This window comes from Lysobacter sp. A286 (genome assembly GCF_054052105.1).
The window spans coordinates 112,762-227,227 of sequence record NZ_JBSVRJ010000001.1 but is presented as its reverse complement, the minus strand read 5'-3'; the positions used below and the strand labels follow the sequence as shown (position 1 = coordinate 227,227).

The 114,466-nt window shown below is 62.8% G+C and carries 106 protein-coding genes, 1 tRNA gene and 1 pseudogene (2 of these 108 running past the window's edge); 51 read left to right on the top strand and 57 right to left on the bottom strand.

Annotation, left to right across the window (positions count from 1 at the left end; genetic code table 11):
* From purL to xerD, 3 genes are all read right to left on the bottom strand, one after another.
* On the bottom strand, window positions 1-1,502 hold the 5' end (the start) of the coding sequence (purL, locus tag ACW7G0_RS01070; RefSeq protein WP_456987107.1) for a phosphoribosylformylglycinamidine synthase. It extends 2,515 nt beyond the left edge of the window; only the first 1,502 of its 4,017 coding nucleotides appear in the window; it begins with the start codon at window positions 1,500-1,502; its stop codon lies off the left edge, out of view.
* Between the two features lie 58 nt (window positions 1,503-1,560).
* Complete coding sequence (locus tag ACW7G0_RS01065) at window positions 1,561-2,382, bottom strand: thioredoxin fold domain-containing protein (protein ID WP_456987106.1); 822 nt, start codon at window positions 2,380-2,382, stop codon at window positions 1,561-1,563.
* A gap of 78 nt (window positions 2,383-2,460) precedes the next feature.
* Entirely contained in the window at window positions 2,461-3,414 is a 954-nt protein-coding gene (gene xerD, locus ACW7G0_RS01060; RefSeq protein WP_456987104.1) for a site-specific tyrosine recombinase XerD, read from the bottom strand.
* A 115-nt stretch (window positions 3,415-3,529) separates the two neighbouring features.
* Between xerD and ACW7G0_RS01055 the strand changes: the two genes are divergently transcribed.
* Window positions 3,530-3,994 (top strand): RDD family protein, encoded by a 465-nt coding sequence (locus ACW7G0_RS01055; RefSeq protein ID WP_456987103.1) that lies wholly within the window; start codon window positions 3,530-3,532, stop codon window positions 3,992-3,994.
* Between the two features lie 35 nt (window positions 3,995-4,029).
* Here the strand turns inward: ACW7G0_RS01055 and lptG are convergent, their stop codons facing one another.
* Both lptG and lptF read right to left on the bottom strand, forming a co-directional pair.
* Complete coding sequence (lptG, locus tag ACW7G0_RS01050) at window positions 4,030-5,130, bottom strand: LPS export ABC transporter permease LptG (protein WP_456987101.1); 1,101 nt, start codon at window positions 5,128-5,130, stop codon at window positions 4,030-4,032.
* Complete coding sequence (gene lptF / locus ACW7G0_RS01045; protein ID WP_456987099.1) at window positions 5,127-6,227, bottom strand: LPS export ABC transporter permease LptF; 1,101 nt, start codon at window positions 6,225-6,227, stop codon at window positions 5,127-5,129. Before lptF ends, lptG begins: the two co-directional genes overlap by 4 nt.
* A 181-nt stretch (window positions 6,228-6,408) precedes the next feature.
* Between lptF and ACW7G0_RS01040 the strand changes: the two genes are divergently transcribed.
* The 3 genes from ACW7G0_RS01040 to ACW7G0_RS01030 all read left to right on the top strand — a co-directional run bounded on the left by ACW7G0_RS01040 (window position 6,409) and on the right by ACW7G0_RS01030 (window position 11,475).
* Entirely contained in the window at window positions 6,409-7,914 is a 1,506-nt protein-coding gene (locus ACW7G0_RS01040; RefSeq protein WP_456987098.1) for a leucyl aminopeptidase, read from the top strand.
* A gap of 10 nt (window positions 7,915-7,924) precedes the next feature.
* Window positions 7,925-8,368, top strand: coding sequence for a DNA polymerase III subunit chi (locus tag ACW7G0_RS01035; protein WP_456987096.1), 444 nt, complete (start codon window positions 7,925-7,927; stop codon window positions 8,366-8,368).
* A gap of 131 nt (window positions 8,369-8,499) precedes the next feature.
* A complete protein-coding gene (locus tag ACW7G0_RS01030) occupies window positions 8,500-11,475 on the top strand; it encodes a valine--tRNA ligase (RefSeq protein WP_456987094.1) in 2,976 nt (991 codons plus the stop codon).
* A gap of 107 nt (window positions 11,476-11,582) precedes the next feature.
* Here the strand turns inward: ACW7G0_RS01030 and rimI are convergent, their stop codons facing one another.
* Genes rimI through pssA form a run of 3 tightly spaced genes read right to left on the bottom strand, consistent with a single transcriptional unit; the run spans window position 11,583 to window position 13,389 of the window.
* Entirely contained in the window at window positions 11,583-12,020 is a 438-nt protein-coding gene (rimI, locus tag ACW7G0_RS01025) for a ribosomal protein S18-alanine N-acetyltransferase (RefSeq protein WP_456989408.1), read from the bottom strand.
* Window positions 12,021-12,067: 47 nt separating this feature from the next.
* Window positions 12,068-12,601 carry a hypothetical protein gene (locus ACW7G0_RS01020; RefSeq protein WP_456987092.1) on the bottom strand — a complete coding sequence of 178 codons (534 nt, stop codon included), beginning with the start codon at window positions 12,599-12,601 and terminating at the stop codon, window positions 12,068-12,070.
* Complete coding sequence (gene pssA / locus ACW7G0_RS01015; RefSeq protein WP_456987091.1) at window positions 12,598-13,389, bottom strand: CDP-diacylglycerol--serine O-phosphatidyltransferase; 792 nt, start codon at window positions 13,387-13,389, stop codon at window positions 12,598-12,600. The genes ACW7G0_RS01020 and pssA overlap by 4 nt, the downstream gene beginning before the upstream one ends.
* Before the next feature lie 79 nt (window positions 13,390-13,468).
* Here pssA and ACW7G0_RS01010 point away from each other — a divergent pair, with 79 nt between their 5' ends.
* From ACW7G0_RS01010 to ACW7G0_RS01000, 3 genes are all read left to right on the top strand, one after another.
* The gene (locus tag ACW7G0_RS01010; RefSeq protein ID WP_456987089.1) at window positions 13,469-13,897 is read left to right on the top strand and encodes a DUF4124 domain-containing protein; all 429 of its coding nucleotides are present in this window, start codon (window positions 13,469-13,471) and stop codon (window positions 13,895-13,897) included.
* Between the two features lie 71 nt (window positions 13,898-13,968).
* Complete coding sequence (locus tag ACW7G0_RS01005; RefSeq protein WP_456987088.1) at window positions 13,969-15,678, top strand: proline--tRNA ligase; 1,710 nt, start codon at window positions 13,969-13,971, stop codon at window positions 15,676-15,678.
* Between the two features lie 141 nt (window positions 15,679-15,819).
* Complete coding sequence (locus ACW7G0_RS01000; protein ID WP_456987087.1) at window positions 15,820-16,215, top strand: H-NS histone family protein; 396 nt, start codon at window positions 15,820-15,822, stop codon at window positions 16,213-16,215.
* A 290-nt stretch (window positions 16,216-16,505) separates the two neighbouring features.
* Here ACW7G0_RS01000 and ACW7G0_RS00995 read toward each other — a convergent pair whose 3' ends face one another.
* Complete coding sequence (locus ACW7G0_RS00995) at window positions 16,506-17,765, bottom strand: threonine/serine ThrE exporter family protein (protein ID WP_456989407.1); 1,260 nt, start codon at window positions 17,763-17,765, stop codon at window positions 16,506-16,508.
* A gap of 117 nt (window positions 17,766-17,882) precedes the next feature.
* Between ACW7G0_RS00995 and ACW7G0_RS00990 the strand changes: the two genes are divergently transcribed.
* The 7 genes from ACW7G0_RS00990 (at window position 17,883) to rfbC (ending at window position 24,172) form a co-directional block, all read left to right on the top strand.
* Window positions 17,883-19,001 (top strand): MlaE family lipid ABC transporter permease subunit, encoded by a 1,119-nt coding sequence (locus ACW7G0_RS00990; protein WP_456987085.1) that lies wholly within the window; start codon window positions 17,883-17,885, stop codon window positions 18,999-19,001.
* On the top strand, window positions 18,977-19,801 hold the full coding sequence (locus ACW7G0_RS00985) for an ABC transporter ATP-binding protein (protein WP_456989406.1): 825 nt from the start codon (window positions 18,977-18,979) through the stop codon (window positions 19,799-19,801). Before ACW7G0_RS00990 ends, ACW7G0_RS00985 begins: the two co-directional genes overlap by 25 nt.
* Window positions 19,801-20,727 (top strand): MlaD family protein, encoded by a 927-nt coding sequence (locus tag ACW7G0_RS00980; protein ID WP_456987084.1) that lies wholly within the window; start codon window positions 19,801-19,803, stop codon window positions 20,725-20,727. Before ACW7G0_RS00985 ends, ACW7G0_RS00980 begins: the two co-directional genes overlap by 1 nt.
* Complete coding sequence (locus ACW7G0_RS00975; protein WP_456987083.1) at window positions 20,724-21,413, top strand: ABC-type transport auxiliary lipoprotein family protein; 690 nt, start codon at window positions 20,724-20,726, stop codon at window positions 21,411-21,413. The genes ACW7G0_RS00980 and ACW7G0_RS00975 overlap by 4 nt, the downstream gene beginning before the upstream one ends.
* Window positions 21,414-21,660: 247 nt before the next feature.
* Window positions 21,661-22,722 (top strand): dTDP-glucose 4,6-dehydratase, encoded by a 1,062-nt coding sequence (gene rfbB / locus ACW7G0_RS00970; RefSeq protein WP_456987082.1) that lies wholly within the window; start codon window positions 21,661-21,663, stop codon window positions 22,720-22,722.
* Between the two features lie 2 nt (window positions 22,723-22,724).
* The gene (rfbA, locus tag ACW7G0_RS00965; protein ID WP_456987081.1) at window positions 22,725-23,609 is read left to right on the top strand and encodes a glucose-1-phosphate thymidylyltransferase RfbA; all 885 of its coding nucleotides are present in this window, start codon (window positions 22,725-22,727) and stop codon (window positions 23,607-23,609) included.
* A complete protein-coding gene (gene rfbC / locus ACW7G0_RS00960) occupies window positions 23,606-24,172 on the top strand; it encodes a dTDP-4-dehydrorhamnose 3,5-epimerase (protein WP_456987079.1) in 567 nt (188 codons plus the stop codon). The genes rfbA and rfbC overlap by 4 nt, the downstream gene beginning before the upstream one ends.
* Before the next feature lie 5 nt (window positions 24,173-24,177).
* On the opposite strand, the gene ACW7G0_RS00955 is transcribed toward rfbC, so the two are convergent.
* The 4 genes from ACW7G0_RS00955 to ACW7G0_RS00940 form a co-directional block, all read right to left on the bottom strand.
* Window positions 24,178-25,377, bottom strand: a complete 1,200-nt coding sequence (locus ACW7G0_RS00955) for a glycosyltransferase family 2 protein (protein WP_456987078.1) — start codon at window positions 25,375-25,377, stop codon at window positions 24,178-24,180.
* Between the two features lie 240 nt (window positions 25,378-25,617).
* Window positions 25,618-26,250: a CoA transferase subunit B gene (locus ACW7G0_RS00950; protein WP_456987076.1), complete on the bottom strand. Its 633-nt coding sequence runs from the start codon at window positions 26,248-26,250 to the stop codon at window positions 25,618-25,620.
* Window positions 26,250-26,975: a CoA transferase subunit A gene (locus tag ACW7G0_RS00945; RefSeq protein ID WP_456987075.1), complete on the bottom strand. Its 726-nt coding sequence runs from the start codon at window positions 26,973-26,975 to the stop codon at window positions 26,250-26,252. Before ACW7G0_RS00945 ends, ACW7G0_RS00950 begins: the two co-directional genes overlap by 1 nt.
* 93 nt (window positions 26,976-27,068) lie before the next feature.
* The gene (locus ACW7G0_RS00940) at window positions 27,069-28,481 is read right to left on the bottom strand and encodes a mannose-1-phosphate guanylyltransferase/mannose-6-phosphate isomerase (RefSeq protein WP_456987073.1); all 1,413 of its coding nucleotides are present in this window, start codon (window positions 28,479-28,481) and stop codon (window positions 27,069-27,071) included.
* A gap of 157 nt (window positions 28,482-28,638) precedes the next feature.
* On the opposite strand from ACW7G0_RS00940, the gene ACW7G0_RS00935 reads away from it, so the two are divergent.
* Both ACW7G0_RS00935 and ACW7G0_RS00930 read left to right on the top strand, forming a co-directional pair.
* Window positions 28,639-29,391: an electron transfer flavoprotein subunit beta/FixA family protein gene (locus ACW7G0_RS00935; RefSeq protein ID WP_456987072.1), complete on the top strand. Its 753-nt coding sequence runs from the start codon at window positions 28,639-28,641 to the stop codon at window positions 29,389-29,391.
* Between the two features lie 70 nt (window positions 29,392-29,461).
* Entirely contained in the window at window positions 29,462-30,400 is a 939-nt protein-coding gene (locus tag ACW7G0_RS00930; protein ID WP_456987071.1) for an electron transfer flavoprotein subunit alpha/FixB family protein, read from the top strand.
* 148 nt (window positions 30,401-30,548) lie between these two features.
* On the opposite strand, the gene ACW7G0_RS00925 is transcribed toward ACW7G0_RS00930, so the two are convergent.
* From ACW7G0_RS00925 to ACW7G0_RS00900, 6 genes are all read right to left on the bottom strand, one after another.
* On the bottom strand, window positions 30,549-32,447 hold the full coding sequence (locus ACW7G0_RS00925; protein WP_456987069.1) for a hypothetical protein: 1,899 nt from the start codon (window positions 32,445-32,447) through the stop codon (window positions 30,549-30,551).
* A gap of 70 nt (window positions 32,448-32,517) precedes the next feature.
* Entirely contained in the window at window positions 32,518-32,916 is a 399-nt protein-coding gene (locus ACW7G0_RS00920) for a GtrA family protein (protein ID WP_456987068.1), read from the bottom strand.
* A gap of 28 nt (window positions 32,917-32,944) precedes the next feature.
* A complete protein-coding gene (locus tag ACW7G0_RS00915) occupies window positions 32,945-33,739 on the bottom strand; it encodes a hypothetical protein (RefSeq protein WP_456987066.1) in 795 nt (264 codons plus the stop codon).
* A 239-nt stretch (window positions 33,740-33,978) separates the two neighbouring features.
* The gene (locus ACW7G0_RS00910; RefSeq protein WP_456987065.1) at window positions 33,979-34,830 is read right to left on the bottom strand and encodes a WxcM-like domain-containing protein; all 852 of its coding nucleotides are present in this window, start codon (window positions 34,828-34,830) and stop codon (window positions 33,979-33,981) included.
* Window positions 34,827-35,819 carry a glycosyltransferase gene (locus ACW7G0_RS00905; protein ID WP_456987064.1) on the bottom strand — a complete coding sequence of 331 codons (993 nt, stop codon included), beginning with the start codon at window positions 35,817-35,819 and terminating at the stop codon, window positions 34,827-34,829. The genes ACW7G0_RS00910 and ACW7G0_RS00905 overlap by 4 nt, the downstream gene beginning before the upstream one ends.
* The gene (locus tag ACW7G0_RS00900; RefSeq protein ID WP_456987062.1) at window positions 35,804-36,913 is read right to left on the bottom strand and encodes a DegT/DnrJ/EryC1/StrS family aminotransferase; all 1,110 of its coding nucleotides are present in this window, start codon (window positions 36,911-36,913) and stop codon (window positions 35,804-35,806) included. Before ACW7G0_RS00900 ends, ACW7G0_RS00905 begins: the two co-directional genes overlap by 16 nt.
* Window positions 36,914-37,340: 427 nt before the next feature.
* Between ACW7G0_RS00900 and ACW7G0_RS00895 the strand changes: the two genes are divergently transcribed.
* Genes ACW7G0_RS00895 through ACW7G0_RS00870 form a run of 6 tightly spaced genes read left to right on the top strand, consistent with a single transcriptional unit; the run spans window position 37,341 to window position 43,373 of the window.
* Window positions 37,341-38,480 (top strand): glycosyltransferase, encoded by a 1,140-nt coding sequence (locus tag ACW7G0_RS00895; protein ID WP_456987060.1) that lies wholly within the window; start codon window positions 37,341-37,343, stop codon window positions 38,478-38,480.
* A complete protein-coding gene (locus tag ACW7G0_RS00890; protein ID WP_456987059.1) occupies window positions 38,477-39,283 on the top strand; it encodes a class I SAM-dependent methyltransferase in 807 nt (268 codons plus the stop codon). Before ACW7G0_RS00895 ends, ACW7G0_RS00890 begins: the two co-directional genes overlap by 4 nt.
* The gene (locus ACW7G0_RS00885; protein ID WP_456987057.1) at window positions 39,280-40,236 is read left to right on the top strand and encodes a lysylphosphatidylglycerol synthase domain-containing protein; all 957 of its coding nucleotides are present in this window, start codon (window positions 39,280-39,282) and stop codon (window positions 40,234-40,236) included. Before ACW7G0_RS00890 ends, ACW7G0_RS00885 begins: the two co-directional genes overlap by 4 nt.
* On the top strand, window positions 40,233-41,171 hold the full coding sequence (locus tag ACW7G0_RS00880; protein WP_456987055.1) for a glycosyltransferase family 2 protein: 939 nt from the start codon (window positions 40,233-40,235) through the stop codon (window positions 41,169-41,171). Before ACW7G0_RS00885 ends, ACW7G0_RS00880 begins: the two co-directional genes overlap by 4 nt.
* 37 nt (window positions 41,172-41,208) lie before the next feature.
* Window positions 41,209-42,696, top strand: a complete 1,488-nt coding sequence (locus tag ACW7G0_RS00875) for an ArnT family glycosyltransferase (RefSeq protein WP_456987053.1) — start codon at window positions 41,209-41,211, stop codon at window positions 42,694-42,696.
* A gap of 2 nt (window positions 42,697-42,698) precedes the next feature.
* Window positions 42,699-43,373 (top strand): hypothetical protein, encoded by a 675-nt coding sequence (locus tag ACW7G0_RS00870; RefSeq protein WP_456987051.1) that lies wholly within the window; start codon window positions 42,699-42,701, stop codon window positions 43,371-43,373.
* Between the two features lie 140 nt (window positions 43,374-43,513).
* On the opposite strand, the gene ACW7G0_RS00865 is transcribed toward ACW7G0_RS00870, so the two are convergent.
* The 3 genes from ACW7G0_RS00865 to galE form a co-directional block, all read right to left on the bottom strand.
* Window positions 43,514-43,999, bottom strand: coding sequence for a hypothetical protein (locus ACW7G0_RS00865; protein ID WP_456987049.1), 486 nt, complete (start codon window positions 43,997-43,999; stop codon window positions 43,514-43,516).
* A gap of 73 nt (window positions 44,000-44,072) precedes the next feature.
* Window positions 44,073-46,406 (bottom strand): glycosyltransferase family 2 protein, encoded by a 2,334-nt coding sequence (locus ACW7G0_RS00860; protein ID WP_456987047.1) that lies wholly within the window; start codon window positions 46,404-46,406, stop codon window positions 44,073-44,075.
* On the bottom strand, window positions 46,387-47,388 hold the full coding sequence (gene galE / locus ACW7G0_RS00855; protein WP_456987045.1) for a UDP-glucose 4-epimerase GalE: 1,002 nt from the start codon (window positions 47,386-47,388) through the stop codon (window positions 46,387-46,389). The genes ACW7G0_RS00860 and galE overlap by 20 nt, the downstream gene beginning before the upstream one ends.
* Window positions 47,389-47,643: 255 nt before the next feature.
* Here galE and ACW7G0_RS00850 point away from each other — a divergent pair, with 255 nt between their 5' ends.
* The 14 genes from ACW7G0_RS00850 (at window position 47,644) to fcl (ending at window position 63,549) form a co-directional block, all read left to right on the top strand.
* Entirely contained in the window at window positions 47,644-48,891 is a 1,248-nt protein-coding gene (locus ACW7G0_RS00850; protein ID WP_456987043.1) for a hypothetical protein, read from the top strand.
* Window positions 48,892-48,979: 88 nt separating this feature from the next.
* Window positions 48,980-50,497 (top strand): hypothetical protein, encoded by a 1,518-nt coding sequence (locus ACW7G0_RS00845; protein WP_456987041.1) that lies wholly within the window; start codon window positions 48,980-48,982, stop codon window positions 50,495-50,497.
* Window positions 50,498-50,525: 28 nt separating this feature from the next.
* Window positions 50,526-51,449 (top strand): hypothetical protein, encoded by a 924-nt coding sequence (locus ACW7G0_RS00840; RefSeq protein ID WP_456987039.1) that lies wholly within the window; start codon window positions 50,526-50,528, stop codon window positions 51,447-51,449.
* Window positions 51,450-52,130 carry a 6-hydroxymethylpterin diphosphokinase MptE-like protein gene (locus ACW7G0_RS00835; RefSeq protein ID WP_456987037.1) on the top strand — a complete coding sequence of 227 codons (681 nt, stop codon included), beginning with the start codon at window positions 51,450-51,452 and terminating at the stop codon, window positions 52,128-52,130.
* Window positions 52,130-52,927, top strand: a complete 798-nt coding sequence (locus ACW7G0_RS00830) for an MBL fold metallo-hydrolase (RefSeq protein ID WP_456987035.1) — start codon at window positions 52,130-52,132, stop codon at window positions 52,925-52,927. The genes ACW7G0_RS00835 and ACW7G0_RS00830 overlap by 1 nt, the downstream gene beginning before the upstream one ends.
* A gap of 6 nt (window positions 52,928-52,933) precedes the next feature.
* Window positions 52,934-53,815, top strand: coding sequence for a glycosyltransferase (locus tag ACW7G0_RS00825; protein WP_456987033.1), 882 nt, complete (start codon window positions 52,934-52,936; stop codon window positions 53,813-53,815).
* A 77-nt stretch (window positions 53,816-53,892) separates the two neighbouring features.
* Window positions 53,893-54,597: an acylneuraminate cytidylyltransferase family protein gene (locus ACW7G0_RS00820; RefSeq protein ID WP_456987031.1), complete on the top strand. Its 705-nt coding sequence runs from the start codon at window positions 53,893-53,895 to the stop codon at window positions 54,595-54,597.
* Window positions 54,594-55,526, top strand: coding sequence for a phosphoglycerate dehydrogenase (locus ACW7G0_RS00815; RefSeq protein WP_456987029.1), 933 nt, complete (start codon window positions 54,594-54,596; stop codon window positions 55,524-55,526). The genes ACW7G0_RS00820 and ACW7G0_RS00815 overlap by 4 nt, the downstream gene beginning before the upstream one ends.
* A 3-nt stretch (window positions 55,527-55,529) precedes the next feature.
* Window positions 55,530-56,267 carry an SDR family NAD(P)-dependent oxidoreductase gene (locus ACW7G0_RS00810; RefSeq protein WP_456987027.1) on the top strand — a complete coding sequence of 246 codons (738 nt, stop codon included), beginning with the start codon at window positions 55,530-55,532 and terminating at the stop codon, window positions 56,265-56,267.
* Between the two features lie 273 nt (window positions 56,268-56,540).
* Window positions 56,541-57,134, top strand: coding sequence for a class I SAM-dependent methyltransferase (locus ACW7G0_RS00805; protein ID WP_456987025.1), 594 nt, complete (start codon window positions 56,541-56,543; stop codon window positions 57,132-57,134).
* Between the two features lie 108 nt (window positions 57,135-57,242).
* Window positions 57,243-60,611, top strand: a complete 3,369-nt coding sequence (locus ACW7G0_RS00800) for a glycosyltransferase (RefSeq protein WP_456987023.1) — start codon at window positions 57,243-57,245, stop codon at window positions 60,609-60,611.
* Window positions 60,612-60,637: 26 nt separating this feature from the next.
* Window positions 60,638-61,273, top strand: a complete 636-nt coding sequence (locus tag ACW7G0_RS00795) for a DUF1796 family putative cysteine peptidase (RefSeq protein ID WP_456987021.1) — start codon at window positions 60,638-60,640, stop codon at window positions 61,271-61,273.
* Window positions 61,274-61,447: 174 nt separating this feature from the next.
* Window positions 61,448-62,578 (top strand): GDP-mannose 4,6-dehydratase, encoded by a 1,131-nt coding sequence (gene gmd / locus ACW7G0_RS00790; RefSeq protein ID WP_456987019.1) that lies wholly within the window; start codon window positions 61,448-61,450, stop codon window positions 62,576-62,578.
* Between the two features lie 2 nt (window positions 62,579-62,580).
* Entirely contained in the window at window positions 62,581-63,549 is a 969-nt protein-coding gene (gene fcl / locus ACW7G0_RS00785; protein WP_456987017.1) for a GDP-L-fucose synthase, read from the top strand.
* Between the two features lie 692 nt (window positions 63,550-64,241).
* Here fcl and ACW7G0_RS00780 read toward each other — a convergent pair.
* From ACW7G0_RS00780 to ACW7G0_RS00715, 14 genes are all read right to left on the bottom strand, one after another.
* Window positions 64,242-67,058: a glycosyltransferase gene (locus ACW7G0_RS00780; protein ID WP_456987015.1), complete on the bottom strand. Its 2,817-nt coding sequence runs from the start codon at window positions 67,056-67,058 to the stop codon at window positions 64,242-64,244.
* Window positions 67,055-69,604 carry a glycosyltransferase gene (locus tag ACW7G0_RS00775; protein ID WP_456987013.1) on the bottom strand — a complete coding sequence of 850 codons (2,550 nt, stop codon included), beginning with the start codon at window positions 69,602-69,604 and terminating at the stop codon, window positions 67,055-67,057. Before ACW7G0_RS00775 ends, ACW7G0_RS00780 begins: the two co-directional genes overlap by 4 nt.
* An 18-nt stretch (window positions 69,605-69,622) precedes the next feature.
* Window positions 69,623-69,904 (bottom strand): hypothetical protein, encoded by a 282-nt coding sequence (locus ACW7G0_RS00770; protein WP_456987011.1) that lies wholly within the window; start codon window positions 69,902-69,904, stop codon window positions 69,623-69,625.
* Between the two features lie 84 nt (window positions 69,905-69,988).
* Window positions 69,989-70,384: a glycerol-3-phosphate cytidylyltransferase gene (gene tagD / locus ACW7G0_RS00765; RefSeq protein WP_456987009.1), complete on the bottom strand. Its 396-nt coding sequence runs from the start codon at window positions 70,382-70,384 to the stop codon at window positions 69,989-69,991.
* Window positions 70,381-73,113, bottom strand: coding sequence for a CDP-glycerol glycerophosphotransferase family protein (locus ACW7G0_RS00760; RefSeq protein WP_456987007.1), 2,733 nt, complete (start codon window positions 73,111-73,113; stop codon window positions 70,381-70,383). The genes tagD and ACW7G0_RS00760 overlap by 4 nt, the downstream gene beginning before the upstream one ends.
* On the bottom strand, window positions 73,110-73,673 hold the full coding sequence (locus tag ACW7G0_RS00755; protein WP_456987005.1) for a hypothetical protein: 564 nt from the start codon (window positions 73,671-73,673) through the stop codon (window positions 73,110-73,112). The genes ACW7G0_RS00760 and ACW7G0_RS00755 overlap by 4 nt, the downstream gene beginning before the upstream one ends.
* Window positions 73,674-73,731: 58 nt before the next feature.
* Entirely contained in the window at window positions 73,732-75,153 is a 1,422-nt protein-coding gene (locus tag ACW7G0_RS00750) for a class I SAM-dependent methyltransferase (protein ID WP_456987004.1), read from the bottom strand.
* Window positions 75,154-75,202: 49 nt separating this feature from the next.
* Complete coding sequence (locus ACW7G0_RS00745) at window positions 75,203-76,357, bottom strand: ABC transporter ATP-binding protein (RefSeq protein WP_456987002.1); 1,155 nt, start codon at window positions 76,355-76,357, stop codon at window positions 75,203-75,205.
* 2 nt (window positions 76,358-76,359) lie between these two features.
* Window positions 76,360-77,211, bottom strand: coding sequence for an ABC transporter permease (locus tag ACW7G0_RS00740; protein WP_456987000.1), 852 nt, complete (start codon window positions 77,209-77,211; stop codon window positions 76,360-76,362).
* The gene (locus ACW7G0_RS00735) at window positions 77,208-78,386 is read right to left on the bottom strand and encodes a cystathionine gamma-synthase (protein ID WP_456986999.1); all 1,179 of its coding nucleotides are present in this window, start codon (window positions 78,384-78,386) and stop codon (window positions 77,208-77,210) included. Before ACW7G0_RS00735 ends, ACW7G0_RS00740 begins: the two co-directional genes overlap by 4 nt.
* Window positions 78,387-78,468: 82 nt before the next feature.
* A complete protein-coding gene (locus tag ACW7G0_RS00730) occupies window positions 78,469-79,845 on the bottom strand; it encodes a pyridoxal-phosphate dependent enzyme (RefSeq protein WP_456986997.1) in 1,377 nt (458 codons plus the stop codon).
* 119 nt (window positions 79,846-79,964) lie between these two features.
* Window positions 79,965-80,177 carry a YdcH family protein gene (locus ACW7G0_RS00725; RefSeq protein WP_456962448.1) on the bottom strand — a complete coding sequence of 71 codons (213 nt, stop codon included), beginning with the start codon at window positions 80,175-80,177 and terminating at the stop codon, window positions 79,965-79,967.
* Window positions 80,178-80,735: 558 nt separating this feature from the next.
* Window positions 80,736-81,329 carry a hypothetical protein gene (locus ACW7G0_RS00720; RefSeq protein WP_456986995.1) on the bottom strand — a complete coding sequence of 198 codons (594 nt, stop codon included), beginning with the start codon at window positions 81,327-81,329 and terminating at the stop codon, window positions 80,736-80,738.
* A complete protein-coding gene (locus ACW7G0_RS00715; RefSeq protein WP_456986993.1) occupies window positions 81,326-81,634 on the bottom strand; it encodes a DUF4398 domain-containing protein in 309 nt (102 codons plus the stop codon). The genes ACW7G0_RS00720 and ACW7G0_RS00715 overlap by 4 nt, the downstream gene beginning before the upstream one ends.
* A gap of 164 nt (window positions 81,635-81,798) precedes the next feature.
* On the opposite strand from ACW7G0_RS00715, the gene ACW7G0_RS00710 reads away from it, so the two are divergent.
* Window positions 81,799-82,902: a PilT/PilU family type 4a pilus ATPase gene (locus tag ACW7G0_RS00710; protein WP_456986991.1), complete on the top strand. Its 1,104-nt coding sequence runs from the start codon at window positions 81,799-81,801 to the stop codon at window positions 82,900-82,902.
* A gap of 326 nt (window positions 82,903-83,228) precedes the next feature.
* On the opposite strand, the gene maiA is transcribed toward ACW7G0_RS00710, so the two are convergent.
* The 5 genes from maiA to rplM all read right to left on the bottom strand — a co-directional run bounded on the left by maiA (window position 83,229) and on the right by rplM (window position 86,018).
* The gene (gene maiA / locus ACW7G0_RS00705) at window positions 83,229-83,894 is read right to left on the bottom strand and encodes a maleylacetoacetate isomerase (RefSeq protein ID WP_456986990.1); all 666 of its coding nucleotides are present in this window, start codon (window positions 83,892-83,894) and stop codon (window positions 83,229-83,231) included.
* Between the two features lie 102 nt (window positions 83,895-83,996).
* Window positions 83,997-84,983 (bottom strand): fumarylacetoacetate hydrolase family protein, encoded by a 987-nt coding sequence (locus tag ACW7G0_RS00700; protein ID WP_456986989.1) that lies wholly within the window; start codon window positions 84,981-84,983, stop codon window positions 83,997-83,999.
* Between the two features lie 103 nt (window positions 84,984-85,086).
* A tRNA-Gln gene (locus ACW7G0_RS00695) sits at window positions 85,087-85,161 on the bottom strand.
* A gap of 25 nt (window positions 85,162-85,186) precedes the next feature.
* A complete protein-coding gene (gene rpsI, locus ACW7G0_RS00690; RefSeq protein ID WP_456986987.1) occupies window positions 85,187-85,579 on the bottom strand; it encodes a 30S ribosomal protein S9 in 393 nt (130 codons plus the stop codon).
* A gap of 10 nt (window positions 85,580-85,589) precedes the next feature.
* Window positions 85,590-86,018 carry a 50S ribosomal protein L13 gene (gene rplM, locus ACW7G0_RS00685; protein WP_456962456.1) on the bottom strand — a complete coding sequence of 143 codons (429 nt, stop codon included), beginning with the start codon at window positions 86,016-86,018 and terminating at the stop codon, window positions 85,590-85,592.
* A 199-nt stretch (window positions 86,019-86,217) separates the two neighbouring features.
* On the opposite strand from rplM, the pseudogene ACW7G0_RS00680 reads away from it, so the two are divergent.
* The 3 genes and pseudogenes from ACW7G0_RS00680 to coq7 all read left to right on the top strand — a co-directional run.
* Window positions 86,218-86,469 (top strand): annotated as a pseudogene (locus ACW7G0_RS00680) (4Fe-4S dicluster domain-containing protein); the annotation flags it as partial.
* Between the two features lie 366 nt (window positions 86,470-86,835).
* Window positions 86,836-87,510 carry a (Fe-S)-binding protein gene (locus ACW7G0_RS00675; protein ID WP_456989405.1) on the top strand — a complete coding sequence of 225 codons (675 nt, stop codon included), beginning with the start codon at window positions 86,836-86,838 and terminating at the stop codon, window positions 87,508-87,510.
* A 240-nt stretch (window positions 87,511-87,750) separates the two neighbouring features.
* Complete coding sequence (gene coq7, locus ACW7G0_RS00670; protein WP_456986986.1) at window positions 87,751-88,392, top strand: 2-polyprenyl-3-methyl-6-methoxy-1,4-benzoquinone monooxygenase; 642 nt, start codon at window positions 87,751-87,753, stop codon at window positions 88,390-88,392.
* Window positions 88,393-88,650: 258 nt separating this feature from the next.
* Here the strand turns inward: coq7 and speD are convergent, their stop codons facing one another.
* Entirely contained in the window at window positions 88,651-89,442 is a 792-nt protein-coding gene (gene speD, locus ACW7G0_RS00665) for an adenosylmethionine decarboxylase (RefSeq protein ID WP_456963025.1), read from the bottom strand.
* A gap of 179 nt (window positions 89,443-89,621) precedes the next feature.
* Between speD and crp the strand changes: the two genes are divergently transcribed.
* The gene (gene crp / locus ACW7G0_RS00660; protein ID WP_456962458.1) at window positions 89,622-90,311 is read left to right on the top strand and encodes a cAMP-activated global transcriptional regulator CRP; all 690 of its coding nucleotides are present in this window, start codon (window positions 89,622-89,624) and stop codon (window positions 90,309-90,311) included.
* Window positions 90,312-90,319: 8 nt separating this feature from the next.
* On the opposite strand, the gene ACW7G0_RS00655 is transcribed toward crp, so the two are convergent.
* The 8 genes from ACW7G0_RS00655 to ACW7G0_RS00620 form a co-directional block, all read right to left on the bottom strand.
* Window positions 90,320-91,084, bottom strand: a complete 765-nt coding sequence (locus ACW7G0_RS00655; RefSeq protein ID WP_456986984.1) for a haloacid dehalogenase-like hydrolase — start codon at window positions 91,082-91,084, stop codon at window positions 90,320-90,322.
* Window positions 91,081-91,872, bottom strand: coding sequence for an indole-3-glycerol phosphate synthase TrpC (gene trpC / locus ACW7G0_RS00650; protein WP_456962460.1), 792 nt, complete (start codon window positions 91,870-91,872; stop codon window positions 91,081-91,083). The genes ACW7G0_RS00655 and trpC overlap by 4 nt, the downstream gene beginning before the upstream one ends.
* 35 nt (window positions 91,873-91,907) lie before the next feature.
* Window positions 91,908-92,942: an anthranilate phosphoribosyltransferase gene (trpD, locus tag ACW7G0_RS00645; protein WP_456986983.1), complete on the bottom strand. Its 1,035-nt coding sequence runs from the start codon at window positions 92,940-92,942 to the stop codon at window positions 91,908-91,910.
* A 5-nt stretch (window positions 92,943-92,947) separates the two neighbouring features.
* Complete coding sequence (locus ACW7G0_RS00640; protein ID WP_456986982.1) at window positions 92,948-93,526, bottom strand: anthranilate synthase component II; 579 nt, start codon at window positions 93,524-93,526, stop codon at window positions 92,948-92,950.
* 1 nt (window position 93,527) lies between these two features.
* Complete coding sequence (gene trpE / locus ACW7G0_RS00635; protein WP_456986980.1) at window positions 93,528-95,090, bottom strand: anthranilate synthase component I; 1,563 nt, start codon at window positions 95,088-95,090, stop codon at window positions 93,528-93,530.
* Between the two features lie 168 nt (window positions 95,091-95,258).
* Complete coding sequence (gene yegS, locus ACW7G0_RS00630; RefSeq protein WP_456986979.1) at window positions 95,259-96,317, bottom strand: lipid kinase YegS; 1,059 nt, start codon at window positions 96,315-96,317, stop codon at window positions 95,259-95,261.
* Window positions 96,318-96,358: 41 nt separating this feature from the next.
* Entirely contained in the window at window positions 96,359-97,033 is a 675-nt protein-coding gene (gene rpe, locus ACW7G0_RS00625) for a ribulose-phosphate 3-epimerase (protein WP_456986977.1), read from the bottom strand.
* 20 nt (window positions 97,034-97,053) lie between these two features.
* Window positions 97,054-97,389, bottom strand: coding sequence for a J domain-containing protein (locus tag ACW7G0_RS00620; protein WP_456986976.1), 336 nt, complete (start codon window positions 97,387-97,389; stop codon window positions 97,054-97,056).
* Window positions 97,390-97,547: 158 nt separating this feature from the next.
* On the opposite strand from ACW7G0_RS00620, the gene ACW7G0_RS00615 reads away from it, so the two are divergent.
* The 3 genes from ACW7G0_RS00615 (at window position 97,548) to ACW7G0_RS00605 (ending at window position 100,001) form a co-directional block, all read left to right on the top strand.
* The gene (locus ACW7G0_RS00615; protein ID WP_456986974.1) at window positions 97,548-98,489 is read left to right on the top strand and encodes a phosphoribosylaminoimidazolesuccinocarboxamide synthase; all 942 of its coding nucleotides are present in this window, start codon (window positions 97,548-97,550) and stop codon (window positions 98,487-98,489) included.
* Between the two features lie 19 nt (window positions 98,490-98,508).
* Window positions 98,509-98,985, top strand: coding sequence for an Mpo1 family 2-hydroxy fatty acid dioxygenase (locus ACW7G0_RS00610; RefSeq protein ID WP_456986972.1), 477 nt, complete (start codon window positions 98,509-98,511; stop codon window positions 98,983-98,985).
* A gap of 128 nt (window positions 98,986-99,113) precedes the next feature.
* Window positions 99,114-100,001, top strand: coding sequence for a DMT family transporter (locus tag ACW7G0_RS00605; protein ID WP_456986970.1), 888 nt, complete (start codon window positions 99,114-99,116; stop codon window positions 99,999-100,001).
* 42 nt (window positions 100,002-100,043) lie between these two features.
* Here ACW7G0_RS00605 and ACW7G0_RS00600 read toward each other — a convergent pair whose 3' ends face one another.
* The gene (locus ACW7G0_RS00600; RefSeq protein WP_456986969.1) at window positions 100,044-100,907 is read right to left on the bottom strand and encodes an NAD-dependent epimerase/dehydratase family protein; all 864 of its coding nucleotides are present in this window, start codon (window positions 100,905-100,907) and stop codon (window positions 100,044-100,046) included.
* Between the two features lie 181 nt (window positions 100,908-101,088).
* Between ACW7G0_RS00600 and ACW7G0_RS00595 the strand changes: the two genes are divergently transcribed.
* The 6 genes from ACW7G0_RS00595 to ACW7G0_RS00570 are packed head-to-tail and all read left to right on the top strand — an operon-like array spanning window position 101,089 to window position 107,002.
* On the top strand, window positions 101,089-103,917 hold the full coding sequence (locus ACW7G0_RS00595; protein ID WP_456989404.1) for a monovalent cation/H+ antiporter subunit A: 2,829 nt from the start codon (window positions 101,089-101,091) through the stop codon (window positions 103,915-103,917).
* Window positions 103,917-104,285 carry a Na+/H+ antiporter subunit C gene (locus tag ACW7G0_RS00590; protein WP_456989403.1) on the top strand — a complete coding sequence of 123 codons (369 nt, stop codon included), beginning with the start codon at window positions 103,917-103,919 and terminating at the stop codon, window positions 104,283-104,285. Before ACW7G0_RS00595 ends, ACW7G0_RS00590 begins: the two co-directional genes overlap by 1 nt.
* Window positions 104,282-105,835, top strand: a complete 1,554-nt coding sequence (locus ACW7G0_RS00585; protein WP_456986967.1) for a monovalent cation/H+ antiporter subunit D — start codon at window positions 104,282-104,284, stop codon at window positions 105,833-105,835. The genes ACW7G0_RS00590 and ACW7G0_RS00585 overlap by 4 nt, the downstream gene beginning before the upstream one ends.
* The gene (locus ACW7G0_RS00580) at window positions 105,832-106,323 is read left to right on the top strand and encodes a Na+/H+ antiporter subunit E (protein WP_456986965.1); all 492 of its coding nucleotides are present in this window, start codon (window positions 105,832-105,834) and stop codon (window positions 106,321-106,323) included. The genes ACW7G0_RS00585 and ACW7G0_RS00580 overlap by 4 nt, the downstream gene beginning before the upstream one ends.
* A gap of 53 nt (window positions 106,324-106,376) precedes the next feature.
* A complete protein-coding gene (locus tag ACW7G0_RS00575) occupies window positions 106,377-106,619 on the top strand; it encodes a K+/H+ antiporter subunit F (protein WP_456989402.1) in 243 nt (80 codons plus the stop codon).
* Entirely contained in the window at window positions 106,616-107,002 is a 387-nt protein-coding gene (locus ACW7G0_RS00570; protein WP_456962474.1) for a Na+/H+ antiporter subunit G, read from the top strand. The genes ACW7G0_RS00575 and ACW7G0_RS00570 overlap by 4 nt, the downstream gene beginning before the upstream one ends.
* Window positions 107,003-107,018: 16 nt before the next feature.
* Here the strand turns inward: ACW7G0_RS00570 and ACW7G0_RS00565 are convergent, their stop codons facing one another.
* The 4 genes from ACW7G0_RS00565 to hppD all read right to left on the bottom strand — a co-directional run bounded on the left by ACW7G0_RS00565 (window position 107,019) and on the right by hppD (window position 111,480).
* Window positions 107,019-107,969: a calcium/sodium antiporter gene (locus ACW7G0_RS00565; RefSeq protein WP_456978817.1), complete on the bottom strand. Its 951-nt coding sequence runs from the start codon at window positions 107,967-107,969 to the stop codon at window positions 107,019-107,021.
* 265 nt (window positions 107,970-108,234) lie between these two features.
* Window positions 108,235-108,921 carry a lectin gene (locus ACW7G0_RS00560; protein WP_456986963.1) on the bottom strand — a complete coding sequence of 229 codons (687 nt, stop codon included), beginning with the start codon at window positions 108,919-108,921 and terminating at the stop codon, window positions 108,235-108,237.
* A gap of 131 nt (window positions 108,922-109,052) precedes the next feature.
* Window positions 109,053-110,357, bottom strand: a complete 1,305-nt coding sequence (hmgA, locus tag ACW7G0_RS00555) for a homogentisate 1,2-dioxygenase (protein WP_456986961.1) — start codon at window positions 110,355-110,357, stop codon at window positions 109,053-109,055.
* 31 nt (window positions 110,358-110,388) lie between these two features.
* Window positions 110,389-111,480, bottom strand: coding sequence for a 4-hydroxyphenylpyruvate dioxygenase (gene hppD, locus ACW7G0_RS00550; protein ID WP_456986960.1), 1,092 nt, complete (start codon window positions 111,478-111,480; stop codon window positions 110,389-110,391).
* Between the two features lie 142 nt (window positions 111,481-111,622).
* Between hppD and ACW7G0_RS00545 the strand changes: the two genes are divergently transcribed.
* Window positions 111,623-112,117, top strand: coding sequence for a MarR family winged helix-turn-helix transcriptional regulator (locus tag ACW7G0_RS00545; RefSeq protein WP_456986959.1), 495 nt, complete (start codon window positions 111,623-111,625; stop codon window positions 112,115-112,117).
* A gap of 109 nt (window positions 112,118-112,226) precedes the next feature.
* Here the strand turns inward: ACW7G0_RS00545 and ACW7G0_RS00540 are convergent, their stop codons facing one another.
* Window positions 112,227-113,846, bottom strand: a complete 1,620-nt coding sequence (locus ACW7G0_RS00540; protein WP_456986957.1) for a peptide MFS transporter — start codon at window positions 113,844-113,846, stop codon at window positions 112,227-112,229.
* 216 nt (window positions 113,847-114,062) lie between these two features.
* On the bottom strand, window positions 114,063-114,466 hold the 3' end of the coding sequence (locus ACW7G0_RS00535) for a tryptophan 2,3-dioxygenase (protein ID WP_456986956.1). The gene runs 484 nt beyond the window's last position; 404 of the gene's 888 nt are visible here — the last part of the coding sequence; its start codon lies off the right edge, out of view; its stop codon occupies window positions 114,063-114,065.

Sequence of the window (114,466 nt, the reverse complement as noted above, 5' to 3'; positions counted from 1 at the left end):
ATCGCGTTGGACAGGCCGCCGGCACCGACGTCGTGGGCGCTGTCGATCGGGTTGGCTGCGCCCAGTGCGACGCAATGGTCGATCACTTCCTGGCAGCGCCGCTCCATTTCGGGGTTGTCGCGCTGGACGCTGGCAAAATCCAGCGCCTCGTGACTGTCACCGGAGGCCACCGAGCTGGCCGCGCCGCCGCCCAGGCCGATCAGCATCGATGGACCCCCGAGCACGATGACCGCATGACCGGGCTTGAGGCCAAGCTTCTCGACCTGGTTACGGTCGATCGCGCCCAGCCCGCCGGCCAGCATGATCGGTTTGTCGTAGGCGCGGGTCAGCTCGCCTTCGCCCAGCTCGAACGTGCGGAAGTAGCCGACCAGGTTGGGACGGCCGAACTCGTTGTTGAACGCCGCCGCGCCCAGCGGGCCGTCGAGCATGATTTCCAGTGCCGGCGCCATGCGCGGATTCAAGGTGCGTTCGCCCTCCCACGGCTGCGGCAGGGTCGGGATACGCAGGTGCGAGACGGAGAACCCACACAATCCGGCCTTCGGCTTGCCACCACGACCAGTCGCGCCTTCGTCGCGGATCTCGCCGCCGTTGCCGGTGGAGGCGCCGGCAAACGGGGAAATCGCGGTCGGGTGGTTATGGGTCTCGACCTTGATGCAGAACGCCGACTCGACCGGCGCCTCGGCGCGATAGCCACCGGTCGCCGGGTCGGGCCGGAACCGCTGGCTGGTGTAGCCCGCCACCACCGCCGCGTTGTCGCTGTAGGCCGACAGCGTGTTCTCCGGGGTCTGCGCGTGGGTGTGCTTGATCATCTTGAACAGCGAGGTGGACTGCGCAACTCCGTCGATGGTCCACGACGCGTTGAAGATCTTGTGCCGGCAATGCTCGGAGTTGGCCTGGGCGAACATCATCAGTTCGACGTCCGAAGGCGCACGACCCAGCGCGGTGTAACGCTCGCGCAGGTAGGCGATCTCGTCCTCGGCCAAGGCCAGGCCCAGGCGGTCGTTGGCTACTTCCAGCTCGGCCAGCTCGATGCGCTCAAGCTCGCCGCGCGCCGGGGTCACGAACAACGCGGCGGCGTGGTCGCGGGACTCCAGCAACGATTGCGTCATCGGGTCGTGCAGCGCCTTGGCCAACGCACGCTGGACGGCCGCATCGGTGGGCCAGCCGGCGAAGTCGTAACGGGTCCCGTGCTCGACACGCTGAACCGCCAGGTTGGCCCCGTGCAGCAGGTCGGTGGCCTTGCTCGCCCAGGGCGACATCGTGCCCAACCGGGGGGTGACATAACGCGAGACCGCGCCGTCGGCACGCGCGGCGGCGGCGGGTTCGGCATGCAGTATCCGGCGCAGCGCGGCATCGTCGGGACTGGCGCCGGGCTCGGGCTGGACCCAGTAGACCGGCCATGCATCGAGCAGGCGAATCCCGGGGTGGAGGGTCTGGAGGCGGGCTTGCAGGCGTTCACGACGGAACGCGGACAGGGCGGAAGCGCCCTCAAGGACGATCATGTCCGGGAACCACAGGTCGGCGGGCCGGCCATTGTAAGCCAGTCCCGGGCCAAAGCGCTCAGACGCCGCCGCTGGGCGCGTCTTGTGCGGCCATTTTATCCAGTGCCTCGCGCAGCGCCTTGGGCGGCACGTAGCCACCGAGCTGGGTGCCATCGGCGGCAATGATCATCGGCGTCCCGGTCAGGCCGACGCGCTGGCCGATGTTGTACTGCATGGTGACGGTGTTCTTGCAGTCCTTTTCGGCGACACCACCGGTGGTCTTGGCCGTGGTCAACGCCGCCTTGCGATCGGACGCGCACCACACCGAGACCATCTTCTCGAAGTCCTCGCTGCCGATCCCCATCCGCGGGAACGCCAGGTATTCCACGGCGATGCCCTGGTCGTTGTATTCCTTGATCTGGCTGTGCATCTTGCGGCAATAGCCGCATTCCACGTCGGTGAACACGGTGACGGTGTGCTTCGGGTTCGGCGGCGCGAACACGATCCGCTCGCTGGCCGGGATGGTCGCCAGCAACTTGGTGCGCATGCTCCCCAAGGTGCCTTCGCTGAGGTTTTCCTGGGTCCGGGTATCCAGCAGCGCACCGCCGGCGCCGGCCAGGAACAGGTAGCGGCCATCGTCGCTGACATAGATGACCTGACCACCGACCACCGCCTCGCGGAAGCCCGGCAGCGGCGCGGGACCAATATGTTCGATCTTCACGCGGGGATTGAGTCGCTCGATGGCCGCCACCGCGCGGGCCTCTGCGGTACCGGCAACCGGTTCCACCGTCGCCGGTGCGGCCGCAGCCGGCACGGAGCCGTCGCTGTCCGGGCCGGGCGTCTTCGCGCAGGCGGAAACGCTGATCGCGCCAAGCGCGGCGACAAGGAGGAGACGCTTCATGGACTGTCCTGGGTGCTGGGCGGCAAGGACACCGCCCCGGAGGGAATCCCGAATTGTGGCACGTCCGCCGCCCGGCCCCTACCCGCGCGGGTGGTGCTTGGCATGCAGTTGCTTGAGCTGCTCGCGGGCGACCAGGGTGTAGATCTGGGTGGTCGACAGCGAGCTGTGGCCGAGCAGCATCTGCAGCGCGCGAAGGTCGGCGCCGTGGTTCAGCAAGTGGGTCGCGAAGCTGTGGCGCAGTCCGTGCGGACTGATCCGTGCCGGGTCGATACCGGCGACGGCGGCGTAGCGCTTGACCAACTGCCACAGTTGCTGGCGGGTCGGCGGCTGGCCGCTGTCGGCGATGAACAGCGGCGCCAGTACGCGCTTCCCCGCCAACTGCGACCGGGCGCCGGTGATGTAGCGTTCGACCCAGTACTGCGCCTCCTCTCCCAGCGGTACCAGACGCTCCTTGCTGCCCTTACCGGTCACCCGCAACACCCCCTGGCGCAGGTTGATCGCCGTGGAAGGCAGGTTGACCAGTTCGCTCGCCCGCAGGCCGCAGGCATACATCAGCTCCAGCATCGCCCGGTCACGCAGCCCCAGCGGGGTATCGATGTCGGGCGCGCGCAGCAAGGCCTCGATCTGGCTCTCGGTCAGCGCCTTGGGCAACGGGCGGGGCAACCGGGGCGGATCCAGCAATGCCGTTGGGTCGTCGGCGCGCTCACCGTGACGCACCCGCCAGGCGTAGAACGCACGCAACGATGACAACAACCGGGCGTTGCTGCGTGGCGAATACTGTTGCGCCGCACGCGCGGACAGGTACGCAAAAAGGCCGCTCCGGTCAGCGCCGGCCAAGCCGCCGTCGCTCCCGCCGCGCCACCGGGAAAACCCCTCCAAGTCACGCCGATAGCTGGCCAGGGTTGACTGGGACAAGCCGTTCTCGGCCCAGACCGCATCCAGGAACGCGGCGATCACCACTGCGTCCGCGTCCGGCACCGGCGGCATGGCCATCGCGTGTCGACGGCGGTCGGAGGCGGTAGACGGGCTCATCCACCCAGCTTAGCCGCAGCGCGAAGGCTTGCCCTAGACTTGCCGATCACCGCGTCATGCCTATCGCGTCATGTCTATCCCATCTCGCCCGCCGAAACCGATCCGCCGCACGCCAATGACCCAGAACCCAACGGAAACCCGACCGTCAACGACGCACGCCACCGCAGCCCTGATCGGCTGGCGGCTGTTGTCATTGATGTACGACTTCTTCGCGGCGCTCGGACTGTGGCTGCTGGTGGCCGCGATCTTCGTCGCCGTGCACCGCGACGCCATCACCGGCGGCGTGTGGGGATTATTCGAGTTCGCGGCGCTGTGGAGCATCACCGCCGCCTATGCCATCGCCAGCTGGCGCTACGGCGGCCAGACCCTGGGCATGCGGCCGTGGCGGCTGCGGGTGGTGGCAGCCGACGGTCGCAGCCCCGGTTGGCGCGCCCTGCTGGTCCGTTACGCCGTCGGCAACTTGTCGCTGCTGTTGGGCGGGCTGGGTTTCTGGTGGGCCTGGATCGACCGCGACCGGCTGACCTGGCACGACCGCGCCAGCGGCACCAGGATGCGCCGCGATCCCGTCCGGGCACGCTGAACACGGTCGTCTAGGAACAGGGCCGTCTGGCTTCCCTAACCCGATCGCCGTTTGAACAGGTACATCGACACCCCGACCATGATCATCGTTGGCAACGCATACGCCAGCCGGAAGTCGAACTTGAACGCACTCGCCATTTTCACGAACTGGGTCTGTAGCAACCAGAAGCCCAGCGCAAAGACGATACCGATGAACAGCCGCTTGCCCATCCCGCCGCTGCGCAGGCTGCCGAATGCAAACGGGATCGCGGCCAGGCACAGTGCCAGGACGTTGATAGCGTAGAACCAGCGGCCCCAGTAATTTTCCTCGTAGTCACGCGCATCCAGCCCGTTGCGGGCGCGGTACTGCATCGCCTCGCGCAATTCGCGGGTGCTCAAATAGCGCGGCCGGTCGATGTCCGCGCTCAACGCGGTGGCATCCAGCTCGGACTCCCAACGCTCTTGGGCGACTTGGGTGCGGGTGACCGAATCCTCGCCAAACGTGGTCCGGGTCACGTCGCGCAACAGCCAACCCCCAGGACGGTGCTCGGCGACCTTCACCAGTGCGAGCGACTTCAGCCGGCCGTCGTCCTCGAACTCGTACAAGCGCACGTCATGCAGCTCCAGCCATCGGTCGGCGCCCGTGTCGTGCTCCTCGCCACCTTCGGCATTCAGGATGACCGCGCCTTCGCGTGCCCACACCCCGGAATAGCGGGCGACGATCATGTTCTTGGACTTCGATGACGCCTTCAGCGCATCGGCGCTGCGCTGCCCCCAGGGCGCCAGGGTCTCGCCGTTGACCACCATCAGCAGCGTCAACAACGCCAGTGCTGCGCCAACAGCGATGGTCATGCGTTGCCGTGACAAGCCAATGGCCCGCAGCGCGGTCAACTCCGAGGTCGCGGCAAGCTGGCCCAGCGCCATCAGCGAGCCGATCACCGCAGCCGTCGGGAAGAGCGCGTAGGCGTGCCGCGGCACCGTGTACAGGATGTAGACGAACGCCTCCATCGCGCCGTAATTGCCCTCGCCCACGCTGCCAAACTCGGAGACCAGCGCCAGCATCATGTCCAGCCCCAGCAACACCGCCCAGGTCAACAACACGCTGCCAATCACCACTCGGCCCAGGTACAGGTCGTGGATCTTCGGAAACGGCATCATGGCCCCGCCTCCTGCACCTTCGGCAGTCGACTACGGCGCATCCGGCCATCGTTGAAATACAGCCATAGCGATCCGCCCAGCAGCGGTAGTACCAGCCACCACAAGCCCAGCGCGGGCGCGATCCGCCCGGTAACCAGCCAGTCCTCGCCCATCAACACCAGGTTCATGCCGATCAAGTAGGCGAAAAAGCCCATCATCATTCCGCCATAGCGCGCCTGGCGCGGGGTGGTACGCGCCAGCGGGATCGCCAGCAGCGCGAACGCCAGGGTCAGCAGCGGCGGCGCCAACCGGACATGCAACTGCGCGTTGGCGGCACGACGCGGGTCGCCAAACAGCTCGGTGGTGGGAAGTACTTCCGGATCGTCCGGGTCGAAGCGCTGGCGACCGGCCGGCAGGCGCACCTCGTTGCTGGCATAGCGCATCAACCGGTAGTCCAGCCCCGTGTCCATCGGCCCTTCCACCTGGAAGCCGTCGTCCAGGGTCAGGTAGCGCTCACCGCTGTCGTCCACGCTGAGCGCGCCACTGTTGGACGTGGTGACATCCAGCCGTCCTTCCGATTGGCGGTAGATGAAGATCCGCCGGAACTGGCTGCCGTCACTGGACATCGCACCCACGTAGACCACCCCGCCACCGCCAGGAATCTCGGTGAAGCTGCCCGGCTCCAGCCCGGAGATCACCAGGTTGCGGTTGGCCTCGTTGATCATCTGGCGCGAGATACGCTCGGCCATCGGCCCCAGCCACAACGAACACAACGCGACCACCAGCACGACCGGCAGCACCAGCGTCAGCACTGGCCGCAGCAGTTGCCTGGGACCAATGCCCATGGCGGCAACCACCGGCATTTCCGAGTCGCGGTACAGCCGGCCGACGCCGATCATGATGCCCAGCATCAGCGCCAACGGCAGGATCAGCGGCAACCAGTTGAGCAACACCAGGCCGAGCTGGGCCAGCATCAGCCCCGCCGGCAGCCGGCCCGAGGCAATGTCCTTGAGTACGTCGGTGATCACCCCACCAACGCTGACGATCAGCAGCACCACCAAGGCGGCGAAGGTCGATTGGGCGAGTTCGCTCAGCAGGTAACGGTCGAGCTTGGACATCGGCGGCCTATGGTTGCGTTCTTTTTATAAAGACAGGGGCTTGCTTTAGACTCGATGGTTCATTCGCACGGTTCACGCCGGCCGCGCCGCGCGCGATCCGGCCGACATTGTCGCCCGGATCGACCGTTTTCGCCGCCCGGGCGCCGCGAATCCTCCTTTCACTTCCCTTGGAATCTGTTGCATGGCCCTCGAATTTGACCTGAACCACGACGCTCCCGCCGCTGCCAAGGTGGACTGCATCGTCGTCGGCGCGTTTTCCGACAACTCCCTGACCACCACCGGCAGCGCCGTGGACCAGGCCTCCGGTGGTCGGCTGCAAGCATTGCTGGCGCGCGGTGATGTCAGCGGCAAGGCCGGCAAGACCGCGTTGCTGCACGACCTGCCCGGCGTGAGCGCCCCGCGGGTGTTGGTGATCGGCCTGGGCGAGGCGGGCAAGTTTGGTGTGCCGCAGTACCTCAAGGCGGTCGCCGATACCGCCAACGCACTCAAGACCGGCCCGGTGAGCCATGCCTTGTTCACCTTGACCGACGCCCCGGTGACCGGCCGCGACAGCGCCTGGGCCGTCCGCCAGGCCGCGATCGCCGCCGATCACGCCTGCTACCGCTATTCCGCGACGCTGGGCGACAAGAACAAGGCCAAAGCCGGCGAGCCGGGCCTGCGCAAGCTGTCCATGCATGCACCCGCCGGCCAGAGTGACGCCGAGCATCAACTTGCGGTCGCCCAGGGCCAGGCCATCGCCGCCGGCGTCGCTTTCGCCCGCGAGCTCGGCAACCTGCCGCCGAATATCTGCAACCCGGCCTACCTCGCGCAGCAGGCGCAGGAGTTCGCCGGCCGCTTCGACAACACCAGTTGCGAAGTGCTCGACGTCGCCGCGATGGAAAAGCTCGGCATGGGCTCGCTGCTCGCGGTCGGCCGCGGCTCGGCCAACCCGCCCAAGCTCATCGCGCTGAAGTACGACGGCGGCGGCGACGCCAAGCCATACGTGCTGGTCGGCAAGGGCATCACCTTCGACACCGGCGGCATCAACCTCAAGACCCAGGGCGGGATTGAGGAGATGAAGTTCGACATGTGCGGCGGCGCCACCGTGATGGGCACCTTCGTCGCCGCCGTCGGCATGCAGTTGCCGATCAATCTGGTGGTGATCGTGCCGGCGGTGGAGAACATGCCCGACGCCGACGCCTACCGCCCGTCCGACGTGCTGACCAGCATGTCCGGCAAGACGATTGAAGTCGGCAACACCGATGCCGAGGGCCGGCTGATCCTGTGCGACGCGCTGACCTATGCGCAGAAGTACGAGCCAGCGGCACTGGTCGATGTCGCCACCCTGACCGGCGCCTGCATGGTCGCGCTGGGCAAGTACGCGTCCGGCCTGATGAGCAAGGACGACGGCCTCGCCAACGAACTGCTGGCCGCCGGCGAAAACGTGTTCGACCGCGCCTGGCGCCTGCCGCTGTGGGACGAGTACCAGGGCATGCTCGACTCGACCTATGCCGACGTCTACAACATCGGCGGCCGCTGGGCCGGCGCCATCACCGCCGGCTGCTTCCTGTCGCGCTTCACCGAAGGCCAGCGCTGGGCGCACCTGGACATTGCCGGCAGCGGCAGCGACGACGGCAAGCGCGGCATGGCCACCGGCCGCCCGGTCGGCTTGCTGAGCCAGTGGCTGCTCGACCAGGCCGCCAAGTAGACCGGCTGCCGTGCGCGCCGACTTCTACCTGATCGCCAAGCCGCGGTTCCGCGAGGAGCCGCTGCTGCTGGTCTGCGAGCTGGCCCGCAAGGCCAGCGACGCCGGCCTGGCAACGCTGGTGCTGGCCCGCGACACCGCCCAGGCCGAGCTGCTCGACGACCTGCTGTGGTCCTTCGATCCCGACGCCTTCATCCCGCACCAGATCGTGGGTGCGGACGATGACGAGGACGCCCTTGATGAGGCCGACGAGGAGGTGACGGTGCTGATCGCCACCCCGGAGCACGATGTCGCGCTGCGGCCGCTGGTCATCAACCTGCGCGATGGCGCCGTGGAGGGCGAGTTCGAGCGGGTACTGGAAGTGGTACCCGCCGACGATTCGGCCCGCGGCCCGCTGCGCGAGCGCTGGAAACAGTACAAGGCGCGCGGACTCGAAGTTAACTCACACAACATGTAGCCCCCGCAGCGTCATTCCCTCCTATCACCGTCATTCCGACCTACACCGTCCTTCCCGCGAAAGCGGGAACCCAGTGACTCCCCCGCTTTCACGACGATGACGGGGGAACGCTCGACAACCAGCCAAGACCCATGACCGACACCCTCGCCTCCAGCTACGACCCCACCCAGTTTGAAACCCGGCTGTACCAGCAGTGGGAGGCCAGCGGCGTGTTCCAGCCGCGCGGCGAGGGCGAGCCCTACACCATCCTGCTGCCGCCACCGAATGTCACCGGCACCCTGCACATGGGCCACGCGTTCCAGCACACCCTGCAGGACGCGTTGATCCGCTACCACCGCATGCGCGGCTACGACACCCTGTGGCAAATGGGCAGCGATCACGCCGGCATCGCCACCGAGATGGTTGTCACCCGCAACATGGCGCTGGAAGGCAAAGGCGAGACCCGCGATTCGCTCGGTCGCGATGGTTTTATCGGCAAGGTCTGGGACTGGAAACAGCATTCCGGCGACACCATCGAGCGCCAGATGCGCCGCATCGGTACCTCCGGCGACTGGTCGCGCAGCGTGTTCACGATGGACCCGATGGCCGCCGAGGCGGTGATCGAAGCGTTCGTGAAGCTGCACGACGAAGGCCTGATTTACCGTGGTCAAAGATTGGTCAACTGGGACCCGGTGCTGAAGACCGCGATCTCCGACCTGGAAGTCGTCAACGAGGAAGAAGAAGGCTTCCTGTGGTCGATCCGCTACCCGTTGGCCGACGGCGTCAGCTACGAGCACATCGAGCGCGACGCGGACGGTAACGAGTTGCTGCGCGAAACCCGCAACTACCTGGTGGTGGCCACCACCCGCCCGGAGACCCTGCTGGGCGACAGCGCGGCCATGGTGCACCCGGACGACGAGCGTTACGCCGCCCTGATCGGCAAGCAGGTCAGCCTTCCGCTCACCGGCCGCGAGATCCCGGTGATCGCCGACGACTACGTCGACCGCGAGTTCGGCACCGGCGTGGTCAAGGTCACTCCCGCGCATGATTTCAACGATTACGCGGTCGGAGAGCGACATGGCTTGCCGCTGATCAACATCTTTACGCCCGAAGCTCGAATCAAGTCCTCGGAGCTAGATGACTTCAGCTTCAGAGGGCACAGGGCACCTGCCGTGTCTGGATCACAACCGGCGGACACGGGATTGAGCACCAGTCCCACTATCGATTGCATTCCCGAGAAGTACCAAGGCCTCGATCGCTATGACGCGCGCGCGGCCGTGCTCGCGGATCTGGACGTCGCCGGCCTGCTGGTGGAAACCGCCCCGCACAAGCTGCAGGTGCCGCGCGGCGACCGCAGCGGTGTCGCGATCGAGCCGTACCTGACCGACCAGTGGTTCGTGAAGATGGACACGCTGGCCAAGCGCGGACTGGCGCTGGTCGAAGGCGTTGACGGCCAGCCGGGTGCGGTCAAGTTCGTCCCCGGTAACTGGATCAACACCTATCGCCACTGGATGGAGAACATCCAGGACTGGTGCATCAGCCGCCAGCTGTGGTGGGGCCACCGGATTCCGGCGTGGTACGACGAGGCCGGCAAGATTTATGTCGGCTGCGACGAGGCCGAGGTCCGCGCGAAACATTCGCTCGGCGACGATGTTGCCTTGTCACAGGACAACGACGTGCTGGAGACCTGGTTCTCCTCATCGCTGTGGCCGTTCAGCACCATGGGCTGGCCCAACCAGGCCCTGATGGCCGAGCGCGGCTTCGACAAGTTCGTGCCGTCGTCGGCATTGGTCACCGGGTTCGACATCATCTTCTTCTGGGTCGCCCGGATGATCATGATGACCGACCACTTCACCGGCCAGGTGCCGTTCAAGGACGTCTACATCACCGGCCTGATCCGCGATAGCCACGGCCAGAAGATGTCCAAGTCCAAAGGCAACATCATCGACCCGATCGACCTGATCGACGGCATCTCGCTGGAGGCGCTGGTCGCCAAGCGCACCACCGGCCTGATGAAGCCCAAGGACGCGCCGAAGATCGAGAAGGCCACCCGGCGCGAATTTCCCGAGGGCATCCCGGCGTTCGGCGCCGACGCGCTGCGTTTCACCATCGCCGCGCTGGCCACCCACGGCCGCGACATCCGCTTCGACATGGGTCGCGCCGAGGGCTACAAGAACTTCTGCAACAAGCTGTGGAATGCCAGTCGTTTCGTGCTGATGAACACCGAGGGTGCGACCTTCAGCGGTGCCCCGCAGCCGAAGACCGATGCCGAACGCTGGATCCTCGCCCAGCTCGAGAAGACCGCCGCGCAGGCCGCGCAGCACTTCGCCGGCTACCGCTTCGACCTGCTCGCCCAGTCGCTGTACGAGTTCGCCTGGAACGACTTCTGCGATTGGTTCGTCGAGCTGGCCAAGCCGGCCCTGCACGGTGATACCGGCACCGATGCAAGCCGGGAAGCCGCCGCGAGCACCCGACACACCCTGCTGTACGTGCTCGAACGCCTGCTCAGCCTGCTGCATCCGCTGATTCCGTTCGTCACCGAGGAGCTGTGGCAGCAGGCCGCGCCCCGGCTCGGGATCGACGGCGACACCATCATGTTGCAGCCCTACCCGCAGGCCGGCGACATCGCGACCGCAGGTCATGCCGGCGCCGAGGCCGATGTGGAATGGCTCAAGTCGATGGTGTCCGCGCTGCGTCGCGTGCGCAGCGAACTCAACGTGGCGCCATCCAGGCAGGTCACGCTGCTGCTGGCCGGTGCGACCGATCGTGACCGCGAGCGCACCGCACGTTTTGACGACTCGCTGCGTTTCCTGACCAAGCTGGAGCGGATCGAATTCATCGACGACGCATCCACCGCTCCCGCCGCCGCGACCGCCGTGGTCGGCGAGCTCAAGTTGCTGGTGCCGCTGGAAGGCCTGGTCGACCTGGGCGCCGAACGCACCCGACTGGACAAGGAGCTTAAACGCGTGGAGGTCGAAATCGGCAAGTGCAACGGCAAGCTGGCCAGCGAAACCTTCGTCAACAACGCGCCACCGGCAGTGGTCGAGCAAGAGCGAAAGCGGCTGCTCGACTGGAACCTGCAACGCGAGGCGCTGGCCACTCAACGCAACAAGCTCGGGAAAGCCTGAACAACACGGCTTTACCCGTCATCCCCGCCTTTACCCGTCATCCCCGCGAAGGCGGGAGTAACGGTTTGGGGGAACGACGGCAATGGTTCAAACATTTCCCGGGTTGACTACCCGGCTGATTCCAGCAGCTCCAGCGCCATCACCACGGCGTCCTCACGGCCACTGCGGGCGGGATAGTAGCGCGGGCGCCGGCCGATCTCGTTGAAGCCCTCGTGGTGATACAGCGCGATCGCGCCGACATTGCTCGGGCGTACTTCCAGGAACACGCGTTGCGCGCGACGCATGCGGGCAACCTGCAACAACGCGTGCAGCAATTCACGACCATGGCCGCGACCTTGCAATTCGGGGGCGACGCAGATGTTCAGTATGTGCGCCTCGCCCGCCGCCAGGCTGATCAGGAAGTAGCCGACAATGCGGTCTTCGGCGTGCAGCACCCACGCCGGGTACTCAGCGCGCAGGCAGTCGCGGAAGATCCCCAGCGTCCACGGGTACTCGTAGCTGCGGACCTCAAGCGCATGCACCGACAGCAGATCGTCCTCGCGCATCGGACGGCGCGACACCGGTACCTGCAGCGCGTCGGCGGCCAGTGCGCTCACCGATCGCGGCCTCCCCGCAGGCGCTTCAATTGCCGCCACAACGCGCGCTTGGCCGATGGGTCGGCACGCAGCGTTTCCAGATCGATCGCCAACGCCGCCACGGCATCCTTGGCCGACGATTTGTCCGGTCCCGCCGCAAGCAGGATCGCTGCCAGCAACGCATCATCATCGAGCGGTACGTTTGACGCGGCGGGGTGAGCCGCACGACGGGCGCGACGCGCCTCATCCAGCGCCGCCTTCTTGGCGGCCACGTCGGTGCGTTGTGGAGTGCGTCCGGGTTCCGCGACCGCCACCGGCTCATCGACAGCAACCGGATTTACCCGCGTCGAGGCGGTGCCGGGCGCGCGAGTCGGGCGCGTGCGGTCCTGTGCCGGCCTGGTCGCCGCCGTCGTTCCGGTGGCTCCCGCCGGTTCGGCGACCGGCGGCGGCACCGGGGCGATCACGGACAACGCCGGATCGCCGACCAACAACAAAACAGGGTGACCCAGTGCCTGCAGCCACTGGTGTTGCTGCGCCGTCCACAAGCTCACGAGACCGGCTCCACCGGCGCCTTGCGCAGGCGCCGGCCGGCGACGTACAGCGGCCCGGAAATCGCATACAGCACGGTGATCGCCAGCAGCACGCGCGGCGGGTCGATCGCAATCGCCGCCACCACCACCACGATCACCAGCACCGTCAAGAACGGCATCCGGTCATGCCTCGGCCCGCCACCCTTGAAACTGAAATAGCGCACCGGGCTGACCATCAGCAACGCGGCAGCGATGGTGGCCGCCAATGCCAGGTAGCGCAATTGCGGGCCGTCATAGCCGAGCACGAAACAGGTCCACACCAGACTCGCCAACAGCCCCGCCGCAGCAGGACTGGCCAAGCCGATAAACCAGCGCTTGTCGACCTGCCCCACCTGGGAATTGAACCGCGCCAGCCGCAGCGCGGCACAGGCGGCGTACAGGAACGCGGCCACCCAGCCGATCTTTCGCATCGTCACCCCATCCAGCGCCATCGCGAACAGCGCCCAGTGATACATCACCAACGCCGGCGCCAGGCCGAAGCTGATCAAGTCGGCAAGCGAGTCGTATTGGACGCCGAATTCACTCTGGGTATTGGTCAGCCGCGCCACCCGGCCATCCAGTCCGTCCAGGATGGCGGCCACAAATATCGCGATGCAGGCATGATCAAAATGGCCCTGGGTCGCTGCGATGATCGCGTAGAAACCTGCAAACAAACCGCCGGTGGTAAACAGATTGGGCAGCAGGTAGATCCCGCGCGGGCGCGACGGCGGGCTGGGGGGCGAGGTGAAAAGTGGGTCTGTAGGTTCCATTTCAGCAGTTTAGCGCTTGCTTGCGGCGCACAGCGGTGCTGCAATCACTATTGACAACGCCGCACACGGAAGAAGCTCCATGTCTGACCTCAATCGCTCGCCCCGTTTCCACTTGCTGCCCTGGCTGGGTGTCGCCGCATTACTGGTCGCCTTGCCGCTGACGGCCGGCGAGCTGTACCAGTGGAAGGATGCCAGCGGCGTGACCCATTACTCCGACGCGCCGCCACCCGACGGCGAGTACAAGAACCGGGTGATCAGCAACACCGGCTCGGCGGCGATTGCCAGCGCGCCCGCCGACGACGCCCCGGCCGAAAACACCCAGTGCACCACCGCACGCGGCAACCTGGCGCTGCTCGGCGCCGAGGGCCCGGTCGGGATCGACAGCGACGGCGATGGCAAACCCGACAGCGAAATGACGGTCGAGCAGCGCAACGCACAACAGCAACTGGCCGAGGCGGCGATCAACGTCCATTGCAGCACTGACGCGGCGCCTGTCGCCGAGTCCTGACCATCCCTTGGCAGGGCCACGGGACTTGCTCCGTGGCAGAATGCCCGATCCCTCCGGCAAGAACCCCGCCCATGCGTCTGTCGCAGTTTCATCTCCATACCAGCAAGCAGATCCCGGCCGAAGCCGAAATCATCAGCCACAAGTTGATGCTGAAGGCCGGAATGATCCGCAAACTCGCCTCCGGTCTTTACACCTGGTCCCCGCTGGGTCTGCGCGTGTTGCGCAAGGTCGAGCGCGTGGTGCGCGAAGAGATGGAGGCGGCCGGCGCCATCGAGATGCTGATGCCCTCGGTGCAGCCGCGCGAGCTGTGGGAGGAAACCGGACGCTGGGAGAAATTTGGTGGCCAACTGCTGAAACTGCAGGACCGCAAGGACGCCTGGTATTGCGTCGGCCCGACCCACGAGGAAGTCATGACCGACTTTGCGCGCAGCGAGTTGGCCAGTTACAAGCAACTGCCGGTGACGTTCTACCAGATACAAACCAAATTCCGTGACGAGATCCGGCCGCGGTTCGGGGTCATGCGCGCGCGCGAGTTCCTGATGAAGGATGCGTACTCCTTCCATCTGGACGACGCGGACCTGGATCGCCAGTACCAGGTGATGCACGAGGCCTACAGCCGGATATTCACTCGCCTGGGCCTGGAGTTTCGCGCGGTATTCGCCGATACCGGCGCGATCGGCGGCAGCGCGTCCCATGAGTTCCACGTGTTGGCCGACTCGGGCGAGGACGCGATCGCGTTTTCCAACGGTTCCGATTACGCGGCCAATACCGAACTGGCCGAAGCGCTGCCACCCGTTGGGCGCGGCGTGGCTGGCGAGACAATGCGCCAGGTCGAGACCCCTTTCCAGCGCACCTGTGAGGCGGTGGCAACGCTGCTCGACATCCCGCTGGCGCAGACGGTGAAATCCGTTGTCATGGTCGGCGAGACCGGACTTGTGATGGCACTGGTGCGCGGCGATCACGCCATCAACGAGATCAAGCTGGCCAAGCTTCCCGGAATGGCCGGCTACCGGCTCGCCACGGAGGCGGAAATCCACGATGCGCTGGGCTGCGAGCCGGGGTTCCTCGGGCCGGTCGCTCCCAAAAGCGGTATCCACGTGATTGCCGACCGCAGCGTCGCTGCCATGGCCGACTTCGTGGTCGGCGCCAACCAGAAAGGATTCCACCTGGCCGGCGTCAATTGGGGCCGCGACCTCGCCGAGCCGGCGCTGGTCGCCGATATCCGCAATGTGGTGGCCGGAGATCCCTCGCCTGACGGCCACGGGACGCTCGACATCGCGCGTGGCATCGAGGTTGGCCACATATTCCAGCTGGGTCGCGGCTATGCCGAAGCCATGGGTTGCACCGTGCTGGACGCCTACGGCAAGGCCGCCAACCCGACCATGGGCTGTTACGGCATCGGCGTGTCGCGGATCGTCGCGGCGGCCATCGAGCAAAACCACGACGATAACGGTATTGCCTGGCCGGAGGCGATGGCGCCGTGGCGGGCGGTGGTCTGCATCATCAACCCGAAAAAAGATCCTGCCGTCAGCGAGGCGGCCGAAACCTTGTACGGCGAGCTCAATGCCGCCGGCATCCAGACCCTGCTGGACGACCGCGGCCTGCGGCCGGGCACGATGTTTGCCGATATTGAACTGATTGGCATCCCGCATCGGATTGTCGTGTCCGAGCGAGGCCTGGTCGCCGGAACCTTTGAATATCGCCATCGCCGGGCGAGCGAATCGGTCAATCTGGCGGCGGCGGCATTGCGGACGCAGCTGGGTATTGCCGACCCAAATTGAAAAGCACGGCCTCAACGGCCCTCGAACCTGAATTGATGGCTTTTTCAGAGTAACCCACTGTATTTACTAATACCCTCGGCGCGACTACCATTGCGGCGCAGGCCATCGCGTGGCCCGAGTTAACAACCCCTGGAGGCCCCAATGTCGATTGATATCAATGCGCTGTCCGCGAAAGAACTCGAAACCCTGATCAGCAAGGCACGTAAGCGCAAGACCACCTTGAGCAAACGCAAGCCGCTGGCGCAGGTCCGCAAGAAGCTGACCCAACAGGCAAAAAACGAGGGATACACCCTCGATGAGCTGTTCGGTACCGGCGCCACAGCCACAGTCGCGCGTGCTCCGCGCGGTACCGCAGTAAAGAAGACCCGCAAATCGACGGGTAAGGTCGCACCCAAATACCGCGATCCATCCAACGCGGACAACACCTGGACCGGTCGCGGCAGGCAGCCATTGTGGCTGACGGCTTATACCGACAGCGGTCGCAACCGTGACGAGTTTCTCATTGAGAAGAACGCGGGTGCCGGCACGGGCAGTTAATCCGCATCCAATTCCTGAACGGGAATGTGAATGAAACATAGAAACCGGTCGTAGCCGGTTTCACCAGAATGCCGGCCATGTGCCGGCATTTCTGGTTCTGGACAGTTCGTTTTTGATCGTCACTCCCGCGTCCGACTGGACTTCCTGCGGTCGTAGGCGGGAGTCCAAGGACGTTGTTCCCCACTAGCCCACGTCCATGGATCCCCGCCTCCGCGGGGATGACGGTTTACTGCGGGGATGACGGTTTGCTGTGGGGATACCTGTTTACTGAGGATGACGACAGGCGCTCCCTAAAGATTCCGGCGTGTCGGTAGCAACAGGTTGCCGAACAGCAAACCGGCGACGACCGCCAGCAGGATATTCAATACCCCTAACAGCGCCTCCTGGCCGACCCCCATGTCCTGTTGCTGGAGCAGGTCCAGCAAGGCGCGCAGGCTCGCGCTGCCCGGCACCAGCAATATGATCCCGGGCACGCGCACGATGGTCCCTGGCCGATGGAACCAGCGCGCATAGGCATTGCCGGCCGCGGTCATCACCAGCGCCGCCAGGAAGATGCCCGCCGGGGCGCCCCAGGCCAGCCCACCGAAACGCGAGATCAGGTAACCGCTGGCCGCTGCTGCCATCACCAGCGGGTAATCACTGGCCTTGGCCCGGAACAGCACCGCAAATGACAGCGACGCGGCGACCAGCGCCACCCATTCCACCCAGTCCGGTTGCGGCCGCAGCGCGCGCACCGCTGGCTCAAGCGACATCAAGTTGGCCAGGTACAGCGCGATCACCGTACCCAGGGCAAGTTTGAGGACCGTGGTCAACGCGCCGGCAACACGCGCGGTGCCGGACACCAGATGCTGGCTGGTCAACTCGTTCATCGCATTGGTCAGGGTCAGACCCGGCAGCAACACGATCAGCGAGGCGATGATCACCGTGTTCTGGTTCAACGGCGCGATGAAACTCGCCACCAGCACCGCCACCATGGTCGCGATCATCGCCAGTACCGCATCGGAAGCCTCGCGCAGGCGCGGGCGCGATTCCGCCAACTGGGTCAACAGGCCGATCGCCAGCCCATTGAAGCCCGCCACGCCGATATCCAGCCATGGCAACCGCAGCAACCCGCCAACGGCGGCTGCGACCAACCCGTAGCCCACTATCTGGGCCAACCGCCCTTTCCAACTGGGTGGCGCGTCGAGCGCGTTCATGGCCTCGAACGCGCTCGCCAGATCCATCTCGCCGCCGATCAGTGCCTCGGCGATGCGGTCGGTCTCGGCCAGCCGATACAGGTCATTGTCGCCGGGCGGCAACCGGATCACGCGGGTGATGTCGCTGGCACCGGTCAGGCGCTGCGGATCGCTGAACGACAGGATCAATGCCGTTGGACTCACCCACGGCTCGCAATCCAGGCGCAGCCGCTCGGCGACCGACAGCAACGCGCCCTCCAACCGCTGGGCGGTGGTGCCGTAGATATGCAGCCGCTCAGCCAGTTCCACCATGAAGGCGATGCGGTCAGGATAACTGGCGTTGCTCAGCGGGAAGGCATCGGAGGTGCTTGGCAGCGGCAGCGGCGTCGTCATCGGGCAAGCATCGCACGACGAGGTTGAGAACCAACAGGGTTTCACGCCGGGAGATTCGCGCCTCGATCCCGGTGGCCCGTGTATCCTGCCAAGACACCCATGAAGCCGCCCTCAGCCCAGCCGCCGACGATTGAATCCGACGACCGCACGCCCGGCTGCCTGCGGTTGGGGGGACAGTGGACTCTGGAGTATGCCGGCCAGGTTGGCGACTGTCTGGCGACGGTGCCGCCTGGCATCACCTATCTGGATGCGTGCGCGGTGGAGCGACTCGACTCGCTAGGTGTGTTGCACCTGTTGCGCTTCGCCAGTCAGCGCAATCTGGACTTCACCCATTTCAATTTTCGCCCGGATCACCAGGCACTGGTCGAGGCAATCGACGATGTCGCCGACGACCGGCCGCCGCGCCGGCGCGAATACGGCGTGTACGACGCGCTGGCGCGACTGGGACGCGCGGTCACCAATAACTGGCGGGAATTCCTCGCACTGCTCGGTTTCCTCGGCGAGGTGCTGGTCAAGTTGCTGCGGCTGATCAAGGAGCCGAGCCGGTTCCGGCCCACCGCGACCGTCTTCCACATGGAGCAGGTCGGCCTGGATGCGGTGCCACTGGTGGCGTTGCTTTGTTACCTGGTCGGCGCGGTGGTCGCCTTCCTGGGCGCGAACGTACTGCGCGAGTTCGGCGCGGAGATTTTCGTGGTCGACCTGGTCAGCATCGCCTTCATGCGCGAGTTTGCGGTCTTGCTGACCGCGATCATCCTGGCCGGCCGCACCGCCAGCGCGTTCACCGCGCAAATCGGCGCGATGGTCAGCCGCGAGGAGGTCGACGCGATGCGCACCCTCGGGCTGGACCCGGTCGACCTGCTGGTGATCCCGCGCGTGCTGGCACTGCTGGTGATGCTGCCGTTGCTCACATTCGTGGCGATGGTGGCCGGGCTGCTGGGCGGGTTGAGCGTCGGTGCGTTCGGCCTGGACATCCCGCCGCAGCAATACCTGGCCCGGATGCAGGACACGATGGAGCTGAGCAACCTGTGGGTGGGCCTGGTCAAGGCGCCGGTATTTGCGATGTTGATTGCGTTGATCGGCTGCCTGGAAGGCTTGCAGGTGGAAGGCACGGCGCAGTCGGTCGGCGAGCGCACCACCTCCAGCGTGGTCCAGGCAATTTCGGTGGTGATCATCCTGGACGCGTTCTTCGCGATCTGGTTCATGGAGATGGGCTGGTGAGCGCCGAACCGATCATCCGCGTGCGCGGACTGGTCAATCGCTTCGGCAGCCAGCTCGTGCACGACGATCTGGACCTGGACGTATTGCCCGGCGAGATCCTCGGTGTGGTCGGCGGGTCGGGCACCGGCAAATCGGTGCTGATGCGTTCCATCCTGGGCCTGCGCAGGCCCAACGAAGGCGCGATCGAGGTACTCGGGATCGATGCACGCAGCCCCGATGACAACCTCCGCCGGCGGATCGAGCGCAATACCGGGGTGCTGTTCCAGGACGGCGCGCTGTTCTCGTCGCTGACCGTCGGCGAGAACGTGCAGGTGCCGTTGAAGGAATACCACCGCGACCTGCCCGACTCGGCGTTGTACGAGCTGGCCCTGTTGAAGGTGAAACTTTCCGGGCTGCCCGCCGATGCCATCGACAAATTGCCGTCGCAATTGTCGGGCGGCATGCGCAAGCGCGCCGGGATCGCGCGGGCGCTGGCGCTGGACCCACCGCTGCTGTTCCTGGACGAGCCGACCGCCGGCCTGGACCCGATCGGCGCGGCCGCATTCGACCGCCTGATCCGCACCTTGCAGCAGGCGCTCGGGCTGACCGTGTTCCTGATCACGCACGACCTCGATACCCTCTACGCTATCTGTGACCGGATCGCGGTGCTGGCGGACCGCAAGGTGATTGCCTGTGCGCCGCTGGCCGAGATCGAACGGCTCGACCACCCCTGGGTGCGCGAGTATTTCCATGGTCCGCGGGCACGTGCCGCCCAGACGGCGCGCGGCAACCCGGACCGGCTCAACGAGGCAACTGATTGATGGAAACCAAGGCCAACTACGTCCTGATTGGCGCCTTCACGATCATCGCCACCCTGTCGCTGCTGCTGTTCGCATTGTGGGCGGCGAAATACTCCTCCGAGAAAAGCTGGCAGGAGTATCTGGTGATATTCAACGAGCCGGTGACCGGCCTGAGTGAAGGCAGCAGCGTGCAGTACAACGGCATCTCGGTGGGCACGGTGGAGAAGCTGAGCCTGGCGCCCGACGACCCGCGCCGGGTCCGCGCGCTGCTGCGGGTACAGGCCAATGCGCCGGTCAAGACCGACACCCGGGCCAAGATGTCGATGACCGGTATCACCGGCAGCCCGATCATCCAGCTCACCGGCGGCGACCCGGCCAGCGCACGGCTGGCCGACGTGGACAAACGCGATATCCCGGTCATCCAGACCGAAGCGTCCGCGCTGCAGAACATCGCCGACACCGCCAACCGGCTGGTCGCCCGGCTCGACCAGGTCCTGAGCGAAGAGAACGTGGCGCGGGTGTCCAACACCCTGGAAAACATCGAGGCCATGACCGGCTCGATCGCCGCCCAGCGCGAGGACCTGGGCGCGCTGATCGTCAATGCACGCGAGGCCAGCGAACAACTGCAGGCGACCCTGGCCAACACCAACCAGGTGGTGTTGGACGTGGACCGCGAACTGATACAGAAACTCCCGCAGTTGGTCGACAAGCTGGACGGCACCCTGACCCGGCTGGATTCGGCCGCGAACAGCGCCGACGGCATCCTCAGCGAGAACCGCAACGCGATCAACAGTTTTGCCAACGACGGGCTGGCCCAGTTGGGGCCGACCCTGGGCGAACTGCGCTCACTGGTGCGCGACCTGCGCCGGATGAGTGACCGCCTGGACAACAATCCGACCCGCTACCTGCTCGGCCGCGATGGTCCGAAGGAGTTTGAGCCAGAATGAAACCGACCCGCCAACCGGCTACCGACGCCGCCCGTACGGACAATCCCCGCCAGTGGCACGGCATCGCGCGCGTGCTCGCCGCTGCTGCGCTGGCGATCGCGCTCGCGAGCTGCTCGATCCTGGGTGCCGGCACCCGCGAAGCCTCCACCATCTATACGCTTGACCCGAACGTGACGCCCCAGGCCGATTGGCCCAGCGCAGACTGGCAACTCTCGTTGACGCCTGCCAACGCCTCGCGCAGTACCGACAACCTGCGCATCACCGTGCGCCCGACGGCCAACGAACTGCAGATCTACAAGGGCGCACGCTGGGCCAAGGTGCCCACCGAGATGGTCGAGGACGCGCTGCTGCAGACGCTGGAGGATTCGGGCAAGCTGCGCGCCATCGCCCGCCAGGGCACCGGGGTCAATGCAGACTACAAGCTCGTGCTGGACCTGCGCCGGTTCGATTCGGACTATGCCAACGGTGCCAATCCGGCCGCGACGATCGAGCTCAACGCCAAACTGCTGCACGCCCCCGATCAGAAAATCGTCGCCGCCCGTACGTTCGTGCAAGCGCAACCAGCGACCAGCGCGGACATCGGCGACGTAGTCAACGCATTCGAGCAATCCCTGCAGACCGTCACCGGCGATCTCGCCGGCTGGATCCTGACCAGTGGCAACCAGCATGAGCGCGAAGGGCATTAGCGAAGATTTGAACAACTGCCGTCATCCCCGGACAATCGCCGTAATTTCCCCGTCATTCCCGCGAAAGCGGGAACCCAGTGCCGTTGCCGTTTCGGGGCCTGAAGTCACTGGATCCCCGCTTTCGCAGGGATGACCGAAGCTATTAAGGGGATGACGGAAGCGACGCGGTAGTGACCGGAATGAAAACAAATAGCGTTGTTTGGACCATCAAAACGGCGCGGCAAAGACTCAACTGAAGGACCAATCAATGACCCATAAAACCTGGCTCGTCACCGGCGGCGCCGGCTTCATCGGCGGCAACTTCGTACTTGACGCGGTGGCCGCCGGCATCAAGATCGTCAACCTCGACCTGCTGACCTACGCCGGCAACCCGGACACGCTCAAGTCGCTGGACGGCAATGCCGGCCATGTCTTCGTGCAGGGCGACATCGGCGATCGCGCGTTGGTCGCGAAACTCCTGGCCGAGCACCAGCCCGACGCGGTCATCAACTTCGCCGCCGAGAGCCACGTCGACCGGTCCATCGATGGTCCGGCCGAGTTCGTGCAGACCAACGTCGTCGGCACCCTCGGCCTGCTCGAGTGCGCCCGCGACTACTGGCGCGACCTGCCCGACGACCGCAAGTCCGCGTTCCGCTTCCTGCACGTGTCCACCGACGAGGTGTATGGATCGCTCGGCGAGGAAGGCAAGTTCACCGAGACCACCGCGTACGCGCCCAACTCCCCCTACTCTGCCTCCAAGGCCGCGTCCGACCATCTGGTCCGCGCCTTCCACCACACCTACGGGCTGCCGGTGGTGACCACCAACTGCTCCAACAATTACGGCCCCTACCAGTTTCCCGAGAAGCTGATCCCGCTGGTGATCGCCAAGGCCATCGCCGGCGAACCGCTGCCGATCTATGGCGACGGCAAGAACGTGCGTGACTGGCTGTACGTCAAGGACCACTGCAGCGCGATCGTGCGGGTGCTGGAGGCCGGTCGCGTGGGCGAGACCTACAACGTCGGCGGCAATGCCGAGTACCAGAACATCGACGTGGTCCAGACCATCTGCCGCCTGCTCGACGAGCGCCGTCCGCGCGCCGATGGACAGCCGCGCGCCAGCCAGATCACCTACGTCCGAGACCGTCCCGGGCACGACCGGCGTTATGCGATCGATGCCAGCAAGATCGAATCCGAGCTGGGCTGGCAGCCGGCGCTGAGCTTCGAGGAAGGCATCGCACGCACCGTGGACTGGTACCTCGACAACACCGACTGGACCCAACGCATCCTCGATGGCGACTACCGCCTCCAACGCCTCGGACAGGAAGACTGACCATGACACGCAAGGGCATCATCCTGGCGGGCGGCTCCGGCACCCGGCTGTACCCGATCACCCAGTGCATCAGCAAGCAACTGCTGCCGGTGTACGACAAGCCGATGATCTACTACCCGCTGAGCGTGTTGATGCTGGCCGGGATCCGCGAGATATTGATTATCAACACCCCGCACGAGCAGGCATTGTTCCAGCGCCTGCTGGGCGACGGCTCGCAGTGGGGTCTGGACATCCAGTACGCCGCGCAGCCCAGCCCGGACGGCCTGGCGCAGGCGTTCACCATCGGCCGGGACTTCATCGACGGCCAGCCCAGCTGTCTGGTGCTGGGCGACAACATCTTCTACGGCCACGGCCTGACCGACACCCTGCGTCGCGCCAATGCCCGCACCGAGGGTGCCACCGTCTTCGGCTATCACGTCAGCGATCCGGAGCGCTATGGCGTGGCCGAACTGGACGCCCAGGGCAAGGTCCTCAGCATCGAGGAGAAGCCCGCCAAGCCGCGCTCCAATTACGCGATCACCGGGCTGTACTTCTATGACGACACCGTCTGCGACCGCGCCGCATCGCTGAAGCCATCGCCGCGCGGCGAGCTGGAGATCACCGATCTCAACCGCCTCTACCTGGATGACGGTGCACTGCACATGGAAGCCCTGGGACGGGGCTCGGCCTGGCTCGATACCGGTACCCACCAGTCGCTGCTGCAAGCCTCGACCTTCATTGAGACCATCGAAGCCCGCCAGGGACTGCGGGTCTGCTGCCCCGAGGAGATTTCCTGGCAGAACGGCTGGATCGACGACCAGCAATTGCTCAAGCTGGCCGAACCGCTGCTCAAGAACGGCTATGGCCAGTATCTGGCCGCCTTGATCGGACGCGAAACGCTGGCATGAACGTCATCGAGACCAACCTGCCCGGCTGCCTGATCATCGAGCCGAAAGTATTCGGTGATGCACGCGGCTTCTTCATGGAGACCTGGAGCCGCGAGCGCTATGCCGCCCTAGGCATCGGGCCGGATTTCGTTCAGTCCAACCTGTCACGCTCCGCACGCGGCGTGCTGCGCGGGCTGCATTACCAGTTGCCCAACTCGCAAGGAAAGTTGCTGAGCGTGCAGGAAGGGGAAGTCTTCGATGTGGCGGTGGATATTCGCCGCGGCTCGCCGAACTTCGGCCAATGGACCTCGGTTATCCTGTCGGCCGAGAACAAGCGCCAGCTCTGGGTCCCGGAAGGTTTCGCCCACGGCTTCGTCGCCATCAGCGAGTTCGCCCTGTTCTCGTACCTGTGCACCGCTCCCTACGATGCCAGCGCGGATGCCAATGTGGCCTGGAACGACCCGGACATCGGCATCGACTGGCCGGTCAATGCGCCGTCGCTATCCGGCAAGGACACCGCCGCCCCGCTACTCAAGGACGTGGCGGCATCCCGTCTCCCGGAGTATCCAGTCGCGACCACCTGATAGCTTTACAGGCCGAGTACCTCGGCTGCCGTTCCAACCTGCACGGCGGAATCGCCTTCGCCCTCGCCATCCGGGACGCGCCCGAAGCGCAATGCGCGGGCGCGGGACACATCGGCGGCGATGGTGCGAGCCCAGCTCCGCGCCGCTGGCGAGCCGTCGTCCAGCAACACTTCGGTCGTCGCCCCGGTTTTCAGCAGCATCCAACCCGCCGTCGCCAGCCAGTCGGGTGTCCACACGCAGATACCGGCGGCGCGCAGCTCGGCTTGCTCGCTGGCCGGGATCGAATGCATCAGGTGCAAGTCGATCGCACAGTCCTGCCTCGCCAGCGAGGCGAGCAGCGCGAGGAATCCGGTTCGACCCTCCTCCGGCGAGGAGCCACAAACGGCAACCAGTCGATAGCGCGCTCGTGCTCGCACGGCAACGTCCGGGTCGGTATCGGGCGCCGGATGGGAACGACGCAACACCTCATCCCACCGTTGAAGGAATTTGTCCCGGTTGGCAACTTGGTATGCCTTCATCCCCCGCGTCAAATCGGTACCGGCGCTTGCACCCTCCAGATGCACCACCACGGCATCGGGCTCGTAGACGACCCGTAAACCCATGGCGCGCACGCGCATGGCGAGGTCGGTGTCCTCGTAGTACGCCGGCGCGTACCGGGCATCCAGACCACCCAACTCCTCGAAGTGCCTGCGCGACAGCGCCACCGCGGCACCGGAGCCGTAATCCGCCGACCGGCGATAGCGATAACGGGGGTCGGAAGGGTGCCCGCCGCGCCCGTAGTTCCAGCCACTGGCATCAGAAAACACGATGCCTCCAGCCTCCTGCAACCTGCCATCGGGGTACTGCAGGCAGGCGCCCACCAGGCCGACATCCGGCAGTTCCAGGGTGTCGACCAGACGATCCAGCCACCCAGGGGTGACCAGCGTGTCGTTGTTGAGCAACACGATCACGCGACCACGGGCCAACGCCGCGCCGGCATTGCACGAGTGCACGAACCCGAGGTTGGTGTCGTTACGCCGGTACACCACACCCGGAAAATCCCGCACCTGGACCATCCCGCCATCGGTCGAGGCGTCGTCAACCACGATGACCTCAAACGAGCGCCCGGCGCCCGCGTTCGCCAGCGAGGCCAGACAGGCAACCGTCATCCCGGGATGGTTGAACACCGGGATGACGATGGAGACTTCGGGTGCCGATGTCGGCACCAATAACCTGCACTCGCCATCGCCGGCCACGGCGGGCGGCTCAAGCCGATGCCCACGCCGCTCGACAAAGCTTTGTACAAGGCGAGTCAGGACGTGCAACGGACGCCGCGGATGCAGCGCAAGCGTCGATCGCAAATCAGCAGCCAGGACGCGCAAGCGTCGCGATGCAGCCACGGGCACCCCTTTCAAAACGATCGATCCGACCATGGTACCGGCAGGCTGCGCCGGATCGAAACGCGATCAGGCCCGGGTGAATGTCGCTCCAGTCTTCGCCCGCAACTCGTCCTCACCAACATCCGGCGCCAGTTCCACGAGTTTCAGCCCATCGTCGGTGACGTCCATCACCGCCAGGTCGGTGATGATCCGGCTGACCACGCCGACACCGGTCAGCGGCAGCGTGCATTCGGACAGGATCTTCGGCTCGCCGCGCTTGGTGGTGTGCTCCATCAGCACGACCACGCGCTTGACGCCGGCCACCAGGTCCATCGCGCCGCCCATGCCCTTGACCATCTTCCCGGGCACCATCCAGTTGGCCAGGTCGCCCTTGTCGGTGACCTCCATGCCGCCCAGGATCGCCAAGTCGATGTGGCCGCCGCGGATCATGGCGAAACTGTCATGGCTGCCGAAATAGCTGGCGCCGGAACGTGCTGTGACGGTCTGCTTGCCCGCGTTGATCAGGTCCGCGTCGATCTCCTCGGCGGTCGGGAATGGACCGATGCCGAGCAGGCCGTTCTCAGATTGCAGCCAGACATCGACGCCATCGGGAATGTAGTTGGCGACCAGGGTCGGCAAGCCAATGCCGAGGTTGACGTACGCGCCATCGGTGAGTTCCTGCGCGGCGCGCTGCGCCATCTGCTCGCGGGACCAGGCCATTACTTGTCTCCTTCGCGCACGGTGCGCTGCTCGATCCGCTTCTCGGGGGTCGGGTTATGGACGATACGATCGACGTAGATGCCGGGCAGGTGCACGTGGTCGGGGTCAATCGCGCCGAGTTCGACGATCTCCTCGACTTCGACGATGCAGACTGCGCCGGCCATCGCCACCGCCGGGTTGAAGTTGCGCGCGGTCTTACGGAACACCAGGTTGCCCGACGGGTCAGCCTTCCAAGCCTTGACCAGCGACACATCGGCCTTGAGCGCGGTCTCCATCACGTAGTGCTTGCCGTCGAATTCGCGGGTCTCCTTGCCCTCGGCGACCACCGTGCCGTAACCGGTCGCGGTGAAGAATGCCGGGATGCCGGCGCCACCCGCGCGCAGGCGCTCGGCTAGCGTGCCCTGCGGGTTGAATTCGAGCTCGAGTTCGCCGGCGAGAAACTGGCGTTCGAACTCCTTGTTCTCGCCGACATAGGACGAAATCATCTTGCGGATCTGACGGGTGCCAAGCAGTTGGCCAAGGCCGAAGCCGTCGACACCGGCGTTGTTGGAGATCGCGGTCAAGCCGGTGACACCGGAATCGCGCAGCGCCTCGATCAGCGCCTCGGGGATGCCACACAGGCCAAAACCGCCCACGGCGAGGGTCTGGCCATCGGCGACCACGCCTTCCAGCGCGGCCTTGGCATCAGGGAATATCTTGGTCGATACGGTACTGGCCTGGGCCATGGGACGACTCCTGGTACGGGATGACGCCAGTCTACCGCGAGCATTGCGCCTCGCCGAAGTGGCCTTTCGGACACCCTCGCTGCGAGCAGCCCGCTACGACCTCCCGTACACATCCTCCAGCCGGACGATGTCGTCCTCGCCCAGGTAGCCGCCCGATTGCACCTCGATCAGCTCGACCGGCTCGGTTCCGCGGTTGCGCAACCGGTGCACGCTGCCAAGCGGAATAAAGGTGCTCTCGTTCTCGCGCAGCTCGAACACCCGCTCGTCACAGGTCACCTCGGCGACGCCGGACACGACCACCCAGTGCTCGGCACGGTGCTTGTGCTTCTGCAGGCTCAGCGCCGCACCGGGCTTGACCACGATGCGCTTGACCTGGAAGCGCTCGCCCACCCCAATCGAGTCGTAACTGCCCCACGGCCGATACACCTTGCGATGGAACAGGTGCTCGCTGCGGCCGGCCGCCTTGAGTTGCTCGACCACGGTCTTGACGTCCTGCACCCGGTCCTTGCGTGCCACCAGTGTCGCATCGGGCGTGTCGATGATGATCAGATCTTCGACGCCGATGGTGGCTATCAGACGCCGCTCCGCTGCCCGTATCAGGCTGTTGTTGGTATCCACCGAGATCACATCGCCCTCGACGCGATTGCCATCGGCATCGTGCTCGGCGACCGCCCACAAGGACGACCACGAGCCAATGTCGCTCCAGTCGCAACTTACCGGCACCACGGCGGCACGGTCGGTGTTTTCCATGACCGCGTAATCGATCGAATCGGCCGGACTGGCGGCAAACGGCGCTTCGTCGATGCGGATGAAATCCAGGTCCGAGCTGGAGGTTGCCCAGGCCGCGTGCGCCGCCGCCAGGATGGCCGGCGCGTGCTGGCCCAGTTCGTCCAGGTAACGCTGCGCGCGGAACAGGAACATGCCCGAGTTCCATGCATAACTGCCCTCGGACACATAACGCTCAGCCGTCGCCTGGTCAGGCTTCTCGACAAAACGCTCGATCCTGAAACCGCCCTCGCCCAGTGCCTCGCCGCGCAGGATGTAGCCGTAGCCGGTTTCGGCGTAATCGGGGGTGATGCCGAACGCCACCAGCCAGTCCTGTTTCGCCAGCTCAAGCGCGCCGGCGACGGCGACCCGGAACGCCGCCTCATCCTCGATCAGGTGATCGGCCGGCATCACCAGCAAGGTCGCATCGGAATCGGTCGCCAACACATGCAGCGCCGCCAACGCGATCGCCGGCGCGGTATTGCGCGCGACCGGCTCCAGCACGATGCCGCCGCTGGCGACCTCGATCGCCTGCAGCTGCTCGCCCACCATGAAGCGATGCAACTCGCTGCACACGGTGACCGGCGGCTGCACCCCCGGCAGACCGTTCGCGCGCAGGATCGTCTCCTGGTACAGCGAACGCTCACCGATCAGCGACAGGAACTGCTTGGGCTGGTTCTGCCGCGACAACGGCCACAACCGGGTCCCGCTGCCACCACTGAGTACGATTGGATGCAGCATGCTGGTTTCTCGACAAAAAGGTGTCGCCAAGGATAGCCGAACTGCTCATCCCGGCTACTGCGAGCACCGCCGCGCTCGGCTAGAATGGGCAGCTTCCGGGCCTGTATTCCGTTTCCCGAGCGGCTGGCCCCGCATTAATCAAGGAACCCCCACAACGATGAAAATCCTTGTCGGCTACAAGCGAGTGGTGGACTTCAACGTCCGCATCCAGGTTAAGCCGGACGGCTCCGGCGTGGTCACCGACGGCGTCAAGCTGTCGGCCAACCCGTTTGACGAGATCGCCCTGGAAGAAGCCCTGCGCCTGCGTGACAAGGGCATCGCGACCGAAGTCATCGTCGCCACCATCGCCCCGGCCGACGCCCAGGCCCACCTGCGCAACGGCCTGGCGATGGGCGCGAACCGCGCGATCCACGTGGTGGTCGACGCCGGCCAGAACATCCAGTCGCTGACCGCGGCGCGCGCCTTCGTCAAGCTGATCGAGAAGGAGCAGCCGGACCTGGTGATCCTGGGCAAGCAGGCGATCGACGACGACGCCAACCAGACCGGCCAGATGCTGGCCACGTTGTGGGGTCGCCCGCAGGCGACCTTTGCCTCCAAGCTGGAGGTGGCGGATGGCAAGGCCACCGTGACCCGCGAAGTGGATGCAGGCCTGGAAACCCTGGAAGTCGACCTGCCGGCCGTCATCACCACCGACCTGCGCCTGAATGAGCCGCGCTTCATCAAGCTGCCCGACATCATGAAGGCCAAGAGCAAGCCGATGGAAACCATCCCGTTCGCCGACCTTGGCGTCGACACCGGCGACACCCTCAAGACCACCCACTACGCCCCACCGCCGAAACGCAGCAAGGGCGTGATGGTCAAGGACGCCGCCGAACTGGTGGCCGCACTCAAATCCAAAGGGCTGCTGTAGGGCGGGTTATAACCCGCCACACCGCAACGTCAAACGGCGGGTTAAAACCCGCCCTACAGAGGAAATCTCGATGCCCAAAGTCCTGATCATCGCCGAACACCTGGACGGCAAGCTCAACGCCTCCACCGCCAAGTGCGTCACCGCCGCGCAAGCGCTGTCGCCGCAGAGCATCGACATCGTCGTGCTCGCCGCCGACCCGGCTGCAGTCGCCGCTGAAGCCGCGCAGATCGCCGGCGTCGCCAAGGTCCTGACCGTCGCCAACGACGCCAACGCCCACGCGATCGCCCAGGTGCTGGCCCCGCAGGTCGCCAAACTGGCAGACGGCTACAGCCACGTGTTCGGCCCGAGCACCACGTTCGGCAAGGATCTGATGCCCTGCGTCGCCGCCCTGCTCGGCGTGGCCCAGGTGTCGGACATCATGGCGGTCGAATCCAGCCACGTGTTCAAGCGCCCGATCTACGCCGGCAACGCGATCATCACCGTCGAAGCGCCGACTGAGCACCCCGTAGTCGCCACTGTGCGCACCGCCTCCTGGCAGGAAGCGGCAACCGGTGGCAATGCGAGCATCGAAGCCTCGTCGGCAGACGTCGAGCTGCCGACCCACACCCGCTTTGTCGGCCTCGCCGCCGGCGAATCCGACCGCCCCGACCTGCAGAGCGCCAAGCGCGTGGTCTCCGGCGGCCGCGGCGTCGGCTCGGAGGAAAACTTCAAGATCATCTACGACTTCGCCGACAAGCTCGGTGCCGCGGTCGGTGCCTCGCGCGCGGCGGTTGATGCTGGCTATTGCCCCAACGAGATGCAGGTCGGCCAGACCGGCAAGATCATCGCGCCGGAGCTTTATGTCGCGATCGGCATCAGCGGCGCGATCCAGCACCTGACTGGGATCAAGGATGCAGGCACCATCGTGGCGATCAACAAGGACGGCGATGCGCCGATCTTCGAGATTGCGGATATCGGTCTGGTGGGGGATCTGTTCAAGATTCTGCCTGAGCTGGAAGCGGCGCTCTAAGCCACTCGGGAAAAGCCGGTCAGTACGATCGATCTTTCCCAGTTACCCAGGTTTTACGGGCTGCCCAGATTCCACCAGCGCCACCCAAGGCCTGCAGCCGGTGAAGAGCCGGGCGCCGGCCGCGCCGTAGGGCCCACCAACAAGGGCTTTACCGCACACAGCTCACAGACAGGTTCGCAACCTGTGATGCGTTTGGCTTGGCCAACGGATCCAAGCGAAACCGGTCCCGGAACCCATCACGGCTCACCACCGTAAACTCGACCCGCGTCGACACCTGTCCGGGCACTGCTACCTTGCTGGAGAAGGCTTCCTTGAAGCGTGGCTCTCCCAGCGGCAGGTAGAAAAGCTGGGCAAAATCGGCCGTCGGCGTGGTGATGTCAGCGCTTACCCGCAGAGCCAAGCATTCCTGCATGGCCCGCTTGGCACCGGTGACGAAATACACGTTCACGTCCTTTCCGGCAGAAATGCTCAGCTTGCCCGAGTCGGACAACTGACCCTCCGCATGCTTGATTTCATATGCGCCCGCCGGCTGCCGGAGCGGATGATATTGCTTTGCAGCAGTTGGCTTGCCGTGGGCAAGCAGCATGGGCGGAAAATAACGCGTGAACGATGCGCCGGTTTTCAAGCCGTAGGTATATGCCGCCGTAAGATTCCGGCTGCCGAACAAAGAAGGGCATATCATGTCCGACTCGTCGAGAAGACTCTTCTGGATACACGGAATATCGTTGGCCGACCGCCGGGCCGAAACGTTGCTGAAGTAGTCGTTGTGCGCCATGGCGCCTTGGCTCAGCGCAAACAACGAGAGCACCACGGCCATGGCGCCCATACCGGCACTCACCCATCGACCACGTGCTACCGGCCATTTTCTGATCAGTACGAACGCCGCCGCAAACACCCATGGCCACAGTGCCGTCACCCAGAAGAAGTGGAAGCGGCGATACCCGAACTGGAAGATCTGGATGTCCGTATCGACGGAAGCCGGACGAAGGTTGGCGCGGCCTGCCGCCACCATCAGCAGATAGCTCGCAACCACTCCCACCAGCGAAAGAAAGATGATCAGAACGGCCCGATCGACCTCTGCGCCATCCTGCTTTCGCAGCAATCGAACGACCCCACAGCCAACCAGCGCCACAACGACCAGCAACGACACAATCGCCAGGCCCAGCGACCAGCCCCCCGCAGATGCCGGAAACATCAGGCTCCGCCCGACTTTACCCAGCAGGTAGAACCAGAAATCGGCATCTGTCGGCAGGGCCCAGGCTGCATCCGCCCGATGCGTCTTGCCGTGCTGGACGACCATGATCACCCGCAGTTGGACTGCCGTCGTGATGACGCCGCCCGCCAATACCGCAAGACCCGCCGCGCCGTACTTCGTCCACAGGCTGCGATCGATCGCACAGGCCAGCAGCCAGGTCGTGCCAAGCACCAGCGCGGCAAATGCGCCGGAGATATACGACAAGCCGGACACCAGCGCAACCGTGAACAGCGCCGCATGTTTCAACGCCGGGCGCCATGCGCAACACGTTACGAGGTACAGCATCGCGAACACACAGACCAGCGGAATCGCCTGCACATACGCCATGTTCTGCCAGCCCCAGTAAGAGTCCGGCTGCAGCATCAACAGCGTCGTCGAAAACGCGCACGCGGCCAGCAGCCGACTTGGCAGGACCCGCGCAAGCAATTTCCATTGCAGCCACAACAATGAACCCAGCACGGCCAGCATTGAAAGCAGTTGATAGGCGATTGAGTTGCCGTCCAGGTAGCGCTGGGCCAGCGCGTCCAGCACGCGGGTTGTCACCGACAGCGTGTCGTTCTCGGACTTGAACAGATGCGACAGCTCAAACGATGCGGCGCTGCCGGTCACGTAAGCGCGAAAGTCGTCGAGATAAGGCAAGTCGATCCCATACCGCAACCACGCCAGCGCCATGAAGAACAGGCTGATCACCGGCAAGCCGATCAGCACCCTCTCCAAGGTCGCAAAGGAGCGCCGGCCGTGCGTTTCTTCGCCTGAGACCGGTGTGGTCGATGGGGTCAGGTTCTCGTGCATGCGACGGCTATTCCGTAGTCATCATCAAAGGGGGTCGGGCAGACGATACCCGGGATTTCAAACATGCCGATCATTGCTCCGACGTTCTGCTCGAGCGTGGCAGTAGCACCGCCCGACTCAGAAAAAATGTCAGCGGCAGGGTAACGCAGGCCGAAACCAGCGGTGCCAGCCACTCATCGATACCTAACTTGGCCACCGCCAACGCAAGCACACCCGCACCCACGGCATAGCTGATCAGGTACACCAGCGGATAGAGCGCCAGCTTTTTCCAGGAATGGATGGTTTGAAACACGAAACGGGTGTTCAACACGTAACCCAGCGCAATCCCCGCCACAAAACTGATGGCATACGCCGCCTGATACCCCACCACCAGCAACAGCAGCCAATACAGGCCAAACGTGGCGGCGGTGTTGAAACCTCCACTGAAAAGAAACGAGACACCTTGTTTGAACAAGGCGCGCCCGATCACGCTTTCACAGCCGGATCAACAACACTCATCAGCCAGACTGCCCGTCACGCCGCTGTTGCTGCCATGCGGTGTAGCCGATGCCTTCCCACGGCATGCCCCGGTCGAAGGTCTCGCACCACGGATACACCGGCGAGCCATCGAACTTCGACTTGATGTCACGGACCGAGGCCACCTGCTTGCCGGGATTTCCCACCACCACCGCTTCGTCGGGCACATCACTGCGCACCAGCGACGACGCGCCGACCAGCGAATTGCTGCCCACGGTCACGCCGGGAAGAATCACCGACATCGTCGCGATCACCGCAAACTCCTCCACGGTGACACCAACAAGGGTGTTGGACGGCGGATGCGGATCATTGGTCAGTACCACGTAAGGAAAGATCCAGACGTAATCCTTCACGACACTCTTGTGGCCGATATGCACGTTGCTGTGCAGCCGCACGTAATTGCCGATATCGCAATGACCTTGAATATCCGACAGCGTGCCGATGCGGACGTGATGCCCAATGCGGGCACCTTCACGGATGGTGACCCGGTGACCACATTCGAAATGGGCACCCAACTCGGTGCCCGCATAGATGATCGTGCCGGAGCGGATGATCGCGCCGGAGCCGATGTTCAATACCGGGTTACGATAGCCCTCTGGATCGCTGTAGATACCGGCCTGGGGCTCTCCCAGAATACAGCCAGCACCCACCACTGTGTTGTCGCCTATGACGACGTTGTCGTACACGATCGAGCGCGCGCCCAAGGTCACATTGGTACCCAGGGTAACGTTGTCACCGATCAGGGCCGTAGGGTGGATTCCTTGAAAATTACGCATGGCAACATCCTCGACTGATTGTGCCGTTTGCCCGGGGCTGCCTGTGTTGGCCCCTCACAATGCGGCGTGAGCGTCCTAGCGGGAGTTCTGAAAACCTCTTGCACAACGGCATTCCAACCGGCGCATTTCAGCAGCCAAGGCCGGGCACGCTTGGCCCCTACCTTTTTCATCAAGAGCCCGAAGCCACCAGGCCCGCTTTTGCCGGAATCACAAACCTGCCGATTGGCGGCCGCGCATGACTACTGCCGCAGTGCCAGAAACTCCGCATAGTCCCGGATGTACTCGGCGCTGTCGTAGTACTCCGACGCGAACACCAGCAACACGGCATCCCGCGAATACTTGTACTGCACGCCCCAGGTCAACGCCGGCAGATACAACCCCGTCGCCGCGTCGTCCAGAAGAAACTCCTCTCGATTCACGCCATCGTCGGCCACCACGCTGCAGCTGCCGTGCACGCAAATGAGGAACTGCTTGCAGGTACGGTGGGCATGCTCGCCGCGCACCTCGGCATTCGGCACGCCAAACACCATGAAGTATCGCTTCGGCTCGAACGGTACCGAACGGTCGAACTCACCAACCGTCAGGTTGCCGCGCAGATCCAGAATGCGTGGAAAGCGGTGCAAGGTCACACCACGCACCGTCGTCGGGTACGCCCCAATCTCGCGCTCCCTCGTCGTCGCCGTTGAAGCGGCCTCGGGACGATCCGCCGACAACGTGTACCCGGTTATCTGGGCCGGATTGCCAGCCACGACGGCATGAGGCGGCACCGAACGCAACACGACCGTGCCGGCCATGATCCGCGCGCCGCGTGCCACGGTGACCCGGGTGGCAATCGTCGCGCCGGCGAGCAACTGCACATCCGTCTCGATCACCAGCTCGCCGCCGGTAGTATCCGCGCCCGCATCCAGGATGCAGCCGGCACCGACCGTCGAATCGTTGCCGATACAGCAAGGGCCGGTGAGCAACGCGCCCGGACCGACGCGAACGTTGTCGCCCAGCAAGACCTCCGGGCCAATCACGGCACCGGCTGCGATCTGACATCCCGCACCAATCCGCGCGGAAGGATCAACACAGGCGTGCGGGCTGATCATGGACTTGTCTCATCCTTGCGCGTGGTCAAAGTCGCCGTATCGGCGGGAAACGTCTCCACCAGCATCGGAATACTGAGCGGACGTCGTTTGGTGTTTTCATAAGCCCGCCAGGCGTAATTGCCCACCAGACCCAGGCCAAGTGCGTTCAAACCGCCAAAGAACAAGATAGCAAGCATCGTTCCGGCGTAACCGGGAACCGCGACCACGCCAGCTATCTTGGCCATCAGCACGATCACACCCAGCAAGGCCGAAACCGTCAAGCCGAACAAGCCGATACCCAGCAAGATCCGGATCGGTGCGTCGGTGAAGGCGAAAATACTGTCCATCAGGTAGTTCCACTTTTTACCGAATGTCCAAGCACTCTTGCCATGCTGGCGTTGCTGCCGTGCATAGGGTACGAAACGCCGCCGCCCCCCCATCCAGAACAGCAGCCCCAGTAGGCTGCCATTGGCCTCTTCGAAACTCACGATCCGATCAAGAAAGTCACGGTTAACTGCGAACACATCTACCCCGCCCGGCGGAACGTCGGCTTGCACAAAGCGTCGATAGATCCACCAGAAGATTCCGGAGGCGAGTTTCGAGCTCCACGGATCACTGCGAGACTCGCGCACTCCGAAAACGACATCGACATCGCCAACATCCAACAAACGGAAAAAACGCGACACCAGTTCCGGGGGCTCCTGCAAATCGGCAGCCATCACTGCCGCATGTTCGCCGGAGGCACGAATCAAGCCTTCGCGGATTGCGGAGAACGATCCGAAATTTCTGGACAACGCCACCAGCGTCGACGGGAATGCAACACTCGGCAACGCATCGCGCAAGCGGGCGTAACTGGCATCGGGGCTACCATCGACCACGAATATCGCTTCGAGTCGCCCGTCCAGTTCGTCGCTCAGCTTGCCGACGGCGGTTACCAAGTCCGGAATCGAACCCTCATTGCGGTACACCGGAATGACGAGCGAGAACCGCGGCGTCAAAAGCTGTTGCATGCATCCACCACGCGGCCAACTTCCGCATCCGTGAGTTCGGGAAAGCAGGGCAGACTCAACACGGTTGCTGCATCACTTTCAGTCACGGCAAGCGTGAGCGAGTCGAAGCTACCTTGGTGGCAAGGCTGACGATGATCCGGATTCGGATAATGCACTTCGCTTTGCACACCATTGGTGTCCAGATGCGCGCGAAGCTCTTCACGTGAATCGCATCGGACGACATACAGGTGGGCAACATATTGATCCCCGAGAACCACAGGTACCTCAATGCGTGGGTTGCGTATTTCCCGGGAATACCGGTTGGCGATGCCCCGTCGTCGCGCATTCCAGCCATCGAGCATCGGTAGCATTACCGACAGCATGGCGGCCTGGATTTCATCGAGGCGACTGTTGCGGCCACCGGGGATCTCGTTCGTATATTTGGATGTCCAGCCGTACTGCCGCAACTGCGCCGCGCGGGTGGCGACATGTTCGTGTCGGGTGACGATGGCGCCACCGTCACCGAGCGCGCCGAGATTTTTGGTCGGGTAAAAGCTGAAGCTGCCTGCGTCACCGATCGACCCTGCCCTGCGGCCATCCGACAGCCTCGCACCATGGGCCTGAGCGCAATCCTCCACCACCATCACACCTGCCGCGTGCGCCATCGAAACGATTTCGTCGATCTTTGCCATTCGACCATACAGATGGGTCACGATTACCGATTTCAACGGTTGACCATCGCGCAGCAGTGCAGCGAAGCATTCCGGGTCCATCGTTCCGCATCCGGGCTCGATATCCACGAAGACGACCTTAGCTCCCGCAGCGTATGTTGCGGACGCCCCGTACATGGCAGCGTTTGCAGTGACGGCCACCCGGTCGCCCGGCTCGACACCGACCGCCTTGAGCGCCAGCTCGAGTGCGTCGGTGCCATTTGCAACGCCCACGCAGTGAGGTGCGCCGCAATACGCGGCAAATTCACGCTCGAATGCCGCGACGTTCGGACCGAGTACATAAAAGCCGCTTTCGATCACCGTCGAGGCCGCACGTATCAGTTCCGATTGAACCGGGCCGATATGGCGTGACAAGGAGTTAAGTGGAACAGGTGCTGTCGTCATGGTGTCAGTGACTGGAAGTGATGGTGTACGAACATACGAACAGGCCGTCGCATCGGCGATGCCGACAGGATCGAAAGGGCGTTCCAGATAGCGATTACAACCAATCTTGATGCTGGGAATTGCCGGCTGAGGCGTGCCATCCGAACGCTCAGAACCTGATGGATCTTACGGCAAGCGCCGGGGGCTTGCGAGAGACATCCTCTTCCGGCGACACCTGTAGAATGCACGCGCAATCGTGGGAGCCGTGAGCCGATCCGCGCACATAGCGCCACCATCGATGAGCAACGGGGCTGCACATCAGGGAAGTCAGCATGTGATCTCGGTCCATCGGGCCAGCTGGACTCGCCCGTATGTCATCAGCCTGCTAGACGGCATAACTCAACGCCTCCACGAGAGTCGGCAGCTCTTCATAATCCTGGGCCATTGAATGCGCGTCCTTTTCTGGGGCACCTACGACACCGGCAAACCGCGCAATCGCATTCTGCGCAAGGGCATCCTGGCCGCTGGCATGGATCTCCAGGAGATCCATGCCCCTGTCTGGGAAGGCATCGAGGACAAGTCGCAGGTTCGTGGCCTGGCTTCCCGGCTCACTTTGCTGATCCGCTGGCTGAGCGCCTATCCGGGGCTCGCCTGGCGTCTATGGCGCGCTCCCAAGCCCGACTTATACCTCATTGGCTACCCGGGCCTTCTCGATATTTTCGTTATCGCACCAATCGCAAGATTGCAGGGAATCCCGATCGCCTGGGATGTGTTCCTGTCGGCCTACGACACGATTTGCGAGGATCGCCAGCTGCTCCGGCCGAAGACACTCCCGGCCCGGTTTCTGCATTGGATCGAGGGGTTGGCATTGCGACGTGCCGATATCCTGTTCATGGATACCCGTTCCCACGCACACCGCCTGGAACAATTGTTTGGACTCGTTGCGGGACAATGTGATTTTGTCTGGGTCGGCGCGGAACTGGAGCACTTTGACCGTCCCAGCACACCCAGCTTGCCGGCATCAGAGACACCTGAATTTCGCGTTCTTTTCTATGGCCAGTTCATTCCGCTGCACGGCGTAGAGACCATCATCGAGGCAGCACGGTTGCTCCGCCACGAACCCATCGATTGGCAGCTGATCGGGCGTGGTCAAGAGGCAGGGCACATCCGGCAGATGCTGGCAGATGATCCGCTACAAAGGGTCCAGTGGGTCGACTGGGTAGCTTATGACCAACTGAAATGCTGGCTGGCCGGTGCTGACCTGTGCCTTGGCATATTCGGGACATCGGACAAGGCGGCCAGCGTGATTCCGAACAAGGTGTTCCAGATCATCGCGGCTGGACGGCCGATCGTCACGCGCGATTCGCCCGCCATCCGCGAACTGCTTTCGCCGGCTGCCCGATGTACCTATTTGGTGCCTGCCGGTGACGCACGCGCATTGGCGGATGCGGTCCTGGTCCATCATCGTGAAACCACAGAGAACGGCTCCGTGGTCCAATGCCATCAACCTCTGACTGCCCAGATCGCCGCTGCGGCGATCGGTCAACAGTTCCTTGCAATAATCCAGCGCAGGCTACGCGGGCGATGACAAATCCATTGATCGAGGATCGAATGCTTGGGCCGTCGGCGCCACAGTTGGGCTGGGTTCCGGCACCCCGTTACCTGCTACGGCGCCATCGCATCCTGCGTCAGTTGCGAGGTGCTGCACCAGGCCAGGTGGTTGAGATTGGCTCCGGTGCCGGGATGCTGTTGCAAGAACTCGCTGAGCGCGGACACTCCTGTCACGCGCTGGAAACCTCCCGGCAAGCCCGCGATCTGATCGGAAAGCTGTCCCTGGCATCCGGACAACCGATCGAGGTCCACGCCGAACCCCAGCAACATTGGGCGATGCACTTCCCGTTGGTCATGGCCTTCGAGGTCCTGGAGCACATCGAGGACGATGCCGCTGCATTGCGCGAATGGGCCAGCTGGCTTGCACCGGGCGGCACCTTGTTGATGTCGGTGCCCGCGCATCCTCGTCAATGGAATGCGGCCGACATCTGGGCTGGGCACTTTCGACGGTATCGCAAGAGCGAACTGATCGACCTGGTGGCGTCGACCGGACTGGAACTGGAACACATCGAGTGCATTGGCTTCCCTTTGGGAAACCTCACTGAGCGCGTCCAGGCCCGCGGCGTCGCTCGTCGCTTCAAGCAATCGGGCGACCAAGGGGCACGTCAAGACAACAATGATCGCAGCGGCATTGAGCGCGGTGATGTGCTGCGTTGGTATCCGCTGATCAGCTCGGCCCCGGGCAAGCTCGCACTACAGGGAGCCTTTGCGTTGCAGGCTGCGTTCCAACGGTTGCCATTGGGCAACGGCTACCTGTTACGCGCCACCAAGCCTCGATGAAACGCTCATTGCGATTGTTGGGCATTGCGGTCGCCATCGCCGCATTTTCGTACTTCGTGGTTTACGCATACCGCGCATTGAACGGCCAGGACTTAACCCAGCTGCTGGAGCCAGATGTGATGATGGCCGGCGGGTTCCTGACGGTCATGTGTACCCTGCTGATCCCCTTGACTGCCATCGCTTGGTCATGGCTGCTGAAAGGGCTCGGACAACCCGTCGGTTTCTCAATTACCGGGCCGATACTCGCAACCACCCAGATCGGCAAATATCTGCCGGGCAATGTTGCGCATCATCTGGGCCGTGTCGTCGTCGCTCGCGCACACGGAGTGGAGACGGGTCGGAACCTTCTTTCGATGGCGTATGAAACGCTGTTGTTACTGGTCGCATGCGCGCATGTGAGTGCGTTGACATTCCTCTGGGAACCTCCGGCAGCGCTTGCAGATTGGCCACTGGCAGACTATCGGGGCCCGCTAGTCATCGCCATCTCACTCGGGGCGCTGATCACCATGACGGCCGCACCGTGGTTCGCGAGAGTAATCATGCGCTTGCGCTCCGTTGATGGCACACCCACTGACCTGGCGACCCAAGCACATCCCGGTTGGTTGACGTCCCTCTGTTGCTATCTGGTCTATGCATTGAATTTCGCATTGGTCGGGATGGGACTGTGGTTCGTAGCCAGGGCCCTGTCACCGGACCCGGTCGGTTTGGCGAGCCTGGCCTTGCTGATCGGTGCGTTCGCAAGCAGCTGGATATTGGGCTTCCTGGCACCGGGTGCACCGGCCGGTCTGGGTGTCCGCGAAGCCGTGCTGTCGGTATGGCTCGGAGGAACGTTCGGCGCTCCTGTCGTGGTCGCAATCATCATCCTTCTGCGCATTGCAACTACACTTGGCGACCTGTTGAGCTTCCTGTGGGGAAGCACCGTCCTGGCTCGCCGGAGATTGCCTGCTCAATGAAACTCATCATCCAGATCCCCTGTCTGAACGAGTCCGGGACCCTCGCCATCGCACTGGGTGCATTGCCACGACAGGTGCCCGGCTTCGACACCGTCGAATGGCTGATCATCGATGACGGTTCCACTGACAACACCGGCGAGCTGGCAAAGGAGCTCGGGGTCGATCACGTAATCCGGCATCCAGTCAATCGTGGCTTGGCGACAGCCTTCATGACCGGCCTCGACGCGTGCCTGCGGCTCGGTGCCGATGTGATCGTCAATACCGATGCGGACAATCAGTACGAAGGCGCCGATATACCCAAGCTGACCGCCCCGGTCCTGGCTGGTGAGGCCGACATGGTGATCGGCGCGCGACCCATCAGCGAGACCGAGCACTTTTCCTGGGTAAAAAAGAAGCTGCAGCACCTGGGTAGCTGGGCCGTCCGTATGGCAAGCAAAACGCAAGTCGAGGATGCCCCAAGTGGCTTTCGCGCGATATCGCGGGAAACCGCCCTGCAGTTGAACGTTTTCAACGCCTATACCTACACGCTGGAGACGATCATCCAGGCCGGCCAGAGCAACCTGCGGATCGCGTCGGTCTCGGTGCGCACCAACCCCGACCTGCGACCATCACGCCTGGTCAAGAGCATCCCCAGTTACGTCAAGCGTTCGCTGCTGACCATCGTGCGGGTATTCGTGATCTACCGGCCACTGGCGCTGTTCGTTTATACCGGTTCGATATTCCTGGCTATCGGCTTGATTGCCGGGCTGCGCTTCCTTGTCCACTACCTGCAAGGCGCAGGCGACGGGCATATCCAGTCGGTCATCTTCGCGTCGTTGTTCATCACTTTGGGCGTACTGCTCTACATGATGGGCTTGATTGGCGACCTGATTGCCACCAATCGGAAACTCCTGGAGCGAATCAGCCTGCAGACGCGGCGATTCGACCTGTCGTAGGAGTGAGCGTGCCCCATCGACGATCGAGGCCCGAGACGTGAAACAAGCTGCACGGCGACTACCGTTCCTGCTCATCGCCACGTTGATCGCCACGATCTTCCTGCTCAAGTTCGTGGCCTATGCGTGGCTGGTCACGCCCTTATGGGACATCCCCGACGAATCGGGACACTATTCGTACGTGGAAGACATCGCTCGCGGGGAATGGGGCGTGATTGGCGAGGCCAGAATGGGGGTCGAGGTTACCCACTCCTGGAAAGCTCCCTCGGCCAAGCCGGGCATGAACTGGATCGCGCAGCATCCGCCGATGTTCTATGTACTGGACGCGCCCGTGGTGATGGCGGCGCAAGCCGCCGGACTCGACTTCGAGCAACAGGTCCGCTCCGCGCGCATGCTCGGCGCGGTGTTCGGGGCGTTGACGATCCTGGGGCTTGCATTGTTCCTGGCGCGGGCAACCGGTCGCGAGGAGTTGGGTCTTGCCGGCGCGATTTTCTTCGCCGCCACGCCGATGTTCACCCACCTGAGCACTGGCGTCAGCCACGACACCATGGTCGCGTGCACCGCGGCCTGGGCCGCCTACTGGCTGACTCGCTGGCAGGAATCAAACAACTTTCGCCACCTGCTCTATCTCGCCGCCTTGGTCGCGATATGCACGGTTACCAAATTGACCGCCCTGGCCATGGCAATCCCGCTGTTCTTTGCCCTCGCGTGGCAGCTATGGCGTAGCGCAATGCCTCCCAGCGGCCCGCAACGACTGTCTCGCATCATCGTGTTGTGGCTGGTCATGTTCGTGCCCATGTGCCTGTGGATTGCACGGAACCTGATGACACTGGGCCAGATCTTTCCCGATGCCAGCGTCATCTACGACAACTACGTGATAGTGCCCATCGGTTTCTTCCACCTCATGCGTGAATTTCCGTTCTGGCAGCACACCCTGCTGAACCTCATCGCGCTGATCGGGTGGAATGGTTCGGGCAACGGCGCACTCATTTGGGTACACGCGAACGGCTGGATGGCGCGGTACTTCCTGGCCTTCTTCGGTATTGCTGCATTGGGTGCCGTGGTCCACCCGATCCTTCCTCGTACCCCGGAACGATTCCGGCCAGCCATCGTTGCCTTGGGCATTGCCGCCATCGCCTGCGTAGGCCTCTGGTGGCCGCTGACGCAACTGGCGGTCCTGGTGTGCCTGCTGTTGCTGGCCGCCCTGGTGGGCACGCTGCTCATGCATATCAAGCCTTTCATCCGCGGCGACAACAGCCAGGGATGGCTCCTCGCCACGGCGGCCGCCTGCACGTTGTTCTTCGCATTCGCCTATTACGAGCATCTGTGGGCCGGCTTCACCGGCGTCATGCGCGCCACCCACGGCCGATACCTTTATCCGGTCATTCCGTTCCTGCTGCTGACCCTGCTGTGGCCGTTCCGCGGTCGCATCGCCGCTCGCGGCCTGCTATGCGGGGCGGTCGTCGCCATGGTCTTCGCCGACGGCTTCTACCTGCACCAGGTATTCAACTTGTACGGGCAAATTTGACGATGAAGATTCGTGCACTCGCCATCGTCTTGTTCATCGCCGCGGCATGCGCGCCCTGGCTGCCCTTCCACACCCAGACCACGGTCTACAAGAACGGCGCGGCCGGTTCGGTGCCCGCCGGCGAGATCCGCCGGGGATTTTCGCTCAGTCAGACGGTCATTCCCGGCACCCCCACGGCAGACGCCAATTCCGAAGGGTTGCAGCATTGCTTCGGCCTCAAGTTCGCGACCTACATGAGAACCAACGGCGGCCACCTCGATGTCGGCTGGCAACAAGGCGGGCAAGACCAGCAATGGCGTGTTTCCGCCGCCGACCTTGCGGACAACTCATTTCGTTATTTTTGCCCGGATGCCGCGTTCATCGTCCGGGAGCCGTTCCATTTACAAGTCACCGGCGTGGACGGTGAACCCGGTCGCTCGGCAACGCTGTGGCTGGTCGGTGACACCCGCCTGGGACAGGTCGATACCGAAGCCGACAACATCGCTGGCAAGGCATTGGCGCTGGACGTCACCGCACGCGAGCGCATTGCCTTCGGCACCATGCTGCGCGTCAACTACGGCGCCTTCCTGTTCGGCTGGATCTGCACGGTGCTGGTGGGCGTGTTCGCGCTGCTGTTCGGCTTCAGCCGCGGGGCGGGACCGACAGTTCGCAGTGAAGACTGGTCAGCGACAGATTGACGTTGACTGCTGGGTAGGTGTCACGACGCACCAGCAAACAGGCACCCGTCACAGCTGACATCGGCATGTCCTGGCGCGAACGGTGGATGCTCCCTGTCAATCGCTGCGACACCAGCTCGCGTATTTCCAGGTGAGCGCGATTATTTCCCTTTTCTCCACATAATATGGATGGAACCCGATGAATCCGAGTTTTTCAGACTGGGACCGACTTCAACTGGCTGCGCAATTATGTAGAGGTTGGCTCTGTCTTTTTTGGAGTAGGTTATCTTGATTTTTCCATCGTCGTCGACCTCGTCCTTCTTTGCATAGCCCAAAGCGATGATCGAAGCCTCGAACTGTTGTAGCGCTGTGGGAAAGTCTGCCTCCAGTACTTCAACAAGAACACGATGACGGGTCGTACCGCTGTTGCTTTGATCGAGGATGTCGTAATTTATTTCGTGCGGAAACTCCAGGGCAAGGCCCATGGCTGCAAGCTTGTCGACACCTTTGTCGTCTTCTGGCGCTGCAATTGGCCGCGACTGTTTCGGCGTTGAATCCGATTGCACTGCAGGCGCCTGATTGGTATCGCTCTTCCCACACGCGCCAAGAAGCATAGCCATGAAAATAACAACGAATATATTTCTCATATTGAATAACAAACCTGTTAATTAATTTTAACGTATCGACATCAACCGCAAGCATCGGCTTCGCGCGAACGACTCATCTGGACCCATGCGATAACTCAAAAGCGGAACTGTCAAGGGACAGGTTCACATTGTATGCCGGGTCACGCACAAGTTGGTCACCCCAACGCTGCTGCATCAACTCGACCTCCGCTGCAAACCGTTGCTTCTTCTCATCGGTATCCTCGCTACCGCGCGAGGCCGATTCGTGGTGGTACAGCTCCGCGAACGGGGTCCAGATATTGCGGTAGCCCGCTTCACGCAGCCGCAGGCAGAAGTCGATGTCGTTGAAGGCGACCTGCAACTGCTCGTCCAGACCACCGACCTGCTCGAATACTTCGCTGCGTACCAACAGGCAGGCACCGGTAACCGCCGACAGGCCCTGCGCCACACGTGCCCGTCCGCCATGTCCGGGATAGCCACGCGGCATTCCCGCATAGGCATGCGCCGCGACACCCTGGACACCCAGTACCACGCCCGCGTGCTGGATGGTGTCGTTGGGGTAATACAGCATCGCGCCCACCGCGCCGATACCCGGGCGAATGGCTTGCGACACCATCTCTTCCAGCCAATCCGGCGAGATCACTTCGATATCGTTATTGACCAGGCCGATCACTTCTCCGTCGCATTGATCCACCGCCCAGTTGTTGATCGCCGAGTAGTTGAAGGGGGCGTCATAGCGAAGCACCCTGACGCGCTCAAGCCCTTCCAGCTCCGCCAGATAGGCCAGCGCATCCGGATCCGACGACTGGTTGTCGACAACCACGACTTCGAAGTCCGGATACGTGGTCTTGCTGAAGATGCTCTCCACACACATCCGCAGTAGCTCGACCTTGTCGCGCGTGGGGATGATCAGGCTCACTTTTGGCGGCGTCGCCGGCAGCGGCCAATGCACGCGGTAGTGCCCGTGCGACAGCTCCTCGGCCCGCGCACCGGGATGTTGCCGGTCCAGATGTTCGGCCACCGCTCGCGCACCCGCTGAGGAGGCGTAGTCCTTGGCGTCGCGGGTCAAGGCAGTGGACCCCGGGATCGCACGCCAGTGGTACAGCACCTTCGGGATATGGCGGACCTGCGTCGGCTGCAGCTGCTCGGTGCAGCGCAGGATCAGGTCGTGGTCCTGGCTACCCTCGAAGCCCTTGCGGAAGCCGCCGACCTCACGGACCAGATCGGTTCGGATGGTGGTGAAATGACAGACGTAGTTCTGGCTGCGCAACAGGTCCGGATCGAAGTCGGGTTTGAAGTAGGGATCGAAGCGGCGCCCATCGGCGTCGATCTTGTCCTCGTCGGAATACAGCAGGCCGACATCCGGATTGAGCGCGATGACCTCGGCCACTTCAAGCAGCGCGTGGGGGCGTAACTCGTCGTCATGGTCCAGCAGCGCGACGTACTCACCCCTAGCAAGCTCCAGTGCGCTGTTGGACGCTTCCGATATGTGTCCGTTCTGGCTACGGCGCATGATCTGGATGCGGGCATCGGCGTTTGCGTACTCTTGGGCGATCTGCATCACTCGCGGGTCAGGCGAGGCATCGTCGACGATGCACAACTGCCAGTTCGGATACGCCTGGGCGAGCACGCTGTCGATGCACCGGCGTAGCCAGCGCTCGGGTGTTTGATAGAGGGGAAGCAGGATGGAAATCGTCGGCGCATGCTCGCCAAGCCGTGCCGCGCGTGCGTGCAATTGCTCCATGCGCGGATCAGTTAGCGTGTCGAAACGCGCAACCCATCCTGCGTAGTCTCCTGCGTCCGGCGGCAACAGGCGTCGCCGATACTGGTGATGCAGATCATCGGTTGCCTGCGAAACCCCGTGATGCACAACGCCCGCGGCAAACCGCAAGCAACGAGAAACCAGACCACCGGCACTGTGCGCAGTTGGCCCAAGCATGTGCCACAGGGCATGCATGCGCGAAACCCGGCGCAGGCTGAAATCCCCCATGCAGAAATTGCCAGGTCCCGGCAACGGACAAAGACGTAATGTCGTGACGTCATACTTGAGCAGCACCAGCGCCCGCACGCGCCCCTGTGCGTCCGGCGCGGGCAGGGCAATCTGCGCGTCACCATCGGCACCCGAGGCATAACCGGGGTACAGACATGGCATGGCCGTCATCGGTTCGGATGGCTGCAACGTCCCACGTAATGCGTACCATCCCGCCGGCAACCCACCATCCAGCGCCTGCAACTGCAACGTGAAGCAGGCGCGTTCGCCGCTGGACTTCCACTCGGCTGTGCGCCCGCCCGTGACCAGTTCCAAAGTGGCATCGGGCAGCAATGCCACTGGCTCGGGCGAAGCCTGCACTACCGGAGCGATGTCCCAACTCACCATGGTTTGCCCGACACCGACAAGAACACGCTTCTCAAGAGTACGTTTCCGCATGCTTGCTCCGGGCAGCAACTTGGCGCTCCCACGCCCAAGCATGGGCCACGATCGTCTCTAATTCGGCGTGACGGGGTATCCAACCCAGTACCGTCTTCGCACGTGTCGCATCGGCCACCAAGCGGGGTGGATCGCCCGCCCTACGGTCGCCGATTCGCACCGGAATGGCATGGTTGGTCACCCGTCGCGCCGCCTCGATGACATCGCGCACGGAGAATCCGTGCCCATTGCCCAGATTGAAACGCGCGCTATCACCTCCTTCCAACAGCCGCCGCAACGCCAGAAGATGCGCACTGCACAGATCCTCGACGTGAATGTAGTCGCGAATGCAGGTGCCATCAGGCGTATCGTAGTCCTCGCCGTACACCGTGATATGGGGACGCCTTCCCGATGCGACCTGCAGGATCAGCGGAATCAGGTGGGTCTCCGGTTCGTGGCATTCGCCCAGTTCGCCGTCCGGGTCCGCGCCAGCCGCATTGAAGTACCGCAGGGCAATCGATTTCAACCCGTAGGCTGTGTCGAAATCCTCCAGCATCTGCTCCACCATCCACTTGCTGCGACCATAGGGGTTGATGGCCTGCCCGGGATGCTCTTCGTCGATCGGCACATAGACAGGATTGCCGAAGACTGCGGCCGTGGAAGAGAAGATGAAGCGCTTCACCGCATGACGGCGCATGCCAGCCAGCAACACCTGGGTAGCCGTCACATTGTTGTGGTAGTACTTTTCCGGGTCACTCACCGACTCGCCGACCTGGATATGACTGGCGAAATGCATGACCGCGTCCGGCCGGACATCACGCAGCACCTGTTTGACGAAATCAGCGTCGCCGATATCCCCGACATATAAATCACTGCTGCCCACAGCTTGGCGATGGCCGCTACTCAAGTCATCCGCGATCACGGGATGCAGCCCCTCGATTCGCAGCATTTTCACCATGTGTGAGCCAATGTATCCGGCGCCACCGACGACCAAAATTGTCAAGATCAACCCCTCGAATCAACAAGTTGTAAAAGCCAGAGCCCGGTACGGCGGCGTCTGGGCCATGCAGGCCATGACTTGCATGACGTCACCCATCTGCCGACGCTGGCATCCGTCAAAAACCGCCGTCTGCTCGCGTATCATGTGCCGGCAGGTCTGCCGGCACTGGCGGGCCGAGTCATTAGGGGATGGCGAAGTTCCGGGACAACCGTGTCGGAGCTCCCGATCTGCACGTCATGATATTGCGATGAGGACACAATGGGAATTCTGATTTCTGGCTTGGACGAAGCTGAATGCCGCGACTTCATAGGAGCGGACGCATGGACGAGACATCAGGCCCGATGGTGCGCGCCGGAAGCGCTAGCGCCCGACACGCCCGATAGCCCCCAGATCATCTGGCTCTATCATGCGCCTTGGCATGTGCTCGATGGCCGCCACACTGGCAGCCAAGCGACGTTGGTGCAATGGATGGAGAGCAACCGTGCGGTCCTGAACATGCGCCGTCAGCTCGCTGATCGGCTGACGCTGGTGAACGTCGAACGCGTGCCGCAGACCGCATTGCGCGGCCGGCTCGCCGGCAAGGCACCCCGCGAACCAGACACGATCACCGGCATGGACATCGGTCCCGCCAGCCTGTCCGCGCAGGCACCTCTGCTTGGCCTGCTGTTCGAGCGTGCTGCGCCGCAGTATTGGGACGTTCTCGAGGCTCTGGAAGCCAGCGCTTGGCTGCCTTCCGGTGAGCCGTTGGTTCGTGGAGACGCAGAGTCCGATGAAAGCGCCTTGTTCGCGCTGCTCGACGCTCTGCATGACGCAACCGGCACGACCGAACAGCAGTCTGAGCTGCGCAAACTGCAGCAGGAACAACAAGGCCTCAAACAGGAAAGCGAGTTGCTACTACTGCAACTGCACCAGGTCCAGGAGGAACTGGAACAGTATTATCTGAAAAACATCGATCTGGACAAGTCATCTGTCAAGGACAAGAAGGCACTTGTCGACATGAGGCAAGTGCTTCAAGAGGCACAGCGCAACGACAAGGCGCTACAGATCCAGCTTCGCCAGATGCAGGACGAACTCAAACGCCACCACGTAATGCGGCCACCGCGAAGGGCGGCACCAGCCAGCACCGGTAGCTCGCCGGTACCTCCCCAGGCACCCGGCACCAGTACGAAGGGGCTGACTCGACTGCTCCCCGGCCGGATACGCAACAGGCTGGATCGCGCGCGAACCATCAAAGCCCAGCTTGGCCAAATGAATGACTTGCGCCAGTCAGAGTGGTTCGATGCGCAGTGGTACCTGGAACAGTATCCCGACATCCGCGCGACCAAGAGCGATCCGGTCGAACACTACTTCAGCCACGGCTGGAAGGAAAATCGCAATCCCGGAGTCGGCTTTGATACCGCCTATTACCTGCGTTCCAATCCCGACGTCTCGTACAGCGCCATTAATCCACTGTGGCATTTTATCCACTATGGTCGCAACGAAGGACGCCTGCCGCGAAAGCCATGAGCTTCCCACAATTTGGGTCTCACGCACGCGCGCCGCTGCCGGTCCCCACTCATACTGACTGACATCAACCTCTCCCCCACGTGGTTCCATGATGAAAGCCCTGCTTGAGCAAATCGCCAGATCGCAACAGCCCCTCGGCACGACACTGGTGGTCGGTGCGGGCGCCGGTTCAGACCTTCCTGATTTGCGCACGCTGCCCGGGGAACGCCTGGTTCTGGCCGAGGCGCATGCACGGCAAGCCGAAGAGCTTGCCCGACGCATCGTGCCCGCCCGGGGCGAGGAGGTCTGGCCGCTGGCCATCGTCGCCACTCCAGCCAGACAAGCCACACTGCATATCCTGAACAACCCGCATTTCAACAGTCTCAAGCCTCCGACAGAGCTTGGACGGCACTACCCCAACCTGCGCGTCACCGGCCAGATCGACGTTGCGGCGCGCACGCTTGCCGAGTCGATTGACAGCCTGGTCCTGGACGACGGTCGCCCGCATCTGCTGATCCTGGATGCGCCCGGCCAAGCCGGCGACCTGCTGTCCGCCACTGCGTCCCAGGCACTGCAATCCTTCACTTGGATCATCCTGCGCTGCAGCGTGGCGCCGCTGTATGCAGACGACAAGCAGGCGCAAGGATTGCTGGAGCAACTAGCCGAAGTCGGCTTCGATGCCGGCGAGGACGATCCGCAATCGCTCTACCCGCAGGCGTCATTCCTGCTGACCCGGAACCAGCCTCGCGTTGAAAAACTCCGTCTGGAAGCCCGTCTCGCCCAAGCGAGTATCGAGTGCGAAACACAGGCCCTGCTCGCCAGGCAACGTGAGCAAGATATCGAGAGACTAACCCAAGGCCGCGACCAGGCCACCACGCTGGTGCAAAAATACAAGGCACAACTGGATGCAACCCTCAAGGACGCCGCCACCGGGAACGGCAAACAGGCCGAGGATCTCGACAAACAAGCCAGGCTCGCTGAGCAATACAAGTCGGAACTGGACAAGGCCAATCAGACCGCATCCGAACAGCATAAACTCGCGACCGACCGCCACTCACAGGTCCAGGAACTGACTAAGGAACGCGACGAACAGTCCAAATTGGCAGCACAACAAAAAGCTGAACTAGACAAGGCCAATCAGACCGCATCCGAACAGCTTAAACTCGCGACCGACCGCCACTCACAGATCCAGGAGCTGAATCAGGAACGCGACGAACAGTCTAAATTGGCAGCACAACAAAAAGCTGAACTGGACAAGGCCAATCAGACCGCATCCGAACAGCATAAACTCGCGACCGACCGTCACGCAAAAATCCAGCAGATGAGCGAGGAACTAGTCGAAGCACATCAGACTTCCTCACTGAGCGTTAGATTGCAGGCATTGCGCGAAGCGGATCTGAAAGATCTCCAGGGCCGCTATCAGGACCTGATGGAGAAGAACGAAAATCAGCATCATCTCTTGGTGAGGTTGAGCGAGCGATTGACCGTGGCCGCGGATTATTTCCACCAATTAACACAGACGGAGAATGCAAATCCCTCACTCGATGAACGTACCGGGAGGCCTGCCAAGGTGATCAAGCCCTCACCTTCCCGGAAGTCATCCAGAAATCGACCCACGGCTCAATGACCTCTCCATGTTGATGTCGAGTCCACCCGTGGATGTGATGAAAAATCTGGCAGCAACGCTGGACGAGGCACTGGCCCTGCTGGATGAGTTTTCATCCGGGAACGAGACCGCGTTACCCTGCAATCAGAACTTCGGTAGTCTGGTGGAGCAGTGCTTGGCGCTTTGCGACGCACGGCAATCGCTGAGGAAAGAGCCAGTGCGCGTTCTGCACCATTTCGCCTGCACTGGAGGCACGCTGTTCAGCAAATGCATAGCAGCGATGCCCAACACGCAGCTGCTTAGCGAAGTCAATCCGCTGAGCACGTTGAACGACGTGCAAGGCAAGCCGACCTTCGCACCGACCGACATGATCAGGCAAATGAGGCAGAGCACCCGCGGAGTCGAATCTTCCGTCCTCATCAAGCTGTTCCTGAACGACTTGGACGTGATCTACAACGAAGCCCTGAAACAGGGTTACCGGCTAGTGCTGCGGGAACATTCACACAGCCATTACTGCTCAGGGGCCGGCGTGTCTGGTGAGCCGCACCTGGCTGCCATGGTCGCGCAAAGGCACGACATCCTCTCAGTCGTGACAGTCAGGAACCCCATCGAAAGTTTCCTCTCGTTGAAATCACGTAAATGGCAATTGCATTTTCAATCAAGCACATTCGACGAGTACTGTAAGAGATATATTGCTTTCATGGAGGACCACCGGGAAGCTCCCGTTTTCAAGTACGAAGACTTCCTCAGGTATCCGGCGACGGTGATGTCGGATATCTGCACTTGCTTGGAATTGCCTTTCTCTGAGCAGTTCGAATCGCTGTTCAACGTCTTCCGCATGACCGGGGACAGCGGCAGGACGGCCGATCATCTGGAGATACGCGAACCCCGCCCCATCGATGCGGACATGGCCTCAGAGGTGAACGCGTCGGTGCATTACGTGTTGCTCAAGAAACTGCTGGGCTATGAATAAATGAGCAGGTTCTCGTTGTTACACGATCGACATCGCGGAGAGCGTTGCGTCCTTATAGCCAACGGCCCTTCGCTCAACCGGATGGACCTCTCCTTCCTGCGTCGGCAGACCGTCATCGGCATGAACAAGATCTTCCTCGGTTTCAGGAAGTTTGACTTCTACCCGCAGTACTACGTGGCAGTGAACAGGAAGGTACTGGAGCAGTCCGCAAACATCATCAAGACGCTCAACTGCGTCAAGTTCATCAGCGATCGGGCCGACGGCATCATCCCCGAAAGCGGACTCAGCTACCGGATCAACACGACCCGTGCGCCCAACCGCTTCTGCCATGACATCGCCAAAGGCGTGCATGAAGGCTGGACCGTGACCTACGCGGCACTGCAGGTCGCCCATTACATGGGTTTCAGGGAAGTGGTACTGATCGGCATGGACCATCGCTTCGAATACGCCGGCGCGCCCAACCAGACCCAGACGCTCAACGGCCCCGACCCCAACCATTTCAGCCCGGATTACTTCGGACACGGCCAGAGCTGGGATAATCCCGACTTGGCCCATTCAGAAGAATCCTATCGGATCGCCCGCTGCGAGTACGAGCGCAGCGGACGTCGTATAATCGACGCCACGCTGGACGGGGCGTGCGACATTTTCGAAAAAGCTGACTACACGGCACTGGGGCTGTAATGAACAACAAACACGGAAGTCAGGCTTTGCGTGTTCCCACGCAATTGCTCGGCCAATCCGGCTGCCGACTGGCGTTTCCGGGATGCATGGTCTACCTCGACCCCTACCTGTCGAATTCGGTGCAGGAGCTGGATGCGCCCGACCTGGCCCGCCTGTTGCCCATTCCCTGTCCCCCCGAACAGATCACTGATGCCGACTGGGTACTGATCACCCACGAACACATCGATCACTGCGACCCGCACACCCTTCCGCAGCTAGCTGCCGCGTCACCCGCAGCCTGCTTCATGGGACCGGCGCCGGTGCTGCAACTGCTAGAGCAGTGGGGCGTCTCCAAGGACCGACTGCGACTAGCCACCGAGACATGGTCGGAGCTCGCAGACGGTCTGAAAGTACACGCCGTCGCTGCCGCCCACCCTCGGATCGAGCGCAACGAGTTTGGCCAACTGCGCCACGTCGGTTTCGTCATCGAATACCGCGCCAAGCGACTGTACCTGGCCGGCGACACCAGCGTCACCCAGGAGCTGATCGACCAGTTGGACACACTCCGCTCCATCTCCACTGCCTTTCTGCCGGTCAATGAACACAATTTCTTCCGTGGGCGTCGCGGCATCATCGGCAACATGTCGGTTCGCGAAGCCTTCCAGATGGCCGACGAGCTGGGCTTCCAGCACGTAGTGCCAGTCCACTGGGACATGTTCGCCGCCAATGCCGTGAGCGTCGACGAAATCCGCGCGGTATACGCGCAAATGCAGCCGAACTTCTTACTGCACGTGCAGCCCGACAACATACCTCTCTGAGCCATAATGATCGTCAGCATTGTCATCCGTACCCTCAACGAAGGACGTTACCTGGGCGAATTGCTTGAAGGCATCGCCCGTCAGGAAGCCCCAGGCTTGGAAGTCGAAACCGTATTGGTCGACTCAGGCTCGACCGACGACACACTGGCCATCGCCGAGAAGCATGGCTGCGTGATCACCCACATCGCTCGCGACGAGTTCTCCTTCGGGCGCTCGTTGAACCGCGGCTGCGAGGCAGCCAGCGGCGAAATCCTCGTTCTGATAAGCGGCCATTGCGTGCCGCATAGCGAGCATTGGCTGCAGTCGCTGTGCCAGCCCATCATCGACGGCCTCGTCGACTACAGTTACGGCAAGCAGATTGGTGGACCGGAGAGCCGCTACAGCGAATGCCGCATCTTCGCCAAGTACTTCCCCGACCAATCCAGCGTTCCGCAGGAGGGTTTCTTCTGCAACAACGCCAACTCCGCGATCGCACGCAGTGCGTGGGCGCAACACCGGTTCGATGAAGACGTCACCGGCCTGGAAGACTTGGAGCTGGCGCAGCGCCTGCATCGCAACAAAGGCCGCATCGGGTACGTGGCCGAGGCCTGCGTCTATCATCACCACGCCGAATCCTGGCCGCAGGTGCAACGCCGGTTCGAGCGCGAGGCGCTGGCATTGCAGCGGATCATGCCGCAGATTCATGTCCGCCATCGCGATACCATCCGGTACATCAGCAGCAGTATCTGGCGCGACTGGCGCTGCGCGCGACGCGAAGGCGTCTGGCTGCGCAAGGCATGGGTGATCGTGTTGTACCGGCTTCATCAGTACACCGGCTCCTTCAAAGGCAATCGCGAGCACCGCAAGCTGTCGCATGCTGAGAAGGACAAATATTTCTATCCCAACTAGTGTGGCGAAATGCCCTGCCGTGACTTATCTCCCGACGAGTCGCCTCACCATCCCTGCAACACAACATCGGATCCGTCATGACCACACCCCGCCCACGCATCGTCGCCCTGCTACCCATGAAGGCCAACAGCGAGCGCGTCAAAGGCAAAAACTTCCGTGAATTCTGTGGCAAACCCCTGTTCCGCTGGATCCTGGACACACTACTTGAAGTTGACGAGATCGATCAGGTAATCATCAACACCGATGCACGCCACATCCTTGCCGAAAACGGCTTGGTCGAGACCGACCGCATCGTCATCCGCGACCGTAAACCGGAAATCTGCGGTGATATGGTTTCGATGAACCTGGTCCTGGCCGACGATGTCGCCAACGTCGACGCCGACGTGTACCTGATGACCCACACCACCAACCCGCTGGTAAGCGCGGACACGATCCGCAAGGCGCTGGCCGGGTTCGAGCAATCCCGCGCCGCCGCAAGCGCCGACTCGCTGTTCACCGTGGACAAGATCCAGACCCGGTTCTACCGCGCCGACTGCAGCCCGGTGAACCACGACCCGGACAATCTGGTCCGTACCCAGGATCTTGAGCCCTGGTTCGAGGAAAACTCGAACATCTATCTGTTCACCCGCCCCAGCTTCGAGTCCACCAACGCCCGCATCGGCCGCAAGCCGATGATGTTCGAAGGCCCGCAGTTCGAATCGATCGACATCGACACACCGCAGGACTGGGACTTCGCCGTGGTGGCGGCGCGCTTCATGCAGGAACAGGGAGCGGCGAAATGAAGGTGCTGGTGACCTGCCCGCCCATGCTGGGCATGATCGACGAGTTCATCCCTCAGGCGGCGGCGCGCGGCTACGAGCTGGTGCCGGCGAAGGTCACCCAGGTGATGTCCCAGGACGAGCTGGTGCAGACGCTGCCCGGTTTCGACGGCTGGATCATCGGCGACGACCCGGCGACGCGGCGTGTATTCGAGGCCGCGAAGGCCGGCGGGCTGAAGGCCGCGGTGAAATGGGGCATCGGCGTCGACAACGTCGATTTCGCCGCCTGCAAGGACCTGGGCATCCCGATCATCAATACGCCGAACATGTTCGGCGGCGAGGTAGCGGACGTCGCCGTCGGTTACGTCATCGGCCTTGCCCGCGACCTGTTCCTGATCGACCGCGGCATCCGTCTGGAAAACAAGTGGCCAAAGCCGCCTGGCATGAGCCTGTCCGGCAAGCGTGTGGCCCTGGTCGGCTTCGGCGATATCGGCCGCAGCGCAGCCAAGCGTCTGGCCGCATTCGACATGCTGATCGTGGCCTATGACCCGGGCAACAGCGACGATGGCGGTATCGCCGGCGTCGAACGCGCGGCGTGGCCGCAGCGCATCGAGGAGGCCGACTTCATCGTCTTCACCTGCTCGCTGAATGCGCACAACCAGCGCATGCTCAATGCCGACGTGCTGGCCGAGGCCAAGCCGGGCGTGCACGTCGTCAACGTCGCGCGCGGCCCGCTGATCGACGAGCCGGCGCTGATCGCCGCGCTGCAGTCCGGGCATGTGGCGGCGGCGGCGCTGGACGTGTTCGAGGTCGAGCCGCTGCCGGCCGAGTCGCCGCTGCGGGCGATGGAGCGCTGCATCTTCGGCTCGCACAACGGCTCCAACACCCGCGATGCGGTGCGCCGTGCCAGCCAGCAGGCGATGGACAAGCTTTTCGGTTTCCTGGAGACCTGAGCCTTGGGTTGCGTAATCGTCACTGGTGCGGCGGGCGGAATCGGACAGGCGCTGGTGCGCGCATTCACCGATGCGGGCCGGCTGGTGATCGCCACCGATATCGTTCCGCAGGTCGCGGGGTTGGTCTGCGGGCATTACATCGCCTGTGATCTTGCCCGCACGGTTACTGACCCCGGCTACGCCGCGCAGACCTTCGCTGGCATCCGCGCAGTTCTAGACAGTAGGCCGCTGGAGGTGCTGGTCAACAACGCCGCAGTACAGGTCCTAGGGCCGTTGGAATCGCTGGATCTCGACACCTGGCGCCATACTCTCGACGTCAACCTGCTGGCCCCGTTCCTCTGGGCGCAGGCCTTCCTGCCAGAACTAGAGGCGGAGCGCGGCTGCGTGCTCAACATCAGCAGCATCCACGCCCACCTGACCAAGCCGGGTTTCGTTGCCTACGCCACCAGCAAGGCTGCATTGAGCGGGATGACCCGGGCGATGGCGGTGGAGCTTGGGGGGCGTGTTCGGGTCAATGCCATCGAGCCTGCTGCCATCGCTACCCGCATGTTGCGAGAGGGATTCGTCGATAACTTAGAGGGTCTGGCGCAGCTCGAAAGTTGCCATCCCGCTGGGCGTATTGGCACGCCGGACGAAGTGGCCACGCTTGCAGTAATGATTGCAAACAGAGCACTAGGCTTTATGCACGGCGCCTGCGTCAGGCTCGACGGTGGCATTGGCAGCGTATTGCATGACCCATGAAGCAATAACAGTTGGTATTTTTCACGACACGAGCTACCTAGACGCGACGTTTGCAACAAAAAGAATGAGGGCGGAATGAACCATCCGGTAATTCATCTCGACGGTCCATGCCCAGTCTGTTGTGCCAACGCTACAACAGCTGTGGCAGAGTTCCCGCTCGAGCCCCCATATTTTGGGCAGAGGTCAGTGCTATACCACTGCATTTCATGCGGATCAGCACATTTTCGTCATGAGCCGGCCGATAGCTCATCTGTGAATTGGCACAAGAAGGTCATGTCCAGAAATCTGGAGTGGTCCTCTCACCTTGAGGACGCTCTCCTTCCTCACCACAAGTTCAAAAGTGTCGTAGATATTGGTTGTGGTATTGGGACATGGATACATTATCTAGCTAGTAAGGGGTATCAAGCTTTCGGGTTCGACCCTGGAGAAGAAGCCGCCTCGTTTGGGAATAACAATCTTTCTGTACGTATCCATGCAGGGTATTTTTCCTCGGAAACAGCTAAGGCGTTGTGTGGTTCATGCGATCTGGTCACATGTATCATGGTGCTCGAGCATTTGCGACAGCCGAGAGATTTAATTAAAGAGATAGCAAAATATTGCATTAGTACGGGGGCAATGGCGTACGTCTCGGTTCCATTCTATTATGGATCTTCACACCTAAAAGTTGGCTCTGAATTCGGAGCGTCTAGTGTATTTAACAGCACCTCCGCCCACGTGACATATTTCAGTGAAACAGGTATGAAACGAGCATTTTCTGAATTCGGAATGACCAGCTACTCGATCAGCAAGATCGTGCCAGCTTCAAACTCATGGGCTGGATTCCTTTTTAGAACGAGGCAGGCGTCAGGCGAGATGAGGAGAAAGTAGTGAGAAGCGACAGAATAATTGTGCGTGACACATGCTCCGCCGTGGCCCTCTCAACGTCGAATCTGATCGACCGACATCTCTCCAACAATCAACAACAACTGATAAGTGATGAAATTCTCAATAATAACTGCGAGCTACAACCAATCTTTGTTTTTGCGGCGCTCTTTAGAGTCCGTCCAGAAGCAGACGTATCGCAACTTCGAACATTTGATCCATGACGGGCAATCAACTGATGGAAGCCAGGAGATACTTAACCAATATGCAGCTAATAATTCAAATGCATCTCTCATAATTGAACGTGATGGCGGCCAAGTAGAAGCCATTAACAATGGACTGCGGCGTGCTAGTGGGGAAATCTTAACGTGGCTTAATACCGACGATTTCTTGTTTGATGAAACCGTTTTGCAAGAAGTCGCGAATGCTTTCCGGGATGACTCTGTTGATGTGGTTTATGGTCGGGGATGGTACGTCGATACTAATGGCGAGCGCATTCGTGACGTATATGTGAATCGTAACATTACTAGTAAGCGGGACGTTGTTGATAAAATTGGCGTCTTTCAGCCTGCGCTATTTTTTCGAAGAAAAATCGTTGACAGGATTGGCCTGCTTGACAGGAGATATCAATTAACTCTCGATTACGAGTATTGGATACGCTTGCTAGCTGAGGGGGTTCGATTCAAATTTATTGATCGTTTCTTGGCAAAGGCTACCTTGCACAGCGACTCTAAAACGTGTGGCCTTAGAACTCGTCAGCTCGCGGAAACACTCTTGCTTGTAAAAGATCGCTTTGGTTATGTACACCCGGATTGGATGAAGCGCCTGCAAGAACATGTCGTCAATAATAATGACTGGACCGCAGCGTATGGACAAGGGGCCGCTGTTGGCTCGTCGATAGATATCCCTGAGATATGCGAAAGCAGCTCGCTAACGCATCTCTCCTTCGATTTACTGGGGAGGCTCTCGCGCGGGAAAGCATTAAAAAATCTAGGCCACGCGGATTTTCAAGGCTCACGAGTCATAGCAACCAGTTTCAATGATAAATATTTTGCACAAGGCCTTAATTTGGTCGCCAGCATTCACGTAAATTGCAGAAACTCCATAGATGCAATTATTGTCTACGATTTAGGGATGACGCCCGCGCAAATAAGCATCCTTGAAAAGATGCAGGGCGTAATCATTGAAAAATATCCCAAGACTGAACCTTGGGATGGTTACTTTCACCCCAAGGCATATGTCTATAAGTGTTACGCCATTCAAGATGCTCGCAAGCATTTGACCGGTGACGGCGAGGTGCTTTGGATAGACGCAGGAGTTTGTGTAACGAGTTCTCTCGAAGAAATATTCGATATCATTGAGGAGAGAGGGATTTTCCTGATTAACCATGATGATCGGAAGAACAAGACTCTTGTAAACGCGTCTTTCACCCATCCAAATCAAGTTTCTGCTATGTCGTTGTCACCCGAAGACCTGGGTGATGAACATGTTTGCTCATGCGTCGTAGGCTATCAAGTGGGCTCAATAGGCGAAAGCTTGGTTGACCGTGCCTATCAACTATCTCTCAAAAAAGATCTGAATGCTTACAGCAAGCATCCACAGTGGAAATGGCAGAATAGTTTGCTGTTTGACAGGACCCATAATATTGAAATATCGGTAGCTAATAGCGCCAGCGCTGGTTATGCGCCTTTGGCAGCATTGGCTAGATATCCTTACTATGGTCACCGTCAGGATCAATCGCTGTATTCGAATCTCGCCTCGCTTATGTCATGCCCCGTGGATTCGGCGGCGCGCTTTTGCCCTGCAACGGATTACTCTTCAAGCATTTCGCTTGAGAACTGGAAGTCTAACGGTGAATACTCCGAAATAAAGCGATCGCAAACACTCCCGGAGGGATTTTCTTCGCCCTTATTCCACCATCGAGGGACTTATTCCAATTTGTGTGGCTTGAGAGTGGCTTCTGAAGAGCTCATTTCGTCTCAAGTTGCCATGGTTCTGGGTAATGGTCCTTCACTCAAAGAAGTGCCTTTTGAGAAATTGAAAGGCGTGGCGACCATCGGAATGAATGCAGCTTATCGGTACTGGGATTCCGTTGGCTGGTATCCGACGTATTACTGCTGCATGGACACCGTGGTAATTGCCTCCCATGCAAAAGAGATAAAAAATCTAATAGACAATCAGGACCTCTATGGGATCCGGTTATTCTTTTTGAGGCGAACTATTCTGGATATTTATCCCGAACTCGAATTTGCCCGGAGCATAATCTTTCTTGAAGATGTTCGTCCGCTCTGTCCCTTGTTCCAGGTTGAGCCAATTACTACAGGTTCATACTCTCTCCTTTTTCTTGTGTTTCTCGGATTCCGCGAGATTCACATCGCGGGGGTTGATTGCAATTATGTGGAGCGAGTGGAAGGAGCGGAAAGTGGTGACGCAAAGAACAGGTTGGTTATAACCGCTGACGTCAACCACAACCCAAATTATTTTTTTGACGGGTATCAACAGAAGGGTGACGAATTCAATATTCCAAACCCAAGCAAGGATTTGCACGTACGCTCCTGGAGGAATGCGAACGCTGCAATTATTGAGCAGAAGTCAAGGTTAGGGGATGTCAAAGTTTTCAACTTGAACATAGACTCCAGGGTCGACTGCTTTGATAATGGTTCGTGGAGCGATACCCTGCTTCGAATTTATGAGTCATCGGAGAGAATGGCAAAGACAATTGTTCGTGATTTGCAGATGACTCCCGAGATGAGGCAATCTGCAAATAGCGAGATCGGGCGTGCAGTCTTTTCAGCTATAACAGGCAGTAAAAGTTATCCTTCGCCTTCGGTTTTTAAGGCGCTTCCCAGAAATGCAGAGATTGGAATTTCAAGGCGGCCGATCAACGATAGTCGCGTAGAGTTTCGACTTGAATCGCCCTTTAAGGTTAAAGAGCAAGAAGTTCTTGGGGCGGCGTTCATTATTTTCGGTCTCCCATCCCCACTGAAAATCACGCTTCTGAATATAAAGGCGTGGGAGACCTCTCCCGTCTTGGAATTTGCAAGTTGGGGAGATTTTGAGTCCGCCCAGCAGAACAAGCAAAAAGCTATTTATCCAGTAATGCTCGACGAGAATACTGGGCTTGTTCTTGTTAGTGCGAGAGCTAGAACTGCTACCGAGTTCGTCGGCCTTGGAATTGATGTCCCAGGAGTCGAAGTTCATATTGAGTCTGTCCAGTGCATTGGCGTGACGGTGTGCAAGCCGATTGTTTGTGACGAATTGAGTCCTGGAGTTGGACGTGTGGTTGCTAGTGAAGAGAATATATCGACCCCAGAAGATGCCAACTCTTTCCACCAAGCTCTTTTCCTGTTCCGTTGCGGTGAATATGAAAGGTCATTCCAGATTTCAGCGCTTTTGGCTAAAAATCGCCCTGATTTTAAATGGTATGCTAAGTTGGCTGACGCCAATAGCAGAAAATTAGCTGGCATCACGAACTGCACTTAATCATCCGATCCCACCAAGGAAGCGGAATGTACGCAAAAGTCATATCAATTGGCGCGACTTGTCAGACGGCCAAACAGATTCGGAATCAATTGGGGCAAAATGAGGCCTATTATTTCGATTGGCTCATTTCACCGCTCCCTGCTGTAATAAAGGCAATTGAAAACGATTTTGAAGAAATTCTCCTCCCAGAGAACCTTACGTACTCTGACGACAGGAAGATCAGACTTATCGATTCTGCCAATGGCTTGCAATATCAGCATGATTTCCCGATTGATAGACTTAACCCTGACCTAAGTCAAAGAGAAGTAATACTTCCAAGCTTCGCTGAACATGCAGATTTAGTCAGAGAAAAGTATAGGAGGCGAGCTGAGCGAACTCGGGAAGTTCTTAAGAGTGGGGAGCGGGTCTTGCTGGTTCGCTATGCGCAAGTGGCAGAAGATCTGACGGAGGTTAGGAGACAAGATCTTTGCAATACGTTCAAAAGAGCTTTTCCGTCAGGGGAGCTATTTTTTTTGTGGGCGTCGCCTTTGGTTAATGAGTTTAAATCAGTTGAAGCAGGATGGATGTGTAGCCTCCCTCAAGTTGAGAATTGGGATGGTGATGCGCTTGGGTGGCGCAAAGTTTTTGAGTGCTGCGGCGCGATTCCAACCTCAGGAGGATAAATGGGTTGTTCTGCTTGTATGCCCTCCTATTTCTTGATGTCAAGCTTGGAGGTTGCAAAGAGCGGGCTTAATCCGCTGCTGCATTTCATGGAGTGCTGCCGAGAGGAAGGCAGGCTTCCGCGTGAGCAGTAGGCAATGGACAAATATACGAATATTGGCTACTAGGGGTAACTCGTGAAGACCGACAAAAAGCGTGCATTGATCACCGGTGTCACCGGCCAGGACGGCTCATACCTGGCGGAATTCCTGCTGGCTAAAGGCTACGAAGTGCATGGCATCAAGCGCCGCGCGTCGTTGTTCAATACCCATCGCATCGACCACGTCTATCAGGATCCGCATGTCGACCATGCGCACTTCATCCTGCACTACGGCGACTTGACCGACTCTTCGAACCTGACGCGCATCCTGCAGCAGGTGCAGCCAGATGAGGTCTACAACCTGGGCGCGCAAAGCCACGTGGCAGTCAGCTTCGAGGCCCCGGAGTACACGGCCGACACCGACGCGATGGGAACGCTACGATTGCTGGAGGCGATCCGGCTACTCGGCTTGGAGAAGAAGACTCGCTTCTACCAGGCCAGCACGTCCGAACTGTACGGGCTCGTGCAGGAGATCCCGCAGAAGGAGACCACGCCCTTCTACCCTCGCAGCCCATATGCGGTGGCCAAGCTCTATGCGTACTGGATCACCGTCAACTATCGCGAGGCATACGGTATGTACGCCTGCAACGGTATCTTGTTCAACCACGAAAGCCCCCGCCGCGGCGAGACGTTCGTCACCCGCAAGATCACCCGCGGCCTGTCGAACATCGCCCAAGGCCTTGAGAAGAAACTCTTCATGGGCAACCTGGACGCGCTGCGCGACTGGGGGCATGCCAAGGACTACGTCCGCATGCAGTGGATGATGCTGCAGCAAGACGAGCCCGAGGACTTCGTGATCGCGACCGGCGTGCAGTACTCCGTGCGCCAGTTCATCCAGTGGTCGGCCGAGGAGTTGGGTGTGACACTGCGCTTCGAGGGCACTGGTGTCGACGAGGTCGGTATCGTAGAGAGCGTACGCGGCGGCGACGCACCGATGCTCAAGCCCGGCGACGTCGTCGTCCAGGTTGATCCGCGCTACTTCCGCCCGGCGGAGGTCGAGACTCTGCTGGGCGACCCGACCAAGGCCAAGGAAAAGCTCGGCTGGACGCCAGAGATCACGGTGCAGGAGATGTGTGCCGAAATGGTGGCGGCGGATCTGTCCGAGGCCAAGCGCGGTGCCCTGCTGCGCGGCCACGGGTACGACGTGTACCTGTCCACGGAGCACTGACAGTGGCGGCCACCCGAGTATTCGTCGCTGGCCACCGCGGCATGGTCGGATCGGCGATCGTACGCCGACTGTCCGGCGTCGAGGGAGTGGAAGTCGTCACCCGCAGTCGCGCCGAGCTCGACCTGTGCCGGCAAACGGAAGTGGAGCGGTTCTTCGCCGACGAGCGCATCGACCAGATGTACCTGGCGGCCGCCAAGGTCGGCGGCATCCACGCCAACAACACGTTCCCAGCGGAATTCATCTACGAGAACCTGCTGATGGAGTGCAACCTGGTGCACGCCGCGCACCAGGCCGACGTGCAGAAGATCCTGCTGCTGGGTTCGTCCTGCATCTATCCCAAGCACGCACCGCAGCCGATGCCCGAGTCGTCGCTACTCACCGGCGTGCTGGAGCCGACCAACGAACCCTATGCCATCGCCAAGATCGCTGGCATCAAGCTTTGCGAGAGCTACAACCGGCAGTACGGCCGCGACTATCGCAGCGTGATGCCGACCAATCTCTACGGTCCGTTCGACAACTTCCATCCGGATAACAGCCACGTCATCCCGGCCCTGCTGCGACGCTTCCACGAAGCGACGCTGGCTGGAGCGCCTGAAGTGGTGATCTGGGGCAGTGGCACGCCGATGAGGGAGTTCCTGCACGTTGACGACATGGCGGCCGCCAGCGTGCATGTGATGGAGCTTCCAGACGAGGTCTGGCGCGAGCACACGCAGCCGATGCTGTCGCACATCAACGTCGGGACCGGCGTGGACTGCACCATCCGCGAGCTGGCCGAAGCCGTGGCACGGGTGACCGGCTACCAGGGACGACTGGGGTTCGATGCCAGCAAGCCGGACGGCACACCGCGCAAATTAATGGATGTATCGCGCCTCACGTCGCTGGGCTGGACGGCGAACATCGACCTGGAAACCGGCTTGCGAGATGCCTATCGCTGGTTCGTCGAGAACCAGGATAGGTTCCGTGGCAAATAAAGTTGGGCTGGGAAGCCTATGTCGTGTACCCGACTCGGGCTGGAAGCGGCATGAGTCCAATGACCCTACTAACGTATCGGAAGAGGTGCCGGTGCTTGTTGATCGGAACCGGGCCTACGTCACCATTCCTCCCAAGCCGGCATCTGCAGGCGGCACCACCGGTGACGCGTCGGCCACCCATAGCTGATAGCCCCGCTATGTCTGCCGATATGATCGCGCCGCCGAGTATTCCGACAATACCAATCTCCTCGTCGTGCGCATCAGCTACGCAGCAGCCGTATGATGAAACGTCCCCGCCACGCCAGCTTGCAGCTGGTTGTTGCGGGTGACTTGAGCAGCGACCGCATCATCTAGCGTCTGCGACCGTCTGGCGGAAACGGGCAACATTGATGGTGGGCAATAGTGCGCCAACAACGTGATGACAACGACCCAAGCGCTACTTGACGCAGTGCTGGCGACCCATTTCGATTGGTCGCCAATTCAAGGCTCATGACGGGAGCCAGGATGGTCGCCGGATCATATGAGCTAGATCGTCATACTGACTTGGGAAGTACAAGTATCAGGGGTGATGCAAGCTGAGCGTCGCCCAGCAGCCATTGAGTACGCGCACGAACCTGTGCGGACTCCCTCTTTACCACGTGCATGCGGCGCGAAACAGCAGGTTTCATATGCTGACTTTGCCACAGGTAGACTCACAGAGTCAGGCTCTTATGCGGTGCCGCGCCGGCAATCGAGCGGTATAGCGCAACGTACGCCTCCGCCATGCGGGCCGTTGTGTTCTTTCGGCCCTCTCCCAGCTGCCAATCCATGACCGCCTCGGCTGCTTCACGCCAACCACTTCGAGATGAGCGAATATCCAGCAACCTGTAGAACAAGGTGTCGGCATTGGCAGGCGCGTCGACCAGCCAGCCACCTTTATGCCGGCCAATACGCTCCCCCACCGCGCCCAGATCGATGCCTATCACCGGAATACCGCAGGACCAGCACTCCGTGAGGGTGTGGCAATAGGTTTCGGGCCATATGGACAGGATTGCACCGATATGCGGCTTGATCCTGGCCACGCGTTCGGCGAACTGGTGTCGTTGATAGCTGCCGTGGTCGACCACGTATTCGGCCAGGCCTGGGCCGCCCTTGCCGAGCAGGTGGAATTCCAGCTTGTTTTCGACATCCAGATTCTTGATCTGCTTGACCAGCTCCATCCCCTTCTGCAGGCCGATGTTTCCGGGCAACAAGATGCGCAGGGGTTCGCCATCTTCGATGGAGGTGTTGTCGGCCAGCTGTGCGAACTGCTCGAAATCGCGGCCATGCGGAATGACGTGGATGTCCGGCGCGCGCGCCGCGAGGCTCGGCAGTGCCTGTACGAGAATATCCTTGGCGCTCTGGCAGGTGGTGACGAAGGTCGCGCAGTCGGACAGCGTCTGCTGCATGCGTTGCTGCCAGTGATCGAGCCAGTCCCCGGTCAACCCACTGGCGGTAGGGTCATTGCGCCATAACGGATTGCGCACGTGTTGAGTCACGCCGGTCGGCTGGTAGCTGCCGTCTTCTCCGATCAGAGTCACCGATGGGCAGATCGTGTAGAAATCGTGGAAGGAGTGAATAACCGGGATGTCCAGGCTTCGGGCCACATCCACCAGGTTCAGGCTGTGCCAGGCCAGATGGCGGATGTGCAACAAATCGATGCCCCAGTCGACCAGGATCGAACGCACGATGTCGTCGTACTCGCCACTGACGTGGGTGGCGAAGCGGACCGGCTCCGTCAATGGGTAACGTTGCAGGGTTTTGTAACCTGTACCGTCTGCCTGCAGCACCTCGATCACATTGCGATCGCACCACAGGGCAAAGCAATCGTAATCGTCGGCGACCGCGTGCATCAGGTCTGCATTGGTCTGCGGTGTACCGCCGACGCGAATGGAGATGACATACATGATACGTGGCTTGGGTTTACGCCCGTTCTGCATCCACCATTCCAGCTTTCGGGCAATGCGGTAGCGGGCGATCTCGAAGTTGCGTGACATGCCCATGCCCCGGACGGCGCCGGCGTATTCCGGGTACATCTGCTGCACACGTTGCATGCCCGCTTCCGCAAGTGGCCGCCTGCGCTCGCCGAAGGAGGCAGAGCGTATATGGCCTACGTAGGTTCCGGGGTCGACGCGATGGCACCAGCCCGCCATCAGCGCGCGCATGCAGAACTCGTTCTCCTCGCCGTAACCGATGGGAAAGCTGTCTGCGTCGAATACGCCGATGTCGTCGATCAAGGCGCGCTTGATATACATGCAAAAGCCGTTACCCGTGGGGACTTCAAACGGTTCGCGGAACCGGCAGGCGGCGATGACGCGTGCGACCGCCTCGACGTCCAGGCCTTTGGGCAGGTCGTTGCTGCCCGCACGCGGCACGGAGAATGCGCCCGCATTGTTGGATACGGCGGTCACTGTGCCGGTCCCATCGCTGCGATAGGCGGCGACCTTGAGATTCCGCAGCCAATGCGGACCAACCACGGTGTCGCTATTGAGCAAGACGACGTCATTGCCTTCGGCAAGCTCGCAGCCCTTGTTGACCGTGCGTGTGTAGCCCAGGTTGGACGAGTTACGGACGACGCAGATACCGGGCAGGCTGGCAAACTCCTGCAACACTTCGCGGATACCCGGATCTGTGCTGGCGTCGTCGATGATCAACAGGTGATTGGCCGCGCCCAGCGGGGTGTGACGCAGGATGCTGCGGATGCATGCCTGCGCTTCGGCGCTGGCGTTGTAGACCGGGACGACGACGGTGGTCCTGATCCGTCGACAATCGACGATTCGGGCGACGGGCGCATGCGCAGGTGTGGCGTACAGCGTTTGCCGTCCTTCCAGCACGCCCTTTTCCAGATAATGCTCCAGTGGCGTGATGCCCGATCGGACAACATCATCGTACCGGGACGAATAAAAGCCGCCATCGAAGTGCGCGGAAGTCGCAAGGGTGGCGTTGTCGGGATTGTGCAGGTAATGGATCAGCGGATTGGTACTGTCGTCGGCCGGTTGGCAGGTGGCGCGATACAGCCGCGTGGAGAACCAGGGGTTGGGCTGCCGGCCCTCGCGTGCGCCGTGCTTGACGTAGTGCAACAACGGATCCATACCGTGCTTGCGCACGTCTGGATAGTTGTCAAGGTAGTAGCGCGCATCGAACAGCGGGCTGCTTCGCAGTATCGACACGTCACGAACATTGTTGTCCGTTTGAACCGCAGACACCGGTTGTTCCGCCGAGACGCTGGTACGGCCTTCGTCCTTGCCCGCCACCAGATAGTGGACAAGGGGATTCGTTCCCGCGTTGACTACATCGGGATTAGCTTGGACATAGTGTCGTGTGCTGAACAACGGTCCCGGGTCGCGCAGCAGAGCGGCACCCAGACGCAGGTAATGTTCGGCGGCGCTGATGCCCAGCCTGCTGACGTCCGGATATCGCCGGAGGTACCAGTCATTGTCAAGCAGTCCGGACGCTTCGATCAGCGGCACATCGTCCTGGATCCGACTCATCGGATCACTCCCTGATTGCGCCACGCTGCACGAAGCCAACGTAACCAAGTGGGGCGTCGGGGCAAGGTGGCGCCGGACTCGACGCTGGCAGGAGATAACTGCGCAAGCACGAGTTCATCAATATGTGCGGCGAAACGCACAGGCCAGCTGTTGGCGTCCACGTAGTCCGCGAAGGCGCGCTTCTCCGGTCGCGCGCCGGCCAGCACCCGGGCCACCTCATCAAGGAACTCCGCGTGCGTAGTCGCGATGTGTATCAGGCCTTGGCCGGTGTCGATGTTGCGCACCGCCGTCGCCACCACCGGCACGTGCATAGACAGGTAGACATAGGCCTTGAGCGGATTCATGTGGCGGGTGAGCTCCATGTCCAGGTGCGGGATCAGGCCGACATCGAAACGGCGCAACCATGCCCCGATTTCGTCGTAGGGCACCACACCGGGCAGGCTGACATTGGCGTGCCGGGCCAGCTCCAGCACCTGCGGGTTCGCATGGGTGGAACCTATCAGCACGATATGACAATCGTTGAAGCGCTCGGCCAGCTTGTTCAGCAGCGCGATGTCGATCTTGCTTTCCAGGTTGCCGACAAAGCCAATCACTTTTCCAGGGCGCTGACAAAACGATCGGAAAGCTTCGTTTCGCGGCTGCACTGCGGGAGGTTGGGGGTCACATCCATTGGGTACCAGCCGGATATCCGGACGGAACTCGCGAATGGCCTGCTGCACCGGTGCACAGTTGGCGAATACCATGTCGGCCGATTGCAACAGGCTACGCAGATTGTCGGACAGTGCGCGTCGCGTTCTTTCCTGCACCCCCGGCCAGGCGCGGTCGTCGTCGACCACGTCCACCACGACCCGCGCCGGCTGGAATTTTTGCACCAGCGCCGGGGCATGGAAATTGCGGGGGTAGACCCAGAACAGCGCTCGGCGCGGATCGATGCCCTGTCTGGCGAAAGCGCCCTGAAGGAATTCGACATAGCCCTCTATGAAGCGCGGCCGCCCACTACCATCCTCGCGAAAACGAAATTCTCCAAGTGGGCAAACGAACACGTCGTAGGACACTTTTCCTGCGTCAAAACCGCCGGCATGCTTGGCCAGAGTGCGCGCCTGAATCAACCGACCATGATGTGTCGCGGCAGCATGTTCTCCCAGCTGTTCCAGATTGGCGTCGCCGATCGGCGCGTCGATGACCAGCACGCGGCGCACGTCGGCGCGCGAGGCCAGGTAGCGCACCACCATGTCGACGCGTCGGCCATAGAGTGTGGAATCGTTCTGCTTCCAGAAGACAACCACATCGGCGCCGTCTTCCAGGTTGGCGACCAAACTCTGCCGCCCCGGCCCCACTATTGGTTGCCGGCGATCAGGCACCCGGCCCTGCTGCTCCAGCCAAGTCCAAAATGGGGTGAACAGCATGCGGCGATAGCTGTCGTCGACGGCAGCGTGATGGACCGGCCCGGCGCTGGTCGCGCTGGCGTCGGTAAGCGAAGCCAGCCCCAGCCGCCTTGCCTCGCGTTGCAACCAGCCCTGCGCCGGAACCACCACCGGGATGCCGTACCACGCGGCCAGCCATAACAGCCCGGATGTCTTGTGCGCATACGCCTCCGCGTCATACGTCAGGTGCAGGACGTCGCAAGATGCCAATTGCTGGTGCAGTTGTTCATCGCTCCAGAAGCCGTGGTGCAGCTCGACATTCGCATGCTCGGCGGCAATGTGTTCGATCGCGGCAAGCACCCGCCGCGACGCATCATTGCGTGCGTTGACGAACTGGACAACGAAGCGGCGTGTGGCTGGCGCACCTTGCAGCAACCGGCGCAGGGTATCGGGCAAGGCCAGAAAGCCCTTCTCCCGCTTGATCTCGCCCACGTACAACACAATGCGCTCGTGCCCCTCCCGGGGAGCGGGCCGGTTGTCCGGCGGCACGCTCCAGTCGCCAATGAAACACGGATGCACGGGCAACGGCGATACCTGTCCCAGCAAATCCGCATAGGCATGCGCGTACTCGCTGCACCCGGCGTACATATTTACATTGGGCAATGTATCCAGCGAGTGGAATGCGAGCCGATAGTTCAGTCGTCGATCTTCGTCGTACGTCCTCCCGGTCTGGTCGATGCCAGGCGAGTACATCAGCAACAACAAATGTTGTACCCGATCACCACGTGCGCCGAGCAGGCGAATGGCAATCGACAACGCACTGGCGTGCTCCCACGACAGGGTGTGATGAATTACGCGGATGACCTCGTCAGGCCATGCCTGCAGGATGCCTGCCAACGCGTCTCGGTATTGCCGGGCCAACGCCTGCACCCAGGTCCAGTGATCGGCGATGCCGCCAGGCTTGTGGATAAGCTGGTAATACTCGACAGAAAACACCGGCTTGACGACCAGTCCGGCTGTCTCCAAATGATCACGCAATGACGTCTCGATAGAGGCATTGCACCACACGCCCAGCGCACCGCACCCTGCCTGCTTGCCTTGCAGGGCCAGCAGTTCGGCGAACCCGCGGTTGTGCGCGCCGGTCCGACCCAGGGCGGGGTCGACGATGACGGTCGCGGTCATGTTAATACTTCGGACATCTCAGACGCGCCGCCCCTTACTGGCCTTCACTGCATAGCCTGTTTTATTCGTCTCACCGTTGACCTTGTCCAGATAACAACGACTGGGCAATGCCGCAGCCGCTGCAAGCACCGCCGAATCGATGGCAGCCCAAGCAGTTCCATCAACATCACGGCTGGCCACGACGCTTTGCTGCTGCGCTTCGTCCGGCACTGCCTGCACATCCGGCTCCGGCTGTTGGCGATCGCAGGCCGACAAGGCCAGCGCAGCGAGCATCAAGATCACAAAGCACACTCTGTTCATGTGTTCACTCCTGGATGCTCCGAACGAAACTATTGACTGGTGTGGTGTCCCACATTCGACGAAATCCGATAAACAACAATGTTCTCAACGACCATTGGACAGCAGGGTTTGTTTGATGGATGTGCTGGAGATGTCTTCGGTGCGCGATAAGTACGTCACCTGGCAGAACTCCTTCAAAAAATCGAACTCTCCTTGCCAGTCATCGCCGATCACGAAGGTATCGACCTGGTGGATCTTCACGTCATTGATTTTCTGTTCCCATGTCTCTTCCGGGATAACCAGGTCGACATGACGCATGGCTTGCAGCACCGCCTTGCGGTTGTCGTAGTCCATCAACGAGGATTTGTGCTTGGCGCGATTGAACTCATCGGTGGACAGACCGACGATCAGGCGATCGCCAAGCTCCCGCGCGCGGCGAAGCAGGTTGATGTGACCCACGTGCAGGATGTCGAAGGTACCGTAAGTAATGATGGTCTTCATTGCAGTCTCCAATCCGACTCGGCATCCTCGCGGACGTACAGCTGCCTCACCCTCTTGGCCACACGCCAAGCGTTGCCATCGTCAAGATGATCGAAAAACAGGCGTCGCTTCCACTCGTAGCCAGCTTCCTGCAAAGGCGTCCTGGCCTTAAACACGTTTCCCAGGGCATCCATGAACTGGGGAAAGTTGTGGCATACCGGCCCGGGGAAGACATGCTCCATGTCATAGAATAGGCCGCGCTCGGCATTCGCATAATTGTCATAATCGTATGCAAAGCTGACCATGGGCCGCCCTGTCAGCATGAAGTCGATGAAGCAGCTTGAGTAATCGGTGACCAGTGCGGCCGCCTCCCGGTACAGCACTTCCACGTCTGGGAAGCGTCGATCCGACAGATCGATGGTGTCGGGCCCACTCAGCAGATTGAAGTACGTCCGCGCATGATCGGCCATGTGCTCACGGACCCCGAGCACCGCATTGTTCTCGCGCAACCATGCCTGTAGCGTGGCCACCTCGTCGGGCTGGAAATGATAGTAGGCATCTTCCTGTCCAGCCTTGAAAGTGGGCACGAACAACACCAGGCGCCGTCCGTCGCACAAGGCCTCCAGTTGCTGAAGTTCGGCGCGCAGGTCTCCAGGGAGGCGGTCAGTATCCCGCACGATGAAATCGTTGCGCGGCAAGCCGGTGTTCCACACTTTGTCGTAGCTCAGCGGATAGAACGCCGAAGCCATCGCCATGCTGTCGATCTTCGACGAACTGATGACTGCCCGACATTTGGCATGCTCGGCACCAATCGCCTTGAGGCTGCGCTGCATGTCCAGTGAGGCATAGCCGACACGCTTGAGCGGGATGCCATGCCAGAGGTTGATGAGATTGTGCAGTCTGGGCGAGACCGGAAACACCAGGTTGCGCGTGGGGCTGTGCTTGATGAAGATCTGGCGCGCGCGTAGCAGATGGTATTGCCCTTCAGGGCTGCGTAACGGCACCACCACCACGTTCTCGCCGTCGACGTGAACGGCCTTCCGGCGCGTGAGCACGATCTTCTTGATGGAGGGGTCGTTGCGCACCTCCTCGAACAGGGCGCGCTCGTTGCCGGCGAACGTGTCGTTGAACGCGCAGGCGGGAAAGACCCACCAGTGGTCGAATTTTGGCGTTTGTTCGTCGGCTTTCCTGAATTCTTCGTTGTTCAACAGCAGCGGGACGACCGCCTCGCCCGCTTCGTTTTCGGTGATGGCGAAACTGCGCAGCAGCTTGTCGTGATCGGCGACCCGCCACAGGTTGCTCTCCATGGCGTCGATGTCGGCGCCGGGCACGATCTCCCGCAACGTGTCTTTCCATGCCGCCAGGCCGGGCGTGTCGTAATGGTTCTGCGACAGGAAATAGCGCTTGAATAGCGGGAAGCCTTCGCGGACCAAGTCGAAGTGGTACCGCGTGTAAAGGGGATGGAATGGGTACAGGCGGTCGATGAAGGTGTCGAACGCGAACTGCTTGCCGATCAGGTAATGCGTGAAGCCGATCTCGTACTTCTGGATGACTCGCAGCTTGGATCTCTGCGTATGCACGGCATCGAGCTGCCGACGGAAATCGGTGTCGCGTATCACGGGTTGCCGATAGGCCACGAAGTACGACCCTACATGGAAGTCATACAGGCCGTCGTCCTCGTACGTGTCGATGAACTGCGATTTCACCTCATCCATCGGGACGGGCTCTGCGAACTGGTTTGCCGGATTGCCGCGGGTGCGCGCCAGCCCCTTGGTCGCCTGCAGGCCCCACCAGTCGCAGGCCTTGGTATCCATCTTGGCGAAAACGTGATCCAGAGGACCCAGCAGGTAGCTGCTGTCGTTGGCGAGGATCAACTCATCGTACTGCGCGATCTCATCCCAGCCGACGTGTTCCCGGGCCAGCGCCGACCACGAACCAAAGTCATAGGCACCGTGGCGGCAGGCCCATCGGCCCAGCGTGTACGGGCGCAACTTGTCCAGTTCGCCGTCCTGCATGACGCCGTCGGCAAGATAATAGACGTCGGCATGCCGGCTCAGTTCGCGCAGGTACGCGACCACGTAGTCGTCGACGATGCCGTCGGGGTCGTAACCGGCAAACAGGCAGATGCGGCGTACCTGGGCGCCAGCAGGGTGCACATGGCCCGCGCGCGGCGCATATGGTGGCGCCGTAGTCGCATAGCCCGCGTGTTGCCCGATCAGGGCATGGTGCAGCAGCGGATTGATGGCCTCGCGGGCCGGGTCCAGGTAGTTGACCCAATACCACCACACATCGAAACCAGGATTAGGTTTGCGCAGGTCGCGCCAGCCATACCTGCAGAAATGGCGCAGCGGCTCCATACCTCTCGCCGCCACGTCGGGGTTGTTCTCAAGGTAGTACTGCTTGTCGAACAAGCCGCTGGCGGCGATCAGTCCGATCTCGGCCTGTAGCTGTGGATCGCCTTTGTCGGGGATATCTTCCACGGTGGCGTTCGGTAAACGAGCCGCATCCTTCAATCCGTCGATAAACCCGTTCGGGCCAATGCCCGCAGGGACGCCGCGTGTCAGATAGTGCTGCAGCGGGTCTAGTCCGCTGGCAGCGGATTCCGGGCATCGAGACAGATACCAGTTCTCGTCAAACCAGTCTGTGCTCCGCAAGAACTCCAAGCACTCTATGGGTACTGCCGACTCGCCCGAGGCACGGTGTTTTGCCTGCTGCGCGTTCTCCGAACAAACGGATTCATCGACGATCATGCTGCTGTGGACTGCAAGCTGTGGACAAGCGGATTAACCCCTGTCTGCGCCAGCTCCGGGTGCCGCTCCAAATAATCCCGCGTGCTGAATTCAGGTCCTGGATCCCGGCCCTCTGCCGCACCGCAATGGAGGTAATGGGTGGCGGGGTTGATGCACGCCAAGGCCACGTCGGCATGTTGTTGCAGGTACCACGCTGGCTGGAAGAGTGGCGACGCTTCGATCAACCTTATGTGCTCGGCCTCCACCATCGCGGCAGTGGACTGCCAGCGCGCGAAGAGCTTACGCAGCCAAGGCCATCGCGAAGTGACGAATCGGCGCCAACTGATCGCGGCGCCGGGTTCACGCTGCTCCCAAAATGCGCGGGAAAGATGATCTGCCAAACCTGCCGCGAGGTGCGACGAGATGGCTTGCGCATTGGCGCTCTCGGCCCGCCACTGACTGTATTGTTCCATCAGCGGCTCCTGATCCTCGCGCACTTGCGCAAGTTCACGCTGACACAGCAACAGTGCCTCGGAAAGTTTGAGGACTTCGCGATAGGTGGTGTCGGTTGATTGTTGCACTAGCTTCTCCTGCCGATGGCCATGCCGACCGTGCTTAGCCGCTGCCATGCCAGTCCGGTCAAGATGACGGGCTTCCGGACTCATTGGGCTCAGCGGCACCCTGCATCGACTCGATGACGCGTTGTGCCAACCGCAGCGGCTGGCCAGACGCCAAGGTCACCGACAATCCCTGTCTTCCAAGCCCGGCAAGGTCGGTAGTCACCGGAGTGGCTAGCCTTACTACATAGCCCAGTTTGGCATGGGGCAACTCGAAGTGGCGCTGCACGTCCTTGCGCTCCTGTGGGTCGCCGATGTCCACGAAGGTCCTCTCGGCTCCGATGCCCAATACCAGTTGCTCCGGCGCGTGTCCGTCTTCATCGATTGCCCAGCCGCGCACCACGACATGGCCATCGAGCACTTTCACTTCGTCCACGTAGCCCGCCAATGGCTGCCGGACACCTTTAACGGCAACGCTTCCGCTCACCCTGCCAGCCACAGCCAGGCTGAGGTTGAATGCCGCCGCCTGCTCGTTCAGTGAGTCCACGGCCACCAGTGAAGGCGCGACCCGCTCCCACCGCAAGGTCACCGGCATATAACCGGCCTCGGCAAGTTGTGCTTCCACCTGCGCCTGATACTTGGCCGGAACGAAACCGTCCACAGCGAAATCCTCGTCGCCGCCTTCAGCCACCCACAATTGCACCAGTTCGCCACCCATCTTCTTGTCGAAGACGCGCTGGATGGTCTTGTCGATGGAGAACGGTGAATAGTCTTTTTCGATCAAGTCCTGCAGCTTCCCAGGTGCGCTCAGTTCACGCTTGGCAATGCGCTGGATGATCTCGTCGCCCGAAACAACTGGCACCTTCGCAGGCGGGAACAAGCGCGATGCGACACTGCTCTTGCCGTAGGCCGGCGGCTGCATTAGCAGATAGGCAATTGGCTTCCGGTGAGACACATGGATGACATGCCGCGGCACCGGATCGCCGTCCTGGTTGACACTGGGACCCATCCATTTCCATGCGTAATCAATCAACGTCCGCTTGAGCTGAGCCATGCTCGGGAAGTAGCGCTCGTCGATGCCGCGCTTGACCTTGACCCATTCGGCTCTTGGCGAGGAGACGATGCCGAGCTCGAGAATCAGCACACCATCCGGCGTCAGCTTTTCCACCAGTCGATCGATCAGCGCGGGCTGGTCGTCGGCATAATGCAGTGCCGAAGCCAGCAGAATTACGTCGAATTCACCCTCGGGCAGATGATCCCAGGCACGCGTGTGGAATTCACACTCTGGAAAGCGCGTTTGCGCCCGGTAGATGAACTCGGCCGAATGATCGATGCCAACGGATCGTGCCGCACCCATGAACTGGGCAAAGCCACAGAAATATCCTTCGTTGCAGCCGATATCCAGGAAGCTCTTTCCTTCGAGCGAAGGCAGTCGCAAAGACCTCAGCTTGTCCGAGGTGCGCGAATCACCTGCGGCATCGGGAAATGATTGGTATTGAGCCATGCTTGTATGACGTCCTGGTGGATTCGTTGGAAACCCAACGGAGCGTATTCTACGAAACAGCCTGCAAAGCTGCGGTTACGGAGCTTGCAAGCCGCAGCGGTGCATAGGCGTGGTCGGACGATGCGCCCCCAAGGACCTGGATGTCGCCAGGAAGGTCACCCATCCCGGAAAACCCTGGGACGGCAACGGTAGCCACGAATCCGCAGTCAGCAGTGCTAAGGCCGAAGTGTCGCATCACATCGGGGCGACTGATCCGTTCAATTGTTTCAGCGGCGTAACGGTGGCCATTCACTTCGAGTACCACGCCACCAGGCACCGCGCCCTCAATATCGACGAGCCAACCCTTGATGATAAAAGCGCCATCGCTGGCACCTTGGATGTCCTCGACCGCCCCGTAGACCTGAGCATTACCAGGCTCCGGCGCGTCGGTTTCCAGCAATAGCTTGTTGTCTGCGCGCAGTTGCGCCAGCAACCCATGGTAATGTTTCAGCCCGCTGGTAATGTCTCCCGCGTAAACCAGCTTCCCTTGCTCCAGCACGATCGCCTTGGTGCAGATGTCGCGCAGCAGGCCGACGCTGTGGCTGGCCAGTACCACGATCTTGCTGCCGCCCACCCGGCTGCGCATCCGCTCCTTGGCCTTGGCCATGAAGTCCGCATCGCCGGCGCCGAACCATTCGTCCATCAAGATGATGTCGTGTTGGATCGAGGTGGAGATCGCGAAGCCCAGCCGCATTTTTTGCCCGGTGGACAATGTACGCAGGCGATGGTTGATCTTCTCGTGCAGGCCGGAGAACTCCAGGATCGGACCGATCTGGTCACGCAGAAACGATGACGTCAGTCCCATCGCGATACCGCGCAAGTGGATGTTCTCGCGCACGGTGGCCTCACCGTTGAAACCCAGCGATATGTTGAGCAACGACTGGCAGCTACCCTGGACCCTCAGACTGCCGTGGCTGGGTTGGTAGACACGATTGAGCACCCTCAGCAGCGTCGACTTGCCGGCGCCGTTGCGGCCGAGGATGGCCACCCGGTCGCCCTCGTTCACCTCGAAGCTGAGGTTGTCGAGGATGCGCAACATCCGACGTTTGGGGGGATCGAATGCGGCACCAAAGAACATGCCGCCCCAACCGACCGTTTGACGTTCGCGCTGCAGGAACGTGGGGATATCCAGCGAGAGCTGATCCACCTTGATATAGGCACTCATGGTCATATCCACAACGGCACATAGCGCGCGTAGCGACGATAAGCCCAGGTCGCTACGGCAAGCCCGACGACCGTCATGATGCCCACGTAGTACAGCGACATCACCTCTACCGGCCGGCCCAAAATGGGCGCCCGGAAGATTTCCACGAAGTGGTAGAACGGATTGGCCCGCATCAACAGTGCACGGACGCTTCCGGCCGGCATCATCTCCGGATACCAGATGATTGGCGTAAGCAGGAACAGGAAAATCGCAGTGGTGTTGAGCAACTGGCCAAAATCCGGGAATCTTGCGCCGGCCAATGCAAAGACTGCGGATATCCACAGGCCATTGAGGTAGATCACCGCGACTGCGGGCACCGACCACAGCAAGCCGGTAAAGGATGGTTGCCCGAAAATGATCAGCGCCACAACCGCAGCGGGGATGTACATGCAGAAGTCAAAAAACGACTTCGCAAGTGATTGCAGCAGGAAGTCGGTCAGCCGCATGTGCCCGTCCATGATGAACGAATGGCTGCCGTTGAATACCGTGGCGCTGCCGATTACCGCGGACATCAATGTACGGAAAACCATTGCTCCCAGTGCCACATACGCAAAAAACTCGCCGGATTGGGTGCTGCTTTGCATGCTCGAAAAGAGCATGCCGAGACCAAATACGTAGACGATCGACGGTGCCAGAAGCCAAAGCACGCCGAAGCGCGACCTGCGCGCCCGCACGATGATGTCGAGCCAGCTGGAGAGCGCCCAGAACTCGGGGTTGCGAAAACTTTCCGCCAACTCGCGCCAGAAAGCACCTGGCGCGGCGGCTCTACGGGTGCTCAGCTGGCGTTGGCCTGATGCTTCTACGGCCTGGCTCACGACAGCGCAGCATCCAGGTCGGCACGCAGGTCATCGACATTCTCGACCCCCACGCTCAGCCGCACCAGATTGTCGGTCACCCCAAGCTCAGCCCGCCGCTCCACCGGCACGCTCGCATGCGTCATGATCGCCGGATGATTCACCAGGCTCTCCACGCCACCCAGTGACTCGGCCAGCGCAAACAGCTTCGTCCGCTCGCAGAACCGCATCGCCGCGTCGACGCCACCCTTGAGGTAGATCGAAACCATGCCGCCAAAGCCATCCATCTGGCGCTTGGCCAGCTCATGCTGCGGGTGCGACTTGAGTCCCGGATAAAGCACCTTCTCGATCGCCGGGTGGCCTTCCAGCCATTCCGCCAGCACCTGTGCGTTCTCGCAATGTGCCTTCATCCGTAGATGCAGGGTCTTCAGGCCGCGCAGCGCGAGGAAGCTGTCGAACGGGCCTTGCACCGCACCGATGGAGTTCTGCAGGAACGCCATCTGCTCGGCCAGTTCTGCGTCGTCGCCGACCACCGCGATGCCGCCGACCATGTCGGAGTGGCCGTTGAGGTACTTGGTCGCCGAGTGCATGACGATATCCGCGCCTTGCTCAATCGGGCGTTGCAGGATCGGCGACGAGAACGTGTTGTCCACGACCACGATCAGGCCGCGCTTGCGGGCGATCGCGGCAATCTGGGCGACGTCGACCAGCTTCAGCAGCGGGTTGGTCGGGGTCTCGATCCAGACCATTTTGGTCTCGGGCCGGATCGCGGCCTCGAATGCGGCGACGTCGCTGAGGTCGACCCAACTGAAGTCCAACCCGGCGCTGCGGCGGCGGACGCGCTCGAACAAGCGGTAGCTGCCGCCGTAGACGTCGTCCATCGCGATCACGTGGTTCCCCGAATCCAGCAGCTCCAGGATGGTCGAGGTCGCAGCCATGCCGGAAGCGAACGCAAACCCGCGGGTGCCCGACTCCAGCGCGGCAACACAACGCTCGTAGGCGAACCGGGTCGGGTTATGGCTGCGGGTGTACTCGAAGCCCTGGTGCACGCCCGGGCTGGACTGCACGTAGGTCGAGGTCTGGTAGATCGGCGTCATCACCGCGCCGGTGCTGGGGTCGGGAGACTGGCCGGCATGGATGGCCAGGGTGCCCAGGCCATGCTTGCGGCCGGAATCGCCGGAGGTGTTTTCGCTCATGGTGGGGTGCTCGTTGGACGGTGATACGCGACCAGCAAGTTTAGCATTGGCCGGGGCGGCCCAAAGCTGAACCTGCCCGGGCTCACTCCACCCGCCGCCGCAAGTGGTTCAGCAGATCGATCCGGGTGATCAGGCCGAGGAAGTGCTCGCCATCGGCAATGATCGCCACGTGGCCGCGGTCGAACACCGGCAGCAGGGACTCGATCGGCGCGCGCATGTCGATCATGTCGAGCTTGCTGACCATCGCGGTGGAGACGGGGTCACGGAAGCGGGCCTCGTCGCCGTAGACATGCAGCAGGGCGTCGGACTCGTCGATGATACCGACCAGTTGGTCGTCGGCCATCACCGGCAGCTGGCTGACGTCGTACAGCTTCATGCGCTGGTAGGCGGTGACCAGCAAATCGTCGGGGCCGACCACCACGGTGTCGCGCTGGGAAAACGGGCGCACGATCAGGTCACGCAGGTCGCCGTGCTGCTCGCGCTCCAGGAAGCCGTTGTCGAGCATCCAGTAGTCGTTGTACATCTTCGACAGGTACTTGTTGCCGGTGTCGCAGACCAGCACCAATACCCGTTTCGGAGTGGTCTGCTCCTGGCAATACTTCAGCGCGGCGGCAAGCTGGGTGCCGGTGGACGAGCCGCCGAGGATGCCTTCCTTTTCAAGCAGCATGCGCGCGGTCAGGAAGCTCTCCTTGTCGCTGATCGCATACGCCTTGGTGACCCGGCTGAAGTCAGAGATGGACGGCAGGAAGTCCTCGCCGATGCCCTCGACCATCCAGCTGGCGGACTTGTCGCTCAGGGTGCCTTCGTTGATGTACTCGGCCAGGATCGAACCGACCGGATCGGCCAGGATCAACTCGGTGTGCGGGGATTTTTCGGCAAAGCAGCGCGACAGACCGGTCATGGTGCCGGAGCTTCCGCAGCCGAACACCACCGCGTCCAGGCCGCCAACCTCGGCCATCTGGGCCAGGATCTCCGGCCCGGTGCCGTGCTCGTGCGCGGCCGGGTTGTCGGGGTTGCCGAACTGGTTGATGAAGTAGGCGCCCGACGTCTCGCGCGCGAGCCGCTCAGCCAGGTCCTGGTAGTAGTCCGGGTGACCCTTGGCCACGTCGGAGCGGGTCAGCACGACCTGCGCACCCATCGCCTTGAGGTTGAATATTTTTTCCCGGCTCATCTTGTCGGGCACGACCAGGATCAGCTTGTAGCCGCGCTGCCGGGCCACCAGCGCCAAGCCCAGGCCGGTATTGCCGGCGGTGCCTTCCACCAGGGTGTCGCCGGGCTTGATATCGCCGCGGGCCTGCGCGGCGTCGATCATCTGCAGGCCGATGCGGTCCTTGATGGAGCCGCCCGGGTTCTGTGATTCAAGCTTGAAGTACAGCTCGCAGACGCCGGTGTCGAGATTCTGGGCCTTGACGATCGGGGTGTTGCCGACCAGGTCGAGTACGGAGGTGGAGATGGACATGCGGGAAAAGAACCCTGGCGCCGTCGGATGCGGCAGACACCAGTGATTCTAAGGGATGCGGGCGATGGCGACCGACGAGGATGGCCACCATCGCCCACGGCCCGATACAACCTTGTTGCTTATTGGGAGGCGTACATCCGACTGAGCCGATCTTTGGCCGCAAGCTTCTCCCGCTTCATCTGGGTCAGAGTGACGTCATCGACCGCCGATACGCCCAGTTCGGCGTCCATCACCTTCTTGTCGAGCTTCTTGTGCCGCTGGTAGAGCTGCTTGAATTCGGGGTTGGCGTTGATCAATGCCTCTATTTCCGGCTGCGCTTGGTCATCGAACATTGAAGCCTCCTTCATCATCACATGAACAAACGCCCCGGCCGGGTGGCCGAGGCGTCATGGGAAATCGCGGGATCACACAGACGGCGGCGGCTCTGTACGCCGTTGCGCTGTCTGGATCGGGAATCTGCTTCATTTGCGGGGCTCATCGCAGGCGGGGAAGCCGCTGCCTGGATGACTGACCCTACTCCAGCCCCGGAAGCTCGGCAAGGGTCATTTGGAGGTGCAGTGGCGGCTCGGATTGCTGAATGCGGCTAGCGGCATGCCGCGGCACCGGGAAACCGTGCCACCGCACGCCTTCACCTAACCAAGTGATTGATGAATAACGATATTTTGACAATATCGTGGAAGGCTTATGCAGTGCGGAAGCGGTCTCAGTTATGCACCGTCATCCCCGCGAAGGCGGGGACCCATGGACTTTGACCGTCAAGCATTAACGTCCATGGATTCCCGCCTTCGCGGGAATGACGATGTGGGGTGGAACGACGATGTGGGGCGGAATGACGATGGGGGCGGGGATGACGATGTGAGGGGCGGGAACCTCAAGCCATCAGGCCTTCCCTACTGGTCGTCTTCCGGCTGTTCGTCCATCAGTTCCGCTTCCTGGCGAGCCAGTTCGGCCTCGCGCGCTCGGGCTGCCTTGAGTCGGGCTGCCTGGGCGCCGGCGACGTCTTTCAACGCGGATTCGACGTCCGCCATGGCGTCGGCGTCGCTGACGGTTTGCTGGCGCAGGCGGGCGGCTTCTTCGGCCTGGATCTGGGTCATGACGCGCAGGCGCTCGGCCTCGGCGCGGGCCTGGGCCGCATCACGACGACTGGCCTCCACCAGCAACTCGCTGCGCTCACGATCCAGTTGGCGGATCTGCTGCTCCATCGCCGCGGTGCGTGCCGCCACCTCGGCAATCCGCACCCGCCGCTGGGCGACGTAACGAGCGCCATCGGCCTGGCTGCTGCGGGCGTTGGCGAGCGTTTCGATGGCCTGTCGCGCCTGCAGCCGCTCGTACGCCGCCAACGAGGCGGTGTCCGGATCGGCATCGAGACTGGCCAACTGCTGGCTCAACTGGGCGACCTCGGTGTCCTGGGCGTGGACGGGCGCGATGGCCAGGCCGGCGGCGAGCGCAAGGGCGGTAATCAGCACGGATGTCTGGAGTTTCATTGGCCACGGCCTCCTTCAACACGTTGCCGCAAGCGATCGACTTCGGCCTGGCGCTGGGCCAGCTCGGTCTTGGCCAAGGCCTCGCGGCTGAGCGCGTACGCCAGGTCCGCATCGGACTGCGACGCCAGGGCCAGCGCGCGGGCGACATCCTGCTTGCCCTCGGTCATGGCACGCTGGGCTCGGGATAATCCTTCGCGCGCCAGCGCCAGCTGTTCATCGGCGTACTGGTCGGCGTCGGCACCGGCGGCGCGCACCACCGCTTGCTGGGCGCTATTGAGTTCGGCGGTCGGTGGAGGCAAGGTCACGCAGGCGCCAAGTGCACAAGCGAGAACTGTGCCCAGTAGCAGGGGACGGATTTGTGCGAAGCTGGGATGCATATGGGGGCCGTGGCAATAGTCTGTCGCGGGTCATTGTGATCAGGCCTGCGCGTGGGATGCAACAATACGCCAGGTAAACAGGGAGTGCGTGCATGGACATCGGCTATTTCCTGAAGCTGATGACGGAGAAGAATGCGTCGGACATGTTCTTGAGCACCGGCGCGCCGGTGTACATCAAGATCGAAGGCCGGCTGCATCCGTTGGGCAATACCGGCTTGCCGCCGGGGCTGGTCAAGAAGATCGCCTACTCGCTGATGGGCGAAGGCCAGGTGCCCCAGTTCGAGCGCGAGCTGGAGCTGAACATGGCCTATGCACTGCCCGACACGGGCCGTTTCCGCATCAACGTGTTCAAGCAGCGTGGCGAGGTCGGCATGGTGATCCGCGCGATCCGCAGCGTGATCCCGTCGATCGAGGAGCTGCAGCTGCCGCAGGTGCTCAAGAACATCATCCTGGAGCCACGTGGACTGGTGCTGATCGTCGGTTCCACCGGCTCCGGCAAGTCGACCACGCTGGCGTCGATGATCGACCACCGCAACCGCAACGTCTCCGGTCATATCCTCACCATCGAGGATCCGATCGAGTACCTGCACCGGCACAAGCGCTCACTGGTCAACCAGCGCGAGGTAGGCCTGGATACCCATGATTTCCAGAGCGCACTGAAAAACGCGATGCGTGAGGCGCCCGATGTGATCCTGATCGGTGAGATCCTCGACCAGACCACCATGGAGGCGGCGATCTCCTTCGCGGAGACGGGGCATCTTTGCCTGGCCACGCTGCACTCCAACAATGCCGACCAGACCATCGAGCGCATCCTCAACTTCTTCCCCGAAGGTGCGCACAAGAACGTGCTGATGAACCTGTCCCTGAACCTCAAGGCCGTGGTCTCGCAGCGGTTGGTGATCGGCACCGATGGACGCCGGTTGCCCGCGGCCGAGGTGCTGATCAACACGCCGCACATCCGCGACCTGATGCGTCGCGGCCAGGTCCACGAGATCAAGCAGGCGATGGAGGAGTCGCTGGAGGCCGGCATGGAGAGCTTCGACCAGTGCCTGTTCCGACTGCAGAAGTCGGGCCTGATCGACATGGAGGAAGCGCTGCAGGCGGCCGATTCACGCGACGGCTTGGCGCTGAAGTTCCGCCTGTCGGAAGGCGCGGGCGAGGAACACGACCCGTACGCCGAGGTGTTTTCCAGCTAGGGGGGGCGGCATAGCTGCCGTTATCTCCGGTGACTGGTGGGCGTCCCGACGGGTCGTCATCCCCGTGAATCGTCGTCATCCCTGCAACTGCCGTCATTCAAAGCCCCCGTCATTCCCGCGAAAGCGGGAACCCAGCGCCTCTGCCTTTCAGCGGCTTGAAGTCACTAGGTTCCCGCTTTCGCGGGAATGACGGCAGTTGCAAGAATGACGGGGATCTTGGAGTGACGTGACCTTGGAACTGCGGGGGGCCTTGGGGTAACGGGACCTTGGAACTGCGGGGGCTTTGGAATGACGGGGAGGTGTTGCTGCTGCCAGCCGCCGCCGGCTCAGTTCGGCTGCGGGGCGTCGGGCTGCAATTCCGGGCGCGCCTGGTCGAATGCGGGTAACGCCAGGCAGGCGCGGTCGATCCGGGCGATGGTCGGGAACTGGCTGACATCCACGCCGAATCGCCGCGCGTTGTAGACCTGCGGGATCAGGCAGCAATCGGCCATGCCGGGGATGTCGCCCTCGCAGAACTCGCCGGTGGCGGGATGGTCGTTCAGCATGGCCTCGATCGCGGCAAATCCGTCGACGACCCAATGCCTTACCCACTCATCGCGCTCGGGTGGCGGCACGTTCCAGGTCCGGTCGAAGTACTGCAGTACCCGCAGGTTGTTGAGCGGATGGATATCGCAGGCCACCGCTTGGGCGATCGCGCGCACGCGTTGGCGGTCGCGGCTGCCGGCGGGCAACAGGGCCGGGGTCGGCCAGGTCTCGTCGAGATATTCCAGGATCGCGACCGACTGGCGCAGGACGCGGTCGCCGTGCTTCAACACCGGCACCAGCTCTTGCGGGTTCAGCTGACGGTAGCTGTCCGCGTGCTGCTGCCCGCCATCGCGAACCAGATGCACCGGTACGGTCTCGTATGCGAGGCCCTTGAGGTTCAGGCCGATGCGCACGCGATAGGCTGCGCTGGAGCGCCAATAGGAATACAGCTGTAGTTGATCCGCCATCTCTTCCCTACCCCGCATCGTCGACATCCCTGCTGGTGCGCCTCGGTTGAATCCGCGCTGGTGACTGCGCACCGTCCGAAAGAACCGGCGCGCGACCGCCGGTCAGCCTTCGTAGCGCTCGATACGTTGATCGATCGCACCAAAGATGCTGTTTCCGTCGGCATCCAGCATCTCGATGCGAACCGTATCACCGTAGCTCATGAAGGGCGTAGTCGGCTTGCCATCGCGCAAGGTCTCCACCGTGCGCAGCTCGGCAAAACATGATGCGCCCAGGCTGGTGTCCTCGTTGGCGATGGTGCCCGAGCCGATAATCGCACCGGCGCACAGTGGCCGGGTCCGGGCCGCATGGGCGATCAACTGGCCGAAGTTGAACTGCATGTCGACGCCGGCCAGCGGGGCACCGAACCACTTGCCGTTGACGTGGGTCAGCATCGGCAAATGCAGCTTGCTGTCGCGCCAGTTGTCTCCCAGCTCGTCGGGGGTCACCAGCACCGGGCTCAGCGTCGAGCGCGGCTTGGATTGCAGGAAGCCGAAGCCCTTGGCCAGTTCACCCGGGATCAGGTTGCGCAGCGAGACGTCATTGATCAGGCCGACCAACTGGATGTGCCCGGCCGCCTGCTCCGGCGTCACCGCCATCGGGACGTCGTCGGTGACCACCACCAGCTCGGCTTCCAGGTCGATGCCGTGTTCCTCGCTGGGAACCCGCACCGGATCGCGCGGGCCGAGGAAGCCGGCGCTCACGCCCTGGTACATCAGCGGGTCGGTGTAGAAGCTCTCCGGCACCTGCGCACCGCGCGCCCGGCGCACGCGCTCCACGTGCGGCAGGTAGGCGCTGCCATCGACGAACTCGTAGGCGCGCGGCATCGGCGCCGCCAACTGGGCCGTGTCCAACTCGAACGCGCCCTCTGCATTGCCGGCGTTCAACGCTTCCGACAGCGCGTTCAGGCGCGGGGCGATGTTGCTCCAGTCCTCAAGGGCGCGCTGCAGGGTGTCGGCAATTCCGCTCGCGCGAACCGCGTGCTTGAGATCGCGCGAGACCACCACCAGGGTGCCGTCACGACCGCCTTCTTTCAGCGAACCAAGCTTCATCGGGATCTCCTTGAGTGCAGCGCCTGCGCGCGATGGTTTCAATTGTAACCGCCTTCACCGAGCAACAAAAAACCCGCCGGCAAAGGCGGGTTTCTTGATGGTATGGCAGCCCCGGATGGATTCGAACCACCGAATGTCTGCGTCAGAGGCAGATGCCTTACCGCTTGGCGACGGGGCTATGAAGCAGATTGTAACGCTAAAATTTAGCGCTTGGAGAACTGGGTCGCACGGCGGGCCTTGTGCAGACCAACCTTCTTGCGCTCGACTTCGCGTGCATCGCGGGTCATGAAACCGGCCTTGCGCAGTTCGGACTTCAACGACTCGTCGTACTCGACCAGCGCACGTGAGATGCCCAGGCGGATCGCGCCGGCCTGGCCGGTGGTGCCGCCGCCGGCAACGGTGACGTTGACGTCGAACTTATCGGTCGACTGGGTCAGCTCGAGCGGCTGGCGCACGATCATGCGGGCCGTCTCACGACCGAAGAACTCCTCGATCGTGCGCTTGTTGATGGTGATCTTGCCCTCGCCCTTGCGCAGGTACACGCGGGCGGTGGAGGACTTGCGGCGGCCGGTGCCGTAATTCTGCTGGATTGCCATATCGGTGCCCTTAGATATCCAGCGGCTGCGGCTGCTGGGCGGTGTGCGGATGCTCGGGGCCTGCATAGACCTTGAGCTTGCGGTACATGGCGCGGCCGAGGGGATTCTTCGGCAGCATGCCCTTGACCGCGATCTCGATGACGCGCTCGGGATGGCGCTCAAGCGCCTGGGCGAGGGTCTCGGTCTTCAGGTTGCCGATGTAGCCGGTGAACCGGTGGTACTTCTTGTCGGCCAGCTTGTTGCCGGTGACCACGATCTTCTCGGCGTTGATGACTACCAGGTAGTCGCCGGTATCGACGTGCGGGGTGTACACCGGCTTGTGCTTGCCGCGCAGGCGGTGGGCCAGTTCGGCGGACAGGCGGCCGAGGGTCTTGCCGGCGGCGTCGACCAGGTACCAGTCGCGCTGGACGGTCTCGTTCTTGGCAGTGAAGGTCTTCATGGCTATATCTATGGGTACCTGGTCGGGCTGATTCCGGCGGTCGACTGCGTGGGCGGTCAACGACAGGTCCGGAATTTCGCCACGCGTTGGAGTGCGGAATTCTCGCCTCGCACCGAAGTGCGGAACGAAAGAGGCGGAATGATAGCGGGACCGGCGGCGCACCGCAAGTCGCTGGGCCGCCCATGTTAGCATCGCCCTCATGCTCGCTGCCAACCGTCCGCCTGCTGTCGACCCGTTGGTAGCGTTGGCCGACCGTTGCGTGCAATGCGGGCTGTGCCTGCCGGTTTGCCCCACCTATGCACGCGACCGGCTGGAGGCGGAATCCCCGCGCGGCCGGATCGCCTTGGCGCGCGCCTGGGCGCTGGAAACCATCGAGCCGGGCGCAACCGGCGACGACCATCTTGACCACTGTCTGGCATGCCGCGCCTGCGAGGCGGCGTGCCCGGCAGGCGTGGAGTATGGCGCGTTGCTGGTCACCGCGCGCGGACGCCAGCGCCAGCGACGCGGCAGCGGCCTGTTGCAGTACCTGCTGGAAGCGCTCACCGCACGACCGCGCCTGCTGACCGGGCTGCTCGGCATGTATCGGCGCATCTATCCCCTGCTTCCGAACGGGCTGCGGGCATTGCCGCGTCCGCCGCGCCCCAATCCATCCGTCACCAATCCACCCGCCACGACGTCCGCCGCCTCGCCGGTCGATGATCCAACTGGCACGCAACCAGTACGGCCTGTGCCTGACCGACATGCGGCTGCCGGATGGCTCGAGCTTGGATCTGGTCGAGGAGATCGCCAACACCCCGGCGCCCACGCTCCTGTCGCCGTGTTCGTCGGCTGTGTTGCCAATGCGTATGAAGCGGATGTCCGTGCCGCGCTGGACCGACTATGCGCGGCGCTGTCGATCGACCTGGTGACGCCTGCGGGGCAGACATGCTGCGGCGCGATCCATGCCCACGCCGGCAATCTCGCCCAAGCGTCGCGACTGTCGGCCATCAACCACACCGCCTTCGCCGGCTACCGGCAGGTACTGACCCTGGCCAGCGGCTGCCACGAATCGGTGGCCGGCGCGCCGGACGGGACGGCCATGGATGCGCTGGCGTTCCTGGACGAGCACCGGGAACGGTTGACGTTTGCCGAGCGCCACGAACGCATCGGCCTGCACCTGCCCTGCACCCAGCGCAACGTGGTCGGCACCGTGCCCGCGCTGCGACGCCTGCTGGCCCGGGTGCCGGGACTGGTGGTGGTAGAAATCGACGCCGGCTACGGCTGTTGCGGAGCGGCCGGCAGCCAGATGCTGACCGATCCCGAACGCGCCGAGTCGTACCGCCAGCCGTTGCTGGCCCAATTGGCCGCCAGTGGTGCCACGCGTCTGCTCAGCGCCAACATCGGCTGCCGGCTGCACCTGGCCGGCGGCACCGCGCTGGAGGTGCAGCATCCGTTGGCGTTCCTGGCCGACGCGTTGATTGTGCCGGGCGATGTCACGACCTCAGTCTACTAGTGTGATGTCCCGCAAGAAACTTTCATCCGTCATCCCCGCAAAGGCGGGGATCCAGAGCCCTTCACTGAGCACCTCGAACACCGGGTCCCGTCATTCCCGCGAAAGCGGGAATCCATGGACGTTAGCCCATTGAGCGCCAAGTCCCTGGATCCCCGCTTTCGCGGGGATGACGAGCAAAATCCCCACCGGAATCGGCCGCATGAACGCACGCCGCCTCACTGCCTCACTGGAATCGACCGCATGAACGCACGCCGCCTGACCGCCATTGATCGCTTTATCGACGACACCCAGCGCGCGCTGGAGACCGTGTTCGGCGCACCGCCGGCGATGCGGCCCAACCCAGGTGCCGGCGAGCCGGAAGTCGTACTGAACGACACCCAGCGTCGCCATGCCGCCGGGCTGATGCGGGTCAACCATGTCGGCGAGGTCTGCGCGCAGGCGCTGTATTGCGGCCAGGCGGCCGTGGCCCGCGATCCGGCCACGCGGGCGCACCTGCTGGAAGCGGCGCAGGAAGAAACCGACCACCTGGCCTGGTGCGGTGACCGCCTGCGCGAGCTCGACGACCGCCCCAGCCTGCTCAACCCGCTGTGGTACGGCGGCAGTTACGCCATCGGCGTATTGGCCGGCTTGCGCGGCGATGGCTGGAACCTGGGGTTCGTTGTCGAGACCGAGCGCCAGGTCGAGGCGCATATCGACGAGCACCTGCAATCACTGCCGCCTGAAGACGCCCGTAGCCGCGCAATCCTGGAGGTGATGAAGGCCGACGAAGCCCGCCACGCCGATAACGCCGAAGCCGCCGGTGCGCGAATCCTGCCGCCGCCGATCCCGAGCATCATGGCCGCAGCATCCAAGGTAATGAAGACGATCGCCTACCGGGTTTGAGATGGTTTTACGCGGCGCCTTTAGCTCTTCGGGCGCCGACGCGGCGTCCTGTCCGGGGATTGCGGAGAGTGCGCCATGGATGGCGCACGGCGGTGAGTGCGGCCATGGATGGCCGCCCGAACCGGGTAGCAATGCCCGGACAGGGCGGCGCTCCCGCCGAAGCCGAGAACCTCCACCCGCCGTGGCCGTTGCCTTCACCACAAGCACCCGAAAAAAGCCGGCATCTGGCCGGCCTTCCCGAAGCGCGCCCTACGCCGATCAGTCGACCAGGTTGCGCCCGTGGTACAGCTCCTCGATCTCGCGCTTGAGCCTCGCCTCGATCTTCATGCGCTCCTTGAACGACAGGTTGCGCGCCTTCTCCTCGAACAGGTACTGGTCCAGGTCGAAGTCCTTCAGGTGCATCTTGGTGTGGAAGATGTTTTCCTGGTACACGTTCACGTCGAGCATCTCGTAGCGCGACTTGATGTTCTTGGCCAGGTAGTCCTGGATCGAGTTGATCCGGTGGTCGATGTAGTGCTTCTTGCCCTTGATGTCGCGGGTGAAGCCACGCACGCGGTAGTCCATCACCACGATGTCGGACTCCAGGCTCTCAATCAGGTAGTTCAACGCCTTCAGCGGTGAGATCACCCCGCAGGTCGCCACGTCGATGTCGGCACGGAAGGTCGCGATGCCGTTGTCCGGATGCGTCTCCGGATACGTGTGCACGGTGATGTGCGACTTGTCCATGTGCGCGACCACCGCCTCGGAGATCACGCCCTTCGCATCGGACTTGTCGACCACCGGCTCCTCGGAGATCAGGATCGTCACCGACGCGCCCTGCGGGTCGTAGTCCTGGCGCGCGATGTTGAGGATGTTGGCACCGATGATGTCCGCCACATCCGTCAGGATCTGGGTCAGGCGATCGGCGTTGTACTCCTCGTCGATGTACTCGATGTAGCGTTGCCGTTCCTCCTCGGAGGCGGCAAAACTGACGTCATAGATGTTGAACGAGAGCGCTTTGGTGAGGTTGTTGAAACCCTGCAACCTCAGGCGCGGCAACGGCTTGACCACTATGCATGACCCGGACACGACAGGAACGGCGGATTATGCGGCAATTGTCCCCGCGTTGAAAACGCAGCGGGCCCGGCAGCCAGCCCCGATTCACCGGCCGAGATGCCAATTTGGGTCAAGGTTTGCTACTTAGCGCCAGTTCATCCTAAGCTCCGGTTGATAGCCTGAACCCCACTGACATGTCAGCCAACCCGGTAGACCCTGTGACTGCATTGCGCCGAACCCATAGCCCGTTGACTCCCGATGGCGCGACCATCGAACGCTTCCTCGCCCACTGCCACCGCCGACGCTATCCGTCACGAACGGATGTATTCCGTCCCGGTGACCCGGCCAGCACGCTGTATTACATCGTCTCCGGCTCGGTCAGCATCATCACCGAGGAAGACGACGACCGCGAATTGGTGCTGGGGTACTTTGGTCCCGGCGAGTTCGTTGGTGAGCTGGGATTGTTCGTCGAGAGCGATCAACGCGAGGTGATCCTGCGCACCCGCACGCCCTGCGAGCTCGCGGAAATCGGCCACGAGCGCGTCTACGACCTGCTGCTGTCACGCCTGGCTCCCGACGCGCCAAAACTGCTGTACGCGATCGCCTCGCAGATCTCCCAGCGTTTGCTCGATACCAGCCGGAAGGCCGGCAGCCTGGCATTCCTGGACGTCACCGACCGCATCGTCCGCGCCCTGCACGACCTGGCGAAGGAACCCGAGGCGATGACCCACCCCGACGGCACCCAGCTGCGGGTGTCCCGCCAGGAGCTTTCGCGCCTGGTGGGTTGCTCGCGCGAGATGGCCGGCCGGGTGCTGAAGAAGCTGCAGATCGACGGCAAATTACACGCGCGTGGCAAGACCGTGGTCCTGTACGGCACGCGCTGACGCCGGCCTTACGGCAACACCGCGTCGCGCGCCGGAACCGGATCGCCGCCGCGGTCCACGCAACCCCAGTTGAGGATCGGTGTACCGGCCGGTAGCACCCGGCGGAACATGGCCACCCGGCTCTGCTTGGGATTCACCACGACGGGTTTTTGCGCGGCCTTGAGCAGTGGCAGGTCGGCGCTGCTGTCGGAATAGGCGATCGCCACGGGCGCGGTAAACCCCGCGTCGCGCAGCATCGTCATCTTCATTTCCGCATGGCAATGGCGCTTGGCACCGATCCCTCCCAGTCGCGGACCGACCAGGGTGCCGACCACCGGCAGATCTTGGTGGGCGACGAAGGCGAGGATCGCGCGGGCCAGCTCCGGCGGCGCGCCGGTGGCAATCACCACCTTGTCATCCGCCGTGCGGTGCACCTGCAATACGTCCAGCGCGACCGGCAACAGCCGCGCCTGCAGTTGCGTGGCATGGATCTGGACGTAACGATCGATTTCCATGTCGAGGTCCCGGCGCCGGTGCAGGCCGACCGTGCCGGCCCAGACAAAACCGGAAATCCCGACCCGGCGCGTTGGCAGCAGTGCGACCATCGGCCCGAATACCGGTGCGATCAGCGCCGCCAAGGCGATCCGCCACCAGTCGCGCATGATCAGCCAGCGGAACAGATGGCCGCCGGAATCCCCGTCGTAGAGCGTGTGGTCGAAATCGAACACCACCAGTGGCGCGTCCTCGCGGCCGCCGGGAGTCGCGGCGTGCGGCGCGGGACCGGCGAGGGTCACGGCGCGAACATCCGCTGCAGGGCCGCACCCGGGTCGCGCTCGCGCATGAACGACTCGCCGATCAGGAAGGTGTGGATGTCGGCGCCACGCAACCGCGCCACGTCGTCGCGGCTGGCGATGCCGCTCTCGGTGACCATGGTCCGGTCCGGCGGCACCACGTCCTTCAGTTGCAGCGAGGTGTCGAGCGACACCTCGAAGGTGCGCAGGTCGCGGTTGTTGACGCCGATCAGCTCGCAGTCTGCCTGCAGCGCGCGCTCCAGTTCGTCGATGTCGTGAACCTCGACCAGCACGTCCATGTCCAGTTCGTGGGCGAGGTTGGCCATCTCCACCAGCGGCCCATCCTCCAGAGCGGCGACGATCAGCAGGATGCAGTCGGCGCCGATCATGCGCGCCTCATAGACCTGGTACGGATCGACGATGAAGTCCTTGCGCAGCACTGGCAGGGCGCAGGCGTCACGGGCCTCGCCGAGGTAGCGGTTGCTGCCCTGGAAGAAATCGACGTCCGTGAGGACGGACAAACAGGCAGCACCGCCGGCTTCGTAGCTGCGGGCGATCGCAGCGGGATCAAAATCCTTGCGGATCAGGCCCTTGGACGGGCTGGCTTTCTTTACCTCGGCGATCACCGCCGCCTCCCCCGCCGCGTGCTTGCGCCGGATCGCATCGACGAAGCCACGCGTCGGCGGCTGGTTGCCGGCGCGGGCGCGGACGCTGTCGAGCGTGCGGATCTGGCTGCGCTGGCGGATCTCCTCATGCTTGCGGGCGAGGATTTTTTGCAGAATGTCGGTCATTGCTTGTTGCTGGCTCCGGTCATGACGATGCGATCTTACTGTCCCGCGAGTTCGCGGGTGGTGGTCACGAACTCGTCCAGTTTGGCCCGGGCCGCGCCGGACGCGATCACCTGGCGTGCGCGTGCAATACCGTCGGCGATGCTCTCGGCGACGCCGGCCACGTACAGCGCCGCGCCGGCGTTCAGGGCGACGATTTCACGCGGCAGGCCATCGACGTTGTCCAGCGCCTGCAACAACATGTCCTTCGACTCGGTCGGATTGGCGACCTGCAGGTTGCGGCTGGCCGCCATCGCGATGCCGTAATCCTCCGGGTGCACCTCGTACTCCCGCACTTCGCCATCGCGCAATTCGCCCACCAGCGAGCCGGCGCCGAGTGACAGCTCGTCCATGCCGTCGCGGCCCCACACCACCAGTGCCCGCTGCGCGCCCATCTTCTTCAGTACCCGAACCTGGATGCCGACCAGGTCCGGGTGAAACACGCCCATCAGGATATTCGGTGCGTTGGCCGGATTGGTCAGCGGGCCGAGGATGTTGAACAACGTACGCACGCCCATCTCGCGGCGCACCGGCGCGACCACCTTCATCGCCGGGTGGTGCAGCGGCGCGTACATGAAGCCGATGCCGGTGCGCTCGATGCATTGCGCCACCTGCGCGGGCTGCAACTCGATCGCCGCGCCCAGGGCTTCAAATGCATCCGCGCTGCCGGACTTGGACGACACGCTGCGGCCCCCATGCTTGGCGACCCGGCCACCGGCGGCGGCGATCACGAAGCTGCTGGCGGTTGAGATGTTGAAGGTGTTAGCGCCGTCGCCGCCGGTGCCGACGATGTCGATCAGGTGGGTGCGGTCGGCGACCTCGACCGGCAGCGCGAACTCACGCATGACCTGCGCGGCGCCGGCGATCTCGCCGACGGTTTCCTTCTTCACCCGCAGCCCGGTGATGATCGCCGCGGTCATCAGTGGCGACACCTCCCCACGCATGATCATGCGCATCAGGTCGACCATCTCGTCATGGAAGATTTCGCGGTGCTCGATCACGCGTTGCAGGGCTTCTTGTGGGGTAATCGGCATGACTCTCAACGCTCCATAAAATTCTTCAACAACGCGTGTCCGTGTTCGGTCAGGATCGACTCGGGATGGAACTGCACGCCCTCGACCGGATGCTCACGGTGGCGCAGGCCCATGATTTCATCAAAGCTGCCGTCCGCATGGTCGGTCCAGGCGGTGATCTCAAGACAGGCCGGCAATGTCTCGCGCGAGACCACCAGTGAGTGATATCGGGTGGCTTCGTAGGCATCCGGCAGGCCGGCGAACACGCCCTTGCCCTCGTGCCGGATCCGCGAGGTCTTGCCGTGCATGATCGTCTTCGCACGCACCACGTCGCCGCCGTAACACTGGCCCAGGGCCTGGTGGCCCAGGCACACACCCAGGATCGGCGTACGCGCGCCCAACTGGCGGATCAGATCGATCGACACCCCGGCCTCATTGGGCGTGCACGGCCCCGGCGAGATCACGATGCGCTCCGGCTCCAGCGCCGCGATCTGCGGCACCGACAGCTCGTCGTTGCGGATCACCTGGACCTCGGCACCCAGGGTTTGCAGGTACTGCACGATGTTCCAGGTGAAGCTGTCGTAGTTGTCGATCATCAGCAGCACGTCAAAGCCCTCGCGCCGCTTCGGCGACCGCGCGGAACAATGCCCGGCCCTTGCTCATGGTCTCTTCCCATTCCTTCTGCGGATCGGAGTCGTGCACGATGCCGGCGCCGGCCTGCACGTGCAGCTTGCCGTCCTGGATCACTGCGGTGCGTATCGCGATGGCGGTGTCGGCATCGCCGTGCCAGCCCAGGTAGCCGATGCTGCCGGCATAGACATTGCGCTTGATCGGCTCCAGCTCGCGGATCACTTCCAGCGCACGGATCTTCGGCGCGCCGGAGACGGTGCCGGCCGGGAAAGTCGCGCGCAGCACATCGGCGTAGCTCAGGCCCGGCTTCAACGTGCCGGTGACCTCGCTGACGATGTGCATGACGTGGCTGTAGCGTTCGATAACGAACTGCTCGCCGACCGCGACCGTGCCCGGCTGGCTGACCTTGCCGACGTCGTTGCGGCCCAGGTCGATCAGCATCAGGTGCTCGGCGCGCTCCTTCGGGTCGGCCAGCAGCTCGGCCTCCAGTGCGTCGTCCTCGGCCGGCGTCGCGCCGCGTGGGCGAGTGCCGGCGATCGGGCGCACGGTGACCGTGCCTTGCCCGGCAGCGTCGTACTGCAGCCGTACCAGGATCTCCGGCGAGGAGCCGACCACCTGCATGTCACCGACATCCAGGAAGTACATGTACGGCGACGGGTTCAGCGCCCTCAATGCCCGGTAGACATCCACCGGGCGGGCCTTGAACGGCACGCTCAGGCGCTGGCTCAGCACCACCTGGAAGATGTCGCCGTCGCGGATATATTGCTTGGATTTCTCGACCGCCTTGATGAAGCCGTCGCGGGTGAAGCCGGAGACGAAATCGGCTTCGTCCAGGCCATTGGGGTCCAGGGTTTCCGGGTACGCCGCTCCGCTGCTGCGCAAGCGGTGGACCAACTGGTCCAGCCGGCGGTTGGCACGCGCATGGGCCTGCGGTTCGCCCGGGTCGGCATGGACGATCAGGTACAGCCGGCCCTTGAGGTTGTCGAACACCGCGACCTCCTCGCTCAGCATCAGCAGGATGTCGGGGGTGCCGAGCTCGTCCACCGGGCCGCTGTCCACGGGAGCGCCGTCGGGCATCCGGGCGTCGCCGGGCTGCGAACCGGCCAGGCGCGGCTCGATGTACTGGATGCATTCGAAGCCGAACCAGCCGACCAGGCCGCCGGTGAACCCCGGCAGGCCGTCGATCTTCGGCACCGAGTACTGCGTGCGCAAACGCTCGACCTCGGCGAACGGGTCGGCGACCTCGCGCGCCTCGACCAGCTCGCCGTGCTCGGTGACGTACAGGGTGTGGCCAGCGAACGCGTACACCCGGGTCGCCGGCAGGCCGATGATCGAGTAGCGGCCAAAGCGTTCGCCGCCCTCGACCGATTCGAACAGGTAGGTGTGCGGGCCGTCGGCGAGTTTCAGGTACACCGACAGCGGGGTGTCGAGGTCGGAAAACACCTCGCGCACCACCGGGATGCGGGTGTAGCCGTCGGCGGCGTGCCGGGCGAACTGTTCGGAGGGGTTATCGGGCGTGGACGGGTCGTGCGAAGTCATGGGGCATTTCCTGGGGATGCGACGGGCTGGGGACGATGGCGGCATGCCACCATCGCCAACCGGTGTCGGCATTGCAGGAAATCGGGTTTGCCCGGAAATTCATGGGCGTACTTTAGCTGCTTCGCCGCGAGTACGCGACGGGCGGGTTGCCGGCGCGTCCTGTATCACTCACGCCGGAAGCAGACCCGACGCAAGCTCAGTCGGCTCCGGTGCATCCTCGCCAGTCGCCGACGACAGCGGGTTCCCTGGCGGGCGCAGCAACGGGCAACCGGGCGGCAGATGCATGCGGATGCGACCGGGCACGCAGTCGATCCGAAAGCGGGTCGACTCCACCGGCTCGCCATCCAGGTTCAGGGTCAGCGGGGTGGAAGTCTCGATCTGCACCCAGGGCAATTGCCGGCGCACCGCAATGCGGTCCAGCGCGGCCTCCTTGCCTTCCGCCAACAGCGCGGCCACGGTGCTGCCGACCTCACCTTCCAGCTCCGGCACGATGGTCAGGTCGAGCAGGCTGTCATCGATCACCGCGTCCGGGCATAGCGCCTGTCCGCCGCCCGCCTGGCGACCGTTGCCGACCCCCAGCGCAATGAAGCCGCCTTCCCAGTTGAACTCGTCGCCCGCCACGGTGATTGCATGGATCCGTGCCGGAATCGCCTCGATCCGGCCGAGCTTGGTGATGCCGGTCACCAGGTAGGCCAGACCACCAAGGATCTTCTTCAAGCCCTCGTCGGTCTCCACCGTGATCTGGGTGCCGAAACCGCCGCTGACCAGGTTGGCACACCAGTGGGTCTGCTCCGCACTGCCGATCCGCAGCAGGTCGATCGGCTGCGCGGCGGTGGCGCGTATCAGTTCCAGCGCGGCATCGGCCTCGACCGGGATCTGCGCCGCAGTGGCGAAATCGTTCGCGGTGCCCATCGGCACCAGGCCGAGGGTAGGCAGGCTTTCGGCGGCTTCGTCGCGATGTGCAAGAGTGGTCGCCACCGCACTGAGCGTGCCATCGCCGCCGGCCGCCACGATCGTGTCGACGCCGTCCGCAATGGCCTCGGCCACGTAGCGCTCGGCGTCGCCGCTTTCCCAGGTCACCCGCACGCTGAGCGCGACGCCGCGCTCGCGCATTGCCATGACTACGGCGCGCAACGCCTCATCACCGGCGGACTTGCCATTGAGGACCAACCGCCAACGCTGCCCGGATCCGACCGGATTCGACTCAATGTTAGTGGGTGCGTTCATGGCAGGACACTAGCAATGCAGTGGTAAAGGTGGCGCTCTGTTCAACGACGTGCGTCGGCCACCGCGGCCTTCATCCGACCGATCACCTCGGCGTAGTCGCCGGAGTTGAAGATCGCCGAGCCGGCCACGAAGGTGTCGGCGCCGGCCGCGGCGATATCGGCGATGTTGTCGGGCTTGACCCCACCGTCGACCTCGAGCCGGATCGCCCGGCCGCTGGCATCGATCCGCTCGCGCACCTGACGCAGCTTGGCCAGCGTGGACGGGATGAACGACTGGCCGCCAAACCCCGGGTTGACCGACATCAGCAACACCATGTCCACGTCCTCCAGCACCCAGTCCAGCACATCCAGCGAGGTCGCCGGGTTCAACACCACGCCGGCCTGGCAACCGTGCGACTGGATCAACTGGATGGTGCGATGGACGTGACGCACGGCCTCGGGGTGGAAGCTGATCATGCTCGCCCCGGCCTGGGCGAAGTCCGGCACGATGCGGTCGACCGGCTCGACCATCAGATGGACGTCGATCGGTGCGGTCACGCCATGCTTGCGCAGTGCCTGGCAGACCATCGGCCCGATGGTCAGGTTGGGCACGTAGTGGTTGTCCATCACGTCGAAGTGGACCCAGTCGGCACCGGCGGCGATGACGTTGTCGACCTCCTCGCCCAGACGTGCGAAATCGGCGGAAAGGATCGACGGGGAAATGATGGTCGGCTGCATGGCGGGGCTCGATGGGCGGGTTATTTGCGCTTGCGCAGGGTCTTGATGCGGTCATAGGCGCCGTTGATCTGGCGCGCCTTGTGCTCGGCCTGCTGGCGCAACTCGCTGGCAGCGCCCTGCAGGCGATCGGGGTGGTACTGGGAAATCAGGCGGCGGTAGGCGCGGTCGATTTCCACATCCGAGGCCTGCGCTGTCAGTCCCAGCGTGGCGTAGGGGTCGTCGCGCCGCAACCGGAACCAGTCGACATCAAAGGCGTGCCCGATCAACAGCCCGATCAGTCCGCCCAGCAAGGGGTTGAACCGCATCAGGGCTGCGCCAGCGAAGACGCCCAGCAATTTTCCGTACCAACGTTTCATCAAGCCCCGGGGCGTACTTGTGGTCAGACAGATCAGTGTACCTGCACGCATGCGCGAGCCGGCGTACACTGCTCGACCCTGTCGCGCCCCGTGCGCGAAAGCCAGCGGTGCCCCGCGGCAGGTTCTGCCATGCTGCGCGTACCACCGAGGGGCTCCAATTGTCCACGACACTGCTGCGACGATCGCTTTCCGAATCCGACCTTCCCGGCCTGCCAATGCGTCACCGCGGCAAGGTCCGCGACGTGTTCGACCTGCCGGCCGAGCGCTTGCCGGCGGGCACCCCACCGGGCGATTACCTGTTGATGGTCGCCACCGACCGGTTGAGTGCCTTCGACGTCGTGCTGCCCGACCCGATCCCCGGCAAGGGCGAGATGCTGTGCCAGATCAGCAATTTCTGGTTCGACAAGACCGCCCACATCGTGCGCAACCACCTGACCGGCATCGACGTGGCGGCGGTGTTGCCGGCCGGCGTCGACGCCAGCATCTACCAGAAGCGCGCGGTGGTGGCCAAACGCCTGAAGCCGGTGCCCATCGAGTGCATCGCCCGCGGCTACGTGATCGGCAGCGGCTGGAAGGACTACCAGCGTACCGGTCGGATCAGCGGCATCGCCCTGCCCGATGGCCTGCCACAAGCGGGCAAGCTGGCCGAACCGATCTTCACCCCGTCGACCAAGGCCGGGGTGGGCGAGCACGACGAGAACATCGACTTCGACACCGCGGTACGCCTGTGCGGCGCCGAACTGGCCGAGGCGGTACGCGACGCGACGCTGCGGCTGTACCGGTTTGCCGCCGACTACGCGGCCGAGCGCGGCATCCTGCTGGCCGATACCAAGTTCGAGTTCGGTACCGACGCGGATGGTCATCTGTACGTGATGGACGAGATGCTGACCCCGGACTCGTCACGCTATTGGCCGGCTGACGAATACCAGCCGGGCACCAGCCCACCCAGCTACGACAAGCAGATCGTGCGCGATTACCTGGAAACCGTGGACTGGGACAAGACGGCGCCCGGTCCTTCGCTGCCGACCGAAGTCATTGACCGCACCCGGGCACGTTACGCTGACGCCTTGCAGAGGCTGGCGGGAATCAACATCGACTGACTGGACAGGCAGGCCCACCATGGCTAAAACGCAACGCCCGATTGATCGCTGGTTCGCCCATTATTCCGGTGACCACCGCAACGCCACCAACCAGTGGATCCACGTGGTTTGCGTGCCGGCCATTGCGTGGAGCGTGGTCGCGCTGTTGTGGTGCATCCCGGCGCCCGGCAGTTGGTTCCGGGACGGCTTCTGGGCCGGGGTGGCGATATTCGCCGCGACCCTGTTTTATTACCGCCAGTCGCGACCGCTTGGATTGGGGATGCTGGCGATGTTCGTGCTGATGGCCTTTGTCAGTCGCTGGATCTTCGATTCCTACGGGGTCACGACCCTGTTGTGGGCGGGTGTCGGCGTGTTCGTGGTGGCCTGGATCGGCCAGTTCATCGGCCATAAGTACGAGGGCCGCAAACCGAGCTTCCTGACCGACCTGACCTATCTCCTGATTGGCCCTGCCTGGGTACTGTCCAAGCTCTACCGCAAGCTGGGCTGGACGTACTGACACCGGGCGCATTGTCGCCAACACTTCGGGGCGCCCACTGCCGTCATCTTCGGTTGGCAAGCTACTGACCGTGCCCCTGTTTTGCCCTCCGGCCCGCACCCACGGGCCAACCAACTGGAAGCCTTTGCATGTCTCCGCGCGATATCGTTTTGATCCTGCTGGTCTGCGTGGCCTGGGCGGGGAACTTCCTGACCTCCGCCTTTGCGCTGCAGGAGATCCCTCCGTTCCTGTACACCGCCTTGCGCTTCATTGCGCTGGGGCTGCCGCTGATGTTCTGGATGAAGCGGCCGCCGCCGGGTCAGTGGACCCGGCTGATCGCGATCTGCATCTGCGTGGGCGTGCTGCACTTCGGGCTCAGCTTCCTCGCCCTGAAGATGGCCGGCGACCTGTCATCGCCGGCGATCGTGGTCCAGAGCTATATCCCGATGACCGCGCTGCTGGCGTGGGTCGTGCTGGGCGAGCGGTTTGCCTGGCGTACCGGCTTGGCGATCGCGATCAGTTTCGGCGGGGTGCTGGTGCTCGGCCTGGACCCGTCGGTACTGGAGCAGTGGGAGGCGGTGGTGCTGATGTTGTTCGCGGCCGCATTCCTGGCCATCGGCACGGTACTGATGAAGGGCTTGCGCGGCGTGGATGCCTTCAGCATGCAGGGCTGGACGGCAGCCATCGCAGTGCTGCCGTTGCTGGCGATCAGCGCATGGCTGGAGCCCCGCGGGATCGTGTCACTGGCAACGGTGAGCTGGGTCGGCTGGGTCGGCGTGGGCTATGCGGCCTTCATCTCGTCGCTGCTCGGCCACGGCCTGTACTACATGCTGGTCCAGCGCTATCCGGTGGCCCAGGTCACGCCGTGGATGTTGCTGGTGCCGGTGATCGCCGTGGGACTGGGTATCGCGTTTTACGGTGACCAGCCGGGCCCGCGGCTTTTCATCGGCGGAGCGATGGTGCTCGGCGGCGTGCTGGGGGTCGCCATCCGTGCACTGAAGAAGTCGCGGACGATGCCACAGGCGCGCGATATCTAGCGCATCGGTTTCCTGCGACGGGCTGGCCCGCCGTCGCTGCGGCTATGGCTGGAACATCGCCGCAACCGGTTGAAACCGCCGCGGCGCGTACCCCAGGTCACGTCGCGCCGGCTCGATATCGAACACCAGGTCGCACCGCATGCGGGCGACTGCGGCGGCGCCCAGGCCACTGCCCAGGCCACCGGCCTGGGCCAGCCGCAGCGCCAGGGTGAACACCGGCACCGGCAACTCCAGCAATCGCGCAGGAGGCTGCAAGGCCGCCAGCACCCGCGCAACCATCTCGCGATAGGGCAGGGTTTCCCCGCCGGGCAAGGCATAGGCGTGGCCATGGCTGGCGGGCTGATCCAGGCAGGCGATGGCAGCGGCCGCCAGGTCGTCCACGTGCACCGGCTGGCGCAGTCCACCAGCCCCGCGTGGAAGCGGGAACCGGCCCCAGCGTTGGCCCAGTGAGGCAATCCGGGTCAGGCTGGCATCGCGCCCGGCACCGTAGACCAGCGTCGGTCGCAGCACCGTGGCGGCGGTCCCGCGCGCGGCAGCGATGTCGAATACCTGCTGCTCGGCCTGTGCCAGGCGGTTGGCGAGGTCCCGCTCGCCCGGCTCAACCGAGTCCTGTTTGGACTCCACGCTGGTGGAGCCGAACGCGATCACCCGGTTGGCCCGGATCCCGGTCTTGCTATACCAGCGGGCAAACCCATCCAGTGGGCCGCAGCTGAAAATCACGTCGACCCGGGCAGGCAATGATGGAGGAGCGTCCAGTTCACCCGGCAGCCAGCGCACACCATCGTCATCCTCGCCACTGCGGGGATGGCGCGAGACGGCGAGCACCCGCCACGTTTCGGTCGGCAGGCACGACAGCACCGCACGGCCGATCTGGCCGCTGCCGCCAAATATCAGTGCCTCACCCATGGACTTTTCCTGCACCGCTTGTGGCGCACCAGCATAACCGCGGGTACTGGCTCGGCATCCAGCGCGGGGAATCCGGAGGGCAAATCGGGGCGTATCAGTTGGCGCATGTCAGTTAGAATCGGCGATCCCGTATCGCGTCGCAGTCGCGGCGACCGCATACGCATCTACTGGAGCCACATTGCTGCCACTCGTGCTAGCCCTGCCATTCGCTTTCGCCGCCTGGGTGATATTGGCCCGTGGTGCAATCCGGCGGACCACGGCGTGGCTGGCTGGCGGTCCGCCGCTGCTGGGCATGCTGGCGTTGGTCGCGATGGCGCCGCAGGTGTTGGCCGGCGAGGTCTTGCGCTTCAGCGTGCCGTGGATCCCGCAACTGGGGCTGGCGCTGTCGTTGCGGCTGGACGGCCTTGCGTGGATGTTCGCCGCGATGGTGCTGGGGGTTGGCGGGCTGGTGGTGATGTATTCGCATTACTACCTGGGGTCGCAGGAGAAGGCGCGCCGGTTCTACGCGTTCCTGCTGCTGTTCATGGGCTCGATGCTGGGCATGGTGATCGCCGGGAACCTGTTGCTGCTGATGGTGTTCTGGGAGCTGACCTCGATCACTTCATTCTTGTTGATCGGCTTCTGGAACCACCGCGAGGATGCCCGCGAAGGCGCGAAGATGGCACTGGCCATTACTGCCGGCGGCGGCCTGGCATTGCTGGCCGGGGTGATCATGATCGGCCACATCGTGGGCAGCTACGAGCTGGACGCGGTACTGCTGGCCGGCGATACGATCCGTGCCCACGCGCTGTATCCGTGGGTGCTGGCGCTGGTGCTGGGCGGGGTATTCACCAAGAGCGCGCAGTTCCCGTTCCAGTTCTGGTTGCCGCATGCGATGGCCGCGCCGACCCCGGTGTCGGCCTACCTGCACTCGGCCACGATGGTGAAGGCCGGCGTGTTCCTGCTGGCGCGCCTGCATCCGGTGCTGGCCGGCACCGACCTGTTCTTCTACGTGGTCAGCTCGGTGGGCGCGATCACGATGCTGGTGGGCGCGTGGAGCGCGATCTTCCAGAACGACCTGAAAGGCCTGCTGGCGTATTCGACCATCTCCCACCTGGGCCTGATCACCTTGCTGTTTGGCCTGTCGACGCCCTTCGCGGTGGTCGCCGGGCTGTTCCACATCCTCAACCACGCCACCTTCAAGGCCTCGCTGTTCATGGCCTCGGGGATCATCGACCACGAGACCGGAACCCGCGACATGCGGCGACTGGGCAACCTGCGTCGCTACCTGCCCTACACCAGCGCGCTGGCGATCGTGGCGAGCCTGGCAATGGCGGGGATCCCGTTGCTCAACGGCTTCCTGTCCAAGGAGATGTTCTTCGCCCAGGCGCTGGAGCTCCCGGGCCCGGATGCGACGCGACTGGCGGTCAGCCTGGCCGCGCTCGCGTTCGCGGTGTTCGGCGTCGCCTACAGCCTGCGTTTCGTGCATGAGACCTTCTTCGGCGCCGGGCCGCGTGCTGTCGACCGGGATATCCACGAGCCACCCCGCTTCATGCAGGTGCCGGTCGCGATCCTGGCGGTGACCTGCGTGGCGGTCGGCATCGCTCCGCAATGGACGATCGGCCCGTTGCTGGCGGCCGCCGCCCATGGCGTGCTCGGCGACCAGGTGCCGGCCTACAGCCTGGCGGTGTGGCACGGCCTCAACCTGCCGCTGGCGATGAGCCTGGCCGGGGTGGTCGGCGGCGTGCTGCTGTACTTCGGCCTGCGCCGGCTGATCGACCTGCACGCCAACGTGCGCAATTCCCTGGGCCGACGGCTGTTCCATTTCAACGTGGACGCCTTGTTCCACCTGGCGCGGCGTTTCACCCACATGCTGGCCAACGACAGCGTGCAACGCAGCATGCTGGCGCTGGTGCTGGTGTCGATTGCCGCCGGCGCGGCTCCGTTCGTGGCGGCGTGGGGCGATCCGCAGCCGCTGCCCGTCGACCGGATCACCCAGTCGATGCCGCTGGTGGCCTGGGTGTTGTGGTTGCTGATGGTCGGCTGCGCGGTGACCGCCGTGGCACTGTACCGCCACCGGCTGCTGGCGTTGATCGCAATGAGCGGGGTCGGCCTGTCGGTAAGCCTGACCTTCGTCGCGCTGTCCGCACCGGACCTGGCGCTGACCCAGTTGCTGGTGGAAACGGTCACCCTGTCGCTGATGCTGCTGGGCCTGCACTACCTGCCCAAGGATTCGCCGCCTGAGCGCTCCAGGCTGCGTCGCGGCCGGGACGGACTGATCGCGGTGGTGGCCGGCGGCGGGGTCGGCGCACTGGCTTGGGCCATGATGACCCGGCCAGCCGACACAATCGCCGGGGAGATGCTGGCGCGGTCGTTGCCCGAGGCGTTCGGCGCCAACGTGGTCAACGTGATCCTGGTCGATTTCCGAGGCTTCGATACCTTTGGCGAGATCACCGTTTTCGCGATCGCCGGGCTGGTCGTGCATGCCCTGCTGCGGCGCGCGCGGATCGCCCCGGAGAAAATAATGCCCGGCGAGCCGGTCAAACTGCCGGTCCCGGCCGACCTGGCCCAGGTACTGTTCCCGCTGACCCTGGTGGTATCGATCTTCCTGTTCCTGCGCGGCCACAACGCACCTGGCGGCGGCTTCATCGCCGGTCTGACCCTGGCGGTGCCGGTGCTGGTGCAGTACGTGATCCAGGGTGCCAATTCGGTTGAATCACGCTTCGGGTTTGACTACATTCGCTGCATCGGCATTGGCTTGCTCGTGGCCGCGCTCAGCGGCGCCGCCTCGATGGCACTGGGCTATCCGTTCCTGACCAGCGGGCATTACGACCTGACGCTGCCGTGGCTGGGCACGATCGGTCTGGCCAGTGCCAGCGCATTCGATGTCGGCGTCTATCTGGTGGTGTTTGGCAGCACGATGCTGATCCTGTCGATGATGGGCACCCTGAAGCCGTCCAAGAAGATGCTCTCCCGACGCGGCACGGTCGACCTGGCGACCCGCTCGGCTGCAACCGGGGAGGTGGCATGATGGAATTGGCGATCGCCAGCGCAATTGGCATTCTCGTGGCCGCCGCGGTGTACCTGATCCTGCGTGCGCGCAGTTTCGACGTGATCCTCGGCCTGACCCTGCTGACGTATGCGACCAACCTGCTGATCTTTTCCGGCGGCCGGCCGGTGGTTGGCGCTCCGCCGGTGATCCGGGACGGGGTTGCCGCCACGCTGGAGCATTACACCGACCCGTTGCCCCAGGCGCTGGTGCTGACCGCGATCGTGATCGCCTTCGCGATGACCGCGGTAATCATCGTGCTGGCGATGCGCAGCCGCGCCGACAACAACACCGACCACGTCAATGGTCGTGAGTCCGAGCCGCCGACCGGCCGCGAGGGCCCGCCATGAACCACCTGGCGATCCTGCCGGTACTGATCCCGCTGTTGGGCGCGGCACTCTCGCTGTTCGTCGAGCATCGGCGGGTCGGCACCACCGTGCAGCGTTCGGTGTCGTGGGTGTCGATGCTGGCGACCCTGGCCGCGGCAATCGCCCTGGTGGCGCACTCCGCCGACGGCGAGATCCTTGTCTATCTGCTGGGCGACTGGCCCTCGCGGCTGGGCATCGTGTTGATGGTCGACCGCCTGTCGGCGCTGATGGTGCTGGTCGCCGGCCTGCTCGCGGTTGCCTGCCTGCTGCACGCGTGCTCGGGCTGGGACCGGCGGGCGCCGCATTTCCACGCCCTGTTCCAGTTCCAGTTGATGGGCCTCATTGGCGCATTCCTGACCGGCGACATCTTCAACCTGTTCGTGTTCTTCGAGGTCCTGCTGATCGCCTCCTACGGCCTGCTGCTCAGCGGCGGGCGCGGGGTACGGATGGCCGCTGGCCTGCATTACGTCGCCTTCAACGTCGCCGCATCGACCCTGTTCCTGATTGCCCTGGGGTTGCTGTATGGCCTGCTGGGCACGCTCAACATGGCCGAGCTGGCGGGCAAGATCGCCCAGGTGCCAGCGCACGACCAGGCCCTGTTGAAGGCCACCATCGGCCTGCTGCTGGTGGTGTTCTGCGCCAAGGCCGCACTGCTGCCGTTGTACCTGTGGTTGCCGGAAACCTACACGCGCGCACCCGCGGCGGTGGCGGCACTGTTCGTGGTGATGACCAAGGTCGGCATCTACGCGGTGCTGCGGATGGGTTCGTTGATGCTGGGCGAGCCTGCCGGCACCCTGGCCGGGTATGGCTGGGACTGGCTGATACCCGCCGCACTGGCGACGCTGGCGGTGTCCGCACTGGGGGTCATGGCGGCTTCCCGGCTGCGGATGCTGGCGGCCTACCTGGTCCTGTTGTCGGCAGCGACGTTGTTGATCATGTTCGGCCTGCGCCAACCCGACACCATTGGCGCCGGGTTGTATTACCTGGCCCACAGCGTGTTCGCGGTTGCCGCACTGTTCCTGATCGCCGATCTGGTCCGTCAGGGCCGCGGCGACGCCGGCGATTTCACCGAACTGCCCGCACCGACGCCACCGCGCAGCCTGATCGGCATGCTGTTCCTGATGGCGGCGATGTCGGTAGCCGGGATACCGCCACTGTCCGGGTTCATCGGCAAACTGGCGTTCCTGCAAGCAGTACCCGCCGCCGATGTGGGTTGGGCCTGGACCGCCATCCTGGTCACCAGCTTGATGGTGATCGTCGGCCTTGCGCGCGCCGGCAGCCGTGTGTTCTGGCGCACGGAGGAGCATCCGCCGATGGCCGCTGATGGCAGCGTCGGCATGGCACGGCGCATCCCGGGCACCCGTTGGCTGGAAACCACGGCGATCGTCCTGCTGCTCGGTTACGGTATTGCGATGAGCCTGGCCGCTGCTCCCATCCTTGATTACACCCGCGCTGCTGGTCATCAGTTGATGTCTCCAACCGACTACATCGACCAGTTACGCGGGACTTCGCCACTAAGGAGGAGCCCGTGAACAGGAAGCGTTGGCTGCCCTCGCTGTCGCTGAGCCTGACCGTCATTGCGTTCTGGCTGGTGATGGTCTCGGAAATCAGTGCGGCCCAGTTCTCTCTGGCGATCCTGCTGGGGCTGCTCATCCCGTTGTTCGCCGCGCGGCTGGATCGTGAGTTCGCGCGCATCGGAAGCCTGCGGCTGGTGCCCAGGATGCTGGGGATCCTGGCCTGGGACGTGCTGATGTCCAACATCGAGGTCGCCCGCCTGGTGCTCGGCCGCGAGAGCACGATCACCCCCGGATTCGTCTGGTTGCCACTGGACATCGACAACATCCACGGCATCGCGGTTTTGACCAGCTTCATCACCCTGACCCCCGGCACCGTCACCGCTGCTCTGTCGGACGACCGCAGGTACCTGCTGATCCATGTGCTGAACCTCAAGGACGCCCGGGAACTGGTCAACGACATCAAGCGTCGTTATGAAACCCCGTTGATGGAGATCTTCCCGTGACCGGTATCCAGGTCTTTGGTACCAGCCTGCTGGGCGCGGCGGTGGTCGCCTCGATGTGCATGATCGGACTGGCGATGCTGCTTGCATTGTGGCGGCTGTTGCGTGGCCCGACCGTGCCGGACCGCATCCTCGCCCTGGATACGCTCAATGTCACCGCGATCGCCGAGCTGGTGCTGTTTGGCATCTACCTGGGGACGCCAGTGTATTTCGAGGCGGCATTGATCATCGCCATGCTCGGCTTCACCAGTACCGTGGTGTTGTGCAAGTACGTGCTGCGCCGGGACATCGTCGAATGAGCGCGGTATTGCAGGTCGTGTTTGAGCTGGCGCTGGTGCTGTTGCTGCTGGTTGGCAGCTTCTTTACCGTCATGGGCGCCTTCAGCCTGGTCAAGCTGTCGGAGTTCTTCAAGCGCCTGCATGGTCCGACCAAGGCCAGCACCCTGGGCGTCGCCTGCCTGCTGGCGGCGTCGGTCGGCTACCACGCATTCGCCGGGACCGACCCGCAGCCGCGCGAGCTGTTGATCAGCGTGTTCCTGTTGATCACCGCGCCGATCAGCGCGCAGCTGATGGCCAAGGCGGCGTTGTCGTTGCGCATGGACGAGCGCCCGCAACTGCCCGGCAAGCCCGAAGACACCCACGTGCCACCGCGTCCGGACGGTGAGCCTGACGGCACTCATTGACGGCCCGACGACCCAGTCAGGCCAGCGTCAGCAGCTCGTAGGCAAGCCAGGCCACGAATGCCAGCAGCAGGATCGCGCCTTCGCGGCGATTGATCGACAGGTCGCCACGCAGCATCGGATACAGCATCAGCGCCAGCACCAGCGCCGCCGGCAACTCGAAGCGCACGAACGAGCCGGGCAGCGCCAACGTGCTCCACGCCGCCATTCCGCCCACGATCAGCAACAGGTTGAACAGGCTGGACCCGATCACGTGGCCGACCACCATGTCGCCCTGTCCCCGGCGCGCGGCCATCACAGCCGCGGCGACCTCAGGCAGCGCGGTGCCGATCGCCACCGGCAGCAAACCGGTCATCAGCGGCAGCATGCCCAGCTCTGCGCCGATAGCCGGCGCGCTGGCGACCACCCAGCGCGAGCCGAAGTACAGCAGCGCGGCGGCGATGCCGAAGCGAAGCAGGTTCAGGCCAAGATCGCTACCGGTGCGGGTGAATGCCTCGATGCGCTCGCGCAACTGTGCCGATTCCCCTCGGGATCGCGCCAGCGCAAACGCCACCGTGGCCACGAACGCGGCCAGCAGGACCAGGCCATCGATCCGCCCCAGGCGGCCATCCCAGCCCAGCACGATGGTCAGCAGTGTGCCGATGATCAGGCACAGCAACAGCGGCGACAGCGCCCGCCACTGGACCAGCAACGGTGCCGCCAACGCGGCCGCGCCCAGGGTCAGGCCGAAGTTGACGATGTTGCTGCCCACCGCGTTGCCCAGCGCAAGTCCGGGCTGGCCGTTGGCGATCGCCTGCAGGTTGACCGCCAGTTCCGGCAACGAGGTGCCGAACGCCACCAGCATCAACCCGGCCACGAAGGGTGACAGCCCCCAATGGCGCGCCAGTCCGGAAGCACCCTTGACGATGGAGTCTCCGCCCAGGCCGAGCAGCACCAATCCCGCTACGAACAAGCCGACGGTTTCCAGCATCCCGGTGATCCCCGTGGTCAATGATTCCTGATTCTATCCTGACGTCCGCCTGCCGAAGCGGCCGGCGGCCAGGGTCGGTCAAACGCCCCGATTAACTCATTGAAGGCAAAGTCCATGGATCCCCGCCTGCGCGGGGATGACGGATGAAGGGGATGACGGATGAAGGGGATGACGGATGAAGGGGATGACGGATGAAGGGAATGACGGATGAAGGGGATGACGGATGAAGGGAATGACGGATGAAAGTTTCTTGTGGGACGCCCCGCTAGGCACAACCTTCGACATAGTCGACCGCCGGAGGGACGCCGACCCGCCACTCGGTGACGATGCCATCGGCATCGGTTGCGAATACCAGCACCCCGTCGCCACCTTCGGGATTTTTGATCCGTAGATAGTGGCCACCCGGGACATACTTGTGCGGGGTCTGCTCGATCCTGCCGGGGTACAGCTGCTCAATGCGCTCACTGTCCATTCCGTGCTGGCCGCCACCGGGCGCCACCATCTCGTCGTTGGCCACCGAATAGCGCGCAAATCGCCCGTCCACGAACATCAGCGCGAAATAGGCAATGCTCGGCTGGCCGGCCGGACTGAGGTGAAAACATGACTCACCCTCGGCTGGATTGCCGCTCAACTCGCCGTCCCACAGCTGCCTGACCTGCTCGGCATCCATGCCGAAATCGACATTGGCGTAGCCGTCGAAGCGCGCCTTGCCGGGCGCCGGCTCGGCCGCCGAGGGCAGTTCACCGGGCATCACGGTGCCGGGCGGCGCGGTAGCCGGCGGAATGTCCTCGCCGGGCTGGTCCAGTACCGCCGTCTGGTCGGCCGGCGACGTCGTCGCGTCCGCGAAGCCGGGATCATCATCTCGGTCGGCGCTGCAGCCGGCCATGGTCAAGGCGACCGCAAATGCGAGGGCGAGCGACAGCATGGTCGGGTTCGGCAGGCCAGGCTTCATCAACAACTCCACGTCCAGTGATGAACTCAGGCTACTGAGGCGGTGTGAATGCGGCGCGAAGCGATGCACACGGGCGCTTGCCGGTGTATCGCGACGAATGCTGATGCCCACCCGTATTCGACGTGCCGCACTCAACCGGGGTCGAAGTGCTTCTGCAGGCCGGCCCAGCAGGCCTGGTAGTCGCGTTGGCGATGGGGGGCCGCCAATGCCTCGGCGGTGGGCCGGATCACGGCACGGGTCTCGAACATGAACGCCATCGTGTCGACAACCACATCGGGCCGGTCCAGCTCGGCCCGACTCGCCTTGTCGAAAGTTACCGCATCGGGGCCGTGGCCGGTCATCGAGTTGTGCAGCGAGCAGCCGCCGGGCGAGAAACCTTCCGCCTTCGCATCGTAGGCGCCATGCAACAGCCCCATGAACTCGCTGGCGATATTGCGGTGGAACCACGGCGGCCGGAACGTATCCTGGGCCACCAGCCAGCGCGGCGGGAAGATCGCGAAATCGATGTTGCTGGTGCCGGGCGTGTCGCTGGGCGAATGCAACACCAGGAAGATGCTCGGGTCGGGATGGTCGAAACTGATCGAGCCGATCGCGTTGAACCGGCGCAGGTCGTATTTGTACGGCGCGTAGTTGCCGTGCCAGCCGACCACATCCAGCGGCGAGTGGTCGATATCCGCACGCCACAGGTGGCCCTGGAACTTGCCGATCAGCTCGAACGGCGCGTCGGCGGGGGCGTCGATGTCCTCGAAGGCCGCGTTGGGGGTCAGGAAATCACGCGAATTCGCCAGTCCATTGCTGCCGATCGGGCCCAGGTCGGGCAACTGCAGCAGCGCACCGAAGTTCTCGCACACGTAGCCGCGGGCCTGCGGATCGAGCAACTCGACCCGGAACCGCACCCCGCGCGGGATTACCGCGATTTCCTGCGGCTCGACCTCCAGCACCCCCAACTCGGTGGCGATACGCAGCCGGCCGAGCTGCGGGACGATCAGCAGTTCGCCATCGGCATCGTAGAAAAAGCGCCCCTGCATCGACCGGTTGGCGGCGTACAGATGGATGCCAATGCCGGTCTGGGCACTGGGCGACCCGTTGCCGGCCACCGTGAACAGGCCATCGACAAAGTCGGTGGGTTGCTCGGGCAGTGGCAACGGATCCCAGCGCAACTGGTCCGGGGTGACCGGCCCGGACTGGAAGTCACTGTGCAGCCGCGGCTGCTCATGCAGCGAGAACGGCCCGTGCATCGCCGCCGGGCGTATCCGGTACAGCCAGCTGCGGCGGTTGGCATGGCGCGGTGCGGTGAACGCGGTGCCGGACAACTGCTCGGCGTACAGGCCGTGAGCGACCTTCTGCGGCGAATTGCGACCGATCGGCAGCGTCCCCGCCACCGCCTCGGTCGCGAACTCGTTGCCAAACCCCGATTGATAACCGTTCGACTTCATGGCGAATTGCTACCTTGTTTTACCGCGCGGTTTACAGCACGCCGCGCTTGATCTGGTCGCGCTCGATGCTCTCGAACAGCGCCTGGAAGTTGCCTTCGCCGAAGCCTTCATTGCCCTTGCGCTGGATGATCTCGAAGAAGATCGGGCCGATCGCATTGGTGGTGAAGATCTGCAGCAGCAAGCGCTTCTTGGTTTCCAGGTCGGCGTCGAGCAGGATCTTGTTCCTCTGCAGGCGCGGCACGTCCTCGCCGTGGTTCGGGACGCGCTGGTCGATCACATCGAAATAAGTGTCCGGGGTGTCGAGGAACTCGATCCCCGACGCGCGCATCGCCTCGACGGTCCCGTAGATGTCGTCGGTGAAGCAGGCGATGTGCTGGATGCCCTCGCCCTTGTAGGCGTCCAGATACTCGTTGATCTGGCTCTTCGGATCGTTGGACTCGTTGAGCGGGATGCGCACCACGCCGTCCGGCGCCGTCATCGCCTTCGACACCAGCCCGGTCTTGGCGCCCTTGATGTCGAAGTACTTGATCTCACGGAAGTTGAACAGCTTCTCGTAGTACTCCGACCACTTGGCCATGTTGCCGAAGTACAGGTTGTGGGTCAGGTGGTCGATGAAGGTCAGGCCGAACCCCTTCGGATCCTGGTCGGCGCCCTGCACCGGTAGGAAGTCCTCATAGACGCTGCCCTTGTCGCCATAGCGATCGACCAGGTACAGCATGCAATCGCCGATACCCTTCACCACCGGCGCATTCACCGCCTTGGTGTCGGCCTTGTCCACCACCGACTCGCCACCATTGCCGAGCACGGTCTGGCAGACCTTGTCGGCCGGTTGCTTGAAGCGGATCGCGAAACCGGTCGCACACGGGCCGTGGGCCTTGGCGAAGTCGGCCGCGAAGCTGTCGGGGTCGTCATTGACCAGGAAGTTCACCCCGCCCTGGCGGTACAGCGTGATCGGACGGGTCTTGTGGTGCATCACTGCGGTGAAGCCCATCTTGCGGAAGTACTCATGCAGCTGCTCGCCCTGACCTTGGGGCGCGGCGAACTCGACGAACTCGAAGCCGTCGATGCCAAGCGGGTTTTCGAACGTGGTGACTTGCATGCCAAGGTTGGGCTGGGCGCTCATGGGGGACTCCTGGAATTACGTTGGCCGGACTATTGACCGGATATCAGGGACGCCTCGCGCATCGGAATGTGCGGGCTTTGCATCAGACTCGCTGCTTAAGGTTATAGTTTCATATGAAACCATAAGCAAGGCGCAGTGCAACATGAACAGCGACCAGCCGGGCCACGCACAACTCGATCATGCACAACTGGATCTGGAGCATTTCCTCCCCTACCGGCTGTCGGTGTTGTCCAACCGGCTCAGCACCGCAATTGCGCAACTGTATGCAGACCGGTTTTCGCTGGCGATGACCGAATGGCGGGTCATGGCGGTGCTGGGGCGGTACCCGGACCTGTCGGCCAACCAGGTCACCCAGCGCACCGCGATGGACAAGGTCGCCGTCAGCCGGGCGGTAGCGCGATTGATCGAGGCCGACTGGCTGGAGCGGACCCTGCACGAGAACGACCGTCGGCGCTCGATACTGCGCCTGAGCGCGGCGGGCTACCGCGTTTACGACGAGGTGGCACCGATGGCACTGGAGTTCGAGCAGCGCTTGTTCGGCGGCATGGACCCGGCACAACGCAAGCAGTTGTTCCAGTGGCTGGATCGCCTAGACGAGATGGAAATCGACATCGCCGCGGCGCAGTCGAAGGGATGACGAGCAAAAGCGGGATGATGAGGAAGAATCAACAAAAACGGCGACCTCGGTCGCCGTTTTCTTTTGATTGCGCGGCCGATTCACCGGCCGCGCTTAGACCAAACTCGTGCTACCTGAGTTCTTTGTCCGGGCGGGTACCGGCCGCGGCCGGCTCGCCGATTTCGCTCTGACCGGCCAACCCCTGATTGTGGTCGTCGCCGACATCTTCATGCATCAGGCGTTTGATGAATGGCGAGATCAGGATCACCACGACACCGACACCGATCGCGATCCAGCCAATCCGGCCATACACGTCCATCACCGGCGTCGCTCCCTCGATGGCTCCGGCCGCACTGCCACTGGTCGCCTGGGCAATCAACCCGGCGATGAAGTTGCCGGCCGCGCTGGCCAGGAACCACGTACCCATCATCAGGCTCACCATGCTGGCCGGTGCCAGCTTGGTCATGGCCGACAAACCCACCGGCGACAGGCACAACTCACCCATCGTGTGCAGCAGGTAGATCAGGAAGATGAAGATCACCGGGGTCGGATTGCCGGTCCCGGTCGCCACCACGCCGGCCACCAGCACCAGGAACCCGGCACCGAGCTGAATCAGGCCAAGACCGAACTTGGCCGGCGTCGATGGCTCCAGCCCCCGCTTTGCCAGCCATAGCCACAGCCAGGCGAACACCGGCGCCAACAGGATGATGTACATCGAGTTGAGCGACTGGAACATGCCCGACGGCACGGTCCACCCGAACAGCTCCCGGTTGACGTTTTCATCGGTATAGACGTTCAGCGAGGAACCGGCCTGCTCGAACAGCGCCCAGAACAGCGGTTGCAGCGCGATCAGGAACAGCGCCGCGAGAATCCGGTCGCGATCGATCTTGTCCAGCTTGAACACCGCGTTGTACAGAAACCAGGCCACCACGGCCGCGCCCGTAAGGCCCAACAGCCCACCGACGACGGACTGGTACTGGACCAGCGCCCAGACGATCACCACTCCGACCAGGCCAGACACGTACACCATCCACTCCAGGGGAACACCCAGCACCGGGCGCTTGAGCGCGTCGACGTCGGGCGCTTCACCGTGACCGAGCAAGTGCGGCCGCCCCCAGACGAACACGATCAAGCCGAGGAGCATGCCGACACCAGCGGCGCCGAAGCCCCAACCCCAGCCGTAGGTCTGTCCGAGGTAGGCCACCAGCAACGAGCCCAGGGCCGCGCCGAGGTTGATGCCCATGTAGAAGATCGTGAACGCCGGGTCGCGACGCGGATCGCCCTGGCCGTACAACTGACCCACGATCACCGAAATATTCGCCTTCAGGAAGCCGACGCCCATGATGATGAAGGCCAGTGCCAGCCAGAACACTTCGATGTAGGTCGAGCCCTGCATCTCCGCCGCACCCAGGCCGCTTGCCGGTCCGGGCCCTTCGAACGCCATCAGTCCGTGGCCGATCACCAGCAGGATGGCGCCGAACTGTACCGCCTTGCGCTGCCCGAGCCAGCGATCGGCGATGTAACCGCCCACCACCGGAGTGATGTAGACCAGCGCGGTGTACGCGCCGTAGATGATGTAGGCCTTTTCTTCCGCGAACAGCCAGTGCTGCAGCAAATAGAAGATCAGGATCGCGCGCATGCCGTAATAGGAGAAGCGCTCCCACATCTCGGCGAAGAACAGTACGAAAAGACCGCGTGGATGGCCCAGGAAGGTCTTGCCTTCCGCGAACGGTGCTGGATTGCTGGCCACTGGTTTTGCTACTCCTGAAACGGTGGTCGACTGCCTTGCGGGCCGTCTGTCTGGACTTGCACTGGCCGCTTCACGGCACGCAGTACGGAGCGGACCACCCGGCACTCGCACCGGGCGGAAGCGCGTAGGTGTAACCGGTTCCCTGCGTGTCCGTCAAATGAACGGGGCTATGACGCAATGCAACAATCCGTCAGGGACATGTGCGATGTAAACCGGTTAAGGGCCGGCCGCGATGGGCGCGTTTCCCGGTTTGGTGCCAATGGTGGTGCGAACCTCGAACAGCTCGGGGAAAAACGTCAACTCCAGCGCCTGCTTGAGGAAGCCCACGCCCGACGACCCTCCGGTACCGCGCTTGAAGCCGATGATCCGCAACACCGTGCTCATGTGCCGGAACCGCCACAGCTGGAACTGGCTTTCCAGGTCCACCAGGTCCTCACACAGGTGGTAAGCCTGCCAATGGGTCGCCGAATCCTCGTAGATGCGCGCGAACACCGGGATCAGCCCGGGGTCGGAGACATGCGCCAGCGACCAGTCACGTTGCAACAAATGCGCCGGCACGGCATGGCCATGGCGGCTCAGATAGCTCAGCGCTTCGTCATACAGCCCGGGGCTTTCCAGCA

Excerpts from the sequence above, each read along its gene's own strand:
- ACW7G0_RS00900 (WP_456987062.1), bottom strand. The coding sequence starts at position 36,913 with ATGACGACAGCACCTGTTCCACTTAACTCCTTGTCACGCCATATCGGC.
- ACW7G0_RS00750 (WP_456987004.1), bottom strand. The coding sequence starts at position 75,153 with ATGGCTCAATACCAATCATTTCCCGATGCCGCAGGTGATTCGCGCACC.
- ACW7G0_RS00605 (WP_456986970.1), top strand. The coding sequence starts at position 99,114 with ATGTCTCCGCGCGATATCGTTTTGATCCTGCTGGTCTGCGTGGCCTGG.
- trpD (WP_456986983.1), bottom strand. The coding sequence starts at position 92,942 with ATGCCGATTACCCCACAAGAAGCCCTGCAACGCGTGATCGAGCACCGC.
- ACW7G0_RS00915 (WP_456987066.1), bottom strand. The coding sequence starts at position 33,739 with ATGCGTAATTTTCAAGGAATCCACCCTACGGCCCTGATCGGTGACAAC.
- ACW7G0_RS00940 (WP_456987073.1), bottom strand. The coding sequence starts at position 28,481 with ATGCTGCATCCAATCGTACTCAGTGGTGGCAGCGGGACCCGGTTGTGG.
- yegS (WP_456986979.1), bottom strand. The coding sequence starts at position 96,317 with ATGAACGCACCCACTAACATTGAGTCGAATCCGGTCGGATCCGGGCAG.
- hmgA (WP_456986961.1), bottom strand. The coding sequence starts at position 110,357 with ATGAAGTCGAACGGTTATCAATCGGGGTTTGGCAACGAGTTCGCGACC.
- ACW7G0_RS00585 (WP_456986967.1), top strand. The coding sequence starts at position 104,282 with ATGAACCACCTGGCGATCCTGCCGGTACTGATCCCGCTGTTGGGCGCG.
- rfbA (WP_456987081.1), top strand. The coding sequence starts at position 22,725 with ATGACACGCAAGGGCATCATCCTGGCGGGCGGCTCCGGCACCCGGCTG.
- ACW7G0_RS00825 (WP_456987033.1), top strand. The coding sequence starts at position 52,934 with ATGATCGTCAGCATTGTCATCCGTACCCTCAACGAAGGACGTTACCTG.
- ACW7G0_RS00905 (WP_456987064.1), bottom strand. The coding sequence starts at position 35,819 with ATGCAACAGCTTTTGACGCCGCGGTTCTCGCTCGTCATTCCGGTGTAC.
- ACW7G0_RS00570 (WP_456962474.1), top strand. The coding sequence starts at position 106,616 with ATGAGCGCGGTATTGCAGGTCGTGTTTGAGCTGGCGCTGGTGCTGTTG.
- ACW7G0_RS00835 (WP_456987037.1), top strand. The coding sequence starts at position 51,450 with ATGAGCAGGTTCTCGTTGTTACACGATCGACATCGCGGAGAGCGTTGC.
- ACW7G0_RS00890 (WP_456987059.1), top strand. The coding sequence starts at position 38,477 with ATGACAAATCCATTGATCGAGGATCGAATGCTTGGGCCGTCGGCGCCA.
- rpe (WP_456986977.1), bottom strand. The coding sequence starts at position 97,033 with ATGCAGCCGACCATCATTTCCCCGTCGATCCTTTCCGCCGATTTCGCA.
- xerD (WP_456987104.1), bottom strand. The coding sequence starts at position 3,414 with ATGAGCCCGTCTACCGCCTCCGACCGCCGTCGACACGCGATGGCCATG.
- ACW7G0_RS01010 (WP_456987089.1), top strand. The coding sequence starts at position 13,469 with ATGTCTGACCTCAATCGCTCGCCCCGTTTCCACTTGCTGCCCTGGCTG.
- ACW7G0_RS00745 (WP_456987002.1), bottom strand. The coding sequence starts at position 76,357 with ATGAGTGCCTATATCAAGGTGGATCAGCTCTCGCTGGATATCCCCACG.
- ACW7G0_RS00590 (WP_456989403.1), top strand. The coding sequence starts at position 103,917 with ATGGAATTGGCGATCGCCAGCGCAATTGGCATTCTCGTGGCCGCCGCG.
- ACW7G0_RS01065 (WP_456987106.1), bottom strand. The coding sequence starts at position 2,382 with ATGAAGCGTCTCCTCCTTGTCGCCGCGCTTGGCGCGATCAGCGTTTCC.
- ACW7G0_RS00600 (WP_456986969.1), bottom strand. The coding sequence starts at position 100,907 with ATGGGTGAGGCACTGATATTTGGCGGCAGCGGCCAGATCGGCCGTGCG.
- ACW7G0_RS00925 (WP_456987069.1), bottom strand. The coding sequence starts at position 32,447 with ATGCACGAGAACCTGACCCCATCGACCACACCGGTCTCAGGCGAAGAA.
- maiA (WP_456986990.1), bottom strand. The coding sequence starts at position 83,894 with ATGGCGGATCAACTACAGCTGTATTCCTATTGGCGCTCCAGCGCAGCC.
- rpsI (WP_456986987.1), bottom strand. The coding sequence starts at position 85,579 with ATGGCAATCCAGCAGAATTACGGCACCGGCCGCCGCAAGTCCTCCACC.
- ACW7G0_RS00830 (WP_456987035.1), top strand. The coding sequence starts at position 52,130 with ATGAACAACAAACACGGAAGTCAGGCTTTGCGTGTTCCCACGCAATTG.
- rplM (WP_456962456.1), bottom strand. The coding sequence starts at position 86,018 with ATGAAGACCTTCACTGCCAAGAACGAGACCGTCCAGCGCGACTGGTAC.
- lptF (WP_456987099.1), bottom strand. The coding sequence starts at position 6,227 with ATGTCCAAGCTCGACCGTTACCTGCTGAGCGAACTCGCCCAATCGACC.
- ACW7G0_RS00850 (WP_456987043.1), top strand. The coding sequence starts at position 47,644 with ATGGGAATTCTGATTTCTGGCTTGGACGAAGCTGAATGCCGCGACTTC.
- ACW7G0_RS00805 (WP_456987025.1), top strand. The coding sequence starts at position 56,541 with ATGTCCAGAAATCTGGAGTGGTCCTCTCACCTTGAGGACGCTCTCCTT.
- ACW7G0_RS00895 (WP_456987060.1), top strand. The coding sequence starts at position 37,341 with ATGCGCGTCCTTTTCTGGGGCACCTACGACACCGGCAAACCGCGCAAT.
- ACW7G0_RS00870 (WP_456987051.1), top strand. The coding sequence starts at position 42,699 with ATGAAGATTCGTGCACTCGCCATCGTCTTGTTCATCGCCGCGGCATGC.
- ACW7G0_RS00885 (WP_456987057.1), top strand. The coding sequence starts at position 39,280 with ATGAAACGCTCATTGCGATTGTTGGGCATTGCGGTCGCCATCGCCGCA.
- ACW7G0_RS00800 (WP_456987023.1), top strand. The coding sequence starts at position 57,243 with ATGAAATTCTCAATAATAACTGCGAGCTACAACCAATCTTTGTTTTTG.
- ACW7G0_RS00760 (WP_456987007.1), bottom strand. The coding sequence starts at position 73,113 with ATGATCGTCGATGAATCCGTTTGTTCGGAGAACGCGCAGCAGGCAAAA.
- ACW7G0_RS00735 (WP_456986999.1), bottom strand. The coding sequence starts at position 78,386 with ATGAGCGAAAACACCTCCGGCGATTCCGGCCGCAAGCATGGCCTGGGC.
- ACW7G0_RS00565 (WP_456978817.1), bottom strand. The coding sequence starts at position 107,969 with ATGCTGGAAACCGTCGGCTTGTTCGTAGCGGGATTGGTGCTGCTCGGC.
- ACW7G0_RS00820 (WP_456987031.1), top strand. The coding sequence starts at position 53,893 with ATGACCACACCCCGCCCACGCATCGTCGCCCTGCTACCCATGAAGGCC.
- ACW7G0_RS01040 (WP_456987098.1), top strand. The coding sequence starts at position 6,409 with ATGGCCCTCGAATTTGACCTGAACCACGACGCTCCCGCCGCTGCCAAG.
- ACW7G0_RS01005 (WP_456987088.1), top strand. The coding sequence starts at position 13,969 with ATGCGTCTGTCGCAGTTTCATCTCCATACCAGCAAGCAGATCCCGGCC.
- ACW7G0_RS01000 (WP_456987087.1), top strand. The coding sequence starts at position 15,820 with ATGTCGATTGATATCAATGCGCTGTCCGCGAAAGAACTCGAAACCCTG.
- ACW7G0_RS00990 (WP_456987085.1), top strand. The coding sequence starts at position 17,883 with ATGAAGCCGCCCTCAGCCCAGCCGCCGACGATTGAATCCGACGACCGC.
- ACW7G0_RS00950 (WP_456987076.1), bottom strand. The coding sequence starts at position 26,250 with ATGGCCTGGTCCCGCGAGCAGATGGCGCAGCGCGCCGCGCAGGAACTC.
- trpE (WP_456986980.1), bottom strand. The coding sequence starts at position 95,090 with ATGACTTCGCACGACCCGTCCACGCCCGATAACCCCTCCGAACAGTTC.
- ACW7G0_RS00560 (WP_456986963.1), bottom strand. The coding sequence starts at position 108,921 with ATGAAGCCTGGCCTGCCGAACCCGACCATGCTGTCGCTCGCCCTCGCA.
- pssA (WP_456987091.1), bottom strand. The coding sequence starts at position 13,389 with ATGGAACCTACAGACCCACTTTTCACCTCGCCCCCCAGCCCGCCGTCG.
- ACW7G0_RS00945 (WP_456987075.1), bottom strand. The coding sequence starts at position 26,975 with ATGGCCCAGGCCAGTACCGTATCGACCAAGATATTCCCTGATGCCAAG.
- ACW7G0_RS00815 (WP_456987029.1), top strand. The coding sequence starts at position 54,594 with ATGAAGGTGCTGGTGACCTGCCCGCCCATGCTGGGCATGATCGACGAG.
- ACW7G0_RS00935 (WP_456987072.1), top strand. The coding sequence starts at position 28,639 with ATGAAAATCCTTGTCGGCTACAAGCGAGTGGTGGACTTCAACGTCCGC.
- ACW7G0_RS00845 (WP_456987041.1), top strand. The coding sequence starts at position 48,980 with ATGATGAAAGCCCTGCTTGAGCAAATCGCCAGATCGCAACAGCCCCTC.
- ACW7G0_RS00775 (WP_456987013.1), bottom strand. The coding sequence starts at position 69,604 with ATGACCGCGACCGTCATCGTCGACCCCGCCCTGGGTCGGACCGGCGCG.
- ACW7G0_RS00620 (WP_456986976.1), bottom strand. The coding sequence starts at position 97,389 with ATGAAACGTTGGTACGGAAAATTGCTGGGCGTCTTCGCTGGCGCAGCC.
- rfbB (WP_456987082.1), top strand. The coding sequence starts at position 21,661 with ATGACCCATAAAACCTGGCTCGTCACCGGCGGCGCCGGCTTCATCGGC.
- ACW7G0_RS00865 (WP_456987049.1), bottom strand. The coding sequence starts at position 43,999 with ATGAGAAATATATTCGTTGTTATTTTCATGGCTATGCTTCTTGGCGCG.
- lptG (WP_456987101.1), bottom strand. The coding sequence starts at position 5,130 with ATGATGCCGTTTCCGAAGATCCACGACCTGTACCTGGGCCGAGTGGTG.
- ACW7G0_RS00770 (WP_456987011.1), bottom strand. The coding sequence starts at position 69,904 with ATGAACAGAGTGTGCTTTGTGATCTTGATGCTCGCTGCGCTGGCCTTG.
- ACW7G0_RS00910 (WP_456987065.1), bottom strand. The coding sequence starts at position 34,830 with ATGATCAGCCCGCACGCCTGTGTTGATCCTTCCGCGCGGATTGGTGCG.
- ACW7G0_RS00720 (WP_456986995.1), bottom strand. The coding sequence starts at position 81,329 with ATGAAACTCCAGACATCCGTGCTGATTACCGCCCTTGCGCTCGCCGCC.
- coq7 (WP_456986986.1), top strand. The coding sequence starts at position 87,751 with ATGAACGCACGCCGCCTGACCGCCATTGATCGCTTTATCGACGACACC.
- ACW7G0_RS00575 (WP_456989402.1), top strand. The coding sequence starts at position 106,377 with ATGTGCATGATCGGACTGGCGATGCTGCTTGCATTGTGGCGGCTGTTG.
- trpC (WP_456962460.1), bottom strand. The coding sequence starts at position 91,872 with ATGACCGACATTCTGCAAAAAATCCTCGCCCGCAAGCATGAGGAGATC.
- ACW7G0_RS00860 (WP_456987047.1), bottom strand. The coding sequence starts at position 46,406 with ATGCGGAAACGTACTCTTGAGAAGCGTGTTCTTGTCGGTGTCGGGCAA.
- ACW7G0_RS00700 (WP_456986989.1), bottom strand. The coding sequence starts at position 84,983 with ATGAAGCTTGGTTCGCTGAAAGAAGGCGGTCGTGACGGCACCCTGGTG.
- ACW7G0_RS01030 (WP_456987094.1), top strand. The coding sequence starts at position 8,500 with ATGACCGACACCCTCGCCTCCAGCTACGACCCCACCCAGTTTGAAACC.
- ACW7G0_RS00880 (WP_456987055.1), top strand. The coding sequence starts at position 40,233 with ATGAAACTCATCATCCAGATCCCCTGTCTGAACGAGTCCGGGACCCTC.
- ACW7G0_RS00545 (WP_456986959.1), top strand. The coding sequence starts at position 111,623 with ATGAACAGCGACCAGCCGGGCCACGCACAACTCGATCATGCACAACTG.
- ACW7G0_RS00610 (WP_456986972.1), top strand. The coding sequence starts at position 98,509 with ATGGCTAAAACGCAACGCCCGATTGATCGCTGGTTCGCCCATTATTCC.
- ACW7G0_RS00725 (WP_456962448.1), bottom strand. The coding sequence starts at position 80,177 with ATGTTCGATGACCAAGCGCAGCCGGAAATAGAGGCATTGATCAACGCC.
- ACW7G0_RS00980 (WP_456987084.1), top strand. The coding sequence starts at position 19,801 with ATGGAAACCAAGGCCAACTACGTCCTGATTGGCGCCTTCACGATCATC.
- ACW7G0_RS00710 (WP_456986991.1), top strand. The coding sequence starts at position 81,799 with ATGGACATCGGCTATTTCCTGAAGCTGATGACGGAGAAGAATGCGTCG.
- ACW7G0_RS00780 (WP_456987015.1), bottom strand. The coding sequence starts at position 67,058 with ATGAGTCGGATCCAGGACGATGTGCCGCTGATCGAAGCGTCCGGACTG.
- crp (WP_456962458.1), top strand. The coding sequence starts at position 89,622 with ATGTCAGCCAACCCGGTAGACCCTGTGACTGCATTGCGCCGAACCCAT.
- ACW7G0_RS00975 (WP_456987083.1), top strand. The coding sequence starts at position 20,724 with ATGAAACCGACCCGCCAACCGGCTACCGACGCCGCCCGTACGGACAAT.
- ACW7G0_RS00795 (WP_456987021.1), top strand. The coding sequence starts at position 60,638 with ATGTACGCAAAAGTCATATCAATTGGCGCGACTTGTCAGACGGCCAAA.
- rfbC (WP_456987079.1), top strand. The coding sequence starts at position 23,606 with ATGAACGTCATCGAGACCAACCTGCCCGGCTGCCTGATCATCGAGCCG.
- tagD (WP_456987009.1), bottom strand. The coding sequence starts at position 70,384 with ATGAAGACCATCATTACTTACGGTACCTTCGACATCCTGCACGTGGGT.
- ACW7G0_RS00930 (WP_456987071.1), top strand. The coding sequence starts at position 29,462 with ATGCCCAAAGTCCTGATCATCGCCGAACACCTGGACGGCAAGCTCAAC.
- ACW7G0_RS01055 (WP_456987103.1), top strand. The coding sequence starts at position 3,530 with ATGACCCAGAACCCAACGGAAACCCGACCGTCAACGACGCACGCCACC.
- hppD (WP_456986960.1), bottom strand. The coding sequence starts at position 111,480 with ATGAGCGCCCAGCCCAACCTTGGCATGCAAGTCACCACGTTCGAAAAC.
- rimI (WP_456989408.1), bottom strand. The coding sequence starts at position 12,020 with ATGCGCGAGGACGATCTGCTGTCGGTGCATGCGCTTGAGGTCCGCAGC.
- ACW7G0_RS00730 (WP_456986997.1), bottom strand. The coding sequence starts at position 79,845 with ATGTCCATCTCCACCTCCGTACTCGACCTGGTCGGCAACACCCCGATC.